Origin of the sequence: Ventrimonas sp. (assembly GCF_048380235.1) — a bacterium.
GTDB lineage: Bacteria > Bacillota > Clostridia > Lachnospirales > Lachnospiraceae > Brotaphodocola.
The window spans coordinates 1-115,343 of record NZ_DBFCCJ010000017.1 but is presented as its reverse complement, the minus strand read 5'-3'; the positions used below and the strand labels follow the sequence as shown (position 1 = coordinate 115,343).

At 49.4% G+C, this 115,343-nt stretch carries 101 protein-coding genes, 2 pseudogenes and 1 other annotated feature; of the genes and pseudogenes, 50 read left to right on the top strand and 53 right to left on the bottom strand.

The window, feature by feature from the left end; all coding sequences use genetic code 11:
* The first annotated feature begins 248 nt into the window (after nt 1–248).
* The 7 genes from ACMP1L_RS02890 (at nt 249) to ACMP1L_RS02860 (ending at nt 8,528) form a co-directional block, all read left to right on the top strand.
* Nucleotides 249–980, top strand: coding sequence for a FadR/GntR family transcriptional regulator (locus tag ACMP1L_RS02890; RefSeq protein ID WP_418451962.1), 732 nt, complete (start codon nt 249–251; stop codon nt 978–980).
* A gap of 83 nt (nt 981–1,063) precedes the next feature.
* Nucleotides 1,064–2,245 (top strand): MalY/PatB family protein, encoded by a 1,182-nt coding sequence (locus ACMP1L_RS02885; RefSeq protein WP_418451961.1) that lies wholly within the window; start codon nt 1,064–1,066, stop codon nt 2,243–2,245.
* A gap of 3 nt (nt 2,246–2,248) precedes the next feature.
* The gene (locus tag ACMP1L_RS02880) at nt 2,249–3,565 is read left to right on the top strand and encodes an APC family permease (protein WP_418451960.1); all 1,317 of its coding nucleotides are present in this window, start codon (nt 2,249–2,251) and stop codon (nt 3,563–3,565) included.
* An 82-nt stretch (nt 3,566–3,647) separates the two neighbouring features.
* On the top strand, nt 3,648–4,907 hold the full coding sequence (locus tag ACMP1L_RS02875; protein ID WP_418451959.1) for an NAD(P)/FAD-dependent oxidoreductase: 1,260 nt from the start codon (nt 3,648–3,650) through the stop codon (nt 4,905–4,907).
* Entirely contained in the window at nt 4,900–7,035 is a 2,136-nt protein-coding gene (locus ACMP1L_RS02870; protein WP_418451958.1) for a molybdopterin-containing oxidoreductase family protein, read from the top strand. The genes ACMP1L_RS02875 and ACMP1L_RS02870 overlap by 8 nt, the downstream gene beginning before the upstream one ends.
* Complete coding sequence (locus tag ACMP1L_RS02865) at nt 7,032–7,556, top strand: 4Fe-4S dicluster domain-containing protein (RefSeq protein WP_418451957.1); 525 nt, start codon at nt 7,032–7,034, stop codon at nt 7,554–7,556. Before ACMP1L_RS02870 ends, ACMP1L_RS02865 begins: the two co-directional genes overlap by 4 nt.
* Before the next feature lie 36 nt (nt 7,557–7,592).
* Nucleotides 7,593–8,528: an alpha/beta hydrolase fold domain-containing protein gene (locus tag ACMP1L_RS02860; protein ID WP_418451956.1), complete on the top strand. Its 936-nt coding sequence runs from the start codon at nt 7,593–7,595 to the stop codon at nt 8,526–8,528.
* Here ACMP1L_RS02860 and ACMP1L_RS02855 read toward each other — a convergent pair.
* Nucleotides 8,498–10,066 (bottom strand): sensor histidine kinase, encoded by a 1,569-nt coding sequence (locus tag ACMP1L_RS02855; protein WP_418451955.1) that lies wholly within the window; start codon nt 10,064–10,066, stop codon nt 8,498–8,500. The genes ACMP1L_RS02860 and ACMP1L_RS02855 overlap by 31 nt on opposite strands.
* Nucleotides 10,056–10,742, bottom strand: coding sequence for a response regulator transcription factor (locus ACMP1L_RS02850; RefSeq protein WP_177303396.1), 687 nt, complete (start codon nt 10,740–10,742; stop codon nt 10,056–10,058). Before ACMP1L_RS02850 ends, ACMP1L_RS02855 begins: the two co-directional genes overlap by 11 nt.
* Before the next feature lie 203 nt (nt 10,743–10,945).
* Between ACMP1L_RS02850 and ACMP1L_RS02845 the strand changes: the two genes are divergently transcribed.
* Complete coding sequence (locus tag ACMP1L_RS02845; RefSeq protein ID WP_117553120.1) at nt 10,946–11,425, top strand: murein transglycosylase; 480 nt, start codon at nt 10,946–10,948, stop codon at nt 11,423–11,425.
* A gap of 183 nt (nt 11,426–11,608) precedes the next feature.
* On the opposite strand, the gene ACMP1L_RS02840 is transcribed toward ACMP1L_RS02845, so the two are convergent.
* Complete coding sequence (locus ACMP1L_RS02840; RefSeq protein WP_117553121.1) at nt 11,609–11,887, bottom strand: DUF6809 family protein; 279 nt, start codon at nt 11,885–11,887, stop codon at nt 11,609–11,611.
* Nucleotides 11,888–12,010: 123 nt separating this feature from the next.
* Between ACMP1L_RS02840 and ACMP1L_RS02835 the strand changes: the two genes are divergently transcribed.
* On the top strand, nt 12,011–12,217 hold the full coding sequence (locus ACMP1L_RS02835) for a ribbon-helix-helix protein, CopG family (RefSeq protein ID WP_117553122.1): 207 nt from the start codon (nt 12,011–12,013) through the stop codon (nt 12,215–12,217).
* 67 nt (nt 12,218–12,284) lie between these two features.
* Here the strand turns inward: ACMP1L_RS02835 and ACMP1L_RS02830 are convergent, their stop codons facing one another.
* From ACMP1L_RS02830 to ACMP1L_RS02800, 7 genes are all read right to left on the bottom strand, one after another.
* Nucleotides 12,285–13,934 (bottom strand): recombinase family protein, encoded by a 1,650-nt coding sequence (locus tag ACMP1L_RS02830; RefSeq protein ID WP_117553123.1) that lies wholly within the window; start codon nt 13,932–13,934, stop codon nt 12,285–12,287.
* Nucleotides 13,935–14,025: 91 nt separating this feature from the next.
* A complete protein-coding gene (locus tag ACMP1L_RS02825; protein ID WP_173827424.1) occupies nt 14,026–14,220 on the bottom strand; it encodes a hypothetical protein in 195 nt (64 codons plus the stop codon).
* Between the two features lie 270 nt (nt 14,221–14,490).
* Nucleotides 14,491–15,810, bottom strand: a complete 1,320-nt coding sequence (locus tag ACMP1L_RS02820) for a virulence-associated E family protein (protein ID WP_165870734.1) — start codon at nt 15,808–15,810, stop codon at nt 14,491–14,493.
* A 25-nt stretch (nt 15,811–15,835) separates the two neighbouring features.
* Entirely contained in the window at nt 15,836–16,462 is a 627-nt protein-coding gene (locus ACMP1L_RS02815) for a CHC2 zinc finger domain-containing protein (protein ID WP_199679559.1), read from the bottom strand.
* Nucleotides 16,463–16,501: 39 nt separating this feature from the next.
* Nucleotides 16,502–17,731, bottom strand: coding sequence for a plasmid recombination protein (locus ACMP1L_RS02810; RefSeq protein WP_117553125.1), 1,230 nt, complete (start codon nt 17,729–17,731; stop codon nt 16,502–16,504).
* Between the two features lie 413 nt (nt 17,732–18,144).
* Nucleotides 18,145–18,450: a molecular chaperone gene (locus ACMP1L_RS02805; RefSeq protein WP_117553126.1), complete on the bottom strand. Its 306-nt coding sequence runs from the start codon at nt 18,448–18,450 to the stop codon at nt 18,145–18,147.
* Nucleotides 18,434–18,727 (bottom strand): hypothetical protein, encoded by a 294-nt coding sequence (locus ACMP1L_RS02800; protein ID WP_117553127.1) that lies wholly within the window; start codon nt 18,725–18,727, stop codon nt 18,434–18,436. Before ACMP1L_RS02800 ends, ACMP1L_RS02805 begins: the two co-directional genes overlap by 17 nt.
* 377 nt (nt 18,728–19,104) lie before the next feature.
* On the opposite strand from ACMP1L_RS02800, the gene ACMP1L_RS02795 reads away from it, so the two are divergent.
* The gene (locus tag ACMP1L_RS02795; protein WP_117553133.1) at nt 19,105–19,959 is read left to right on the top strand and encodes a helix-turn-helix domain-containing protein; all 855 of its coding nucleotides are present in this window, start codon (nt 19,105–19,107) and stop codon (nt 19,957–19,959) included.
* Nucleotides 19,960–20,021: 62 nt separating this feature from the next.
* Here ACMP1L_RS02795 and ACMP1L_RS02790 read toward each other — a convergent pair whose 3' ends face one another.
* The gene (locus ACMP1L_RS02790; protein ID WP_117553128.1) at nt 20,022–20,213 is read right to left on the bottom strand and encodes a hypothetical protein; all 192 of its coding nucleotides are present in this window, start codon (nt 20,211–20,213) and stop codon (nt 20,022–20,024) included.
* Complete coding sequence (locus ACMP1L_RS02785; protein ID WP_117553129.1) at nt 20,210–20,599, bottom strand: TnpV protein; 390 nt, start codon at nt 20,597–20,599, stop codon at nt 20,210–20,212. The genes ACMP1L_RS02790 and ACMP1L_RS02785 overlap by 4 nt, the downstream gene beginning before the upstream one ends.
* A 217-nt stretch (nt 20,600–20,816) precedes the next feature.
* On the opposite strand from ACMP1L_RS02785, the gene ACMP1L_RS02780 reads away from it, so the two are divergent.
* From ACMP1L_RS02780 to ACMP1L_RS02725, 12 genes are all read left to right on the top strand, one after another.
* Nucleotides 20,817–21,239: a hypothetical protein gene (locus ACMP1L_RS02780; protein ID WP_177303397.1), complete on the top strand. Its 423-nt coding sequence runs from the start codon at nt 20,817–20,819 to the stop codon at nt 21,237–21,239.
* A 35-nt stretch (nt 21,240–21,274) separates the two neighbouring features.
* Nucleotides 21,275–22,558 carry an efflux RND transporter periplasmic adaptor subunit gene (locus ACMP1L_RS02775; protein WP_418451954.1) on the top strand — a complete coding sequence of 428 codons (1,284 nt, stop codon included), beginning with the start codon at nt 21,275–21,277 and terminating at the stop codon, nt 22,556–22,558.
* Nucleotides 22,559–22,572: 14 nt separating this feature from the next.
* Complete coding sequence (locus ACMP1L_RS02770; protein ID WP_418451953.1) at nt 22,573–25,587, top strand: efflux RND transporter permease subunit; 3,015 nt, start codon at nt 22,573–22,575, stop codon at nt 25,585–25,587.
* A gap of 14 nt (nt 25,588–25,601) precedes the next feature.
* The gene (locus ACMP1L_RS02765; protein ID WP_418451952.1) at nt 25,602–26,771 is read left to right on the top strand and encodes a TolC family protein; all 1,170 of its coding nucleotides are present in this window, start codon (nt 25,602–25,604) and stop codon (nt 26,769–26,771) included.
* Nucleotides 26,772–26,789: 18 nt separating this feature from the next.
* A complete protein-coding gene (locus ACMP1L_RS02760; protein WP_418451951.1) occupies nt 26,790–27,995 on the top strand; it encodes a TolC family protein in 1,206 nt (401 codons plus the stop codon).
* 951 nt (nt 27,996–28,946) lie between these two features.
* Nucleotides 28,947–30,368, top strand: coding sequence for a magnesium transporter (mgtE, locus tag ACMP1L_RS02755; RefSeq protein WP_418451950.1), 1,422 nt, complete (start codon nt 28,947–28,949; stop codon nt 30,366–30,368).
* A gap of 179 nt (nt 30,369–30,547) precedes the next feature.
* The gene (locus ACMP1L_RS02750) at nt 30,548–31,069 is read left to right on the top strand and encodes a hypothetical protein (RefSeq protein WP_418451949.1); all 522 of its coding nucleotides are present in this window, start codon (nt 30,548–30,550) and stop codon (nt 31,067–31,069) included.
* Nucleotides 31,066–31,263: a helix-turn-helix transcriptional regulator gene (locus ACMP1L_RS02745; protein WP_118531345.1), complete on the top strand. Its 198-nt coding sequence runs from the start codon at nt 31,066–31,068 to the stop codon at nt 31,261–31,263. The genes ACMP1L_RS02750 and ACMP1L_RS02745 overlap by 4 nt, the downstream gene beginning before the upstream one ends.
* Before the next feature lie 38 nt (nt 31,264–31,301).
* Nucleotides 31,302–31,805, top strand: a complete 504-nt coding sequence (gene bilS, locus ACMP1L_RS02740) for a flavodoxin family protein BilS (RefSeq protein ID WP_418451948.1) — start codon at nt 31,302–31,304, stop codon at nt 31,803–31,805.
* 163 nt (nt 31,806–31,968) lie between these two features.
* Complete coding sequence (locus ACMP1L_RS02735; protein ID WP_118534458.1) at nt 31,969–32,487, top strand: peptidylprolyl isomerase; 519 nt, start codon at nt 31,969–31,971, stop codon at nt 32,485–32,487.
* 18 nt (nt 32,488–32,505) lie between these two features.
* Nucleotides 32,506–33,318 (top strand): GNAT family N-acetyltransferase, encoded by an 813-nt coding sequence (locus ACMP1L_RS02730; RefSeq protein WP_118534459.1) that lies wholly within the window; start codon nt 32,506–32,508, stop codon nt 33,316–33,318.
* Nucleotides 33,319–33,381: 63 nt separating this feature from the next.
* Nucleotides 33,382–33,861 carry an NUDIX hydrolase gene (locus ACMP1L_RS02725; RefSeq protein ID WP_243024906.1) on the top strand — a complete coding sequence of 160 codons (480 nt, stop codon included), beginning with the start codon at nt 33,382–33,384 and terminating at the stop codon, nt 33,859–33,861.
* On the opposite strand, the gene ACMP1L_RS02720 is transcribed toward ACMP1L_RS02725, so the two are convergent.
* Nucleotides 33,858–34,769 (bottom strand): LysR family transcriptional regulator, encoded by a 912-nt coding sequence (locus ACMP1L_RS02720; RefSeq protein ID WP_118733889.1) that lies wholly within the window; start codon nt 34,767–34,769, stop codon nt 33,858–33,860. The genes ACMP1L_RS02725 and ACMP1L_RS02720 overlap by 4 nt on opposite strands.
* A 252-nt stretch (nt 34,770–35,021) precedes the next feature.
* On the opposite strand from ACMP1L_RS02720, the gene ACMP1L_RS02715 reads away from it, so the two are divergent.
* The gene (locus ACMP1L_RS02715) at nt 35,022–36,176 is read left to right on the top strand and encodes a 2-methylaconitate cis-trans isomerase PrpF family protein (protein ID WP_418451947.1); all 1,155 of its coding nucleotides are present in this window, start codon (nt 35,022–35,024) and stop codon (nt 36,174–36,176) included.
* 345 nt (nt 36,177–36,521) lie between these two features.
* Here the strand turns inward: ACMP1L_RS02715 and ACMP1L_RS02710 are convergent.
* Together ACMP1L_RS02710 and ACMP1L_RS02705 are read right to left on the bottom strand one after the other, a co-directional pair.
* Nucleotides 36,522–37,748, bottom strand: a pseudogene (locus ACMP1L_RS02710) (ammonium transporter); the annotation flags it as partial.
* 185 nt (nt 37,749–37,933) lie between these two features.
* Nucleotides 37,934–38,272, bottom strand: a complete 339-nt coding sequence (locus ACMP1L_RS02705) for a P-II family nitrogen regulator (RefSeq protein ID WP_418451946.1) — start codon at nt 38,270–38,272, stop codon at nt 37,934–37,936.
* A gap of 352 nt (nt 38,273–38,624) precedes the next feature.
* Here ACMP1L_RS02705 and ispE point away from each other — a divergent pair, with 352 nt between their 5' ends.
* The 4 genes from ispE (at nt 38,625) to yiaK (ending at nt 43,374) form a co-directional block, all read left to right on the top strand.
* Nucleotides 38,625–39,539 (top strand): 4-(cytidine 5'-diphospho)-2-C-methyl-D-erythritol kinase, encoded by a 915-nt coding sequence (gene ispE, locus ACMP1L_RS02700; RefSeq protein ID WP_418451945.1) that lies wholly within the window; start codon nt 38,625–38,627, stop codon nt 39,537–39,539.
* The gene (locus ACMP1L_RS02695) at nt 39,523–40,197 is read left to right on the top strand and encodes a GntR family transcriptional regulator (protein ID WP_118733885.1); all 675 of its coding nucleotides are present in this window, start codon (nt 39,523–39,525) and stop codon (nt 40,195–40,197) included. The genes ispE and ACMP1L_RS02695 overlap by 17 nt, the downstream gene beginning before the upstream one ends.
* 57 nt (nt 40,198–40,254) lie before the next feature.
* Complete coding sequence (locus ACMP1L_RS02690; RefSeq protein ID WP_418451944.1) at nt 40,255–42,183, top strand: PrpR N-terminal domain-containing protein; 1,929 nt, start codon at nt 40,255–40,257, stop codon at nt 42,181–42,183.
* A 171-nt stretch (nt 42,184–42,354) separates the two neighbouring features.
* Nucleotides 42,355–43,374: a 3-dehydro-L-gulonate 2-dehydrogenase gene (yiaK, locus tag ACMP1L_RS02685; RefSeq protein WP_418451943.1), complete on the top strand. Its 1,020-nt coding sequence runs from the start codon at nt 42,355–42,357 to the stop codon at nt 43,372–43,374.
* Here the strand turns inward: yiaK and ACMP1L_RS02680 are convergent.
* Nucleotides 43,369–44,265 (bottom strand): LysR family transcriptional regulator, encoded by an 897-nt coding sequence (locus tag ACMP1L_RS02680; protein WP_418451942.1) that lies wholly within the window; start codon nt 44,263–44,265, stop codon nt 43,369–43,371. The genes yiaK and ACMP1L_RS02680 overlap by 6 nt on opposite strands.
* Nucleotides 44,266–44,423: 158 nt before the next feature.
* Between ACMP1L_RS02680 and ACMP1L_RS02675 the strand changes: the two genes are divergently transcribed.
* From ACMP1L_RS02675 to ACMP1L_RS02625, 11 genes are all read left to right on the top strand, one after another.
* A complete protein-coding gene (locus ACMP1L_RS02675) occupies nt 44,424–45,383 on the top strand; it encodes a hydroxyacid dehydrogenase (protein ID WP_418451941.1) in 960 nt (319 codons plus the stop codon).
* Nucleotides 45,384–45,400: 17 nt separating this feature from the next.
* On the top strand, nt 45,401–46,183 hold the full coding sequence (locus ACMP1L_RS02670) for an SDR family NAD(P)-dependent oxidoreductase (protein WP_418451940.1): 783 nt from the start codon (nt 45,401–45,403) through the stop codon (nt 46,181–46,183).
* A gap of 201 nt (nt 46,184–46,384) precedes the next feature.
* Nucleotides 46,385–48,316 (top strand): sigma-54-dependent Fis family transcriptional regulator, encoded by a 1,932-nt coding sequence (locus tag ACMP1L_RS02665; protein ID WP_418451939.1) that lies wholly within the window; start codon nt 46,385–46,387, stop codon nt 48,314–48,316.
* Nucleotides 48,317–48,548: 232 nt separating this feature from the next.
* Nucleotides 48,549–49,625, top strand: a complete 1,077-nt coding sequence (locus tag ACMP1L_RS02660) for a tripartite tricarboxylate transporter substrate binding protein (protein ID WP_418451938.1) — start codon at nt 48,549–48,551, stop codon at nt 49,623–49,625.
* 116 nt (nt 49,626–49,741) lie between these two features.
* Entirely contained in the window at nt 49,742–50,236 is a 495-nt protein-coding gene (locus ACMP1L_RS02655; protein WP_418451937.1) for a tripartite tricarboxylate transporter TctB family protein, read from the top strand.
* Nucleotides 50,237–50,250: 14 nt separating this feature from the next.
* Entirely contained in the window at nt 50,251–51,774 is a 1,524-nt protein-coding gene (locus tag ACMP1L_RS02650; protein WP_418451936.1) for a tripartite tricarboxylate transporter permease, read from the top strand.
* A gap of 77 nt (nt 51,775–51,851) precedes the next feature.
* Nucleotides 51,852–52,583 (top strand): RraA family protein, encoded by a 732-nt coding sequence (locus ACMP1L_RS02645; protein WP_418451935.1) that lies wholly within the window; start codon nt 51,852–51,854, stop codon nt 52,581–52,583.
* 202 nt (nt 52,584–52,785) lie between these two features.
* A complete protein-coding gene (gene garR / locus ACMP1L_RS02640; RefSeq protein ID WP_418451971.1) occupies nt 52,786–53,757 on the top strand; it encodes a 2-hydroxy-3-oxopropionate reductase in 972 nt (323 codons plus the stop codon).
* Nucleotides 53,758–53,863: 106 nt separating this feature from the next.
* Nucleotides 53,864–54,763 (top strand): dihydrodipicolinate synthase family protein, encoded by a 900-nt coding sequence (locus ACMP1L_RS02635; RefSeq protein WP_418451934.1) that lies wholly within the window; start codon nt 53,864–53,866, stop codon nt 54,761–54,763.
* Nucleotides 54,764–54,907: 144 nt separating this feature from the next.
* Nucleotides 54,908–56,044, top strand: coding sequence for a glycerate kinase family protein (locus ACMP1L_RS02630; protein WP_418451933.1), 1,137 nt, complete (start codon nt 54,908–54,910; stop codon nt 56,042–56,044).
* Nucleotides 56,045–56,140: 96 nt separating this feature from the next.
* The gene (locus tag ACMP1L_RS02625) at nt 56,141–57,118 is read left to right on the top strand and encodes an AEC family transporter (protein ID WP_177303378.1); all 978 of its coding nucleotides are present in this window, start codon (nt 56,141–56,143) and stop codon (nt 57,116–57,118) included.
* 118 nt (nt 57,119–57,236) lie between these two features.
* On the opposite strand, the gene ACMP1L_RS02620 is transcribed toward ACMP1L_RS02625, so the two are convergent.
* Entirely contained in the window at nt 57,237–58,166 is a 930-nt protein-coding gene (locus tag ACMP1L_RS02620) for a LysR family transcriptional regulator (RefSeq protein ID WP_177303379.1), read from the bottom strand.
* 245 nt (nt 58,167–58,411) lie between these two features.
* Between ACMP1L_RS02620 and ACMP1L_RS02615 the strand changes: the two genes are divergently transcribed.
* The 5 genes and pseudogenes from ACMP1L_RS02615 (at nt 58,412) to ACMP1L_RS02600 (ending at nt 64,967) form a co-directional block, all read left to right on the top strand.
* Nucleotides 58,412–58,900 (top strand): TRAP transporter small permease, encoded by a 489-nt coding sequence (locus ACMP1L_RS02615; protein WP_418451932.1) that lies wholly within the window; start codon nt 58,412–58,414, stop codon nt 58,898–58,900.
* Nucleotides 58,901–60,193: pseudogene (locus ACMP1L_RS14060) on the top strand (TRAP transporter large permease); the annotation flags it as partial.
* Nucleotides 60,176–62,227 carry a TRAP transporter substrate-binding protein gene (locus ACMP1L_RS14055; RefSeq protein ID WP_475544511.1) on the top strand — a complete coding sequence of 684 codons (2,052 nt, stop codon included), beginning with the start codon at nt 60,176–60,178 and terminating at the stop codon, nt 62,225–62,227. The pseudogene ACMP1L_RS14060 and the gene ACMP1L_RS14055, both read left to right, overlap by 18 nt.
* A gap of 82 nt (nt 62,228–62,309) precedes the next feature.
* The gene (locus tag ACMP1L_RS02605) at nt 62,310–63,443 is read left to right on the top strand and encodes a metallo-dependent hydrolase (protein WP_118733878.1); all 1,134 of its coding nucleotides are present in this window, start codon (nt 62,310–62,312) and stop codon (nt 63,441–63,443) included.
* Between the two features lie 504 nt (nt 63,444–63,947).
* Entirely contained in the window at nt 63,948–64,967 is a 1,020-nt protein-coding gene (locus ACMP1L_RS02600; RefSeq protein WP_418451930.1) for an RpnC/YadD family protein, read from the top strand.
* Nucleotides 64,968–65,545: 578 nt separating this feature from the next.
* Here the strand turns inward: ACMP1L_RS02600 and ACMP1L_RS02595 are convergent.
* From ACMP1L_RS02595 to ACMP1L_RS02515, 17 genes are all read right to left on the bottom strand, one after another.
* Nucleotides 65,546–66,142: an ECF transporter S component gene (locus ACMP1L_RS02595; protein WP_177304245.1), complete on the bottom strand. Its 597-nt coding sequence runs from the start codon at nt 66,140–66,142 to the stop codon at nt 65,546–65,548.
* 134 nt (nt 66,143–66,276) lie between these two features.
* Nucleotides 66,277–66,933, bottom strand: coding sequence for a thiamine diphosphokinase (locus ACMP1L_RS02590; RefSeq protein ID WP_118733070.1), 657 nt, complete (start codon nt 66,931–66,933; stop codon nt 66,277–66,279).
* Nucleotides 66,930–67,598 (bottom strand): ribulose-phosphate 3-epimerase, encoded by a 669-nt coding sequence (gene rpe, locus ACMP1L_RS02585; protein WP_475544510.1) that lies wholly within the window; start codon nt 67,596–67,598, stop codon nt 66,930–66,932. The genes ACMP1L_RS02590 and rpe overlap by 4 nt, the downstream gene beginning before the upstream one ends.
* Nucleotides 67,599–67,619: 21 nt before the next feature.
* A complete protein-coding gene (gene rsgA, locus ACMP1L_RS02580) occupies nt 67,620–68,501 on the bottom strand; it encodes a ribosome small subunit-dependent GTPase A (RefSeq protein WP_177304244.1) in 882 nt (293 codons plus the stop codon).
* Between the two features lie 14 nt (nt 68,502–68,515).
* Nucleotides 68,516–70,735, bottom strand: coding sequence for a Stk1 family PASTA domain-containing Ser/Thr kinase (pknB, locus tag ACMP1L_RS02575; RefSeq protein ID WP_118733073.1), 2,220 nt, complete (start codon nt 70,733–70,735; stop codon nt 68,516–68,518).
* The gene (locus tag ACMP1L_RS02570; protein ID WP_418451928.1) at nt 70,732–71,475 is read right to left on the bottom strand and encodes a Stp1/IreP family PP2C-type Ser/Thr phosphatase; all 744 of its coding nucleotides are present in this window, start codon (nt 71,473–71,475) and stop codon (nt 70,732–70,734) included. Before ACMP1L_RS02570 ends, pknB begins: the two co-directional genes overlap by 4 nt.
* Before the next feature lie 3 nt (nt 71,476–71,478).
* Nucleotides 71,479–72,531: a dual-specificity RNA methyltransferase RlmN gene (gene rlmN, locus ACMP1L_RS02565; RefSeq protein ID WP_373244629.1), complete on the bottom strand. Its 1,053-nt coding sequence runs from the start codon at nt 72,529–72,531 to the stop codon at nt 71,479–71,481.
* 9 nt (nt 72,532–72,540) lie between these two features.
* Nucleotides 72,541–73,881, bottom strand: a complete 1,341-nt coding sequence (gene rsmB / locus ACMP1L_RS02560; protein WP_118733076.1) for a 16S rRNA (cytosine(967)-C(5))-methyltransferase RsmB — start codon at nt 73,879–73,881, stop codon at nt 72,541–72,543.
* Entirely contained in the window at nt 73,874–74,596 is a 723-nt protein-coding gene (locus ACMP1L_RS02555; protein WP_118733077.1) for a zinc metallopeptidase, read from the bottom strand. The genes rsmB and ACMP1L_RS02555 overlap by 8 nt, the downstream gene beginning before the upstream one ends.
* A gap of 2 nt (nt 74,597–74,598) precedes the next feature.
* Nucleotides 74,599–75,540, bottom strand: a complete 942-nt coding sequence (gene fmt, locus ACMP1L_RS02550; protein ID WP_118733078.1) for a methionyl-tRNA formyltransferase — start codon at nt 75,538–75,540, stop codon at nt 74,599–74,601.
* A gap of 3 nt (nt 75,541–75,543) precedes the next feature.
* Nucleotides 75,544–76,023 carry a peptide deformylase gene (def, locus tag ACMP1L_RS02545; protein WP_418451927.1) on the bottom strand — a complete coding sequence of 160 codons (480 nt, stop codon included), beginning with the start codon at nt 76,021–76,023 and terminating at the stop codon, nt 75,544–75,546.
* Between the two features lie 26 nt (nt 76,024–76,049).
* On the bottom strand, nt 76,050–78,071 hold the full coding sequence (priA, locus tag ACMP1L_RS02540; protein ID WP_177304239.1) for a replication restart helicase PriA: 2,022 nt from the start codon (nt 78,069–78,071) through the stop codon (nt 76,050–76,052).
* A 24-nt stretch (nt 78,072–78,095) separates the two neighbouring features.
* Nucleotides 78,096–79,472 carry a UDP-N-acetylmuramoyl-tripeptide--D-alanyl-D-alanine ligase gene (locus ACMP1L_RS02535; RefSeq protein ID WP_118733081.1) on the bottom strand — a complete coding sequence of 459 codons (1,377 nt, stop codon included), beginning with the start codon at nt 79,470–79,472 and terminating at the stop codon, nt 78,096–78,098.
* A gap of 26 nt (nt 79,473–79,498) precedes the next feature.
* A complete protein-coding gene (locus ACMP1L_RS02530) occupies nt 79,499–80,956 on the bottom strand; it encodes a UDP-N-acetylmuramoyl-L-alanyl-D-glutamate--2,6-diaminopimelate ligase (RefSeq protein WP_118733082.1) in 1,458 nt (485 codons plus the stop codon).
* Nucleotides 80,957–81,036: 80 nt separating this feature from the next.
* On the bottom strand, nt 81,037–82,707 hold the full coding sequence (locus ACMP1L_RS02525) for a formate--tetrahydrofolate ligase (protein ID WP_418451926.1): 1,671 nt from the start codon (nt 82,705–82,707) through the stop codon (nt 81,037–81,039).
* Between the two features lie 35 nt (nt 82,708–82,742).
* On the bottom strand, nt 82,743–85,754 hold the full coding sequence (locus ACMP1L_RS02520; RefSeq protein ID WP_418451925.1) for a DNA translocase FtsK: 3,012 nt from the start codon (nt 85,752–85,754) through the stop codon (nt 82,743–82,745).
* Between the two features lie 116 nt (nt 85,755–85,870).
* Nucleotides 85,871–86,530, bottom strand: coding sequence for a ClpP family protease (locus ACMP1L_RS02515; protein ID WP_177304236.1), 660 nt, complete (start codon nt 86,528–86,530; stop codon nt 85,871–85,873).
* A 128-nt stretch (nt 86,531–86,658) separates the two neighbouring features.
* Between ACMP1L_RS02515 and citC the strand changes: the two genes are divergently transcribed.
* Entirely contained in the window at nt 86,659–87,729 is a 1,071-nt protein-coding gene (citC, locus tag ACMP1L_RS02510) for a [citrate (pro-3S)-lyase] ligase (protein ID WP_475544509.1), read from the top strand.
* 3 nt (nt 87,730–87,732) lie between these two features.
* Here citC and cls read toward each other — a convergent pair whose 3' ends face one another.
* Both cls and ACMP1L_RS02500 read right to left on the bottom strand, forming a co-directional pair.
* Complete coding sequence (cls, locus tag ACMP1L_RS02505) at nt 87,733–89,322, bottom strand: cardiolipin synthase (protein ID WP_177304235.1); 1,590 nt, start codon at nt 89,320–89,322, stop codon at nt 87,733–87,735.
* Between the two features lie 40 nt (nt 89,323–89,362).
* On the bottom strand, nt 89,363–91,258 hold the full coding sequence (locus tag ACMP1L_RS02500) for an LTA synthase family protein (RefSeq protein ID WP_418451923.1): 1,896 nt from the start codon (nt 91,256–91,258) through the stop codon (nt 89,363–89,365).
* 379 nt (nt 91,259–91,637) lie between these two features.
* On the opposite strand from ACMP1L_RS02500, the gene ACMP1L_RS02495 reads away from it, so the two are divergent.
* Entirely contained in the window at nt 91,638–92,147 is a 510-nt protein-coding gene (locus tag ACMP1L_RS02495; protein ID WP_118733087.1) for a COG2426 family protein, read from the top strand.
* Nucleotides 92,148–92,374: 227 nt separating this feature from the next.
* Here ACMP1L_RS02495 and nifJ read toward each other — a convergent pair whose 3' ends face one another.
* Nucleotides 92,375–95,914: a pyruvate:ferredoxin (flavodoxin) oxidoreductase gene (nifJ, locus tag ACMP1L_RS02490; RefSeq protein WP_418451922.1), complete on the bottom strand. Its 3,540-nt coding sequence runs from the start codon at nt 95,912–95,914 to the stop codon at nt 92,375–92,377.
* 317 nt (nt 95,915–96,231) lie between these two features.
* The gene (locus ACMP1L_RS02485) at nt 96,232–98,157 is read right to left on the bottom strand and encodes a VanW family protein (RefSeq protein WP_418451921.1); all 1,926 of its coding nucleotides are present in this window, start codon (nt 98,155–98,157) and stop codon (nt 96,232–96,234) included.
* A 303-nt stretch (nt 98,158–98,460) separates the two neighbouring features.
* On the opposite strand from ACMP1L_RS02485, the gene ACMP1L_RS02480 reads away from it, so the two are divergent.
* Together ACMP1L_RS02480 and ACMP1L_RS02475 are read left to right on the top strand one after the other, a co-directional pair.
* Nucleotides 98,461–98,697, top strand: a complete 237-nt coding sequence (locus ACMP1L_RS02480) for a polya polymerase (protein ID WP_118733091.1) — start codon at nt 98,461–98,463, stop codon at nt 98,695–98,697.
* 107 nt (nt 98,698–98,804) lie between these two features.
* Nucleotides 98,805–99,026 carry a chorion class high-cysteine HCB protein 13 gene (locus ACMP1L_RS02475; RefSeq protein ID WP_118733092.1) on the top strand — a complete coding sequence of 74 codons (222 nt, stop codon included), beginning with the start codon at nt 98,805–98,807 and terminating at the stop codon, nt 99,024–99,026.
* Nucleotides 99,027–99,095: 69 nt separating this feature from the next.
* On the opposite strand, the gene ACMP1L_RS02470 is transcribed toward ACMP1L_RS02475, so the two are convergent.
* Complete coding sequence (locus tag ACMP1L_RS02470) at nt 99,096–99,245, bottom strand: hypothetical protein (RefSeq protein WP_177304230.1); 150 nt, start codon at nt 99,243–99,245, stop codon at nt 99,096–99,098.
* 166 nt (nt 99,246–99,411) lie between these two features.
* On the opposite strand from ACMP1L_RS02470, the gene ACMP1L_RS02465 reads away from it, so the two are divergent.
* Together ACMP1L_RS02465 and ACMP1L_RS02460 are read left to right on the top strand one after the other, a co-directional pair.
* Nucleotides 99,412–99,741, top strand: coding sequence for a hypothetical protein (locus ACMP1L_RS02465; protein WP_118733093.1), 330 nt, complete (start codon nt 99,412–99,414; stop codon nt 99,739–99,741).
* Nucleotides 99,738–100,025, top strand: a complete 288-nt coding sequence (locus ACMP1L_RS02460; protein WP_177304229.1) for a hypothetical protein — start codon at nt 99,738–99,740, stop codon at nt 100,023–100,025. Before ACMP1L_RS02465 ends, ACMP1L_RS02460 begins: the two co-directional genes overlap by 4 nt.
* A 20-nt stretch (nt 100,026–100,045) precedes the next feature.
* Here ACMP1L_RS02460 and leuS read toward each other — a convergent pair whose 3' ends face one another.
* The 11 genes from leuS to ACMP1L_RS02405 all read right to left on the bottom strand — a co-directional run bounded on the left by leuS (nt 100,046) and on the right by ACMP1L_RS02405 (nt 111,356).
* Nucleotides 100,046–102,460 (bottom strand): leucine--tRNA ligase, encoded by a 2,415-nt coding sequence (gene leuS, locus ACMP1L_RS02455; RefSeq protein ID WP_373244639.1) that lies wholly within the window; start codon nt 102,458–102,460, stop codon nt 100,046–100,048.
* A 51-nt stretch (nt 102,461–102,511) separates the two neighbouring features.
* Nucleotides 102,512–102,752, bottom strand: a binding site (T-box leader).
* 69 nt (nt 102,753–102,821) lie between these two features.
* Nucleotides 102,822–103,643, bottom strand: a complete 822-nt coding sequence (dapF, locus tag ACMP1L_RS02450) for a diaminopimelate epimerase (protein ID WP_118733097.1) — start codon at nt 103,641–103,643, stop codon at nt 102,822–102,824.
* Between the two features lie 67 nt (nt 103,644–103,710).
* Nucleotides 103,711–104,253, bottom strand: coding sequence for an ANTAR domain-containing response regulator (locus tag ACMP1L_RS02445; protein WP_118533376.1), 543 nt, complete (start codon nt 104,251–104,253; stop codon nt 103,711–103,713).
* A 50-nt stretch (nt 104,254–104,303) separates the two neighbouring features.
* On the bottom strand, nt 104,304–105,644 hold the full coding sequence (gene glnA / locus ACMP1L_RS02440; protein ID WP_118733098.1) for a type I glutamate--ammonia ligase: 1,341 nt from the start codon (nt 105,642–105,644) through the stop codon (nt 104,304–104,306).
* A 183-nt stretch (nt 105,645–105,827) separates the two neighbouring features.
* Complete coding sequence (locus ACMP1L_RS02435; RefSeq protein ID WP_418451919.1) at nt 105,828–106,913, bottom strand: SIS domain-containing protein; 1,086 nt, start codon at nt 106,911–106,913, stop codon at nt 105,828–105,830.
* A gap of 34 nt (nt 106,914–106,947) precedes the next feature.
* Nucleotides 106,948–107,670: an N-acetylmannosamine-6-phosphate 2-epimerase gene (locus ACMP1L_RS02430; protein ID WP_118733100.1), complete on the bottom strand. Its 723-nt coding sequence runs from the start codon at nt 107,668–107,670 to the stop codon at nt 106,948–106,950.
* Nucleotides 107,671–107,704: 34 nt separating this feature from the next.
* The gene (locus tag ACMP1L_RS02425) at nt 107,705–108,523 is read right to left on the bottom strand and encodes a PTS system mannose/fructose/sorbose family transporter subunit IID (RefSeq protein WP_118533384.1); all 819 of its coding nucleotides are present in this window, start codon (nt 108,521–108,523) and stop codon (nt 107,705–107,707) included.
* 2 nt (nt 108,524–108,525) lie between these two features.
* Nucleotides 108,526–109,293: a PTS mannose/fructose/sorbose/N-acetylgalactosamine transporter subunit IIC gene (locus ACMP1L_RS02420; protein ID WP_118533386.1), complete on the bottom strand. Its 768-nt coding sequence runs from the start codon at nt 109,291–109,293 to the stop codon at nt 108,526–108,528.
* Between the two features lie 12 nt (nt 109,294–109,305).
* Nucleotides 109,306–109,803, bottom strand: a complete 498-nt coding sequence (locus tag ACMP1L_RS02415; protein WP_418451918.1) for a PTS sugar transporter subunit IIB — start codon at nt 109,801–109,803, stop codon at nt 109,306–109,308.
* A gap of 36 nt (nt 109,804–109,839) precedes the next feature.
* Nucleotides 109,840–110,253, bottom strand: a complete 414-nt coding sequence (locus ACMP1L_RS02410) for a PTS sugar transporter subunit IIA (RefSeq protein WP_418451917.1) — start codon at nt 110,251–110,253, stop codon at nt 109,840–109,842.
* On the bottom strand, nt 110,250–111,356 hold the full coding sequence (locus ACMP1L_RS02405; RefSeq protein ID WP_418451916.1) for an SIS domain-containing protein: 1,107 nt from the start codon (nt 111,354–111,356) through the stop codon (nt 110,250–110,252). Before ACMP1L_RS02405 ends, ACMP1L_RS02410 begins: the two co-directional genes overlap by 4 nt.
* Nucleotides 111,357–111,606: 250 nt before the next feature.
* Between ACMP1L_RS02405 and ACMP1L_RS02400 the strand changes: the two genes are divergently transcribed.
* Nucleotides 111,607–112,341, top strand: coding sequence for a GntR family transcriptional regulator (locus tag ACMP1L_RS02400; RefSeq protein ID WP_418451915.1), 735 nt, complete (start codon nt 111,607–111,609; stop codon nt 112,339–112,341).
* Between the two features lie 146 nt (nt 112,342–112,487).
* On the opposite strand, the gene ACMP1L_RS02395 is transcribed toward ACMP1L_RS02400, so the two are convergent.
* The 3 genes from ACMP1L_RS02395 to ACMP1L_RS02385 form a co-directional block, all read right to left on the bottom strand.
* Nucleotides 112,488–114,347: a heavy metal translocating P-type ATPase gene (locus ACMP1L_RS02395; RefSeq protein ID WP_418451914.1), complete on the bottom strand. Its 1,860-nt coding sequence runs from the start codon at nt 114,345–114,347 to the stop codon at nt 112,488–112,490.
* A gap of 19 nt (nt 114,348–114,366) precedes the next feature.
* Nucleotides 114,367–114,591 carry a cation transporter gene (locus ACMP1L_RS02390; protein ID WP_177304224.1) on the bottom strand — a complete coding sequence of 75 codons (225 nt, stop codon included), beginning with the start codon at nt 114,589–114,591 and terminating at the stop codon, nt 114,367–114,369.
* 86 nt (nt 114,592–114,677) lie between these two features.
* Complete coding sequence (locus ACMP1L_RS02385) at nt 114,678–115,064, bottom strand: ArsR/SmtB family transcription factor (protein WP_118533400.1); 387 nt, start codon at nt 115,062–115,064, stop codon at nt 114,678–114,680.
* Nucleotides 115,065–115,343: the final 279 nt, after the last annotated feature.

Sequence of the window (115,343 nt, the reverse complement as noted above, 5' to 3'; positions counted from 1 at the left end):
TTTACCGATATATTTATAAAAAATAACGATACCGAAAAACATGTATTAATACATGTTGGTTAAGAATCTTATGCATTGACGGAAAAAACAAAGAAAAAACGCATCGAATACAACGTTAATGGTAAAAAGAAACAAAAAAACAGAAATAAATCGAGGATTAACAAGAAAAATGCCAATAACAACTTGACTTATTATATTACATGTTGTATGCTAAGAACAGCATACAGGAGATGAAGAAGGAGAATATTGTGAACAAATTATCAAGTAATCCACTGTATGAACAGGTGTTTAACCGCATTAAGGATTCTGTGCGGAGCGGAGAATACAAAAAGGGAGATCTGATTCCAAGTGAGAAGGAGCTTATGGAGCTGATGGGAGTCAGCCGTGTTACAGTCCGGCAGGCTTTGAAAATGCTCAGCGACAGCGGCATCATTGAAACCCGGAAGGGAAAGGGCAGCATCGTCGCGGTGGACTGGAAAAGCATTCTGGATCCGGGCGAACTCCGGGATCAGGCAGAAACCTACTGGCATTTGTTTGAACAGTCTACTCTGGCCAGACGTGTGATCGAGCCTTCTATCGCAAAGCAGGCGGCCATCATGGCAACAGAGCAGGATATCCGTCAGCTGGAATATGCATTCGAGCATGATTCTGAGATTGACGAGCAGGCAGAGCCATCTATCCGGATCCGGAAGGGAACCGGTCTTCAGTCTTTCCACGGCTGTCTGTGGGAAATTCTGAGAAATCCGCTCATGAAGCAGATCTGGGAAGCAACGGTGCCGCCGTCCAATGCGATCACGGCACTTCCGCTGATCGTTCCGGTGCGGCAGGAATCCTACAAGGCAGAAATGCGAAAGCAGCATGGAAATATTCTGAAGGCAGTCAAAGACCATGATCCGGAATATGCATTCTTTTACATGCTTCAGCATTGCGACTGGATCTATGAGACGTATCAGCATTATTTCGAAGAATTCTGCCGTTAAAACAGGTGATATTTTTTCAGAGAACCAGGGCCCGGCTTTCCGGAAAAATGGAACATAAAACCTTTAAGGGGTGGAGGTACAAAATGAAATACGATTTTGATAAGGTTTGGGATCGTGTGGATACTGATTCCATTAAATGGGATCGTCAGTTTAAGTTTGGCGTTCCGACTGGGCTGATCCCTTTCTGGATTGCAGATACGGATTTCGGAACACTTCCGGAGGCCGTGACTGCAATTCAGAAGCGTCTGGAACATCCGCTGTTTGGCTATACGTCAACCGGAAAACGGACCAATGAGACAGTCCGGGCATGGTATCAGCGCCGTCATCATGTGGATCTTCCGGTGGAGGCATTTTCACCGTCAGAAGGTGTTGTGACATCCATCTGGTTTTCCATCAGAGGCTTTACAGAGCCGGGAGATCAGGTGCTTGTCTTTACACCGGTGTATGATCCGTTTTTTGTGGCGATCCGCACCCAGGAGCGAAAAGAGGTAGACTGTCCGCTGATCTATCAGGATGGACGCTACAGCATTAACTGGGAAGATTTCGAAAAGAAGCTGGCCGGTGGGGTAAAAGCCATGATATTCTGCAATCCCCATAACCCGGTCGGACGTGTCTGGACGCGGGATGAGGTGGAACGGGTGGTCATGCTGTGCAGAAAATATTCGGTATGGCTGTTCTCCGATGAGATCCACGGTGATGTGGCCCTCTACGGCAATCAGTATACCTCGGCAGCCTGCTTTGCAGACGTATATGACAGGATGATCGTTTACACTGCAATCAGCAAGACCTTCAATATGGCCGGTCTGCACTCATCCTGCAGCATCATTCCGAATCCGGAATACAAAAAGAGACAGGAGGCATCTCTTCGGGAAGCATGGCTTATGAGCCCGAACTGCCTGTCTAACGCAGCAATCGAGGCCTGCTACACCTATGGTGATGAGTGGGTGGACCAGCAGAATGCGTATCTGACAGAAAATGCAGAGTTTATCATTCATTATCTTGCCGTGCACGCGCCGGAGATCAAACCGGTGAAGCCGGAAGGAACGTATCTGATGTGGCTGGACTGCAGCGCACTGGAAATGACCTCCGATGAGATCCAGAAAACACTGGCGGATCATTATGGCATTGCAGTGGGAGGCGGTACTTCCTATGGCGGAGACGGAGAGCATTTTCTACGGTTCAACTTTGGCTGTCCGCGCAAAACGCTCGAAGAGGGTATGGAAAAGCTGGTACAGTTTGTATCAGACTGGAGAAGAGGGCTATAACATATGGAAACGAAAAAACTGAATTTTTGGGACTGCATGGGCTTTTGTATTGGCCAGATCGTAGGTTCCGGTGTATTTGTACTGACAGCAATCGTAATCGGACTGACCGGACACGGCGCTCCGTACGGATATTTTCTTGCAGCGATCATCTCACTGATCAGCCTGATCCCGATGGCTACGCTTTCTTCCAGTATGCCGGCGACCGGCGGAAGCTATGTGTACGCCAAGAAGCTTTTGGGGCCGAGGATCGCATTTGTATTTCTTCTGATGTTTATTTTGCAGCAGGTGTTGGTATCCACGTTCGCAATCGGCTTTGCAAGCTATGTTGGCGTGATCTTTCCGTCAGTAAACCAGACCGTGGTTGCGGTTGGCGCCCTGACTGCGGCAGTGATCGTAAACCTGATCGGTCTGAAAACCTCTGCGAAGGTTCAGAAGGTGATGGTTTCCCTGCTTCTGATTTCCCTGTTCATTTATATCGTATTCGGTCTTCCGAAGGTTGACTGGTCTGCACTGGAATTTTCCGCATCCAACATCATGCCTCACGGCCTGAAAAACTTCCTGCAGGGCGCAACGCTTCTGTCCTTTGCATGTGGCGGCGCAAGCTTCCTGGCTGAGAATGGCGGAGAAATCGAAAATCCGGGAAAGAATATTCCGAAAGCCATGATCCTTTCCACCGCGATCGTTGCGATCTTTTATGCATTTGTCGGTATTGTAGCTGCCTGCGTGCTTCCGTTAGACAAGGTAGCAGGTGTCAATATTTCGGTTGTAGCAAAAGAAGTATTCCCTGCACCGGTTTATCTGTTTTTTGTTATCGGCGGTGCATGGTTCGCCCTGTTAACAACCCTGAACGGAACCCTGTCCTGGACTACTCGTTCTCTTCAGAGAGCTGCCATGGATGGATGGCTTCCGGAAATCTGCGCAAAGGAAAATAAAAACGGAACTCCGGTTCTGCTGTTATTCTTCTTCTTTGTTGTCGGCCTGATCCCGATCTTAACCGGCATGGATACCACTGATATTTCCAACATGGGTACCGGATGCAGCAAGCTGACCGGCCTGTTTACGATCTGTGCATGCTGGAGACTTCCGAGTCTGTTCCCGGAGGCTTATGAAAAGTCTGTATTGCATATAGAACCAAAGAAGCTGCATGCAGTTCTTTGCGTATGCCTGGCAGTCACCATTGTTACTTCCTTTGTAAGCCTCTCCAGTCTGAAGCCGAAGCATTACCTGTATATCGGTCTCTTCATTCTGGTTTCCATCATCATCATGCTGATCCGTTATAAGAATGTGAAAGCAAAGCTGGAACAGCAGAGCGCACAATAAAGGACTTGAAAATCTGAAAAAAGATAATCGGATAAGTCACTGGATTTCAGTGGCTTTTTCGGTATTTGAGAGGAGGAAAAACATGAACTATGCTGTGTTAGGATTCGGCACGGCAGGTTATCATGCGGTTAAAGCGATCCGCACCTGTGATAAGGAGGGGGAGATCGATGTATACAGCAATACCAGCCGGGCACCGTACAATCCGATGCTGACAACCTACTATGCGTTTGGAAAGCTGGAGTTTGACGGCCTGTTTCCGTTTGGGGATCTGGATCAGATCCGGAAGGAGATATCGTTTCACCTGATTCAGGAGCCGGTCATCCGGGTACATGCAAAAGAGCATCTGGTGGAAACGAAGCAGAAGACAAAGCAGTATGACCGGATTCTGATCGCGACCGGTGCGCGTGCGTTTGCACCGCCGGTGAAGGGACTTGATCCGGAGGATGCTTTCCTGATGCGGACGGTGGAGGATTCCATCCGCTTCAAAGAACGTCTGAAACAGAAGAATGTCCGCCATGCTGTTGTGATCGGTGCATCCATGGCCGGAATCAAGGTGGTGGAGGTGCTGCATAAATTTGGCATTGAAACCTGGCTTTTAGATCTGGCACCTCATATTTTTCCGCTGGCAGCTTATCCGGAGGTGTCCGCGGAGATTGAAAAGCGGGTTGAGGCTCAGGGCGTTCATCTGAAATTCGGAGCAACGATCGACCACATGGAGCAGGAGGATGGGCAGAAAATCGCCGTACTGACAGATGGAAGCCGGATTCCGGCAGATATTGTAGGACTCTGCATTGGCACAAGAGCCATCACGGATCCTGTGAAGGATGAGGTGGCAATCGTCCGCGGTATTACGGTCAACGATCATATGGAAACCTCAGTTCCAGGTGTGTATGCAGCCGGAGACTGCTGTGAGGGAAACAACCTGGAGAGCGGGCAGAATCAGATCATCGGCCTCTGGGCCAATGCCAACCGACAGGGCGAGACGGCAGGAGCCAATATGGCAGGTCAGGATGTCGCGTATCACGGAAACATCCTGCATAATATCACACATTTTATGAACATGGATTTTATCGGCTTTGGTGATAACCGTCTGACGGGGGAGGTGCTGGAGTACGGAAGCCTGGAAGACAGCCTGTATGTACGCCTGGTGCTGGATGGAAAACGGATCGTGGGTGCCAATATCCTGGACAATTACCGGATTAGCGGTATCGTGAAAAATTATATGCTGCGGCTGTTTGCGGGAGAAGAGTTTGTCCTTCCGGATTACCAGAGGGCTATGCTTCAGAAGGCTGGTCTGTCGGAAGCATTCATTGATGAGATTGAGGAGAAATTACATGGATAGTTTAGAAGCATTAATCAAAGCAAAAATTCCGTGTGAGGAAACCGGGATCCGGATTTGCCATACGGTGTGCGCAATCTGCAGTCCGGCCAATAACTGCGGTGTAAATGCCTACGTCAGGGACGGCAGGATGGTCAAGCTTGAGGGGATGGACGAGCATCCGCAGAGTAAGGGACGCATGTGTGTGAAGGGACTTTCCGGTCGTCAGTTTGCTTACCGGGAGGACCGGATCCAGACTCCGCTGAAGCGGGTTGGCGAGCGGGGAGAAGGAAAATTTGAACCGATCACCTGGGAACAGGCCTATGATGAGATCGCTTCCCGGTTAAATGGGATCAAGGCAGAATACGGAGCAGATGCAGTGGCGTTTTTCGGTGGCTATAATAAGTGGTACCGTCCGTGGCTGCGGCGTCTGGCACATTCCTTTGGAACCATGAATTTCGGCACGGAATCCAGTACCTGTATGACAGCCGGATGGATGGCCTGGAAAACGGCGTCCGGACAGCTGGCGCGTCCGGATATGGCGCATACAGATCTGTATTTAGGCTGGGCTATGAATCCGTATTTTTCCGGATATGCCAAGGCAACTGCGATTGAAAAACGCCGCGAAAAGGGCATGAAGGTCATCATCATTGATCCGAAGATCACCCCGGCCGTGGAGCGTCTGTGTGATCTGTATCTTCGCCCTTATCCGGGCACTGATGGGGCTCTGGCACTCTGCATGGGAAATATTCTCATCGAACAGGGCTGGATCGATTCTGATTATATTGAAAAGTATGTACACGGCTTTGCGGAATACAAAGAGTATGCAAAGCAGTTTAACGAAAGCAGCATTGAAGGTCTGACCGGCGTGCCGTATGAGCAGGTGCTTGCGGCCTGTCGTATGATTCATGAGAGCGGCTCCATGTGTATCAATGAAAACAGCGCTCCGATCCCGCATCACAAAAACGGCTTCCAGAACTATCGTGCGATCATGGCGCTTCTGGCACTGACCGGCAATTATGACCGGGTAGGCGGCCAGCTTCCGGGTCTTCACAGCTTTACGCACCAGATGGCCGGATTTGTGACCCGGGATGAGGAATTTGCTGAGGTGACAGAGCCGGAGCACGCAAAGCCGGCGGTAGGCGCCGGGCGTTTCCCGCTGTGGTATTATATGGAAAAGGAAATGCAGTGTGTCGATCTGGCAAGACAGATCATGGAAGAAAAGCCGTATCCGGTAAAGGCCGTGTTTGCCATGGGCATGAATTACCGGATGCTGCCGGATGACCAGTATGTGAAACAGGCATTGCTGAAACTGGATTACTTCGTGGATACAGATCTGTTCCTGACAGATACCGCGATGCTGGCGGATATCGTTCTTCCAGTCTGCACCTCCTATGAGCGCGGTGAGCTGGAAACCTATCCGGGCTGCTATGCCTGGTATACGAAACCGGCCATTGACCGGGTGGGAGAGAGTAAATCCGATACGGAGATCATCGCGGAGCTGGCGAAAAAGCTTGGTCTGGGCGATGAGGAGCTGGAAGCCGGTTATGAGAAAAACCTGGAATTCATTCTCCGTGATCTTGACATTACCGTGGAGGAACTGAAGAACAGTGATGTTCCGATTAAGGTACCGAATGTAAAAAAATCTGCACCGGGTGAGCATCTGGAGCGGGGACTTCTGACTCCGACCGGAAAGTTTGAACTGTATTCGGAGCTGATCGCCTCCCATCCGGAATGGCATCTGGATCCGCTTCCGACCTACTGTGAGCCGCTTGATGAGGCAGATCCGGAGCTTTATCCGTACCGACTCTGTTCCGGCGGGCGTATTCCGAACGCGATCCATTCCCGCCTGCACAAGGTAAAATGGGCGCGCAGCTTAAGACCGGATCCGACAGCGGAGCTGTCTGTGGAGGATGCAAAGGAACTGGGCATTGAAGCCGGAGATGACATGGAACTTTATACGGAACGCGGCTGTATCTGCGTGAAGGCTATGCCGAGTCATAAGGTTCCAAAATCTGTGGTCTTTTTCTATCATGGATATTCGGAGGCAGATGTCAATTCCCTGATGTCCGGTACGCATGTGGATCCTTATTCCGGCTTTCCGGCATACAATTCCACGCGCTGTGGAATGAGAAAGAAGGTGCAGCAGTGAAAAAATACGCGATCGATCTCGATCTGAGCAAATGTGTGGCTTGCGGTGCCTGTGCGGTAGCCTGCATGGATCAGAATGATTATGAAGTCAGGGAAGGACAGCGCCCATACCGTAATATTTTCGATATGGAACTTGAAAAAAATAACAGTGTCAGTTATCACCGGCTCTCCTTAGCTTGTATGCACTGTGAAGATGCGCCCTGCATCACCGGCTGTCCGAGTGCCTGTCTCAGGAAAGACTCGGAGACGAATCTTACGGTTTATGATACCACAAACTGTATTGGCTGTCACAGCTGTGCCATGGCCTGTCCATACGGAATTCCTTCCTTCGGAGAAAATGGAAAGATGATCAAATGTGACGGCTGCTATGTGCGGGTACACCAGGGGCTGCTTCCGGCCTGCGTAAAGGCCTGCCCGTTTGGAGCATTGAAGCTGGTTGACCTGGAAGCACCGGAGGAACAGATCCCGAAGGAGCATTCCCTGCGTATGACCAGTATGCAGATGCTGAAGGCCCAGGTATAGGCAGGGACGGCAGCAGTAGAAAGGAGAATAAAAAAGATGGAAGTAAAAGCGTGGGAATATGACGAATATCCGGGACTGACCGAAGAGGTGGAAGGGGCAGTCCATATCCCGACCACCGGAGACGAGCCGGGAGTTTACCATTGGCATGATATTCCGTATGCAGAAGTGGACGGTCATACACTGGTGCTTCAGATTCTGGAGCCGTATACCAGAAATGAACCGGAAAAGCTTCATCCATGTTTTGTATTTGTGCAGGGGTCTGCCTGGGGCGTACAGGATGTGTATAAGAGCTGTCCGCATTATGCGAGACTGGCTGCTCGCGGATATGTGGTAGCTGTGGTGCAGTATCGTCATTCCGGAATTGCCCATTTCCCGGCACCGATCCAGGATGCCAGAAATGCAGTCCGCTTTATGCGACTGCATGCGGCAGATTACCATCTGGACGGGGAAAACTTTTTCCTGGGCGGCTGTTCCTCAGGCGGCCATACCGCCGTGTTTGCAGCTCTGGCGGATCAGGAACCCTGGCTGGATGCCTCCGTATATCCGGGAGTATCTGCAGATGTCATGGGAATCCTGGATTACTACGGTGCGGTAAGCATGACGGAGATGGATGATTTCCCGGATACATTGGAGCATCATCTGGAGACCAGCCCGGAGGGCATGGAGATGGGCGCAAACTTAAGAGAGCATCCGGAGCTTGCAGCCCGGGCAACGGCTGTGACTTATATCCGCCCGGAGACCAAGCTCCCGCCTGTGTGGATCATGCACGGAACGAAGGACCGCAAGGTGAGTCCCTATCAGAGTGTGCGTTTATATAAGAAGTTAAAGGAATGCGGAAAAGAAGCAACGCTGTATCTGGTGGACGGCGCGGACCACGGCGGTTCCGAGTTCTGGACACCGGAGGCTGTGGATGCGGCAGACCGTTTCATGAAAGAAATCATTCAACGGCATAAAAACCAGAAATCATTATAACCATTTTGGCAGTCCACTCCGTACAGCATCTGATGTGCCTTTAGGATCGTGCTGACGATGGAAAGGCCGATACCGGTTCCGAGCCTGCGCCCGTTCTGGTGCTGGCTGCGCTGGTAGCGCTCCCAGATGATAGCGCGGTTCTCCGCCGGAATCGGCTCGCCGGGATTGATGACCTCGACAAGGCAGCAGGAAACTGAAAAGGCTGCTTTTGCCGATGTGTTGCCGGTGAAGGAGGCTGTATCGCCAGTCAGGATTGGTGCGCCGGCAAGCTCCTGAAAACGCGCAGCCGGCTGCGGAGTCAGACAGATCCGGATTTCCTGATTTTCCGGTGTGTGGTTGATGGCATTGTTTAGCAGGTTGCGCATGACCTGGCTCATTTTCAGGGCATCAATCTCAAAGAAAAACGGCCAGGAGGATTGCGCATCATCAGCCGGAGCAGATGACCTTTGATCAGAGGTCTTCTCTGTCACCAGCAGTGTCAGCGTGATGCCATGCTCGGCAGCTGCCTGTCTGCAGCGGGTCAGCTCAGCTGTTACGATATCCCGTAAATCGCACCATTCCTTCTTTAAGCTGCTGTAGCCGGCGGAAAACTGGGAATAGTCGAGAATGTCGTTTACCATCTCGCTCATGCGGTTGGACTCGCTGATGATGAGATTCAGATTTTCATTGCGCAGCTCGTCATCTTTCCAGGTGATGTCCCGCACCATCTCCGCATAGCCGGTGATGAGAGCTAACGGGGAGCGCAGCTCATGGGAGACGTTGGCGATGACCTCCCGGCGCAGAATATCCAGCCGCTGTAAGGCCAGCCGCAGCTGCCCGACGGATTGGGACAGCTGCCCGAGCTCGTCCTGGCGTTCCAGATCCGGGCCGATAGAAAAGTCGTTTTCGGTCAGCTTGTCCACCGCACTTTTGATCTGAAAGATGGGACGGGAAAACTGTCTGGACAGGACTGCAGCCAGTACCGATGCGATGCCGGTCAGAAGAATGCTCAGAATGATGAGCTGGGAACGGTTCAGGTTTAAAACGGCCCGGGTCATCAGGGCGTTGCGCAGGATCAGATAGTTATGCTCTCCGTTGCAGGTGACCGGGAAACCAAGCTCATAGCCGATGATCTTTCCGTGCATCCGCTCAATGTGCCGGTAGGGGCGGCCGGCCAGCAGCTCCCTGAAATCAGGCTTCTGGCGGGTCATCTCCGGATCGTTGAGTTTACGCTCCCATTCCTGTGGCTGCACCAGGTGGCCGGAGGAGTACATTTTGATGAGGGTGCCGTCCTCAGAGACCAGGAGAAGCTCTCCGCCGATGTGGCTGATAAAGGATAAGAGCTTTTCATCCTCTCCGATATCGCGGGTACGCAAATCCTCCATGACCGGGGAAAGCCGGTTCAGAGCTTCGTTAACGGCGGCATTCGCGTAATTCTGTTCAAACAGAAAAATCTGTACCACCCACATAAAGCCGATCCCGAACATGACCGGGATCATCATAAAGGCCCAGAGCCGGAAAACCATCCGGTTTTTCAGGGCAGAAAGTCTAATTTTCATCTGTTTTTTCAAATTTATACCCCACTCCCCATACAGTCTGGATCAGCTTCCGGTAAGGGCCGATGTGTTCCCGCAGGGACTTGATGTGTGTGTCTACGGTGCGGGCATCCCCGCAGTACCGGTACCCCCATACGGTCTCTAGCAGTTTGTCGCGGCTCAGGACGATATGTTCGTTCTGTGCCAGCTTGTAGAGCAGGTCAAATTCCTTGGGCGGCAGAGAGATCTTCTTTTCGTCTAATGTGACGATCCGGGAATCCGGGAAAATGGAAAGTCCGCCAAAGGCAAGCTCTTTTGTGACAGGTGCTGATGTATGGACCTGGATGCGGCGCAGCACGGCTCCGATGCGGGCCATCAGCTCTTTGGGACTGAATGGCTTTGCAACATAGTCATCGACGCCGAGCCGGAATCCGTTTAACTTATCATATTCTTCATTTCGTGCAGTCAGCATGATGACAGGTACCTGGCTGAAGCCGCGGATGGCTTCGAGGGTTTCAAAGCCGTCCGGTCCCGGCATCATGACATCCAAAAGCACCAGGTCAAAGGTACTTTGCTTTAAAGCAGTGACCGCGGCAGCTCCGTCTCCGGCCTCCGTGCATTCGAAGCCTTCCAGTTCTGCATAGGTACGTACCAGGCGGCGCAGGTGCGGATCATCATCGGTGATAAGAATGTGCGGCATGAATCTTTCTCCCTTCTACGTTCTTCTGGGATTATAACATCTTTGCTATCTTGTCAAGTGGTAAATTCGGTTTTTTCGCATGTAAGAGGAAATACGTTGTAGATTGTTCATAGATATGTTAAACTTATTTCAACAACCAGATATGCTCCAATAAAGTAAAATCTTTGTAGGATTGAAAAACATTTGATTTCAGGAGGACGAATATGAAAGTAAATAAAGCGGTGGCAATATTGACATTATGCTCCTTGTTTTTTTGTGCGTGTTCCCAAAATACTTTAGATACAAACGCGAATGGAGAAAACACTGAATCTATTCAAGAACCAAAAGTAACTACAGAAAACATAAACAATAGCGAGACTGTTGAAATAACTGAAGATACATTGGCATCTTCGCCATTTAAAGTGCAAATCGATAAACCCACTTTAGAAATGGGAAAAGAAAAAGAAACAACTGTAATTATTACTGCGGACATAGAAAATTGGGATTATACTGTTTCTGCGGCAAATGGAACAATATCCGATTTATCCGCTATGTCTTTTACTTATACAGTTCCTAAAGATGAAAAAATAAGAGAAGATACAATTACCCTGACATTATCTGATTATGATAACGGCAAACAATATAAATACAGTATTCCTTTTATTTTTTCTAAGATTGATGAAAAAATGATTCTGGATAATTAAAAACAATCCGGGAAGAGATTATAAAAAAATCGTAACATTGAATCTTGCAAGGGAATTACACGTTACAGTGGAAGAATTATTTATACCGGAATAAAGAATCCATTACTCCCGGCTTTGAAATATTTTTTATTACAGACAGGAAAGGCAGCCGCTTCCCGCCCACGGCTGCCTTCCTCATTTCTTTTACCTGTCCTCAAGCACTTCCAATATAATCTTTGCCCCAAGCCGGAAACCGAAAATAAAGGTTTCTGCTGTCTCAAGCGGGAGTGCGTCAAGCTGCTCGTCCATAATCTCTATAAAGCGTTCGCTAAGCGGCGGGTTAAATGCTTTTAGCTGTTCGATGAAATCCTCATAGTGGCTGTAATGCTCCCGGCGCATTTTCTGGTATCCTTCCGTCCTGACATTGACCTGTTCGGCTGGGTAGATTTCCCCGTCATAAAGCTGTTCCAGTACACTTTTCATTTGTCCATCCTCCTTGTTTTGTATTATAGTTTTGTATTACATATTTGTATTCTATCATGTGATATATAAAAGTCAAGAAAAATCGTCTATAATGATTGCATATTTGTAATACGGAGGTGTAACATGGCGGATAAGTTTGTGGTAAGGCAGAAGAAGCCGGACAGAAAGGAAGATAAATCCGTAGTGATGACGCTTCGGATAGACAGGGAATTGCAGGAGGAATTTGATAAACTGTCAGCTAAAAGCGACCGCTCCCGCAATGAACTTATGTGCATGGCTCTGCGCTATGCGTTGGAACATCTGGAATTTATCCCGGAAGCCGGAGAATAAAAGCCCCGGCTTTTTCCATGCCCGAAAAAAAGACCCTTCTCCCGGAATGGAAGAAGGGCTGCTGTCATTATTGCGCCGCCGGTATTTCCCCGACAAAGTTATAGATGATTTTGACTTCCTGAACCTTTTCGCCATCAACCTTGTTTATCTCGCCTACCAGAATCCGGCTGATAAGGCGGTTCAGGACAGTTTCATCCAGTTCCTGAATCGCTGCGTACCGGCGGATTTCCCGGATAAAGCTTCGTACATCGTTTTCCTGTTCGTTGGAACGGTGCAGGAGAAGGGATAAATCCTTTATGCGGCTCTGGTTTTCCTCCTGCTCCTTTTCCATCGCCGCCGTCAGCTTTAAAAAACGCTGTTCTGACAGGATTCCTTTTGCCTTGTCGGTGTAGAGATTTAAAAACATTTCGTCAATCTCCTGATTCCGCTTTTCCAGCCGTTCCCGTTCCTTCTCCATTTCGGAAGCGTCCGACAAATACCTCCGTTCCATGCGGCTGCACAGCCGCCGGTAGAAAGCGTCTGCATCCTTCAGCGCCATTTCCGCCAATTCCTGAATATCCTTCAACACAAGGTTATACAAGTCCCTTGCTTCTATCTTGTGGCTGGTGCAGGCATCCTTCCCCAGCCGGTTATAGGTCTGGCAGATATAATACGCCTTGTCAATCGGTTCCCGTTCCTTACCGGTAAACCGGTTCTTCCCTGTCCTTCCGACCTTTTCATAGCGTGCCTGCATGGATTTGCCGCAGGTAGCGCAGTAAACCATACCGTGGAACAGGTTGTAAAAGGGGCAGGCGTTCCCCTGCATGATAGGAGGGCGGCGGTCAATCAGTTCCTGTACCTTCTCCCAATCTTCCGGGCTTACAATGGCTTCATGGCAGTCCTCTATGACCTCCCAATCCTTGCGGGGGATGGTGTCCACAGTGCCGGAGCGGATTCCTTTTTGGTGTGTCCGGCAAACCAGATGTGCGCCCTTATAAAAAGGATTCCGCAGGATATGGCTGATTCTTGCGCTCCCCCACGAATAATAATTGACATCACAAGCCGTATTGCTTTTTACCCGTGTGATAGGGATTTTTTCCTCCATGAGCTGCTTTGCAATCCGCATACAGCCCCAGCCGTTTAAAGCAAGGTCATATATCTTTCGGATTGTGGGGGCGGTCTGAGGGTCAAGCACCAGATGCCCCCGGTCAGCCGGATCACGCATCAGACCGAGGGGCGGCTGACCTCCGCAAAACTTTCCCTGACGGGAGCGGGTCATGCGTCCAGCCAGCACCTTTTTGGAAATATCCCGGCTATACATATCATTCAGGATATTTTTAAAGGGCGTGATGTCCATTTCCTGACGGGTCAGGCTGTCCACGCCGTCCGTGACGGCAATATATCTTACATTGTGTTTTGGGAAAAAGACTTCGATATAGCCGCCCGCTTCAATATAGTTTCTGCCAAGCCTTGAAAGGTCTTTGGTAATGACGCAGCCAACCTTCCCGGCTTCGATGTCGGCAATCATGCGTTTAAACGAAGGGCGGTTGAAATTACGCCCCGTGTAGCCATCGTCCACATAGTATTCATAGGGGAGCAGACCGTTCTTTTCAGCATAATCTTTGAGCAGGAGCTTTTGGTTGGAAATGCTCATGCTCTCGTTTGCGTTGCCATCGTCAAGGGAAATCCTGCAATAGAGGGCGGTTACTTTTTTGACTATTTTTTTATTCCTGTTCATAGTGTTCTCCTTCTACGAACAGGGACACGATACTATTATAGTACCATGCCCCCGCCGTCCTTTCAACTGTTTTTCGCCGGATTTTAGCCTTTTAACTGGCTTTTTGCCCCATCCATTCCTCAAACCGTTCACAGGTCTGCCGCTCAATAAGCTGCTCAAAGGCTTGCTGCATGGTTTGGCTGCCTGCAAACTCACGGGAGACGATGAACCGGACGCCCCTGCGCTTCCGTTCCGGTTCCGGCGCCTTTGCCGGATAGCTGCTCTGCTTTGTTTCTGCCATAGGCATTTACCTCCATAAAATAACCCGGAGCGTTGCCGTCCGGGTGCTGCGTGCGGTCTGCCGGTTGGGTGGGAGCCTGACAACGAAGTCTGACAACGGGCGTTTAAAAACCCCGTACACAATCCCCGGCATACCGTTTCCTTTCCTGATTTCTTTTTTTCTGATTTTTTCGTTGCTTTCGTTGTCAGCAGGGAAAAATCCTTAAAATAAGCCGTTTGCAGGCTCTCCCCCTGACAACGGGGCTGACAACGGGGGCGGCAACCGGCTGACAACCGGCTACGCCTTTTCCCCTTGCAGCCATTCCTCCGGCAGCCCAAGCTGGACGGCTTCCTGTTCCGGTAAAAACTGGAAACCGGATTTTTCCTGACCTCCGTTGTCAGGCGCTGCCCGTTCCCATCCTTTCTGCCGGTGGTAAGGGGCAGGAAAATGTCTGGGATTTTCAAAAGCTTTCCAGCCTGCCGCATAATTCTTCATCACGGAATTGATGTCCCGGATTTCATACTGTTTCGGTTCCTCATAGGACGGATGCCCCAGCCCTTCATAGTAGATTTGCAGGGAGCAGACCATCTTTCCTCCATATCCGTCAAGGAAGTTTAAAATCCGGGCGGCAAACGTGTCCTCCGGCATGAATAATTTCTGATGTTCTTTCAGATACCGTTCCATGCCTGCGCTTAGTTTCAGCTTCCCTTCTCCCCGCCGGTACACCTCCATGACCTCCGCCCACATCTGGCTGACATAAGCCCTCGAAGCCGGTTCATCCTCCAAAATGTGAACCTCTGCTGTTTCCGCCTGCACCAGAACAGGCAGAAACCGGCGGTTGCCGGTACGGTCAAGGGGCAGGAAATCCGGCGTGTTGGAAGTACCGGCAAAGACGCACTGGCGCTTATGGTCTTTCGGATGGACTTCATAAGGAGCCTTATAGGTTTCCTTCTGGCGGCTTAAAAAAGCCTTGATGTCCTCAATGCTCTTTGCGTTTGCGGTAGCAATCATTTCTGACATTTCAATAATCCAGTGTCCTTGCAGCTTGCGGTAGATATTATCATCATCGAGCCTGCGTAAATCATCGGAGAACCACTCGTCCCGGACGGCAAGGAACCGGAAAAAGGTGGATTTTCCGGCTCCCTGACCGCCCACCAGACAGAGCATGACCTCAAACTTTGTGCCGGGCTTGAATACCCGTGTGATAGCTCCCAGCATGAACAGCAGGAGAACCTCATAGTTATAATCGCTTATCTCTGCGCCGAGGAACCGGTGTAAAGCGAAGCGCACCCGCTCTGTCCCGTCCCATGAAAGGCTGTTTAAATAATCCCGGATGGGATGGTAGCGGTATTCATTGGCGGCGACCTTGATTGCCCCTTCAATCCGCTTTTCCGATGTCAGTCCATAGTGTTCTTCCAGATACAAAACCAGATACTGGATGTCCACATCCGTCAGCCGGTTCCCGTCCCGATACCAGCCGAGGGGCTTCACAATATCCACCTGATCGGTCAGTAAGTTGTTGCTGAACGCCCCTTTTAAGAGCGGGTCATGGAGGAACACTGTCCGGTAGTTCCCCGGCGTGTTTGCAGTCTGCCCCTTCTGGGTCACTTCCAGCATATCCCGGACTTCGGATACCGTTTTGTCACCGACAAGGCTGTCGGCTGCGGCTTGCAGTGCATTCCTTGTGGCTGCCGGTAAGCTCTGATATTCTTTTTCCAATCAGTTCCACCTCCTTCCCATGCCCGATGATAATATCGGCTTTTTCCTCCGCCCCGCCGGTAAGCAGCGTGTCCAGCAGATACCCTATATACTCCTGTTTCTGCAAGGCTTCTACAAACAGCGGGTGCCATGCGTCCCCCGGCGATTTGGGGGCGTGTTCCGTTCTCCATCTCCCCAGCAGATGGTAATAATCGCTAAGCACCCGGAAGCATTTCTGCTCCGCCTGCAAGAAGCGAAGCTCCGCCGGTATGCTCCGTTTTACAGGCTTTGGCGAAGGTCTGCCCCGGTTGTCATAGGGGATTCCAAAATCCGCAGCCAGCCGTTTTGCCGCTTCCACGCCGGACAGGTCAAAGAGCCTTGCCGCAAAATCAATCACATCGCCGTCTGCCTGACAGCCGAAGCAGTGGAAGCGTCTGTCCGCTTTCAGGCTGGGCGTTTTATCTTTGTGGAAGGGGCAGCACGCCATGCCGTTCCTTCCTACATGGATTCCATAATGCTCCGCAGCCTGCCTTGTGGTGACAGCCTGCTTTACCGCTTCAAATACATCCAAACGCAATCCTCCTTCCAATCTCCATAAGGGGAAAATCTCCTACCGTTCCATATCCGGCTTTTTCCGTTCCGGTCTGCGGCGCATATCTTCCCGTCTTTCCATTTCCTCCTGCGCTTTTTTTAGCTGCTCCCGGATGGATTCCCTTGCTTTTTCCTTGATTCTTTCCTTGCCTGCCCGTTTGGTTTCCGGCTGCATAAGCGCTTTTTGGATTTTGGCAAAGGCGGTCTGCATCGTATTTTTTATTTTCCCAATCACCCCATCCAGACGGGCAGCGGCGTATTCCCGCTCTTTTTGCGGGGCTTTCCGTTCCGGGGAAAGAACCCACTTTTTCGATTCCTCCACCAGCCGGATGTCCTCCTTATGGGTTTCCAGCCGGACGGCATCCGCCACGACCTCCACCGCCTTGTCATAGGCGGCATCGGAAACATCGTCCAGAAGCGTCTCCACATCCTCAATTTTCAATGTCAGTTCTTCCAGCTTCTGCTCCTGCGCCGCCAGCTTTTCCTTCTGCTTCATCAGGATATAGTCCTGCTTTTCCAGATACTCCCGTCCCCCATAGGACGGCTCCTGCTCCAGATGGACGCCATGCCGCCTGCTGATGTCAAAGAGCATGGTGCGGCAGACGGAATCAAAGGTCTGCTTGCGGTTGTTATGCTTGCCTTTTGGCTTATCCGGGTCAGGCAGGGGAATCCCCAGTTCCTCCAGCGCCTTTTCCTGCTGGGGACATAATTCGCCGTACCGGTTCTGGCAGTCGAATACATGGCGTTCGTGGATATGGGGCGTACCCTCATCCAGATGAAGCGCCCAGTTGAGGAGATGGACATGAGCGCCGAAACGCCGCTCAAACTCCCCGTAAAATTCATTTACAATCTGAAATAACACCTCTGGCGGGACGGATTCCTCCACCGTCCCAATCTGGTAGATGGTTTCCTCCGGGCAGGTCTTGCTGTTCTTTAACAAATCGCCCACAGTGCGGTTGCGCTCCGTGTGCCGGGTCTTTTCATTCCTTGCGTTCTGGGCATCCACAAAATCGGAATAATGCTCCGTGTAATACATCCGCTCAACCTGTTCAAAGCTGCAATCCGGCTGGGAGGAATCCTCCCGGCTCCCGGCTGTCGTGTAGCCCCGGTAACAGTCCCAATAGATATTTTTCTTTGCCCGTTCCGAATCAATATGCTCGCTGTTTCCCACATCGAAGCGCCGGTCATTGTGGCGGGGATTATAAGTGCCGTTCTTGCCGGAACGCCCATTGTGCCGTGTCAGTTTCAAGTTTGCATCCTCCTTCCTGTTTGAAGATTTCCCCCGTGAGGGGGAGGGCTGCGAAGCTGCCGAACCTGAGTGATTTTGCGTCAGGTAATACCCAGTACGAGTTGACGCAAGCATCAACTCTAGCTGGGCAAGGCGTTTCACCCTTGACCCGATGGGGCTTGCCGCCCTCAACCCGCCAAGGCGCTTCGCCCTTGACCCGATGGGGCTGCCGCCCTCAACCTGCCAAGGCGCTTCGCCCTTGACCCGATAAGGGCTTGCCGCCCTTAACCCGCCGCCGCATGACAGCCCGGAAAATGCCCCCGGAACGGGCATTTTCGCCGTCCGGGGCTTTCCTGATGTCTGATACCGGCTAATCATCCCGCAGGAAAAACGCCGGTTCCACACCCGCTGTTTTGACCGAAAACGCTCCCAAATCATGCTGTTTTCTTTCCTACTGTTACGGGCTGGAAGCCATGTTCCTTTGCATAAGCCCTTGCCGCCGCCCGCCGTTCTTCACTGTATGGCGGCACCAGCCGGATGGACAGACGGGATTTATCCAGAACATAGGTCACGCTTCCTTCCGGCGTGGCTCTTTCCATGCGGCACAGGAGCGGATATTTTTGGGAGAACTCCGCCAGCCGCCGCTTTAAATCCGCATTGAATGTATAAATGGTGGCTTCCTGTTCGGCTTCGTTGAAATTCACAATCGTTTCCTTCTCATACTTAGACGGCTTCCTCATACATTCCCTCCTCATAATCAGTGCTGGCTTCCACGACCCGCAGGCAGCGTTTGCAGCGGAAGTAACCGTCCATTTCCATGCGGAGGTGGCGGTAAAAATCGGGGAACCATTCTTCACCGGCTTCCTGCTCAATTTTGCGTGTAAGCCCCAAAAGCCAGTGCTTCGCTTCCGGGTCAACCGTCAGTGAAACCAGCAGCTTAAACCGTGTCACCGTGTTTTTATGGCTGGGGCAGCCAAACACATACAACGCCTTCTTTTCTTTGATATTTAATTTCATTCTGCACCTCATTCTTTCTGGGGCTTTTGCCCCGGTGTGAAAGGGCATCCGTCTCCCGGATTCCCTTTTGTGTCAACCAGTTTCATTTGCCGTTTTCCTGCAAGCCGTTCCTGCCCGGAGGTTCTCTCCCGGCGTATCGTCCCTGTTGGTGCGCTCCTGTCATGGCGGCACTTCCCCCAGAGCCATATCCGCTTGCAGCCGGTCATTCTGTTTTCAATGTTCCTTCTGACCTCTCCATCTTATCGAAAAAAAGCGGCTTTCCCCGTATGTCCAAGACGATGGAAAAATCCGCAGAAACCGGATATTTCCACGCTTATGGAAATCGTGGTATAATCCTTGTATCAGCGGATTTTAAAGAAGAAAGGGGATTGATTTTTATGTATGTGAAGCTATCCATACCGGAACGGCTAAAGGATTTAAGGGTGGTAGACAAGCACCTGACCTTAGAGCAGCTTGCAAATGAAACCGGACTGTCCCGGTCTGCCCTTGCAAAATACGAGGGAGACGGTTATAAGGACATCAGCCCGTTTGCCATTGCAACGCTGGCTGATTTTTACGGCGTGTCTGCCGATTACCTGATGGGGCTGACGGAAAACAAGGAGATCCCGAACATAGAAGTCCAGTCGCTGCACTTAAACGACAGCATGATAGAGCTTTTAAAAAGCGGAAGAATCAACAACCGGCTGCTCTGCGAGATTGCCACCCATGAGGATTTTCCACGGCTCCTGACAGACATTACTATCATCGTTGACCGCATCGCCGGTATGCGTGTCAACCAGCTCAACATGGACTTAGAAGCAGCCCGCCAGACGGTCATGGAAACCTATGCGCCGGGGGAGGATGACCTTTATATGCGTACCCTTGAAGTGGCACAGGTGGACAGTGACGATTATTTCAACCACATCGTCCACAAAGACCTTGACCGGATTGTAAAGGACATCCAGACGGCGCACACAAGCGACACCACAACCGCCGATGAACGGCAGCCCACGGTAGCGGAGATACAGAGGAAGTTTGCACAGCTTATCCAGACAGGAACCAGCGGAGAAGAAGCCTTTATTCAGGTATTCTGCGACCAGATGGAAATCCCTTATGATAAGATAACCTCTGAGGAATTTACCTCTTTTTTAGGGATTCTGGGGAAATCCAAACACGCAAGGAAGTTCCAGAGTATGCGGGGGAAGGGCAGCCCTATCCCGCCCACATGGAACGGCGGCAGGAAGCGGCGATAAAAAAGCCACCCGCCGGATTGACCGGTGAATGGCTTTCAATGTGAAGATTTTTTATTTTATGGTTAAAAGGATTTCCTGCCCCTGATATATGGCAGATATATTTCCATCACGGAATCGGTGACGCCGTTTTGGTAAACCTTGCGGATGTCCGTAACCGTCCCCGCCGGCGCCTGCTCCAAGTAGGCGAGAAGCTCCGTCCTGCCGTTTACAAAGTGGCAATGCTGACCTTCCATGCGCTCAATGCGGTATTTCATAGCGGCTCCTTTCCGTACACAAGTTCCGATAAGATAATTTCCTCCGCCCGGTTCCGTATGCTGTTCATGTGCTGCACCCATGCAAGCTGGTCACTGGCTTTTAATGCTTCCGTCACGCCCTCCGCAGCTTTCATCTGTATGATAATTAGCTCCAAGCGTTCCTGCGCCTGTTCGTTCAGGTCAGCAAGATACGTCCAAAGATTTCCCGAAAGCAAAAGGCTTAAATAGAGGGCGGGGCGGGCTTCTTCCAGATAGGCTTTGTGCAGCCGTCCCCAGCGCCCGATAGGGCGGGATTCCTCCGTCAGCCGTAAAGCGGGGATATAGTAGTCACCGGCGAGAACATAATCTATGCCGTTCTCCGTGATTCTTTTGGGTAGTTTTTCCATGTGACGACCTCCTGTATTCAATTTTCAGAATCCAGTTGATCGTGTCCCTGTCCGTGTGAAATTCAAGGCAACTGAACTCTTCACAAACAAGTATGTCATATCTTTTCCCGGCTTCTGAAACTTTCCTCACAGAATTATGCGGATTTTCTCACACTTTTCTCACATTTCTTATTTAAGCTTTGTAGCATGTCAGAATATGTGCGGAAAGGAGTGCCTTATGAACCAGAAATCTTCAGCAAGACCGCCGGATCACGGAATATTAAAAAAGGAACTGTTTGGGTATACGGGCATCTGTCTGGTCCTGCTTTTGCTATTGGGGACCGGAGAAAGACTGTTTGATACCTTTCCGGTGCAGGGCATGCTCAGCGCGTTGTGTTATCTGTTCGTGGGAGGCCTTGGCATGTCAGCCGGGATGTTCCGGTTCCGGCCTGAGGCAGAGCGGTCCGAGTTTTTTAAAACCTTTACGCTGCTGTATCATCCCGGAGTCTGGATTCTGGCGGCAGCCTCTTTTCTGGAGAAAACAGGAATCTCTGCGGTGCGCATCACAGAAAGCCTGCATCTGGTTTATATTGCCGGATGGAGCTTTCTGGTGGCAGGCATGATCGTGCTGGTGGTGATCCTGCGGGGCAGCCGCATGTAACGTAACAGGAAATATAGAAGGTGAAGGAGTTTAAGATGGATAAGAAGAAAAAAATCATGGCAGGAGCAGGCGCGGCAGTGATCATTCTTGCAGGCGCAGCATTTTTCCTTACAGGGAAGGGCACAAAAGGCGGTCAGGGAGGCCCCGGAGGCATGGGAGGTCCCGGAGGCATGATGCAGGAATCCACGGTAACGGTGGTGAATGCGGCAAATCCGACTACGGGAGATGTTTCCGTAACCTCCAGCCTGACCGGTACGGTTGAGGCAGCCGATGTGGTGTATGTGTACGCCAAGGCCGGCGGTGATGTGACTGCCGTGAATGTCAAAGCAGGTGATATGGTCAGCCAGGGACAGGTGCTGATGGAGATCAACACCGAGCAGGTGGAGTCTGCAAGGAACAGCATGGATTCCGCCCAGGTCAATCTGTCCCAGGCCCAGAGCAACTTAAGCAGAATGCAGATCCTTTACGACAGCGGAGATCTGTCTGACCAGGAGTACGAGCAGTATCAGAATAGTCTGAAATCCGCGCAGCTCCAGTATGAATCTGCCAAGCTTCAGTACGATAAGCAGGTGGAGTACAGCACCATCACCGCACCGATCGCAGGCCGCGTGGAGAGTGTGGACGTGGATGTGTATGACCGCGTCAACCAGTCTGCACAGCTCTGTGTCATTGCGGGCGAGGGTCAGAACAGCATCACCTTTTATGCGACCCAGCGTATGGTACAGAATTTAAAGACCGGAGATGAGCTCGAGATTTCCAAAAACGGAAATACCTATACCGGAAACATCACCGAGATCAGCAATATGGTCGATGAGAGCAATGGCTTGTTCAAGGTAAAGGGGGATATGGAGAGCAGTGATGAGATCGCGATCGGAAGTACCGTGAAGATCACGCTGGTGACCGGGCGCGCTGAGAACGTGATGCTGGTTCCGGTAGATGCCATCTACTACAGCGGCGGCAAGGGCTATGTCTACTTATATGAAGATGGCAAGGCAAAAATGGCTTCCGTGGAGGTTGGTCTTTATGATTCCGAGAACGCGCAGATCCTTTCCGGCATAAAGGCCGATGATATGGTAGTCAGCACCTGGAGCTCCAATCTGTATGAGGGCGCGGATATCCGCCTGAAATCCGATGCTGAGGCAGCAGATACGGCAGGTGACGGTCAGGTTGCAGGCGGTCAGAGCCCGGCAGGTGATGCACAGGGTGCAGGCGGTCAGACCCCGGCAGGTGACGGTCAGGGTGCAGACAGCAAGGCACCGCAGGGCGTACCGGCAGCTGGCGGCGCACAGAACGGAAACGCAGCACCGAAAGCACAGTAAGGAGGCAGACGTAAATGGGAATTACCAGATTTGTACTGAAGCGTCCGGTCACTGTGCTGATGGCGCTCTTATGCCTGATCGTGTTCGGTATTTCTTCGGTGTTTAACGCAACACTGGAGCAGATGCCGGATATGGATCAGCCGATGATGATCATTATGGCAAACTATTCCGGCGCCAGCCCGGAGGATATGGATGAGCTGGTAACACAGCTCATTGAGGATCAGGTCAGCACACTGGAGGGAGTGAAGAGTATGAGCTCCACCACCAGTGAGGGCCGTTCCATGATCATGCTGGAGTATGATTACGACACCGATATGGATGAGGCCTACAGCGACTTAACCAAGAGCTTAAACAGCATCCGTGACCTGCCGGACGATGTAGAGCCGACAGTCATGGAGATGAACAACAATGCGCAGGCCAGCATGATGCTTACCATTGCGAATCCGTCCCAGGAAAATCTCTATGACTATGTAGACCAGAAGATTGTGCCGGAGCTGGAAAAGCTCAGCACCGTGGCAGAGGTATCCACGATGGGTGGTTCTTCTGAGTATATCAAAATTGAACTGATGTCCGATATGATGGATCAGTACAATGTGAGCATCAGCGATATCAAGTCCGCCATGTCGGCAGCCAACCTGTCCTATCCGTCCGGAAGCGCAGAGTCCGGCAACCTGGACTTATCCGTGTCTACGTTAACGCAGCATGACACGCTGGATGAGCTTCTGGAAATGCCGATCACGGTATCCGGAAACAAGATCGTTTACCTGGAAGATATCGCAGTGGTTTCCTACGCAGAGGAGCAGAAGGGCGGTGTCTCCCGTTACAATGGTGAGGAGACCATCTCCATTTCCCTGACCAAGCAGCAGAGCAGCACTGCCATGGATTTGTCCAAGCAGGTGCAGAAGATCATCAAAAGCCTGCAGAATGATGATGATGACCTGACCATCACCGTAGCAAGAGATGAGGCAGACTCCATTCAGGACTCCTTAAAGGATGTAGCAGAGACTATGATGATGGCGGTCGTTATTTCCATGATCATCATTTTCCTGTTTTTCGGAGATTTCAAGGCATCCCTGATCGTCGGAAGCTCTATCCCGACCTCTATCCTGATGTCACTGATCGTTATGACGCGGGCGGGATTTACGCTGAACATCATTACCATGAGCGGTCTGGTCCTCGGTGTCGGCATGATGGTCGATAACTCCATTGTTGTGCTGGAGAGCTGCTTTAGGGCCATGGATAAGCAGCAGGATAAGGGGGCACTGGGGTACGCGAAGGCAGCCCTGGAGGGAACCAACATCGTGGTAGCTTCCATCTTTGGCTCCACGGTAACCACCTGTGTTGTATTTATCCCGCTGGTATTCTTAAACGGTATGAGCGGCCAGATGTTCGGAGCCATGGGCTACACCATCGTATTCTGTATGTGTGCCTCCCTGCTTTCCGCGATTGCCATTGTGCCGCTGTGCTATATGATGTACAAGCCGAAGGAGCGTTCCTCTGCGCCGGCGACCCGTCCTCTGACCTTCCTGCAGGACGCTTACCGGAAGATCATGCCGGTTCTTTTAAAACACAAAGCCATCGTCATGCTGGCTTCTGTCGGCATTATCGTGGTTACTGTGTTCCTGGCCAGCGGCATGCAGACAGAGCTGATGACGGCCGATGATACCGGTACCGTCAGCGTCAGCATTGAGACCCGGCCCGGCCTGATCACAGAGCAGGCAGACGCGATCCTGGCAGAGGCAGAATCCATTGTGGCAGCCCATGAGGATGTGGAATCCTACATGCTGCGCTACAACAACGATGAAGGAACCATTACCGCTTACTTAAAGGATGACCGGAAGATGTCTACCGATGAGGTGGTAAGCCAGTGGGAAAATGAGATGGCGGATCTGGAAAACTGCACCATTACGGTAGAGGCCTCCACCTCCATGAGCATGATGGGACGGAGCCGTGGTTATGAGGCCATCTTAAAGGGAACCCAGTACGATGAGCTGCAGGAGGTCAGCAATGAGATTGTAAATGAGTTGATCGCCCGGGACGATGTAAAAAATGTGCATTCCAGCATTGAGAATACCGCGCCGGTTGTGGCTGTCAAGGTGGATCCGGTTTCTGCTTCCGCGGAAGGACTGACTGCAGCCCAGATCGGAACCATGATAAAACAGATGTTAGACGGTGAGGAGGTTACCACCTTAAAGGTGGACGGTCAGGAGATCAGCGTCAAGGCCGAGTATCCGGAGGATCAGTATAGGACCGTGCCGCAGCTGGAGCGCATCATCTTAAAGAAGCCGTCCGGCGGTTATGTGGCGCTGTCCGATGTGGCAGAAATTTATTATAAGGACAGCCCGTCTTCCATCGAGAAGGAGGATAAGTCCTACCAGATCACGATTTCCGCAGATTATGTGGACAGCAGCTCCAGTGCGGCTGTGAAGACCAAAATCGATAATGAGGTTATCAGCCCGAACCTGACCGGAACCATTGTCCGCGGCACCAACTCCAGAGACCGTATGATGCAGGAGGAGTTCTCCGGACTGTATAACGCGATTGCGGTGGCAGTATTCCTGATCTTTGTGGTCATGGCTGCGCAGTTCGAGTCCCCGAAGTTCTCCTTCATGGTTATGACGACCATTCCGTTCAGCCTGGTTGGTTCCTTCGGACTCTTAAAGCTGACCGGAGTCAGCATGTCCATGACCTCCATTCTGGGATTTTTGATCCTGGTTGGTACGGTCGTTAACAATGGTATCCTCTATGTGGATACGGTCAACCAGTACCGCATGGAGATGCCGCTTCGGAAGGCTCTGATCGAGGCCGGTGCTACCCGTATGCGTCCGATCATGATGACAAGTTTGACCACCATTCTTTCCATGCTGCCGATGGCGATGGCCTTCGGAAGCAGCGGTTCCACCACGCAGGGCCTTGCAGTGGTAAATATCGGAGGACTGAGTGTTGGTGTGCTGGTAGCGCTGTTTATCCTGCCGGTTTATTACGCTCTGATGAATGGCAGGAAGGAATTGAAGGTTCTGGATATTTAAGGAGGAGATGAAAAATGATCCGGAAACGTGCAAAACGGCTGGCAGGCGCAGTGCTTGCCGCCGGCGCCATTACGGCAATGCCATTTCAGGCATTTGCCCAGAGAAGCCCGGAATTTGCTTATTCAGCAGAAAAATGGGCGACACTCCGCGACAATAAGCTGGAGTTTGATGAGATTTCAGATCTGGTTCATGAGTACAATCCGACCGTGGTCCAGAACGAGATCAGCTACAAGGATTATCTGACCAAGAACCGGGATGATGTGGCCCAGGATTATTACGATAAGGCCAATGAGATTTATTCCAATATCAGCTACCCGGACTCAGACGATGCCAACTACGGAAGTGGTGTGGCAACGGCACTGCGCAATGAACAGCAGGCCAAAAGCCTGATGGAGCAGGGTGATGAAAACACCGATGACCAGGCTACCATGCGGCTCCAGTACGATCAGGCCGAGGCGAAGCTGGCCAAGCAGACACAGGGGCTTATGATCACCTACTGGACCCAGTACTATAACCTGGATGGCCAGAAGGCCCGCGTTGAGCAGGCGAAGCTTTCGTACCAGTCTGAGCAGAACCGCCTGGCAGCGGGTATGTCTACCCAGTCCAAGGTTTTAAGCGCAAAGGAGTCCGTCTCCAATGCGGAGGCAGCGCTGGTGACTGCCGAGAGCAATCTGGCCTCCACAAAGGAGAGCTTGTGTCTGATGTTAGGCTGGGGCTACGGCGCGGATGTGGAGATCGCGGAGCTTGCAGAGCCGGACCAGAGTAAGATCGCGGCCATTGATGTGAACGCAGATATCCAGACAGCTCTGGAGAACAGCTACGCCTACCGCCTGACGAAAAAGCAACTCACCAACGCCAGAACAGACAGCGTAAAGGAGAAGCTGAGCGAGACGGAAAAGAATCAGAGGGAGACCATCTCCAACAGTGTGAAATCTGCCTATGATTCCCTGCTTCTGGCCCAGTCAAGCTATGAGCAGGCCCAGTCGGCTCTGGCGCTGCAGGAGGTTTCCATGAAGTCTGCCGACGCGAAGCTGGCAGCGGGAACCATTACAAAAAATACCTATGAGAGCCAGAAGGCTTCTTATACCACCGCCCAGGTGACAACCCAGACCCAGAAACTGTCCCTGTTACAGGCCATGAATGATTATGACTGGGCCGTGAACGGACTGGCATCTGCAGAGTAAGGAAAGGAGCGCAGTGTGATGAGAAAACAGGCAGACAGGAAGGTGCCGCAGAAGCGTATGTGCCTGCGGAGTTTGCGAAAAAAGACAGAACACGGCATGGGTGCATTTGGTTCAGCCTGTGTCAGGACCGCACTGGTGCTTTCTCTTGCGGCAGGCGGTCTGGCGCTGCCGTCCGCTGCGTTTCCGGTGATGGCGGAAACTGCTGCGGATGCTTCTGTGATATCTGTGGATTATAACAATCTGGAACAGCTGGTGCAGAATAACCGGAACCTAAAAAATGCCCTGGACAATTACACCAGCAATAAGGAAACCTATGAGAACATGCTGAAGACTCTGGAAGACGAGCGGGATTACATGAAGTTTATGCAGGAAAAGTATGAGGATGATGCGGAGGCAAAGGCGACCTACAAAATGAATGCTTCCATGCTGAACATGTCTATTTCCCAGATCACCAAACAGCTGGAATCCCAGGAATCCAAAACCCAGACCACCAGTCGCCAGAAGACGATCGACAGCTATGTGTTGACGGCCCAGAGCCTGATGCGCACCTACAACCAGATGAATACTAAGACTCAGGCCGAGGAGAAAAACTATCAGGCAGCTCAGAGCAGTTATCAGGCAGCTTTAAAGAAACAGAGCGCAGGCATAGCCACGGCAGCCGATGTGATGGAGGCTTCCGACACCATGCAGAGCGCAAAAAACCGGTATGAATCCTACCGGCAGCAGGCGGCAAATGCCCGCTTTAACCTGCTTTCTGCCCTGGGCCTGGATACCAGTGCAGATATCACCATCGGAAGCGTGCCGCTTCCGGATCTTTCTGTCATCGATGCTGTGGATTTCAATACGGATGTGGAGCAGGCCATCGGCAACAGCGTCAGCGTGCAGAATACCCGTCACCAGAGTGCGGGAACCGCAACAGAAATATCTGTCAAATCCAATCAGGAAAGTCAGGCCGAGGGAACGGTGCGTTCCCAGATGCAGAGCCTGTATGATCAGTTAAAGGCTGCAAAGCTTCAGTATGAAGGAGCGGAAGATGCCTATGAAAGTGCGTCTGTCACGTACGCATCCCTGCAGAAAAAACAGCAGGCCGGCATGCTGAGCCAGAATGATTACCAGCAGGGCGTGGCGGATTACTATAGTGCGCTGGATGCGAAAGAAACCGCAGTGGTCAATCTGAATCAGGCGTGGGAAACATATAACTGGACCGTAAAAGGCGTGTCCTAGGATGCGATAGCAAGAAATCGAAGGAAAAATTGGATATTGTTTTTCAAAAAGACATATGATATAATGCCGTTAGGCAAAAGGATAAGATGTTCCATTGCGAACAGCAAAACGGAAACCCCAGAAGTCTCGCACACTTCTGGGGTTTTCTATTCCTATTTTGGGAGTGGGAAGGCTTAACCCCACAGGCTAGTTACCAGCTATTTGTCGCCGCTTAACCATTTGATGATGTAGTGGCAAGCTACACCAGCCGCAACGGTGACAATAAAGGATAAGATATATTCCATTCCGAACACCTCCTTCCCGTACCAGTCTGGGAGGCGGTAACAGATTTAGTATAGCATATCAAATAGCATATAACCAGTGAATGGTTTTGTGTTAAATTACGTGAATTACGCTCAAAAATGGTAAATCATACAGGTGAAAAATTTATCAAAACGAAAATTCTGTGGTTGACGCAAAAAAAATGCTGTAGTATAGTTTAGAAGGAATTTATTGATCGTGCACTTATAAGGAGGTGAGAACATGGACGTCGCGGACAGTTATAAGCGAATGAGCGGCAATGGAAGAGAAAAGAAAACCGGCAGCCTGTCTGAATCCGCTGTCCGTTTTCTCACACGAATTGGTTTTATATTTTAGTCGGAAAGCTGTCTGATCTGGTATGTCTTAAAGGAAGACGCACAGATCAGGCTGTTTCTGCGTGTGTCTGCCATTGCCCGTTTTCAGATGAAACCGGTGATGGCATTTTTTATTTGCGGAAACACGCTGCTGTTTTTTCTTTCTTGTTTTTTGAATCTATTGTTAAGAAAACGTGAAGAATACAGGAGATTTTTCTGGAAAAATACAGCAGGTTTGCGCAGATCAAAAATGCTCCGGTTCCACGGATGACAGCCGTGAGAACAAAACGCTGTGAGAAAGAGAAAGACTTTTTCGCAGACGGAGAAAGGAGCAGGCATGGAAAAGATGAACGAGAACGAGACCAAAGACGTGGCAGTTCAGGTACGTGACTACCAGACGGAGCTGGAGCAGATCATGCGGAGCAATGTATCTCCGCGTGTCTTAAAGGATCGCATTTCCGATTACCATGAGAATGATATTGCATCCTCCTTTGAGGTGCTGACAAGAGATGAGAGGGAGCGGCTGTACCGTATTCTGGATGCGGAGCAGCTTTCCGATATTTTCGAATACCTGGATAACGCAGAGATTTATTTTGAGGAACTGAATGCAAGAAAAAAGGTTGAGGTCCTTTCCTGTATGGAGGTTGACCAGGCAGCAGCGCTGTTGAAGCGCCTTGCAAAGCCGGAGCGCAACATGCTCATCGACCTCATTGATAATGAATCCAAACGCGATATTGCCATGCTGGAGTCCTTTGATGAAGACGAGATCGGAAGCCGCATGAGCATGAACTTTATTGAGATCAAGGCCGGCATCAGCATCCGCGAAGCCATGCGGGAGCTGATCAATCAGGCAGCGGAGAATGACAACATCTCTACGCTGTATGTGACCGATGACGATCATACCTTCTGCGGTGCCATTGACTTAAAAGACCTGATCATTGCCCGGGAGGGCAGCAAGCTGGACGACATCATCATGGAATCTTATCCATATGTGTATGCCCGTGAGATGATCGAAGACTGTATTGAGCGCATGAAGGATTACTCCGAGGATTCTATCCCGGTACTGGATGAGAACAACAAGATTATCGGTGTTATCACTGCCCAGGATATTGTTCAGGTTGTAGATGATGAGATGGGCGATGACTACGCAAAGTTGGCAGGTCTTGCTTCTGAGGAGGAATTAAACGAGCCGATTCGCCAGAGTGTGCATAAGCGTCTTCCGTGGCTGATCATCCTGTTGGGCCTTGGCCTGGTGGTTTCCAGTGTCGTAGGACTCTTCGAGGGCGTAGTAGCCCAGCTGACCATCGTGATCTGCTTCCAGTCCCTGATTCTGGACATGGCCGGAAACGTTGGTACCCAGTCCCTGGCAGTTACCATCCGTGTGCTGATGGATGAAAACCTGGACGGCAAGCAGAAGCTTGGCCTGGTATTCAAAGAGGCCAGAGTCGGAATGTGCAACGGTCTGATCCTTGGTGTTCTTTCCTTTGTATTTATCGGACTTTATGTAGTTTTCGCAAAGGGCATGACACCGGGCTTTGGATTTGCGGTCTCTGCCTGCATCGGCGTGGCCCTGCTTCTGGCCATGATGATCTCCAGTGTTTCCGGTACCGTGATCCCGATCCTGTTTAAGAAATTCGGCGTAGACCCGGCGGTAGCGTCCGGTCCGCTTATCACCACCGTGAACGATCTGGTAGCGGTTATTTCCTATTATGGTCTTACCTGGATCTTTTTGATCGAGATGCTGCATTTAACGGATTAAAAGAATAAGACTTGAAGAGCTGTTTCTGGCCTGTGCATCTGCACGTGCCGGGGCAGCTTTTTTGTGGCTTGTATTGAGGTGCTTCGAAAATGTAAAGTATTCTTGACATAATGACGCCTCTGATATATACTGTAGATGTAAGATATAGTTTACATATTGTTGGAAGGAGGTCGGCGTATATGTCAGATATTTTCGCATTTACGGCTGCATTTATCGCGGTTCAGGTATTTAAGATTATTATGTTTAAGAAGGATAAAGACTACAGTGGCTATGATGAGCGGCAGGAGCTGATCCGCGGGAGGGCATTTCGCTACGGCTTTTTGACATTGGCCGCACTGCTTGCGGCAGCAGTGCTGTGGGAGGAGTGCGTGGGTGCACTGCCGATCGAGTTTTCACTCCTCATGATGGCCGGCCTCATGGTGGGATGTCTGGTGGTCATCCTCTATGATATCTGGCAGGATGCGTACTGGGGTATCCGGCAGACGTCGGGCTCGAACGCCGCGATCGTGCTCATGGTGGCGGTGATGGTGATGCAGTACCTGGGTTTCCGGGGACATGCCAATGCTGGCGACGTGATCGTCGATGGCGTCCTCACCTGGGATGGCGGCATCTATCTGCTGATCTTCGCGTTCTTCGCGCTGATCATCGTGAACCTGTTGCTGAAAGCGTGGGTGGATAAACGGGGAGGTTCGGCGGAATGAAGAACCTGAAGATGAAATCGGCACGGGCGGCGCTGGACCTGTCGCAGCAGCAGCTGGCAGATCTCGTCGGCGTGTCGCGGCAGACCATCAACGCCATCGAAAAGGGCGATTATAACCCGACGATCCGACTCTGCATCGCAATCTGCAGGGCGCTGAACCGAACACTGGATGACCTGTTCTGGGAGGAGTCGTGAAGGTGGCTTCAAAAGTGTTTGAAAGGAAGGACAGGACGATGAGCGAAGAGAGATATGCCATTATTTTCAGCAGTCGGACGGGCAACACGAGGAAGCTCGCGGATACGATTCGAGGGGCACTGCCGGACGCGCGGTGTGCGTACTTCGGGGAGACGAAATCCGCAGATCCGGATGCAGAGATGATCTATGTGGGTTTCTGGACGGACAAGGGCACGGGGGATCAGGCATGCCTGGAGCTGCTGGGCAGGCTTCGGAACAAAAAGATTTTCCTGTTTGGCACCGCGGGCTTCGGCGGCAGTGAAGCATACTATCAGAAGATTCTAGCGAATGTCCGCACGGCCATTGACGCAAGTAACACGGTGGTTGGAGAGTACATGTGCCAGGGCAGGATGCCGCAGGCGGTGCGGGACCGCTATGTGAAGATGAAGGAGATGCCGGATGCGAAGCCGAATCTGGATGCGCTGATCGAGAACTTCGATCAGGCGCTTTCCCACCCGGATCAGGAGGATCTGGAAAGACTGCGGAGGATGATTACAGGGTGAAGGCCTCGTTCACCTGCCTGAACGGTAACTACCCGTGTATACAGAACGGAACATGACTCATGAGTTGGATATTTGCGTATTAGAGGAATTTATGATATAATATTCCCCATCTTAGCGTTTGCGTTGTGACACCAAACGTACTACACGAAGGGAGATTTGATCCATGAAAAATCCAGAGATTACCATTACTATGGAAGACGGCGGCGTGATCCGCGCAGAATTATATCCGGAGGTTGCTCCGAACACCGTAAAAAACTTTATCAGCCTGGCAGGAAAGGGCTACTATGATGGCCTTATTTTCCACAGAGTCATCAAAGGCTTCATGATCCAGGGCGGATGTCCGAACGGCAACGGCATGGGCGGCCCAGGTTACTCCATCAAGGGTGAGTTCAGTCAGAACGGTTTCCAGAATGACTTAAAGCATACTGCAGGCGTTCTCTCCATGGCACGTTCCATGATGCCGAATTCTGCAGGCTCCCAGTTCTTCATCATGCACAAGGACGCTCCGCACTTAGACGGTGCTTATGCAGCATTCGGTATGGTCATTGACGGCATGGATGTGGTAAACAAGATTGCCGAGACCCGCACCGATTATAGCGATAGACCGCTCAAAGAGCAGAAGATCAAGAGCATGACCGTAGATACCTTCGGCGAAGCGTATGACGAGCCGGAAAAGTGCTGATTCAGAGGAAAAGAATATATGGTTCAGAACTATACAGTTTGGGTAGAAAAGAAAGCATATCCGGTTGTGGTTTCTGACGAACGAAAAGCTCTCCTTGCCGCGAAAGCAGCAGGGAGAGCTTTTGTTGGCCTGATTCATCTGGAGGAATATGGCGGAGGAAGTCAGAAGGAAGAACGGACGGAGAAAAGCCAGACATCAGAGCTTCTGCGAACAGAAAACCAGCCGGTCGAAAAGGCAGCAGAGGGAAAGACGGCGAATGACATCTGGGATGCAGAGTATCTGGCAACGCCGGACGCCATCTGCCCGGAGTATTTAGAACGCATTGTGCGCCGCCACATCGGTCTGCCCTGGATTATCACAGAAACAGACCGCTTGCTCATCCGGGAATTTACCATGGAAGATATTGCTGGGATGCCAGAGGAGCCGGATGTCTGGTTCACACAGGAAGAACGGGAAGCCGACCAGGTCTTTTACGATGCAGAAAAATTGAAGGCCTATATCAAAGGCCAGTACCGCTTTTGTGAGTATGGAATCTGGGCATTGGTGCGAAAAACAGATGGCAGGATCATCGGAAAAGCCGGGTTATCCAATGCGAAGGAGCGGGAGACTGTAAGAGCAAATGGGTCGGACGAAGAGTTGGAACTCGGATACCACGTCTTTCACCCCTACCGCCGCCAGGGCTATGCCGAAGAAGCATGCCGTGCGATTCTTGATTATGCAAAGAACGAACTGGATTGTCCGGTGTGTGCCTGCGTGGCAGGAGAAAATACGGCATCGGTCCGGCTGCTTCGGAAACTAAAGGTAAAGTATGTTACTGTTTGTAATATGTGAACGGCAATAAAAGAATTCCCAGTTTGGAAAATAAGCTGCTATTATCTGTGGAGGTATGAAAAAGTGAAGAGCTCATTGAGTACATTATGCTATATTGAAAAAGACGGGCAGTATCTGATGCTGCATCGCACCGTGAAGAAAAATGATGTAAATAAGGACAAATGGATCGGAGTCGGCGGCCATTTTGAGGCAGATGAAAGTCCGGAGGAATGCTTGCTCAGAGAAGTCTGGGAGGAGACCGGTTATACGCTGACTTCCTGGAAATACCGTGCCATTGTGACCTTTGTCTCCGGGAATGGCGTGACAGAATATATGTCACTCTTTACGGCAGATGCCTTTACCGGCGAACCGATCGCATGTAATGAGGGCGAACTGGTATGGGTCAATAAGGAAGACGTAGTAACGTTAAACATCTGGGAGGGAGATAAGATCTTCTTCCGACTTCTGAATGAACGCACGGATTTCTTCTCACTCAAGCTTGTCTATGATGGTCACGATAAGCTGGTATCGGCTTCTCTGGATGGCAGGGAAATGGAGCTTTAGGTGAAATCCTTTACAATTTTAATGTATTCCTGCGCATGGTACGGCAGGTAACTGCCGCGCCGGTAGGCTGCCACAAAATCAACGGTGGTGCAGGTTTCCGGGCCGACGGAAAAGCAGGCAATATCAGGCGGCGGCTGGATGTGCTTTAAATGGGTTTCAGTGACAAAACCACAACCGTAGCCTTTTGCCACCAGCTGGACTTTTGCGGCGATGTTGCTGGTCTGCAGCTTTATGATCGGGGTGATTCCGGTCGCTTTAAAAAGCTGGTCTACCGTCTGCTGGGTCCGCTGTCCCGGAGTCTGGAACAGGAATGGCTCGTCTTTTAAGTATTTGAGATCCATCCACGGGTATTTGCAGTCCGGCTTTTGCACGCCCATTTCCGCAAGTGGGTGATGATGTGGCAAGATCAGGAGCAGCTCCTCGTGGCTGATGATCTCGTAGTCAACATCCGGGCTTTTAACAGGCAGATTGAAAAATGCGAGATCAGCCTCGGCGTTCAGCAGCATATCTTCCAGTAAATAGGAATGCGACTCCAGGATTTCCAGGCGCACGTTGGGATATAAGGAATTGAAAATCGGCAGGGTACAGGGAAGCATGTAGGTGCCGCGCATGGTCGGAAAGGCAATCTTTAAAGAGCCGTAATTGTTCTTTACAATGTCGTTCATCTCCTGGTCCAGCTCTTTTTTTAGGTTCAAGATCTCCGATGCTTTTTCCACATAACGTTCCCCGGCATAAGTGAGGACAAAACGGTGACCCAGCTTCCGGAATAGCTTTTGACCAAGCTCGGACTCCAGATTCTGAAGAAATTTTGTAAGTGTCGGCTGCGTTACATATAAAGAATTCGCAGCCTTGGTAATATTCTGATATCTGGCGATCGCCAGGACATAAGATAAGTCTTTAAAATCCATAAAAATCTCCAAAAAATTTTCCTGACATGATTTTGAGATCGTGCTTTCGTTTTTGCAGTTCATGCAAGATTTCCTTATAATCTGTTAAGTTTATCATAGCATAAACTATAGATATATAGAATAGTTTGAATGAAAATTATGAATTTGTATTACAGTTGGCGTCATGCTATGATAAAACCATAAAAACGGTACCGGTTAAGAAACCGGCGGCATGGCCAGCCGCCTTCACACACAGGTGATGGAGGAAACGAAATGCGGAATCAAAATGAGCAGGTGTACAAACTTCCGGTGACGATCATGCGGGGAGGAACCAGTAAGGGAATTTATATATTGCAATCTGATCTTCCGGAGAACAGGGAAGAATGGGATGCCATCTTGCTTCGTCTGATGGGAAGCCCGGACAGCAAACAGATTGACGGACTTGGCGGATCCCAGTCCGTAACCAGCAAGGTGGCAATCGTGGGAAAGTCACAGAGAGTAGATGCCGATGTGGATTATACGTTTGCACAGGTATCTGTAGACAAGCCGATCGTCAGCTATAAGGGAAATTGCGGAAATATTTCTTCGGGTGTTGGCCCGTTTGCGCTGGAAAAAGGTCTGGTCACACCGAACGAGAACGAGACAACCGTGCGGATCTACAATACCAACACGGGAAAAATCATTGCAGCCGATGTGAAAACTTCCGGGAATCACGTGAATTATACAGGAGATTTCCAGATTGCCGGAGTTCCGGGAACGGCGTCACCGATCCGTCTGAAATTTTTAAATCCGGCAGGAACCTTGGGAAAGGGTCTGCTTCCAACCGGAAATGCAGTGGATGTGCTGATGGTGCCGGACTTTGGTGAGGTGAAGGTTTCCATTGTTGATGCGGCAAATCCGCTTGTTTTTGTAAACGCAAAGGACCTGGGGCTGACCGGAAAAGAAAATCCGAACGGGTTAAATGCGGATGCAGCGAAGCTGGAGCTTCTGGAAACGGTGCGGGGACTTGCCGCGGTGAAGCTTGGCCTGATCGATGATTACAAAAAATCAGCATGGGAAACACCTGGTATTCCGAAGATGACATTTGTGGCGGAGCCGGATGCTTACGAGACCGAGGATGGAACGACAATCCGGAAAGAAGAAATAGATCTGCTTTCGCGGATGATGTCGATGCAGAAATCACATCCGAGCTATGCGATGACCGGAGCCATGTGCACGGCGGCAGCAGCAGTTGTGCCGGGAAGCGTAGTAGCGCAGGTGTTAAATCCGGACACGGATACCAAGTTTATCCGTATCGGACATCCGGGCGGAGTATTGGAATGTGGCGTGGATTACCGGCCAGAGAAAAAGGAGCCGGTCATTGAAGATACCTTTGGATTCCGCACGGCCAACCTGTTGATGGAAGGCATTGCATCAGTCAGAAGGTAATCATAAAAAATAAAACGCAGCCAGAACGTTACTATAAAAAGCCGGATTACAGGCTTTCATCAGCAACATTCTGGCTGCGTTTATTATTGTAGAATAGCCAGTACAGCAGAAGTTCCGGGTACACCATACAGAATAAGCGGCACATTGGAATTTTCCTCGTGCGCGAGCATAGCGCCAGACCGGAGAGCATTGTCTGAGCGTGCAGAGCACGCGAGTTTTGCTCGCAGGTCTGGCAATAAGCGGCGGAGCGCAAGAGGTACAAAATTCCACTTAGTGCCGCGTTTCTTGTATGGTGTGCCCGGAACTTCGGACCTTTGATAGTTATTACTTATATTTTTATTTATCAATCCGGAATCCATAATAAGCATTCATTCCATGCTCATGGATATCCAGTCCATCCAACTGCTCCTGATCCGTGACGCGGAGACCGAAAATTTTATCAATGACCTTGAATACGATAAACATGGTCACGCCGGTCCAAAGAAGAACGGAGCCGACACCGGTGAGCTGTAAAACCAGCTGATGAACACCACCGCCGTAGAACAGTCCATTGATCTCGCAGGACGGTGCGGAGGTAGTAGCGAAGAGACCGACTGCGATGGTGCCCCATACGCCGTTGCAGAAATGAACAGCTACAGCACCGACCGGGTCATCCACGCGGATCACATAATCACAGAACCATACGCCGAAGCATACCAGAAGTCCGGATACAACACCTACGAAGAAAGCACCCATGGCATCCATGGTGTCACAGCCGGCGGTGATGCCGACCAGACCGGCCAGGGAAGCATTCAGGCACATGGAGACATCTGGTTTGCCATATTTCACCCAGGTGAAGATCATGCAGGTAACGGTTGCGATAGCCGGTGCAATGGTGGTGGTAGCAAAGATGGAAGCCAGCTGTGGGCCGTTGGTTGCAGCTGCGCCGTTGAATCCGTACCAGCCAAACCAGAGAATGAAGCAGCCGAGGGCACCGATGACAACGTTATGTCCCGGGATCGCGTTTGGGGTGCCGTCCTTGTTGTATTTACCGAGACGCGGGCCTTCCATCCAGGCACCGATCAGTGCGCTGAAGCCACCTACCATGTGGATGGCGCAGGAACCTGCGAAATCATGGAAGCCCATCTGTGCCAGCCAGCCGCCGCCCCAGATCCAGTGTGCTTCAATCGGATAAACAACGGCAGAAATAATGCCGGAATAAATACAGTAAGATAAGAAGTTGGTACGTTCTGCCATGGCACCGGAAACGATGGTAGCGGTGGTGGCACAGAATACCAGGTTAAATACAAAGTTAGACCAGTCAAAATTTGCGTAATCGGTGATGATGCCGAGGGTTGGGATTCCAATGAAGCCGCCCAGCGTATCCTCGCCGAGTAAAATTCCAAAGCCAAGGAACATAAATACAACAGTTCCGATACAGAAATCCATGAGATTTTTCATGATGATGTTACCGGCATTTTTTGCCCGGGTAAAACCGGTCTCTACCATGGCGAAACCGGCCTGCATGAAGAATACGAATGCCGCGCCGATCAGAAACCAGATGCCAAATACTTCACTTAAGATATTTTCCATAATCGTGACCTCCTTGTGTGTTACAGATCCAGCTTTTTTGTGACTGCCTGAGAGGCAGAAGAATCCTTTATAATAGAAGAAGGAGATAATGGCATCTGCCGTTATCTCCTTCGATAATCACTGGTCTGTATGAAAATTGAAGCGGTGTTCTGCCGGAAGTGGGGGAGTGGCAAAACACAGAAATATCAGAGCGCTTCGTCGCCGCGCTCGCCGGTACGGATTCGTACGGCATCTTCTACATCGTAAACAAAGATTTTACCATCACCGTAATTGCCGGTGGTGATCTGCTCGGTAACCTTACTGATGATTGCCTCTACAATCTCTTCAGCAACAACGGTTTCTACCTTTACTTTAGGGAGAAGATTGACCGTATACTTGGTACCGCGGTACATTTGTGTGTAGCCCTTCTGCGTGCCGTAACCCATAATGTTACTGATCATAAGACCATGTGCGCCGCAGTTGTCAAGAATTCCTTTTAAGTCTTCCAGTTTTTCGGGTTTGATGATGATTTCCAGCTTTTTCATACAACCAGCCTCCTTAACTGTATTTGGGATTTCTATCTATTTCCTATACCGCAGATGCGTGGGGGAGAACAAAGTTATGATTAGAGAAGTATTTTGATACGTAAAAAAGGGCGCTCCGGTTGGTAACCGGAACGCCTTTGTTCTTGCATCTGCGATATATGAAATAAATATGTGCCTTATTATAGGCAAAGTTTTTTTGATTGTCAAATATATTTTTTTGCACCATCTTAACATACTTTTGTCGAAATGTCACAAAAGCAAAAAGAATGCCAAAATATCTTGCAGATTTTAAGAACCCGCACTATAATATACTGTATACAAAGTAATGCGGAAATACAATCGGAGAAAAACAATGATAAAGCATTTGAGCCTAAAGGCATATGGCAAGATCAATCTGGGACTGGATGTACTGCGCAGACGCGAAGATGGCTATCACGATGTGCGCATGATCATGCAGACGGTCGGCATTTTTGATCGGGTGGATCTGATTTGGAAAGAGGAGCCGGGAATTCAGGTGGAAACAAATCTGTATTATCTTCCTACCAATGAAAATAACCTGGTTTACAAAGCGGCAAAGCTTCTGATGGATGAATTTCAGGTTCAGGAGGGACTTCTGATCCGCCTGCGCAAATTCATTCCGGTGGCGGCCGGTATGGCAGGCGGCAGCAGTGACGCGGCAGCGGTCCTGTTTGGTGTAAATAAGATGTTCCGTCTTGGTCTGACCACGGAAGAGCTGATGGAGCGCGGCGTAAAGATCGGAGCGGATGTTCCTTATTGTATCTTAAGAGGAACAGCTCTTTCGGAAGGCATCGGCGAGGTGCTGACCAGCCTGTCGCCGGTACCGCAGTGTCAGGTACTGGTGGCTAAGCCGGGAATCAATGTTTCTACGAAGTTTGTATATGAAAACCTCCATGCAAATGATCTGCGGCCGGAACAGCATCCGGACATTGACGGCATGATCCGGGCCATCAAAGCTCAGGATCTGCAGGGGATTGCCGACAAACTGGGCAATGTGCTGGAAACCGTTACCGTAAAGGAATATCCGGTCATTCAGGAGATCAAGGATAAAATGCTGGAATTTGGTGCCATCGGTTCTCTGATGAGCGGCAGCGGTCCAACAGTATTTGGGCTTTTTACGAATCCCAAGGCGGCTCAGCAAGCATATGAAGAGCTGCGCTACGGTGAGTCATCAGGACTGGCCAAACAGGTTTACCTGACAAATTTTTACAATCAGAAAGAGGAAAACAATCATGGAAAACAAGCTTAAGGTAAATATGAATGAATATCTTCCGCTGCGCGATGTCGTGTTTAACACCCTGCGTCAGGCAATTTTAAAGGGCGAGCTGGAGCCAGGCGAGCGTCTGATGGAAATTCAGCTTGCAGATCGTCTGGGTGTCAGCCGTACCCCGATCCGTGAGGCCATCCGCAAACTGGAGCTGGAAGGCCTGGTCCTCATGATTCCACGCAAGGGCGCAGAGGTTGCCAAGATTTCCGAAAAGAGTCTGCGCGATGTACTGGAGGTACGCCGCTCCCTGGAAGAGCTTGCTATTGAGCTTGCCTGCCAGCGGATGACCGAGAGTGACATCAAAGAGCTGGAGGAAGCACAGGAAGCATTCCGCGAAGCCATCCATAGTGCTGATGCCATGACCATTGCAGAGACCGATGAGCATTACCATGATATCATTTACAATGGAACCGGCAATAACCGCCTGGTACAGATCTTAAACAATCTGCGAGAGCAGATGTACCGCTACCGTTTGGAATACATCAAGGATGCAGACAAGCGTCAGATCCTGGTGGTGGAGCATGACTACATTCTGAAAGCAATCCGCTCCAGACATGTGGCAGAGGCAAAAAAAGCCATCCGCGAGCACATCGATAATCAGGAGATTACTGTATCAAAGAATATCAAAGAGCAGCAGTAAAAATATGCCGCCCGCCGTATACGGCGTGGCGGCATATTTTGAAAGAGAGGAAAACGCGTGGGAAAAATAGCACTTCTGGTGTCCAGGGAGGAGATGATCCACCAGGCCCATAACATTTTGCAGGAGAAAAAATTTGAGATCCAGGAAATGCGGGTGATCCACACCGGGGATACGGTTATGGAGGCACGCCGATCCATTGCGGACGGGGCAACCATCATCATTGCCCGCGGCCTGCAGGCATCCATCATCAAGCAATATACCGACACACCGGTAGTTGAGATTGTTCTGACTGCGCAGGAGATGGCGCTTCTTATCATGCGTGCGAAGCAGATTGCCGGAAAGGAAAAGCCGGTGGTTGCAGTGGTTGGCTTCCGCAATATGTTCTGCGATATGTCTTATTTCGACGAGCTTTATAACATTGAGCTGAAGACCTACTTCGCGGATCAGGGGGCGGAGCTTCCTGTGGCCGTGCGCCGGGCTATTTCCGAGGGCGCGGATGTGGTGATCGGCGGCGATACGGCAGTTTCGATTGCAACGGAGGCGGGAGTACCTTCCCTCTTCCTTTCCATGACAGAGGATTCCATGCGTCAGGCTTTCTCCACGGCAGAAAACATGGAATATGCTATGAATGTGGAGAAAAAGACCGCGGCGCAGCTGGAAACCCTTTTGGATTACTCTTACAGTGGTGTGATCCGTCTGGATGGAAATGGCATGATCACGGCGGTCAATCCGCTGATGGAGGATATGATCGGGAAAACAGAAGAGGAGCTGAAGGGGGAAAACATCCGTAAGGCGGCTCCGATGATCGGAGAAGAGGCATGGAAGCGGGTCTTTGAAAAGGGCGAGGACTATTCTCTGTTTTTTGAGTGGAACGGGACTCCTATTTTTGCGGTGCTGGCACCGGTCCTTTATGAGGCCAGGGTCGATGGCGCGATCATCACCTGCCATAAAATGAAGAAAAAAACAGTAACGCCGGAAAGATCCAGGGGCAGCCAGAAACGGGAAAACAACCGGGTACTGCCGCCGCTGGTACAGTTTGAGGATATTTTGCAGAAATCCACGGCCATGCAGGAATGTATCCGCAAGGCGAATCTGTACGCATTGTCCGAGCATCCGGTGGTGCTGATCGGAGAGCCGGGAACGGAGAAGCGGATGCTGGCAGAAAGCATCCACAACAGCAGTATCCGCGCCCATGGCCCCTTTCTGGATGTTCCCTGTGAGGGCTTATCCGGGGAAGAACAGAAAAATATGATCTTCGGAAACCGGGGGGCAGTGCTGCAGGTGCAGGGGGGAACGCTTTTGCTTCGTGATGTGGAGGAATTGACGGCAGCCAACCAGTATCGTCTGTATCAGCTGATCCGCTTCCGCGTCTGCCACGGTGCAGATATCGCAAGCCTGCGGAAGGTGGATGTGCGGGTTATGGTAACCATTGGATGTCCGCTTTCCGAGCTGATGGCAAGGCAGAAAATCAGTCCGGACCTTTATTACCTGCTTTCCGGACTGGAACTGTTTGTACCACCTTTGAGAGAGCGGCGGGAAGATCTTCTGGAGAAGATTGAGAATACGATCCATGACTGCTGTGAACATTACTCCCGCTATCATGTGCTGACGAAAGGGGCTATGGAAGTGATGCTGGATTATCCCTGGAAGGGCAATCTGTTCCAGATCGAAAGCTTCTGTGAGCGTCTGATCCTGATGGCAGGCAAGCGTTCCATTGATGAGGTGGCAGTCCGCAGACTTTTGGCGGAACTGTATCCGGAGCGGATCCTGGGAAACGGGCAGGGAACTGAAAACTGTGATGCGGCAAGACCGTTTGCTATGAACGAAAACGGCTGCGATACTTTGCCGGATGAGGCAGTAACAATTCGGGAGTTGCTGCACAAGTTCAGCGGCAGCCGCGAGAAAACTGCCCAGGCCATGGGGATCAGCAAGGCAACGCTGTGGCGGCATATGAAAAAATATGGGATTATAAACGAAAAAATGTGAAATGAAATATTTCAAATGAAAAGTTCCATGTAATAAAGCCTGAAATAAAATGCTGTATGTATAAGAAAATCGAAGGAGTTTGTGGATTCTGTTAATTGTTATTTTACAGATTTGTCGATAAAATCTAAAAACAGTTACAGCCATGACTGTGAGATTTGAGGAGGAAATGTTATGCGTGTGGCATTTGCGGAAGTAAAGAATACGATTAAAAAGGCATTATTGAATCTGGGACTGACCGAGGAACAGGCGGAAATCTGTGCGCAGATCCATACAGAGTCCAGTGCAGATGGCATAGAGAGCCACGGGCTGAACCGTATTCCGCGTTTTGCGGATTATGTGAAGAAGGGCTGGATCAATCTGAATGGAAAGGCAGAGCTTGTGGGAGTCAAGGGTGCGGTAGAGAATTATGATGGTCATATGGGAATTGGCATCACTAATGCCATATTTTGCGCAGACCGGGCCGTGGAACTGGCGAAAGAACATGGCATTGGTTGTGTCGCATTGAAGAATACCACTCATTGGATGCGCGGCGGCACCTACGCATGGCGTATGGCACAGGCCGGTTATATGGGAATCAGCTGGATCAACACCGAAAGCTGCATGCCGCTCTGGGGAAGTGATGAGCAGAGCGTCGGCAACAACCCGTTTTGTATTGCCATCCCACGGGAGGCAGGTCCAATCGTTCTTGACATGGCGATGAGCCAGTATGCCTATGGAAAGTTAGGTGTATACCGCCTTGCAGGAAAGCAGCTCCCATATCCGGGTGGTTTCGATCAAGAAGGCAACCTGACAACGGATCCGGGCTCTATTGAGGCAACAAGGCGGATTTTGCCAACCGGTTATTGGAAGGGCAGCAGCATGGCCATTGCTCTGGATATGGCAGCAGCATTGATGGCCAACGGCATGAGTGGATCTGATATGGACGAGTACGGAAAAGGAAGCTGTGGAGGCAGCTGTCAGATTTTTATTGCTTACGATCCGTATCTGTTTGGCAGTAAGGAAGAAATTCAGGATATGCTTAATCATCGTGTAGCGGCAGCGGATGCAGCGCATCCGATCGAAGAGAGCCAGCCTGTGACCTGTCCGGGCGAACGGACTATGGCAAATCGTGCAAAAAGCATGAAAGAGGGCGTAAATGTAGATGAGTCTGTCTGGGCACAGGTTCGGGAACTGGCGGCAAGTGCTTCATAAAACAAAAAGATTCATGACATAGCGATAAAAACTTTGTTCTGTTTCATTACAGTTGTTTAGCGGCTTATGCATCAGAACATTGTAACGGGAATAGACCGGATCCATGCTGTAATAGCGGATCCGGTCATTTTCAAACCGGGCGGATTCCGGAATGAAGGCCGGGCCTTCTTCTTCGGCAACCATTCCGCAGGTGAGACGCAGTCCGTTTACTTCAAAAATGTGAGCCGGAGCAAAATCCAGAACTGAAAAAATATGATCGGCAATTTTGCGGATGGAAGACCCCGGGCGTGATAGCAGAAAGGTATCACTGGAAAAGCAGGTTGCGATGTCAGTAGCAGGTATCATCGGACTAAGGTTTTGACGGCAGTAAGGATGATTGGAAGGAACCGCGAAAAAAAGCGGTTCCTTTTTTAGTATCTGCATATTGGTGTCAAGGCGGTCGAAGGGGCTCAGGGAGAGAAAACAAAAATCAAGATTTCCCTTGGCAATTTCCGCGTTCAGGTAAAACAATTCCGCCTGTCCTTTCAGTTCAAAATAAGCATCCGGGTGTTTCCTGCGAAATTTTGGAATGATTTCTTCTATGAGGCTGGTTCCCCAGATGGAAGAGGATGCAACCCGGATATAGGTGTTGCTTTGAAATATTTTCAGTTCTTTCATCAGTTCGTCCTGAATGTGGAGAATTTTCTGGGCGGCCTCCACATATTTTTCCCCAGCCTGTGTAATAATGACGCCATTCTTCTGACGGTAAAAGAGCGGCTGTCCCACCTCTTTTTCGATGGATGACAGTGCATAACTGAGGGAAGACTGGGAAATGAATAATTTTTCGGCAGCTTTTGTAATGTTCCGTTCCTGAGCAATGGTTACGACATAATTTAAATGTTTGATATTCATGGGAATCTCCTTGGTAAATATACTGTAATCGAATTTTATCATAGAGAAAACTGATGGTACAACTAGTTTTTCGTATTTGTCAGGATGCACGATATATGTAAAAATAAAGACAGTCAGATCCCTTACAAAAAATGACTGTTGAAAAGAAGGAGAAATATATGGCAAAGAAAGTATTGATTCCACAGGCGGTTGCCCAGGAAGCTGTAGATGAACTGAAGAAAAACGGATATGAGATTAAGATGGGATCAGGGGCAGAAGAGGCAGATCTGATCCGCGATGTTGCAGACTGTGAAGCAATCCTTCTGCGTACCGCACCCTGTACCAGAGCGGTTCTGGAGGCTGGAAAAAATTTAAAGATAGTAGCCCGTCATGGAGCCGGTTACAACAATGTAGATCTGCAGGCTGCAAATGAACTGGGAATCTGGGTTACCAATACACCGGACGCAACGACAGGTCCTGTTGCGGAATTTACGATTGGAGCGATTATCGCGGCAGCCAGAAGATTTTATCTGCTGAGTGATTTCATGCGTAAAAATGATTTCTTCTACAAATATAATCATAAAGGTTCTGATCTGGCAGGAAAAACCCTGGGTGTGGTAGGCGTCGGCCGTATCGGAAGCTGTGTGGCAAAGAAAGCGCATTTTGGCCTCGATATGAAGATCCTTGCTTATGATGCACGTCCGGGGAGAACGGATCTTCCGGAATATATCAAACAGGTCGATCTGGAAACTTTACTGAAAGAATCTGATTTTGTGACCCTGCATGTACCGGGCTGCAAGGAAAATGAGAATATGATCAGTACAAAAGAACTGACCATGATGAAATCGACAGCATACCTCATCAACTGTGCCCGTGGAGAGGTTGTGGATGAAGATGCACTGGCGAATGCGCTCAGGAATAAAGAAATCGCAGGCGCATTTCTGGATGTTATGAAGGAAGAACCCTTCAATCTTAATCATCCACTGTTTTCCATGGAAGATGTTTCCATTACACCGCATATGGCATCCAATACGATTGAGTGCATGAAAGCTATTGCATGTGATGCAGCATCCCAGATCAATCTGGTGCTGAAAGGAGAAATCCCAAGCTGGCCGGTAAATCATCCGGTGGAAAAATGAGAAAGGGGCCTGTGCGTATGGATTTATACATGAACGGCAAAGTGGTCGTGATTACTGGTGGTTCTCAGGGAATTGGAAAAGCCGCAGCGCTTGCTTTTGCTGAGGAAGGCTGCCAGGTGTGCATTTGTGCCCGAATGGAAGAACGGCTGCAGGAAACAAAGGAAGAATTTGCGAAAAAAGGATACGATCTTTATACCCGGAAAGTAGATGTCCGGGAACAGGAACAGGTAGAAGCCTTTGCACAGGATATTGTGGACCGTTACGGGAAGATTGATGTCTGGGTCAATAATGCAGGGGCGAATCATTTTCAGATGCTGCTGGATTATTCCGCAGAGGAGTTTCAGGATATGGTAAGCACCAATTTAACGTCTGTCTTTATTGGCGGAACAGCGGCTGCCAGAAGAATGAAACAGACCGGAGGCGGTGTGATTTTAAATTGTTCCTCCTATGCGGCAATTTCTCCCTATGCGGGAAAAGCACCTTATGCGGCCTGCAAGAGTGGAGTGCTCAGTCTGACAAAGACAATGGCTGCAGAGTTTGCGCCTTATCACATCCGGGTAGTTGCCTATATTCCAGGCGCAATCCGCACGGAAATCAGCCGTCCGAATTTTGAACGGATGGGTGATATGATCCTGAAAGATATTCCATGCAAAAGAGCCGGAGAGCCGGAAGATCTTGCAAGAGCACTCGTCTTTCTCGCGTCAGACGCGGCAGATTATATCAATGGAGTTGCGTTAGAGATCAGCGGTGGAAAACGCTGTGTACAGAATCCCATGTATGCATGGGAAAATGATAAATAACAATAAAATGATGAAGGGCTTGTTATGGCTGCGGATAAAACTGCGGTGTGACAGGCCTTTCTTTTGTTGCTATGCATATCGGGCAGACGCCAGTGGCGCGTCTTCGGATTCATTTCTTGCGCAGAATCAGGGAAAACGATATAATGAGTAAAAAATACTGTTAAAAACATGCAAAGAATACGTTAAAAATGGGAGAAAAGTATGGGAAAGATAGCGTTATTTTTGCCGCAAGAAGAGATGCTGTATCAGGCGCATAATCTGCTGCCAGATTATGATCTGGATGTGGAAGAGGTAAAGCAGACGAATCCACAAGGTGTGCTGACAGAAGCAAAGCGTGCAGTCGAAGAAGGCGTCACGATCATCATTACAAGAGGATTGCAGGCACTGCTGTTGAAAAAATATATGGCTATTCCGGTTGTAGAAATTACCATGACTGCGCAGGAAATGGGACTTTTGGTCGTAAAAGCAAAGCAGATTGTGAATAAGCCGAATCCCAGGATTGCCGTGGTGGGATTTCCGAATATGTTTTCGGATATGTCCCGTTTCAGCGAGCTGTATGATGTGGATTTTCGAACCTATTTTGTTGACAACAGCGATGAAATCCAGGGACAGGTAAAAAGGGCGGTCAATGACCAGTGTGATCTGATTATCGGTGGCGAGTCGGTTCTTGTTATTACGGAGCAGTATCAGATTAAGTCGTTGTATCTGACATCCACGGAAGAATCCATGCGCCAGGCCTTGAAAACTGCAGAACGTATGGACTACGCAATGGGCGTTGAGAAACGTTCGGTTGCTCAGATGGAAACCCTGATCGACTATTCTGATAATGGAATCATTCAGATTGACGGATATGGGAATATTGTTTCAGCGAACGTCATGATGGAAGGGCTCATTCAGAAAAAGGCGGAAGAAATCCGCGGCAGTCATTTGTGTGATATTTTTCCGGAAATCCGCCGGGAATCCCTGCAATGGATTTTGGAAGAGGGAAGGGATTATTCCATTCAGCTTGAGCGGAATCATACGTTACTGTTTGCTATAATTGCGCCGATCGTGGTGGATGAAAAAGTAGATGGAGCCATTGTGACCTGTCATCGGATACGGAGACCACAGTTGGAAAAGCCCGAGGTGGAAACAGATGCGGACCGAAAAAAGAAGTACATGCCAGTTATGGCCCAGTTCTCAGATATTATTCAGGAGTCTGAGAAGATGCAGGAGTGTGTGCAGTTGGCAAAATTGTTTGCTTATTCAGAGCAGCCGGTAGTTCTTCGCGGTGAGCCTGGAACAGAACGGCGCATCATTGCGGAGAGCATCCACAACAGTAGTATGCGCCGGACCGGCCCGTTTTTGGACATTCCATGTGAAGGACTGGCTGAACAGGAACAATGGAATCTGATTTTTGGAGAAAAGGGCGCAGCTGTGCAGGCACAGGGAGGTACTCTGCTTTTACAGGATGCAGACCAGCTGTCATTTCCAAATCAGTATCGTTTATACCAGCTGATCCGTTTTCACGTTTACTACGGGGCGCAGATTGGAAATCTGCGTAAGCTGGATGTCCGGGTGATCGCAACGGTCAGCCGGTCGTTGGATCAGCTGGTGAAAGAAGGGAAAATGCGCAAGGATCTGTTTTACCTTCTTTCCGGCCTGGAATTGGAGGTGCCGCCGCTTCGGGAGCGGAAGGAGGATCTGAACCAGAAGATTGCGCAGGCATTCCAGCGGAGCTGTGAACGTTATTCCCATTACCATATTCTGACAGAAGGAGCAAAAATCATTTTGAGCCGCTATCCCTGGCCGGGAAATCTCTTTCAGATTGACAGTTTTATGGACCGGCTGGTATTGACAGCGAAAAAGCGGGTGTTTGATGAAGTTTCCATTGTACGCCTTTTGCAGAGCTTGTATCCAGAGGAATCGGAAGGGCTGGGTGAGGAAAGTCAGTCGGACGTTCTGTATGCGCAGCTTTTACAGACTGGGAAAAAGGAGAAGCAGTATACTGCCCTGATCCATACGGAAGAGGCTGCCAAAATCCAGGAGACACTCCGTCATTATTGCGGAAACCGGGAAAAGACGGCAGAGGCGCTGGGTATCAGCAAGGTGACTTTGTGGCGGTATATGAAAAAATATGGGATCGAAGTTTAATTGAGAATCAGATTGCAATCTAAAATGTAAATGTTGAAATAAAATATAACGCATTTGAAATAAAAATTGAAAGCCTTACCAACATGAATAATGATGGTAGGGCTTTTTCGTGTCTTTGACAATTGTTTCTATAAAACTGAATCGGTATAATGTCACGTGTAAGGGAGAAGAAAACAGAATAGATGAAGAAATTGTTCTGTTTTACTGAAATTATACGAATGGAGGTTTTGTTATGAAAAAGAAAATTGCAGGCGTAGTACTCGGAACAGCAATGGCAGCATCCATGCTGGCTGGGTGTGGTTCTCAGAAGGCAGCAGAGACCACTGCAGCACCGACAGCAGAGAGCACCAAGGCAGCAGCAGAGGAAACCAAGGCTGAGGAGGCTTCCGAGACAGGTTCTGAAGCAGCAACTTCTGATTACGAGTTTAAAGATACCATCACTCTGATCTGTCCGGTTAAGGCAGGCGGTGATACCGATAGAAACACCCGTCTTCTTGCACAGTACATGCAGAAATACGCAGGTGTCAATGTGGTTGTTAAGAACGTAGATGGTGGTGCAACCGTCATGGGCATGCAGGAGTGCCTGGATGCAAAACCGGACGGAACCACGCTGGTCGTAAACGGAACGGATCTGTTTGTACCGTACATGCAGGGCAGTTCTCAAATCAATATTGACAGCTTTAAGACAGTGGCTATTCCGTTGATTGATAATACAACGGTACTTGCAGTTAATAAGAATTCCGGATGGAATACTCTGGAAGATTTACTGACAGCTTCCCAGGCAGCTCCGAACTCCATTGAGTACGGCGGAAAGATCGGCGCTTCCAACCAGATCTGCGGCATTGCCATGAACGAGAAATGGGATGCAAACCTGAAATTTGTAGATGTCGGCAACAACGCAGCAAAGATGACCGCACTGCTTGGTGAGCAGACTGATGTGATCAACATTTCTTACGCACTGGCTACTGACTACTTCAGCACTGGCGAGTTCATTCCGTTGTGCCTGTTAGGTGCAGAGAAGAACGACCTGCTTCCGGATGTTCCGATGGCATCTGATTACGGTTTGGCAGATATCGACTTCAGCAAGTTCTTCTGGGTAGGTACTGGTCCTGAGGTTCCGGATGAGACCGTTGACGCTCTTGCAGATGTAATCGAGAAGGTTTGTGAGGACCCGGAGTTTGTTTCTACCGTAGAAGGCTACTACCTGACCGTAGACTTTATGAAGGGACAGGAAGCACAGGATTTCGCAAACAAGATGTATGAGGATGGACTTCTTCCGTACAAAGATGCGTTCCTGGCTCAGCAGTAATTCGGATATAAGATTCGGGAGGGACGATATAACATTTATTGTCCCTCCTGCTTTTTCTTTAAATGATGATCTCTCGGAATTCTGATAGATCATTAATGTAGCATAGGAGGATAATTATGAAAGAAAAACGCAATGATATTTGCTCTTCAATCGTATTCTTTCTGTTCGGTGTATTTATTTTTGCTGGATCCTACTGGATTCCGGCAACCACGTCCGACATTCTGGGGTCCAGATTCTTCCCGAGAGTCGTAGCTGTTCTGATCGGAATTCTTTCCATTTTTCAGCTGCTCAGTGCCGTGGGTGAACTAAAGAAACTAAAGGATGTTGGTGTAAAGGAAGAAAAAGAAGCTGCAAAACTGAACTGTCCATTTCTGCTGACTACCGTTGCATTGTTTGCATACTATCTGTTGGTGTTGGGAATCGGCTTCACGCTTACTTCTATTTTATATCTTCTTTTTGAAGGTGTTGTGCTCATGAGAAAAGATGAACTAAAAGACAAAAAGAAAATGGTCATTTTGATTCTGGTAGCTGTTATTGTTCCAATATTCTTAAATACCGTATTCTGGAATGTATTCAGTATTAAGCTTCCAGAAGGCGCATTATTTTACTAGAAGGAGGAGCAATCATGGAGTTATTACAGGGATTTGTTTCAATTATGAATCCAGTTACGCTGGCGCTGATTGTCGGCGGTGTGTTTGGCGGATTGGTTATCGGTGCGCTTCCGGGCTTATCTGCATTTACTGCACTTGCGATCATGCTACCGTTTACATTTGGCATGGAGCCGGTAAACGGTATTTCATTTCTGATGGCAGTCTATGTAGGCGGATGTTCCGGCGGCCTGATCTCCGCAATCCTGCTTGGAATTCCGGGTACCCCGTCTTCCATTGCAACCTGTTTTGATGGTTATCCGATGGCTCAGAAGGGCGAGGCAAAAAAAGCACTGGGAACCGCAGTGCTGTTCTCCTTCATCGGAGGTATCTTTGGTGCTCTGGTACTGTCTTTTGTAGGACCGTACATTGCCCGCGTTGCATTAAAGTTCAGCTCGTACGATTACTTTGCGATCATCCTGTTTGCGTTGACTACCGTATCTGCACTGTCTGAGGGAAGTATGACTAAGGGCCTGTTATCCTGCTTGATGGGTGTTGCTCTTGGTTTTGTAGGAACCGACAGTTTAAGCTCTTATTATCGTTATACATTCGGTATCAACAAGCTGGCAAACGGTTTCAGCCTAGTGCCGGTTCTGATTGGTTTGTTTGCGGTATCTCAGATCATGATGACTGCAAAGAATAAGAAGGATGTTCTGGCTGAAGGAGATGGCAGCGCCGCACTGGAAACCAATGTGCTACAGAAGAAAGTCAAAGGCTTTGGTATTTCTGTAAAGGAGTTCTTCTTCCATCTGAAGACCGCAATTCCGTGTGCCCTGATCGGATTGGTCATCGGTATTCTTCCAGGGCTTGGCGGTAATGTAAGTAACCTGATGGCATACTCTTATGCGAAAAAAACGTCTAAATATCCGGAGAAGTTTGGGACAGGTGTGGTTGATGGCGTCGTTGCATCTGAAACAGCAAATAATGCAACAGTCGGTGGTGCGGTTATCATTCTGCTGACCCTTGGTATTCCTGGTGATAATGCAACCTCGGTTATCCTGGCCGGTTTCCAGATGCACGATGTGATTCCTGGCCCGCTTCTGTTTAAGACCAGCGGTGCCCTGGTATATGCAATCCTTGCGACCTTCATTGTAGCGAACATAGCATTTTTCCTGATTGAGTATTTCGGACTTCCGCTGTTTACCAAGATGCTGTCGATTCCGTCCACTCTGCTGCTTCCGGTAGTTATCGTATGCTGCTTCGTTGGTTCTTACTGTGCAAATAACAACGTGCTGGATATCTTCATCATGGTACTGTTTGGTGTGCTTGGATACATTCTGAAGAAACATAAATATCCGTTGGCCCCGTTGGTTGTCGGATTCATTCTGGCCCCATCACTGGAAACCTATTTAAGAAGGTCTCTGATGAAGACGGACGGAAGCTTTTTGCCGATCATCCAGTCTCCGATTGCAGCCTTCTTCCTGATCAGTACCGTAATCGCGGTTGTTTATACCGCATATGGCACCTATAAGAAGTCCAAAGAAACAAAGGCTGCAGCATAATGATGTAATTTGATTTGAAAATAGGAGTGTAGAGAAAATCTGTGCTCCTGTTTTTGTTATTCTGAGGGAGGAAAAGCATGGCAAGAGAAAAACTGACACAGGAAGAAGAAATTAAAATCATGAAGGAACTGGAGGAGTTTGATACGCCTACCATCACTAACGTGGTGGCAACTTATCCGGCTATGAGCGCATGCCTTGGCTTGTATGATCCGCAGCAGGTGAACTGGTATACGGATAACCGTTTGAGATGCCTGTATCCGGAACTTGGGCCACGGTGTGGTTATGCGGTGACAGCGGTTTACGGAATGGTGGATCCAGCCTTTAAACGCCTGGAGTTCAAGGATGTTCTGGTGGAAATCGCGGAGGCAGAGGGCCCGGTCATCCTGTTCCTGAAAGAAAATTTTTCTGAAAGAATGAAGAACCGGAACGCGCTGATTGGCGGCAACATGATGACGGCTTTCAAGCAGCTTGGTGTGGTTGGCGTCATTGGAGACGCTCCGGCAAGAGATATCGACGAGATGCGTCCGATGAAGGTGCAGTGCATGTTCCCGGGAACCGTAGCCGGACACGGTACTGCGGCCGTTGAGGCAGTAAATGTGCCAGTCAGCATGTGCGGTATGGATGTAGCCCCGATGGAAGTAATTCATATGGATGAGAGCGGAGCTGTGAAATTCCCGCGCAAATACTTAAAAGAAGTGCTGGAGAAAGCGAAAGAACTTCGTGAATTTGACAATGAGCGTATGGCAAGAATGTGCCAGACTACCGATCCGTTGGAGCTGGCAGATATCATGAAAGGGCTGTATAAATAGAAGTCGAAAAAATATATCATAAAGGACCTGTAAAAAGTTTTGAACATCCTTTCTGAATTGAAAGTGACATGAAAATGAAAATACATGCAATTAAAATGAAATAAAATTGCAAAAATATCACATTTGCATTATTTTAGACCTCGAATTTGGACATTCTGCCCATTGTTTGATACACCGCGTTTGATTATAATGCAGACATAAGCTGATAGCGAGGGAGCCGCAAGGCAAAACTCCTGTCAGGGAAACCAAAAGAAGATTTACTTTTTTCAAAGAAAGAGAGGAATTCAAAATGAAAATTGGATTTATCGGATTAGGTATCATGGGAAGACCGATGGCAAAGAACCTGGTTAAAGCAGGTCACGAGCTGGTTGTTTTCGATTTCAATAAAGATGCAGTAGCAGACCTGGTATCCTGCGGCGCAACCGCAGCAGAGAGCAACAAGGACCTGGCTTCCCAGGTTGACGTTGTTATCACCATGGTTCCGAACTCCCCGCACGTAAGAGCAGCAGTTCTGGGCGAGAACGGTGTTGTTGAGGGTGCAAAAGAGGGTCTTGTTGTAATCGATATGAGCTCCATCGACCCAACCGAGAGCAAGGCAATCGGCGCTGAGCTGGCTAAGCACGGCATCGATATGCTGGACTGCCCGGTATCCGGTGGCGAGCCGAAAGCAATCGACGGTACCCTTTCCGTTATGTGCGGCGGTAAGAAAGAGCTGTTCGACAAGTACTATGACATGCTGATGGTTATGGCTGGTTCTGTAGTTTACGTTGGTGACCTTGGTTCCGGTAACGTAGCTAAGCTGGCTAACCAGATGGTAGTAGCTATCAACATCGCAGCTGTAGCTGAGGCTCTGACCTTCGCTAAGAAAGCTGGCACCGATCCTGAGTTAGTATACCAGGCAATCCGCGGTGGTCTGGCTGGATCTACCGTTATGGATGCTAAGGCTCCGATGATGTTAGCTGGCAACTACAAGCCGGGCTTCCGTATCGAACTTCACATCAAAGACCTGAACAACGCTCTGAACGCAGCTCATGCAATCAGCTCTCCGGCTCCGTTAACCGCTGAGATGATGGAGATCATGCAGTTCTTAAGATCTGAGGGATGCGACAAAGACGATCACTCTAGCATCGTTAAGTACTACGAGAAGATTTCTGGTACCAGCATCGTTAAATAAGTTTAACGCATCAATCATATAAAATAAGTTATCATGCACTGCTGCTTACGGGTCCGTGGGCAGCAGTGTGTCAGATAAGGCGTCATGTGCGCTGGAAGGAGATAGTATGAATACAGATTTTATTAAGGGCGTAGTTGTCCCGATGATCACCCCGATCGACAAAGATGAGCTGATCGACGAGGCTGCGATCCGCAGTCAGGTTGATTACGTAATCGATGGCGGCGTAAGCGGCATCCTGTTATTCGGCAGCAACGGTGAGTTCTATGTAGTAGAAGAGGACGAGATGGAGAGAGGCTTAAAGATCGTTGTAGATCAGGCCGCTGGACGTGTTCCGGTATACTTCGGTATCGGTGCGATCAGCACCAAGAAGTGCATCCGTCTTGCAAAGATGGCAGTAGCAAACGGCGCAGCAAGCGTATCTGTTCTGCAGCCGATGTTCTTAAAGCCAACTGAGACCGAGCTGTTCACTCACTTCAAAGCAATCGCAGACGCAATTCCGGAGACTCCGGTACTGCTTTACAACAACCCGGGACGTGTAGGCTACACCCTTTCCGCTAATCTGGTTGACAGACTGGCTCATGAGGTTCCGAACATCGTAGGTATGAAGGATACCAGCGGTGATATCACCCAGACCTCTGAGTTCATCCGCAGAAACAGAGACGTGGACTTCAAGGTATTCGGCGGCAAGGATACCCTGCTGTATGCTTCCATGTGCCACGGCGCAGTAGGTGGTGTATGTACCGCAGCAAACTTCATGCCGGAGCTGATCACTGACGTATACAACAAGTATGTTGCCGGTGATCTTCAGGGTTCTCTTGAGGCTCAGTTCAAATTAAATCCGGTACGTCTGTCCATGGACGGCGCAAGCTTCCCGGTAGCAGCAAAGGATATGGCTAACTTACGCGGCCGCAACATCGGTGTTCCGTATACCCCGAACCTGGCTACTCCGGAGGGACCGGTATTAGACAAGATCAAAGCTGAGATGACCAAGGCTGGCCTGCTCTAATTTCTGATTTTAACTGAATAATAAACGAAAATACCATTACGGCATTAATGATGGACCGGCGATTCTTCTGGAATGCCGGTCCATTTTCTGTTATAATGAATAAGATTGCAAAGTATAGATTCCACTATATAAAAGGAGGACTTTATGAAATTACTGTTTGCTTCCGATTCTTTTAAGGGAACTTTATCTTCTGACCAGATCATCAAGCTGTTAAATGAGTCTGCACAGCGTATTTTCCCGGGCTGTGAGACGGTTGGTGTTCCGGTTGCAGACGGCGGTGAGGGAACCGTTGACGCTGTTATCGCTGTTACCAAGGGTGATTACCGCAAGGTGAAAGTTCATGGACCGCTCATGGAGGAGACTGAGGCTTCCTACGGTGTGTTCCATGGCGACTCTGCTATCATCGAGATGGCAGCAGCTTCCGGACTTCCGATGGTTCCGACTGAGAAGAGAAATCCGTTAAATACCACAAGCTATGGCACCGGCGAGCTGATCAAGGATGCTCTGGACAACGGTTACCGCAAGCTTTCCATCGCAATTGGCGGCAGTGCTACCAACGATGGCGGTATGGGTGCTATGAGCGCACTGGGCGTTCGTTTCCTGGATGCACAGGGCAACGTGCTGACCGGTGTTGGCTCTGATCTGGAAAAGGTTGCTGATATCGATATGAGCGGCCTGCATCCGGCAGTGGCTGAGGCTGAGATCACCGTTATGTGCGATGTTACCAACCCGCTGACCGGACCGGACGGCGCAACCTATACCTTTGGCAAGCAGAAGGGCGGTACCCCGGAGATCCTGGACCGTCTGGAAGCAGGCATGAAGAACTATGCGGCTGTGATGCGCGCAAAGGACATGGATGTTGAGAATAAAGAAGGCGCAGGCGCAGCAGGCGGCCTGGGTGCAGCTCTGTGCGGCTTCTTAAAGGCAAACTTAAAATCCGGTATTGAGACCGTGCTGGATCTGATCGATTTCGATGGCCTGTTAGAGGGTACGGATCTGGTTGTAACCGGTGAAGGCCGCATTGACTGGCAGTCCGCATTCGGTAAGGTACCGAGCGGTATTGGTATGCGCTGCAAGGCAAAAGGCGTTCCGGCTGTTGCGATTGTAGGCGGCATGGGCAACGGTGCAGAGAAAATCTACGATTTTGGCGTAGAGAGCATCATTCCGACCATCAACGGTGCTATGGATATTGAAGAGGCTCTGGAGCGTGCAGAGGAGCTTTACGCAAACGCGGCAGACAGAACCTTCCGCATGATCCGTGTAGGCATGCAGCTGAAATAAAATAAATACAGAAGCCGGAAGATTCAGGCTTGTGTGTGGCCGGTCACTTGCTGACCGGCCATATTTATGAGATTGACAGAAGAGGGGAGCGACACAATGGACATCAGTAACTTATGGACCCTGCAGGTCATGATGTTTTTTCTGGTGGCTGCAGGGGCAGTTTTAAAAAGTACGGGAATTTTGAAGGATGACGCCAAAGGGATCTTAACGGATCTGGTTCTGTATTTTTTTCTGCCCTGCAATATCATCAATTCTTTCCGGATGGAATTTAATCTGGATATTTTAAGAAAGTTTGCGGTTGTGCTGGCAATTTCTCTGCTGGTGCAGCTGGTATGTTATATTCTCAGCAAAGTTCTTTATAACCATAAACCGAAGGAAGTGAAACGTGTTATGCAGTACTGTACCATCGTTTCCAACTCCGGTTTTCTGGGACTGCCGATCGCTCAGGGCATTTATGGCGCGGAAGGCATGATGTATGCGTCCATTTTTATTATCCCGATGCGCGTGATGATGTGGTCTGCAGGCATTGCCTGCTTTACCGAAAGTCCGGATATGAAGAGTGTCGTGAAGAAGCTGGTTGTACATCCGTGTATTGTGGCTGTTTATATCGGACTGGGCCTGATGATCTTCCAGGCTCCGTTAAATCAGCTGTATAATGCGGTGTTAAACTGCGGCATCCCGCTGGTGCCAGATCTTGTAAGGGTATTTTTCGGTGCGCTGGATAAGGGGGTGCGCTCCGCAGGCGGCTGTACCACAGCCATGACCATGGTGCTGATCGGAATGATGTTTTCCGGTATGTCTCTGCGCAGCATGTTGGATGGCAATACCCTGTTTATCTCTGCGCTGCGTCTGGCGATTCTGCCGGCGCTGCTGCTTGCAGCCTGTCGTCTGGTGGGAATCGATCCGTTTCTGACCGGTGTTTGTCTGTTGATCACGGGGATGCCGGCAGGAAGTACCTCTGCGATCCTGGCAGCAAAATATGGATGTGACTATACGTTTGCAACCAAATGTATTGTCGTGTCCACTTTGCTCTCACTGGTCACCATTCCGATCTGGGCTATGATCCTGGGATAAATCTGTCATAAAAGAGTAAGGTTCATGAAAATCCTGAGCTGGTTTTCATGAACCTTTTTTCATTTTATATGACAGGAAATTGCGTCCTGTGAAAAAAGCATATTCTCGTTTGGGTCATTTAAATAAACCGGTCCTGCAGATTCTGACCGTAGCGTTTGGCCAGGCGGATGAGATAGCGGTGTGCTTCGCTCAGGCTTGTATCCTTTCGACGGGCGAAGCATACCTGCCATCTGGGGCGGCCCTGCAGCTTAAACCATGCACAGTCAGCGCTGTAAGGGCTGTTCAGCATTCGGGAATACGGAAGAATGGTACAGCAGAATCCCTTGCTTACAAGCTGGATCAGCGCATGGTTCATGGCGGTTTCAATGAGGATCTGCGGCTTGTAGCCAGCCTGCTGGAACAGCGGATCTACCAGCTGGCGCATGGTGGAGGTGCCAAAGATCAGAGAAAATTTACTGTCATAGAACCGTCTGAGATCTGTGGTGGCCAGTGGCATGCCAAAGGGATTGGCCCGCGCGGCTTCCGGATGGTTTTTCGGTACGCCCAGGATCAGGTCTTCTTCAAACAGTGTAATGTACTCCAGATTGATCCTGGCTGATTCCAGAAGCATGACAAAGCCCAGGTCCAGCTGTCCGGAGAGCAGCAGCTCGTTCTGTCTGGCCACGATTGCCTCCGTCAGCGCAAAGGTAATGCCGGGATAGCGCTGGTTAAAAGCGGTAAAGATTGAAGTGAACAGGTCGATGCCGTGTTCGTGGGTAAGTCCCAGGCTGATCTCACCGGTGGCCTCTTTTTTCAGATCTCCAAGCTCCGTGTAGGTGTTTCGTTTGATTTTCAGAATCTCGATGGCATTTTTGACATAGATCTCTCCGGCCTTTGTAGGGCGCAGAAAATGCTTGTTCCGGTCAAAAAGCTGCAGTCCAAGCTCCTTTTCCAGCTTGATGAGCTGCTGGTTCAGCCCGGACTGGGAAATGAACAGAGTTTCTGCTGCTTTTGAGATACTCTTGTTTTCGGCAATCGCCACAATATATTCCAGCTGTCGAAAATCCATAACTTCCTCCTATTGGTAATAATAATCAAAAACCTATGCTTATTTCTTAACAAAGACAAATCTTTTTGTGAAAAAAGCATGAACTGGTAAGAAGTATTACTTCTTATCAATAGAAAACAAAGTAATTTTACTTCTGATTATACCACGGATATAATGATAACACAAAACAAAAAGCTTTTTGAAACGGAGCGGTGATACGGGACGCTGGATCATCTGCGCAAACTTACATGAAGGAGTTGGGTACTATGAAACAAATCAAATGGCTCGAAAAAAACTTTGAGCTCATGATTCTTGCCATCATGCTGGTGGTCATGAGCTGTCTGTCATTTGCCAATGTCATTATGCGTTATTGTTTCCACAATGCGCTGAGCTGGTCAGATGAGGTGTGCTGTTACTGTCTTGCACTTTCTGCTTTCTTCTCTCTGCCATGCGCGGTACGCCTGGGAGTAAGCATTAAGGTGGATACGTTTACATCCATGATCTCAAAGTCTGTACAGAGGGTTCTCGGACTGATCTGTGATGTGGTCATGGTCGTATTTTTATGCTGGCTTTTAAAGGGAACTGCAGAGATCATTACCAATGCGGCAGCAGTAAACCAGGCAAGTCCGGCTCTTGGAATTCCGATCGCCAATGTGTATAGTGCGATGGCATTTGGTATTTCCCTTGGAATTCTGCGTTATATCCAGCTGATTTACAAGGTAGTGACAAAGAAGACAGAAAAGGAGGACAAATAAATGGCAATCGGTTTATTTTTCCTGATCCTGGCAATTCTGCTGGCAGTAGCAATGCCGGTCGGCGGCGTGTTCGGCCTGATGGCCATGCTGCCAAATCTGTTAAATTCCAGCTTCTCCTATGCTGCAGGCGATGTGGCCCGCGGCATGTTTGCAGGCTTAAACAGCTTTACTCTGCTGGCAGTACCGCTGTTCATGGTATCCGGTATGATCATGGCACAGGGTGGTATTTCTGAAAAGCTGTTCAATTTCTTCGGATATTTTATCGGCAATAAAACAGCCGGTTTCCCGTGCGCAGTTATTGTAACCTGTATGTTCTACGCAGCAATTTCCGGCTCCGCACCGGCAACGGTATCTGCAGTCGGCGCCATGACCATCCCGTTCCTGGTAGAGATGGGCTACGATATGGTATTCGCTACCTCGATCGTAACGGTAGCCGGCGGCCTGGGTGTTATCATCCCGCCGAGTATTTCCTATATTGTATATGCAGCCGCAGCCAATGCATCACCGTCTAAGCTGTTTATTGCCGGTATCTTCCCGGGACTCCTGATCGGCTTTGCCCTGATGCTTTACAGCTTCTATTACTGCAAAAAGCATGGTGAGGATAAAGAGAAGCTGTTAAAGAGCTACAAAGAAATCCGTGCAAAAGGCTTCTGGCCATTATTGAAAGAAAGCTTCTTCGCCCTGATGACTCCGGTCATCATCCTGGGTACGATTTACTCCGGTGTCTGCAGCCCGACTGAGTCCGCTGTTATCAGTGTATTCTACGGCCTGTTTGTATGTATCTTCGTTTACAAGACCATCAACATCCGCAACATCGGTAAGGTGTTCATGGAGGGTGCAAAAACCTACGTCAACATCCTGTTTGTTATCGCAGCGGCTTCCGCATTCGCAAAGTGTCTGACTCTGCTGCGTTACCCGCAGACTATCAGTGAGTCTGTGCTGGCTATTTCTGATAATAAGATTGTGATCCTTCTGATCATGAACCTGATCATGCTGGTTTGCGGTATGATCATCGATAACATCCCGAACATCATGATCTTAACCCCGATCATGGTTCCGATCGCAACCGCGGCAGGAATTGATCCGGTACACTTTGGTATCATCATGACCTGTAACCTGGCAATCGGTATGGTAACTCCGCCGATGGGCATCAACCTGTTTGTGGCATCCGGCATGACCAAGATACCAATGCTGAAGCTGGCGAAGGCCTGCATGCCATACATTGCGGCATTCCTGATTTCCCTGGGAATGATCACCTACATCCCGCAGATCTCCATGGGACTTCCGACCCTGCTTTCCGGTGAGGAGACCAAGGCGGTTGCGGCAAATAAGGGTGGTGGTACCGGAACAGGCAGTGCAGACAGCGGTGACTATGGCGCTGACATTCCGGCACTGGATCCGTCTGAAATTGATGGCGAGTATCACTGGACTGCAGCCATGACGGTAGCAGATACCTCCATCAACTACATGATGGTAGATAAATTTGCAGAGCTGGTAAATGAGAAGTCCGGCGGCAAGATCAGCGTAGATATTTATCCGGGCGGTCAGTTAGGAAACACCACGGAGTTCACCGAGGCAGTTATTGGAGGCTCCATCGACATCGGAACCGGTATGACTACCGATCTGGTAGACTTTATCCCGCAGTTCGCGGTGTTCGATATGCCGAACCTGTTTGATAATACTGCACAGATGCGAGCTGTACTGCAGAGTGATTTTGTAGATGTTATCAACGACTACTGCAACGCAGGCGGCATTCAGATGTTAGGTTACTCTGACGCAGGCTTCCGTGTGCTCACCACCAACAAGGAGACACACTCCCTGGCAGATTTAAAGGGCCAGAAGATCCGCGTTATGACCAATAAGTATCACATTGCTTACTGGAATGCAGTAGGCGCAGCAGCAACTCCGATGCAGTTTACCGAGGTATTCATGGGACTTCAGCAGGGTACTATTGACGGTCAGGAAAACCCGTACATGAACATTGTCGGCAACAATGTTCAGGAGGTTCAGAAGTATGTGGTAGAGACCAATCATCTGGGTCATATCATTACCTTCTATATGAACTCTGACCTTTACAACGGACTGCCGGATAATGTAAGAGAACTGGTAGATGCCTGCGCAAAGGCAGCAACTCAGTATGGCAATGACCGCGCAGACGAGAGCATTGCTGAGTACAAGAAAACCTGCGAGGATGCAGGCTGCCAGATCATCACCCTGGATGATTCTGTACTGGCAGAGCTTCGTGACAAGGCACAGGTTGTATACGACATGGTTCGTGAGGATCTGGGCAATGAGATCGTAGACAAGCTGCTTGCAGCAGTTGATACCGTAAGAGAGACGGTAGTAGATGAGACAACTCTGGGTGATGAGATTACCGCGGTGGATCCGGCAGATATTGACGGTGAATATCACTGGACTGCAGCGATGACAGTAGCTGATACTTCCATCAACTATATGATGGTAGATAAATTTGCAGAACTCATCAATGAGAAATCCGGCGGCAAGATCAGCGTGGATATTTATCCGGGCGGCCAGTTAGGAAATACAACAGAGTTCACTGAGGCAGTCATCGGCGGTTCCATTGATATCGGAACCGGTATGAGCACCGACCTGGTAGACTTTATTCCGCAGTTTGCGGTATTTGATATGCCGAACCTGTTTGACAATACCGCACAGATGCGTTCCGTACTCCGAGGTGATTTCGTAAATGTCATGAATGAGTACTGCAACGCAGGCGGTATTCAGATGTTAGGTTACTCGGACGCAGGCTTCCGTGAGCTGACTACCAATAAGGAAACTCACACCCTGGCAGACTTAAAGGGTCAGAAGATCCGCGTTATGACGAACAAGTATCATATCGCATACTGGAATGCGTTAGGCGCAGCTGCAACCCCAATGCAGTTCACCGAGGTATTCATGGGTCTGCAGCAAGGTACCATTGATGGACAGGAAAACCCGTACATGAACATTGTCGGCAACAATGTGCAGGAGGTTCAGAAGTACGTGGTAGAAACCAATCATCTTGGTCACATCATTACCTTCTATATGAATAAGGATCTGTACGGAAGTCTTCCGGAGAATGTAAAGACTCTGGTCGATGAATGTGCGGCAGCGGCAACCAAGTACGGCAACTCCAAAGCCGATGAGAGCATTAAGGGCTACAAGAAGACCTGTGAGGACGCAGGCTGTCAGATCATCACCCTGGATGATTCTGTATTGGCAGAACTTCGCGAGAAGGCAGAGCCGGTATATGAGATGGTCAGAGAGGATCTTGGTGATGAGATTGTAAACCAGCTCTTTGATGCGATTAACGCGGCAAAGCAGTAGGCTGGCCACGGGAATACGGCCAGGCAATCATAAAACACGATCAAAAGCAATGAATGAAAATAAATAAGGAGTAAAAAGTTCAATGGGAGCATTTGTAATCAAAGGCGGAGAGATTTATGATCCGGCTGCACAGAAATGGGAGAAGAAGGATATTGCGATAGAAAACGGAATGATTATTTCCGGCATGCCTTCCGGAGAGTACCAGGTAGTGGATGCATCCGGATGCAAGGTCACGACCGGCTGGATTGATTATCACGTGCATTACTTTAATCATGGAACAGAAAACGGCATCAACCCGGATGCAGCGTCATTCCCTTGCGGTGTTACCACCGCAGTGGATGGCGGAAGCACCGGAGCGGCAAATTATGAGATGTACCGGAAAAGTGCCATGGCCTACAGTGATGTCCGGATCTTAAACATGCTCCTTGTAGGAAGCGGCGGTCAGGTAACAGACCGCTATCCGGAGCATCTGGAAAAGAAATATTTTGATATTCCCAAGATCAAAAAGCTTTTCCGGGAGTATCCTGATAATCTGGTAGGCTTAAAGAGCCGTATGTCTGTGGGCATCATTGCCCCGGAGGACGCAGAAGAATCCATCCGTGCCACCGTGGAGCTGGCAGGGGAGCTGGGCTGCAACGTATCTGTTCATGTCACCAATCCGGTGATGGATTTAGAGAAGCTGGCAGGAATTCTCCGTAAAGATGATATGATCTGTCATATTTATCAGGGAAAAGGAAAAGAGACCTGCCTGGATGCGGACGGAAAGGTCCGTGAGGGACTGTTGAAAGCCAGAGAGCGCGGCGTACTGTTTGACGCCAGCAACGGCTGCAACAACTTTGATCTGGAGATTGCGCAGAAAGCAGTCGCCCAGGGCTTCAAACCGGACATTATCAGCTCAGATATCAACACCTCCGGTTTCTTCTTACAGCCGCTTCACAGCCTGCCGAGAATCATGAGCAAGTACCTTGACTTCGGTATGAGCCTCAGTGAGGTATTAGATACCGTAACCCGCGTTCCGGCCAGACTGGTGCACCGTGAGAGCCTTGCATCCATGGCACCGGGAACAGAGGCAGATCTGGTAATCTTCAAAGTCAAAGAAAAAGAGGTACCTTACAGCGACCGTACCGGTCACACCTTCACCGGTCATCAGGTAATCGTGCCGCAGCTGACCATGAAAGACGGAGTGATTATGTACTGCCAGGCAGATTTTATGTAACGAATTGTAAAGAATAACCAATAGGGTCCGAAGGTTCGGTCAGACCATACAGAATAAGCAGATGCTGTGAAATTTTGTATGGTCTGACCGAACCTTCTACTGTATTGGTTATTCTACGATAATAAACACAGCCATTCTTATTTTCGTAGCGAAGCCAATACAGTAGGAAGGCAGTCTCATTCACTTCCGGACCTTTATTTAGCTTTGTAACTCAAATTTTTATCTTCCTTTAAGTATTTCTGCATAAGGGTACTTCCAGAAAAAGCTTGCAGCGCGTTTGTAAACATGATATGTTATAGACAAAGCAGAAATATTCTTTTCAACCGCATTGGTCATGGTGTATTTTATTATTACAGCCTGCGGTTCTCTCATTTCTATGGCGAGGCCATTCTGAATTATCTACTGGAATTTTTCTTTGCTTGAACACCCAACTATCAACACAAAGGGATTCCAGGATGATGAAGATAATCAGAGTGGGATTCCGGCATAAGGAAGGAGATGCCTATGGCAAAAAACACATTGACCACTGCATTTGATCAGACCGAGGAAGCTTTGAAACACCCCATTCCGGTCCGTGCTTACAAAGACCGGATCTTTCGTATGATCTTTAAGGAAAAGCGGGCGCTTCTGGCACTTTATAATGCAATGAACGACACCGCATATCAGGATCCGGAAGAGCTGGTCATCACGACCCTGGAAAACGCCATTTATCTTGGCATGAAAAACGATGTCTCTTTTATGATCTGTGACCGGCTGTTTCTGTATGAACACCAGTCTACGAAAAATCCAAACATGCCGCTGCGCAATCTGTTGTATGTGGCAGATCTTTATTCGGTGCTGACAAAAGACATGTTTTTGTATGGAGAACTTCCGGTAGCAATTCCGGAGCCTCGTTTTGTGGTATTTTACAACGGAGAACAGAAAATGAAGGAACGAGCCGTCCTTCGTCTTTCTGATCTTTATCACCCCAGAACCGATCATCCATACCTGGAACTGGAAACACTGGTATTAAACATTAACAAGGGTTATAATGCAGAATTGATGGAAAAATGCCGGGAGCTTCATGACTATTCCGTGTTTGTTGCATTGGTCCGTGAAAAACGAAAAAACGGCATGAACCTTAAACGCGCAGTCAATGAGGCAATTGATGAGTGTATTCATCAGGATATCATGGCAGATTTCCTGCGCAGGAACCGAGCGGAGGTTGTGAAAATGAGTATCTATGAATATGACGAAGAAAAAAACTACAAAATGCTTCAGGAGCAGTACTGGAATATGGGGCACGAGCGTGGCAAGAGTGAGGGAATAGCCGAGGGAATGGCTCAGGGACGAGCTGAGGGAGAACTTAAAGAGGCAATACGTTTGATCCTGATCAAAATCAAAAAACAACATTCCCCGGAACAGATTGCTGATTTCTTGGAATTAGATCTGAATTTCGTAAAAGCAGTCTGCCAAATTGCAGCTCCAATGTCACCGAACTATGATCTGGATAAAATCTATGAAATGTATCACGCAATAAAATAGGCATATAACAATTTAAGGGAATAGCACGAAAGGGTCCGAAGTTCCGAGGAGGGCCTACAGAACCGCAGATGCGGTGGAATTTTGTACTTCATTGGCTCCGCTAGAGATAAAAAACCACGCAAGCACAAGGTATTGGTTTAAACCTCTTACGATTGTTGCCATAGGATACCTGAAAAAAACGGACACATCAAGGTTATAACAAGCGCTCACGCGACCTTGACGTGTCTGTTTTCTCCAGGTATGGGCTAATCAAGCAATCCAAATAGGCTCTGCCGGCACGTAACTGCCGCCTTGGTCAGTATCCTTATGGTTGCACGGTTTTAATTATCGTAACGGAGCCAATAAGGTAGAAGTTCCGGAAAGCGCGTACAGAATAAGCAGAAACATTGGAATTTGCTTTGTGAGCGAGCATAGCGTCAGACCGGAGACCCTTGTTTGAGCACGCAGCGCGTGCGAGTTTGGGTCGCAGGTTTGACAATAGGCGGCGCAGTGAACAAAGCGCAAAATTCCACCGTTTCTGCGTTTCTGTACGCGGTTTCCGGAACTTCGGACCTTTTAGTGGTTCCGTCTCAATATTTTTATTTGATTTTCATGAATAGTCCTGCTTTTTTCAATACCGGTCGCACTGCCATATACACCACTACAACTACAATGGTTCCGACAATCGCATTGACCAGGGTTGCTCCTGCTGCCCAGGTTGCCATGATCTTTGCTGCGGAGGATTCTACACCAAGAATATAGTTCTTGTAGAAATATCCGACGATCGGATCCATAACAACGTTGAAGCCCAGGCCTGCAACGGATGCGATCAACGACCACTTCATGATATATCTGCTGTCATGATCCTCTGTGATGTGTGCGATCTTATGTGCTACAAAACCTGCGATCAGACCGATGCAGAGCTTCAGGATGAAGGTTTTCGGAGCACTGGTGATATACACCGGATCCAGAAGATCCGCAATAGTCATCCCCAGGGAACCTGCCACACCACCGTAGCCGCCGCCAAGAAGCAGGGCTGCGAGAACACAGAATGCATTGCCGATATGCAGTGCCGTAGTATCACCGCCCGGAGTCGGGATCGGAATTTTTAAGAATGTAAAGGCCACATAACACAGGGCCGCCATCAGCGCTGTAAGCACCAGCTTGTATACTTTGTCGTTTTCTCTGTTTTTCATAATCATTCTCCTTGCTGCTTTTGTAGGACACAGGACCGCCTCAGATTTTTCAGGCAGTCTTTGTATGCCGCTTATCATATCACGCAAGTGGAATGATATTAATAGCCAGTTTTAATATTTTTAGCCAGTCCAGTTTAATCGTGGGATTCGATACAGATCAGAATGCCCTCTTCCAGGGTAATTGCAGCGGTATCCTCCGCGATCTCATTGCTGATACAAAGCCCCACTTCTTCACCACGGTAAATGGTCTTATCCTTGAGCGGATACTTAAATCCGGTCAGTGTAATTCCGGTCACCTCTTCCGTGTAGGGAGCAAAAGAAACATATTTTCCCCACTGCGTCTCCCTGGAAAAGGTACGGGCACCATCCAGCAGGCTCAGACGATTCTGCGCATCCACGATATAAGCGGCAATTCCCCGCTCTATACAGGTTTTCAGTGCATGGATGTTGCCGATCATATGGTCAATACGGCCACCGGTAGCACCCAGGAACACGATTTCATCACAGGAAAGGGTCAGAGCCCGGTTTCTTGCAAGCTCTGTGTCTGTCTCATTCTTCTCCGGCTTATGCTGCTCCCATACAATAAACGGGTACTGGCGGAATTCTTCCCGTATCTCGTTTGATACAGAATCAAAGTCCCCGACAATATAGTCCGGCACCAGCCCCAGTTCTTTCACGGCTTTCAGACCGCCATCCACTGCAATGATCTTATCAAATGTTTCTTTCTCCAAAAAGGAGCGGGCGAAAGCCAGGTCCAGCTTTCCGCCCGTTATGATCAGACATCTTCTCATTTGTTTGCTTCCTCATGAAAGATTTCTAAAAATGCCTTTACATTAGCCGCTGCATCGTTCTTATACACTGCACTGCCTGCCACAAAGACATTAGCTCCTGCATCCATCAGTTCCCGGACATTGCCAAGACCCACACCGCCGTCTACCTGAATATCGTTCTGCAGGCCGCGTTCATTTAACATAGCACGCAGCTTTCTGATCTTATCTAGGGTATAGGGAATAAACTTCTGCCCTCCAAATCCCGGATTCACGGACATAAGAAGAATCATGTCCACCTGATCGAGGACACAGGAAAGGGTTTCCACCGGAGTAGCCGGATTTAAGGCCACCCCCACCTTCATGCCAAGTTCTTTGATCTGGTTGATGGTGCGGTCTAAGTGACGGCAAGCTTCCTGGTGTACACAGAGGAGATCTGCACCTGCTGCTTTCAGATCAGCCGCATAGCGTCCCGGCTCCTCCACCATCATATGAACGTCAAAAACCTTGTCCGTACAGGAACGGACACTTTGAATGACCGGCATGCCAAAGGAAATGCTCGGCACAAACATACCGTCCATCACATCAATGTGGATGTACTGGGCGCCTGCCTCGGACACAGTCTGAATTTCCTTTCTCAAATTTCCAAAGTCTGCTGCAAGAATGGATGGTGCTAAAATGTACATGATGTGTTACTCCTTGATTCTCTCTTAATATTTTCTGCGGTTCTTCAATTCCTGGTATAGCAGCCCATAATTGTCGTACCGGCTTTGACTGATCTTTCCTTCAGCCAGTGCCGCTTTCACGCCGCACACCGGCTCCCCGATATGGACGCAGTCCCTCTGGAATCTGCATTCCGCCTCATAAGCTTCAAATTCCGGGAAATAATCTTTCAGTTCCTGCGGTTCGATCTCTTCCAGATACATAGAAGAAAATCCCGGTGTATCCATGAGATACGTATCCTCCTCCACACAGAAAAGCTCCGCGTGACGGGTGGTATGTTTCCCACGCTTAATCTTCTCGCTGATGCTTCCGGTCTCCATCGCTGCCTCCGGCTGAAGAAGATTGGTCAGGGACGATTTGCCCACACCGGACGGACCGGCCAGGATCGTGGTCTTCCCGCGCAGATAATCCCGCACAGCCTCCACACCGGATTTCTCGTACGTGCTGACAAACATGACCGGATATCCGGCCTGCTCATAAATGCTTCTGTACTCCTGCTGCTTTGCCCCGTTTTCCAGATCTGTCTTATTAAAACAGATGGTCACAGGAATATCCTGAGCCAGCATCATGATCAGAAAACGGTCCAGCAGGTTAAAGTTCGGATCCGGCTGGGTAATTGCAAAAACCACCAGTGCCTGGTCCACATTGGCCGATGCCGGACGTATCAGCACATTTTTCCGTGGAAGTATCTTATCGATATTTCCCTCCAGGGCTGTCTCGTCCAGCACCGTAAATTCCACGTTGTCTCCCACGACCGGCTTGATGCCCCGGTTGCGGAAAACTCCTTTTGCCTTGCAGGCATATACCTTATCATGTCCGTCGTGGATATAATAAAAGCCTGCGATTCCTTTAATGATTTTTCCTGTCATATATATGATCCTTTTTAATCCATCGGGAAGAATGTCAGCTGGTAAGTCTTAATGACCGCGCCGGAATTCACATCTACAATTTCCAGGGTTCCCTGATCCGTCCCGTCCATGCTCTCAATGCTTGTGAAATTGACCGGAAGGAGCACGTCGCCCTTGATGGTAGTAGACTGGGTCAGAATCTTGTAATGCGGATTATCCGCAGTTCCCTGGTGCAGGCGGATCTGAATGGTAACACTGGAGCTTCCGGCTCCCGGTCCGATCAGGCTGCTTAAATCATATACCTGATTGATGGACGCTACATAACGCTGATGCTTCACCTCCGGACCGCTGCTGACCACATAATCGATCTTGCTTCCTTTTGCCAACTGAGTGCCGGATGTCACGGACTGGCTGATGACAGAGCCCTTTTCCACCGTATCGCTGGACTGGGTGGATGTATTGCCTGGCATCAGATCATTCTCCGCCAGAAGCGCAATGGCCTCTTCCTCCGACTTGCCTACCAGATAGGGGGCCGGGACCTTATCCACATGCGGACCACTGCTGACATACAGATAGACCGTACCACCATCAGCCACCAGCTCCGGCTCATACCGCATGACGGTTCCTGCCTTGATGTTCTCGTTTTCCTCTTCCACCACCTGGACCTTCAGTCCTTTGCTCTCCAGAAAGCTGACTGCGGTAGTCTGATCCAGATCCGTGATGCCAAGCTTGCTCAGCTCCAGCTTGTCGGTGCCGTTGCTGATCACCACATTCACCTGGCCACCCTTTAACACAACAGTTCCTGCCTCCGGATCCTGTCTGGCCACAATGCCTTTTTCAACATCATCAAAATATTCATAGGTTCGTTTCATGGTCAGAGAATGCTCCTTAAGGGTACTCTCTGCCATGTTCTCAGAAAGTCCCAGTACGGATGGCATGTTGACTTCCGTATCCTTTAAGATCAGTTCCCCGGCCTCTGCCTGGCTGCTTTCTGTCTGGGAATTTCCCAGGATTCCGCTTCCCGCTTTAAAGAAAGCGCCGAGCTTTGAGAATACCACAATCAGCACTGCTACCACCACAATGGCAGCAACAATACCTGCACCTGCCAAAAGCCGCTCAATATGCGGATTCGCCTGGTCATCCTCCTCGTTCCGTTTCCGGTGTTTTGCCTGCGGTCTGTAAGGTTTAGACGACTTTCTCCCCTGAGCTGGCAGCGGTTCTTCCTGATTGTCTTCTCCCTGACTGTTTTCTTCCTGATAAGCGTCCCAGGCAGCTTTTGCCTCCCGGTCATAATTTTCCCGGTGTTCCTGCTCCATGCGCTCCGGACGCCGAAACTGCTTGATCTGAGACAGCTGTTCACTGCTGATCTGAACCGTTTCGCCATTTAAGGCACGTTCCTCGGCATCTGCCGGACGGTTTCCGCCCTCGGATGCCGGCCAGATCAGTGCTGCCCGCAGATCTGTGATCACCTCCTGGGCACTGCGGTAACGGCGTTCCGGTTTTTTCTCCATACAGGTCAGTATGATCCGTTCAAGACTCATTGGAATCTCCGGATTGTAAACACTGGGCGGCACCACAGCATCCTCCAGGTGCGCCAGGGCAATGGCCACCGTATTGTCTCCATCAAAGGGGACACGTCCGGTCACCATCTCATACATGGTCACTCCAAGGGAATATATGTCACTCCGCTCATCACTGAAGCCGCCTCTGGCCTGCTCCGGTGAAATATAATGGACCGATCCCATGGCCGAGGAGGTCATGGTCTGTGCCGACACTGCTCTTGCAATGCCGAAATCTGCCACCTTCACCTTGCCATCCCGGGAAATGATCATATTCTGCGGCTTGATATCCCGGTGAATGATATGCTGCTCATGTGCCGCCGCAATGCCCTGTGCTACCTGAATGGCAATGCCGATGGTCTCTTTAATTTCCAGCCGCCCCTTCTTCTGGATATAGCTTTTCAGGGTAATTCCCTCGATCAGCTCCATGACTATGTAATGAAGCTTTCCTTCATCGATAACATCGTAAACACTGACAATGTTCGGATGGGAAAGCCCGGCAGCAGACTGGGCTTCCATCTTAAACTTGCTGACAAAGCTGCTGTCGTTGCAGAATTCTTCCTTCAGGACCTTAATGGCCACCAGACGATTTAATTTATGACATTTGGCCTTGTAGACCACAGACATGCCGCCTGAGCCGATCTGCTCCAGGATTTCATAGCGGTCCTGCAAAAATGTTCCGGGTCTCAGTATCATAAGCTCACCTCACTTATCTGCGGTTCCACAAGAACAACCGAAATGTTATCCAGTCCGCCGCTGCGGTTTGCTGCATCCACCAGGGCTTTTGCCCGGCTTTCTACTCCATCCTCGGAACGAATAATATATTCGATTTCCAGTTCATCCACCATATTGCTCAGCCCGTCCGAGCACATGAGGATCTGGTCACCACTCTTTAGTTTCAGCGCAAACAGGTCTGTATCGACCTGCGCGCTGACACCTACAGCTCTGGTGATGATATTTTTCTTTTCCAGATAATCCCGGCTGCCGCGCTTTAGTTTTCCCATGGCAACCAGTTCTTCCACATAGGAATGGTCTTTTGTGATCTGTTCGAGTGCTTCCCGCAGAAGATAAAGACGGCTGTCTCCGATATTTGCCACATAAAGCACGCTACCCTTGATGGTAGCCAACACCAGGGTACTTCCGGCTCCGTTCAGCTTCGGATCCCGGCTGGTACACTCATATAGATCGCGGTTTACCTTCCGGATCCCCTCTTTTAAAATTCCATGAACATCCCGTTCCGGGTACGGCGTTTCAAAAAAACGGACCAGATTTTCCACCACAAAGTTGGAAGCAAAATCCCCTGCCTGATGTCCGCCCATGCCATCCGCCACAATAAACAGATTCTCCAGGGATCCAATGGATTTTGTGCGGGCGTAGACAGAGTCCTGATTCATGCTCCGCTTCTGACCTACATCTGTCAGTGCATATGCCTCCATGCTTCAGATCCCTCCTTTGCTTTCCTCTTCCAGAAAGCTCTTTCTCAGCTGGCCGCAGGCGCCATTGATATCGCGTCCCATTTCCCGGCGGACTGTCACGTTGATGCCGTTCTTCTCCAGATAAGACTTGAACGCTTCGATCGCCTTCCGGTCTGACTGGCGGTAATCCCGCTCTTTAATCGGGTTGACCGGGATCAGATTGACATGACCGTGCATGTTTTTGAGCAGGGATGTAAGTGCCTTTGCCTCATCCAGGTTATCATTGACGCCGCTTACCAGACTGTACTCAAAGGTCAGACGGCGGCCGGTCTTCTCGAAATAGGTCTGGCAGGCCGGCAGGATTTCCTTTAAGCTATAGCGGTTTGCGATCGGCATCAGAGTCTTTCGCACCTCGTCATTCGGTGCATGCAGTGACAAAGCCAGGGTGATCTGGATATTCTCCTCTGCCAGCCTTAAGATATTCGGCACGATACCGCAGGTTGAGAGCGTAATATTTCTCTGGCTGATATTCAGCCCGTTTTCATCTGAGATCATGCGTAGAAAACGGATCACATTGTCATAGTTGTCAAGCGGTTCTCCGGAACCCATGATCACGATATTGGAAACTCGTTCCCCGGTCAGCGTCTGGATCCGGTAAATCTGGTCCAGCATCTCTGCCGTTGTCAGGTTCCGCTCAAGACCGTCCAACGTAGAAGCACAGAAGCGGCAGCCCATACGGCAGCCTACCTGAGAGGATATACAAACGCTGTTGCCATGATGATACTGCATCCACACACTCTCAATGACATTGCCGTCCTCCAGACGGAACAGATATTTGCGGGTGCCGTCAATCTGGGAGATTTTCACATCTGCCGGATACAGTGCAGTCAGCGTAAACTGTTCTTTTAATTTTTCGCGCAGCGGCTTGGACAGATTACTCATCTCATCAAAATCCGTCACCAGCTTCTGATGAAGCCACTGGTAAATCTGTTTTGCCCGAAATGGTTTATCTCCCATCTGCCGGATGGCCTCAGTCAGCTCCTCCAGAGTCAGGGATTTGATATCTAGCTTTTCCATAATAATCTGCTACTCCTTTCTCCGGAACGCGGAGATAAAGAACCCATCGCATGGGTATCTGCCCGGAAGAAGCTGAATATATCCGTCTTTCATGGTTTTTTCTGCCACCTGGCTTCCAAACGCTCCTTCCAGGCTCAGCGGTTCAAACGGAAGCGCTTCTAAAATCCAGTTTCTCTGATCTTCATTCTCCAGATGATCGATGGTACAGGTGCTGTAGATCAGCTTTCCGCCCGGCTTAACATATTTCCAGACTACAGATAGAATGTCCCGCTGGAGTTCTGCCAGTTCTTCCAGGTCTTCCTTTGTCACCTGGTACTTGATATCCGGCTTCCTGCCGATGATGCCGAGCCCTGAGCACGGGAGATCCGCGATTACGATATCTGCCTGCTCATCCCAGGACGGATCTTCCTCCAGTGCGTCCCACACCTCAGCCCGGATATTGGTAAATCCGGTCCGGCGGATGTTATCCTCCACCAGAAGGATCTTCTGCTCCGTTAAATCGCGGACAAGGACCTCTCCGGTTCCGGCGAGCTTATCCGCAATATGCAGACTCTTTCCGCCGGGAGCTCCGCACACATCCAGAACCCTGTCTCCGGATTTCGGATCTGCCGCCTCTCCCACAAAGGATGAACTCACATCCTGCACTGTGATCCAGCCTTCCCGAAAGGCCTTAACGGCATCCAGATAATCGTAACCGGAAAGAAGCAGGGCATGCTCTGCCAGCGGATTCCTCTGTACAGTGACACGATCCTGTTCCAGACTCGCGAGGATCTGTTCCATGGAAGCCCGGTCCAGATTACAGCGTACGCAAGTCGGGCGTTCCTCTAAGAATGCCTGCATCATGCGCTCCACAGTCTCTGCCGGGTACTGCTGTTTCCACAGTTCAATAATCCAGTCCGGCATGGAATACTTTCGTGACCAGTCGGTGAAAACAAAAGTTTCCTTTTCCCTGGAAATGGTGCGCAGTACACCGTTCACAAAACCTTTCAGGCCGTGGAACTTCCGTTTTACCGCAAGTTTCACCGCCTCATCACATACTGCACTGTCCGGGATCCGGTCCATCTGTAAGATCTGGTACACAGACATACGGAGAATGGTGCGGATCACCGGTTTCATTTTCTTCACTTTTATTTTGGAGCACTGATCGATCACTGCATCGATGGTGAGAAGATACTCGATCGTTCCTTCCACAACTCTTGTGACAAACGCACGGTTCTGTTTTTCCAGATACTGGTGCTTATCCAGTGCTTTTTTTAATACTACATGGCTGTAACCGCCGTTTTCCAGGATCTCCATAAGAATATCCAGGATCAGTTCCCGCTCCTTCGTCGGGCCACTCTGCTTAGTCATTTCGTCTGCGTCCTCCAAACAGGATGATCAGCCGCGCAAGCTGTAAAATGGAAGCAGCCGCGGCTGCCACATAGGTGAGCGCTGCTGCACCCAGCACCTTCCGGGTGCCATCTACCTCGTCCCCCCGGAGAATGCCAAGGCTGTCCACCAGCTGCACCGCACGGGAGGAAGCATTGAACTCTACCGGCAGGGTGATGATCTGGAATAATACAGCCAGCACAAACATCCAGATACCAATCTCAATGAACGGAGTCAGTCCGATAAAAAAGCCCAGGATGATGAGGGGTAGGGAAATTTTGCTGCCAAGGTTTGCGATCGGCACAAAAGCGGAACGCAGGCGCAGCGGCGCATACCCCACATTGTCCTGAATGGCATGTCCGCACTCATGGGCTGCCACGCCAACGGCTGCGATGGATGTGCTGCCGTAAACAGACTCCGACAGATTGACCGTCTTCGTCCGCGGATCATAGTGATCAGTAAGCTGTCCCCGCACCGGCCGGACCGTCACGTCGTAGATGCCCTGGGACTGCAGCAGACGTTTTGCTGCCTCCGCGCCGGTCATCCCGGTCATGCTGCGCACACGGGAATAGCGCTGGAACGTACTGTTCACTTTGGATGATGCCCACAGTGATAACAGGGCACCGATATAAACAAGGATCATTGTCGGATCAAACAGGCTGTAGCCCAGCCCGTAGTAACCATAGCCACCGTACATGACTACTCACTCCTTTCCATGATACAGCCGGGTTCGATCTGGTATCCGCGTAAAAATGCAGCGGTATCCATCCGCTTCTTTCCTTCTAGCTGAAGGCTGGTGACACATAACACGCCATTTCCGGTCTGGATCTTCAGGCCCTCCTCACCGGCACTGATCACGCTGCCGCAGGGGGCTTTCACAGCCGGATCCGGAAGCACCTTCGCCTCCCAGATCTTTAACATTCTGCCATTCCATCTTGTGAACGCGCTCGGCCACGGATTTAAGCCGCGCACCAGACGTTCGATAGAAACCGCATCCATGGTCCAGTCAATATCTCCCATGGATTTGGAAATTTTCTTTACATAGGTTGCCTTTTCATGATCCTGCGGCTGCGGGGTAATCTCCCCCTTTTCCAGCTTGCCTAACGTAGAAAGGATCAGACTGCCGCCCAGGAGGCTTAACCGGTCAAAGAGGCTTCCCCCGGTTTCATCCGGATTCAGCTTTACAACCGTTTTTTCGAGCATATCACCGGTATCCATCTCCACATCCATCATCATGGTGGTAATGCCGGTCTCCTTATCGCCGTTAATGACTGCCCACTGGATCGGTGCTGCTCCGCGGTACTTCGGCAGCAGGGACGCATGAATGTTCACACAGCCATACTTCGGCAGATCCAAAAGGGACTTTGGAAGGATCTGGCCAAAGGCGATCACAACCATGGCATCCGGGTTTAATGCACGCATTTCTTCCACAAACGCCTCATCTCTTGCACGCACCGGCTGGTAAACCGGGATGTTATGCTGCAGGGCGCATTCCTTGACCGGAGACATATGGATCTCCTTTCCTCGGCCCTTCGGCTTATCCGGCTGGGTGACTACTGCTACAACCTCATGCCCGGAAGCCACCAGCGCTTCTAATGTCGGCACCGAAAAATCCGGTGTTCCCATAAATATGATTCTCATAAATTATTCTTCCTCCGGTTCCACAGTCGTATCCATCAGTTCGCCCTCTACCAGATCTACATAGAGCTGTCCGTGAAGATGCGCACACTCATGGCAGATGCAGCGGGCTAACAGTTCCTCTCCCTCTAACTCAAACTGCTCCATGTTTTCATCGTATGCACGTACTACCACATGATTTGGGCGGGTTACCATGCCTGCCTTTCCAGGCACACTCAGGCACCCCTCCTGACCGGTCTGGCTTCCGCTCTGCTCGATGATCTCCGGATTGATGAGTACATACTGATTGCCGTCATCCACATCCATGACCACGATCTGCTTTAAGATACCCACCTGCGGTGCTGCCAGACCAACACCGTTGGCCTCGTACATTGTCTCAAACATGTCCTCAATGAGCTCCGCAACACGCGGGGTGATCTCTTTGACCGGTTTGCATTCCTTTCTTAAAATATCGTCTCCGATGGTTCTTACCTGTCTGATTGCCATTTATCTCTGTCCTTTCTGTATCGCATTTATGTGAAATCGCACTGCAGCGTCAGTTTTTTGCAGCTTTCTGTTTCATCCCAGCGCATTTTGACATACTTCTGGATTTTTATTAGTATATCATAGTTTTCATGTTTCATATATAAAATTTTTCTGTAGATATCATGAACTTTGTATACAGGAGCAAAAACCGGACCGATGATCTCGGCAGTTTCTCCGAAATGTTTCTGTACAGATTGCGCGATGGCGTCCATGATCCGGCTCATAAGCTCCTCGTCTTCTCCGGCTACCTGCATACACAGCATATGGCAGACCGGAGGATAATGCATCAGCTTCCGGTACCCCATCTCCTGACGGTAAAAGGCTGCATAGTCCTGGGCTGCCGCCGTCTGGATGCTGTAATGCTCCGGCATATAGGTCTGGATCAGCGCAATCCCAGCTTTCCTGCCCCGCCCGGCACGCCCTGCCGCCTGGACCAGAAGCTGAAAGGTACGCTCTGCCGCCTCGAAATCCGGCGCATACAAAGATACATCCGCTGCCAGAACGCCTACCAGGGTCACTCCCGGAAAGTCATGTCCCTTTACGATCATCTGGGTGCCGATGAGAATGTCTGCCCTGCCCTTTGCGAAAGCAGATAAGATTTTCTCATGACCGCCTTTTTTCGAGGTGGTGTCCAGGTCCATCCGTAAAAGCCTTGCCTCCGGAAACATCTGTGCCGCCATTTCCTCGATTTTCTGCGTACCAATACCAAAACCCGCAAGATACGGAGATCCGCAATTCGGACACAGCTTTGGCATGGGGATCTGGTAGCCGCAGTAATGGCACACCAGCCGCTGGCGGTTGTGCAGCGTCAGGGAGACATCACAGTGAGGGCATTTCACAGCCTCGCCGCAGCTTCTGCAGGAGACAAAGCTGGAATAGCCGCGCCGGTTAATAAACAGCATGACCTGCTCTTTTTTTTCCAGCCGGTCCCGGATCAGCTCCTGGAGCCGCTCACTGAATATGGATTTATTTCCGTTTTCCATTTCTTTTCGCAGGTCCACGACCTCCACTGCCGCCATCTCACTTCCGGTCTTTGCGCGTTTTGCGAGCGTAAACAGCCGGTAGGTTTTGTCCTCTGTCTTAAAATACGCCTCCACCGACGGTGTTGCAGAACCAAGCACCAGGGCCGCGCCGCTTAGCTGTGCCAGCTTTTCCGCCACCTCCCGCGCATGATAACGCGGCGTAGTCTCACTCTTGTATGCCCCCTCATGCTCCTCATCTATGATGATGAGTCCCAGATTGGGAAAGGGAGTAAAGAGCGCTGACCGTGCGCCGATCATAATATCCGTCTCACCTTTTGCGGCCCGCTCAAACTGGTCACACTTTTCTCCTGCGGAAAGCCTGGAATGCATGACACAGATGCGGTTTCCAAAGCGGCTGTAAAAGCGGCTCACGGTCTGATAGGTCAGGGCAATCTCCGGGATCAGCACAATGGCCTGCTTTCCCTGCAGCAGCACATGGTCAATCAGGGCCATGTAGACTTCTGTCTTGCCGCTGCCTGTGACACCATGGATGAGACATGGTCTGTGGTCTCCGGAGTCATAGGCAGTAATAAAATCATCCACAATGGACTGCTGCTCCGGATTCAGAAGAACCTCCTGACTGCACTGTGATGGATCGTTTTCCTGCTCCGCCACAGTCTCCACTATTTTTTTATTCCGTGCCTTCACCCTTTTCTTCACCGGAAGTACCGTCTTTAACGCCTGATTCATGGTAGAGCCATATTGCTCTTTCATCCACCAGGCCAGCTCAATGAGCCGGGTATCCGCGGTGATGCTCTTTTCGGTCACGCTGATGATCTCTTTTATTTTCTCTTTATCATAATCCGGTCGGTCGGTGAGTTCCACCACATAGCCGTTTCGTGTTCTGTTTCCTGAACCAAAAGGGACGCAGACCTGCACCCCGACCCGGATCTCCGGCAAAAGTGCCGGCGGGATCCGGTACTGGAATACCCGGTCTACGTCTTCATGGGAAATATCTATAATGATGCTGGCATACTGATCTGCCATATCTGCTCCTGTCTGTTGCCTGTTTTAATCTTTCAGCAGCTTTGCAGCCACTTCTCCGAGTTTCATGCTGTTTGACCCCTTTAGAAGGACACAGTCTCCCGGCTGCAGCTTTGCCCTGATTGCTTCCGCCAGCGCATCACGACGGTTTTCTTCGAAATGGATATACTCCGCCTTCATTCCGGCCCGCTTTGCGCCCCGGGCAATCTGCTCCGCCAGTTCCCCGTATGTAAACAGAATATCCACCGGATGGGATTTCATCCAGCTTCCTACCTCATAGTGGAACTTCGGAGAATCCGGCCCCAGTTCCTTCATATCTGCAAGCACTGCGATGCGGCGTCCCTTTGCCGTTGCCTCGAGAACCTCCAGTCCTGCCTTCATGGAAACCGGGCTTGCATTGTAAGTGTCATCAATGACGGTAATGCCATGCTTCTGCATGACCTGCTGACGGTTCTGAAAACCGGTAAAAGCAGCCAGGCACTTGACTGCACCGGAAAGCGGAACTCCGCTCAGATCCGCCACGGCCAGAGCCACCATGGCATTGAGTACATTATGACGTCCCATGATGCTTAAGCGCACCATATATTTTTCTCCGCGGCAGTTTGCAGTAAATACCGGATATCCGTCCTCGCTGCGGATATCCTCCGCACGGTACTCGGAATTATCTCCGGTTCCGTAATATACGGTTCTGCAGCCGTCCTTGGCTCTGGTCTCCTTTAAGCGTGGGTCATCTCCATTTAAAAAGAGAATGCCGCCTTCTTTCAGACCATCCTGGATCGTCAGTTTCTCATGATAGATATTATCCTGACTTCCCAACTGCTCAATGTGCGTAATTCCCACATTGGTGATTACCGCCATATCCACCTGCGCGATCTTTGCAATGACTGTCAGCTCCCCCGGCATGCTCATGCCAAGCTCCAGCACACCGATCTCATCGGCTGAAGTAATCTCAGACAGGGTGATCGGCACACCTACCTGGCTATTAGAGTTGCCAGGTGTCTTATACACCTGATATTTTGCGGAAAGTGCTGCCGCCACCATCTCACGGGTAGTCGTCTTTCCCACGCTTCCGGTGATGCCTACCAGCGGCAGGCTTAACCGGCTGCGATAATAACGTCCGATATCCTGCAGCGCATTTTTGGTATCTGCAACCCGGATCCACGCATGCTCTGTATCCGCTGCGCTTTCATGCTCCGAAGTAAGAACCGCTGCTGCGCCTGTATCGAATGCCTGCCCGATGAAGCGGTGAGCATCCACCTTTTCTCCGATCAGCGGTACAAACAGGTCATTTCCTTTCATGGTTCTTGAATCAATGCTCAAATGTTCGATCTTCTGGGCCGCATTGCCGCACAGAAGCCGGCCGCCTGTGGCAGCCACGATATCTTTAACCGTTATATTTTCCATTTCCGGATCTCTTTTCTGTTTCTTTTCTACAGGTTCTTCACAACCTCTTCCACCACGGCGCGGTCCAGGAACGGGTAACGCACGCCGTTAATTTCCTGATAATCCTCATGGCCCTTACCGATGATAGCGATCATATCGCCCGGCTCTGCATGTGTGATGCTGTAGGCAATGGCCTCTTTCCGGTCCGGAATCTCCAGGAAGCTTCCACCGGTCTTCTCGATGCTGCCGCGGATATCCGCAATGATATCCTCGACTTTTTCAAAGCGGGAGTTATCTGCGGTTATGATGGACAGATCTGCCATGCGGCCGCCAATCTCTCCCATAGAGTAACGGCGGTCTTTGGATCGGTTTCCTCCGCAGCCAAATACCACAACGAGACGCTTCGGATGATATTCACGCAGCGTTGCCAGGAGACTCTCCATGCTGACTGCATTGTGCGCGTAATCCACGATCACACAGCACTTTTCAGAGGTGTATACAATCTCCATACGGCCATTGATCTTCAGATGCTCGAGAGCATGCTGCAGCTTTTCTGCCGGTACGCCTACCCAAAGGGTAACGGCCGCAGCTGCCAGCGCATTGTATACATTGAATTTGCCCGGAATGCTAACGCGTACCGGGATCTGGTGCTCACCCTTGATGTCAAATTCCACACCTACAAAATCCGGCTCGGAGACATAGTGGATATTCTCTGCCTGGAAGCCTGCGCCCGCCTTCAGGCCAAAGCCGGTCCACGGACACGGAATATCTTTTACGATTTCCTCAATATGCTCGTCATCTACATTGATCAGGGCACGGTCGCACTGGTAAAACAGCTGTTTCTTATAATACAAATATTCCGCAAAATCCGCATGCTCATCTTTTCCGATATGATCCGGGGAAATATTTGTAAACAGACCATAGTTAAAATGGATTCCGGCCACACGGTGCATTTTCATGGCCTGGGAGGAAACCTCCATCACGCAGCACTCACAGCCCTCTTCCACCATTTTTGCGAAATAGCGGTGCAGATCGTAAGACTCCGGTGTGGTATTCACCGTCGGAAAATGCTCTTTCCCGATATAAACACCGTTGGTTCCGATCATGCCGGTCTTTTTGCCGGATGTCTCTAAAATCGTCTTGATCATATGGGTGGTGGTGGTCTTTCCCTTGGTTCCGGTCACCCCGATCATAGTCAGCTTCCGTGATGGATAGCCAAAGCGGGCAGCCGATAAAAGAGCCAGCGCCTCTCTTCCGTTTTCGGTTTCCACGACGGTCACGCCTTCCGGTGCTTCCACCGGATGCTCGGTCACAAGCACCTTTACGCCTGCCTCCGTCACCTGATAAATGAAATCATGGGAATCAATCTTGGTGCCCTTCATGCAGACAAACACTGCGCCCGGAGCTGCCTTTCTGGAGTCGTACACAACTTCATTTACTTCCACGTCCAGGCTTCCCTGGACCAGCTTATAGGAAAGTCCCTCTAACCAGTCTTTTATCGTCATACTCTTGCCTATCCTTTCTCAGTCAACAGATCCGGCATGGCCCTTATGATACCAGCGCCTGCCGGATCCTTCTTCTATTATTAGAATAATCCGGTGATCATGCCGTTTTCATCTACATCAATGCCATCTGCTGCCGGTCTCTTCGGCAGTCCCGGCATCGTCATGATAGCACCCGTCAGTACTACCACAAAACCGGCGCCTGCAGATACATAGGCATCACGTACGTTGATGGTAAAGCCGGTCGGACGTCCCAGCCTGGTCTGGTCGTCAGACAAAGAATACTGGGTTTTGGCCATGCAGACCGGAAGATTGCCAAAGCCCATCTCCTCGATGCGCGCCAGCGCCTTAGAGGCAGCCGGTGCGTAGGAAACACCATCTGCGCCGTAAATCTCGGTGGCAATGGTCTTTACCTTATCCTTTAAGCTCATCTCATCCGGGTACAGGGCATGGTAATGGCTCTCCTTATTTGCAAGGGTATCCAGAACCTTCTGGGCAAGAGCTTCTCCGCCCTCTCCGCCTTTTGCCCATACCTCAGAAAGGGCGAACTCACAGCCGCGCTCCTCACAGAAATCGCGGATAAACGTATACTCTGCTTCCGTATCGGTCACAAAGGAGTTTAAGGTGACTACCACCGGCACACCGAATTTCTGCAGATTTTCAATGTGCTTCTCCAGATTCGCAATACCCTTCTTTAAGGCATCCAGGTTCTCTGCGGAAAGCTCCGTCTTCGGCACTCCGCCGTTGTACTTCAGCGCACGCACAGTTGCAACCAGAACTACTGCATCCGGCTTTAAGTCTGCCTTGCGGCATTTAATATCCAGGAATTTCTCTGCACCCAGATCCGCACCGAAGCCAGCCTCGGTTATCACAACATCTGCCAGCTTTAAGGCTGTCTTGGTAGCGCGCACACTGTTGCAGCCATGGGCAATGTTTGCAAACGGTCCACCGTGTACCAGTGCACCGGTATGCTCCAGAGTCTGGATCAGATTCGGCTTGATCGCGTCCTTTAACAGGGCCGCCATGGCACCCACTGCGTTTAACTGTGCTGCGGTAACCGGCTCTCCGGCATAATTATATGCGACAATGATCTTGCCGAGACGTTTCTTTAAGTCATTCATGTCGTTGGCCAGGCATAAGATTGCCATGATCTCGGAAGCTACGGTGATCACAAAGTGATCCTCACGCACCACACCGTCTGCCTTCGCGCCAAGGCCGACAACGATATTGCGCAGCACACGGTCGTTCATATCCAGGCAGCGTTTCCAGAGAATCTGTCTTGTGTCGATCTGAAGTGCGTTTCCCTGCTGGATGTGGTTATCCAGAAGTGCTGCCAGAATGTTGTTGGCTGAAGTGATGGCATGGAAATCTCCGGTAAAATGAAGGTTCAGATCTTCCATCGGAACCACCTGGGCAAATCCACCGCCTGCGGCACCGCCCTTAATACCGAAGCACGGTCCCAGAGATGGCTCACGAAGTGCGATCATGGTCTTTTTTCCAAGTCTTGTAAGAGCGTCTGCCAGGCCGATGCTTGTGGTAGTCTTTCCTTCTCCTGCCGGAGTCGGGTTGATGGCAGTTACCAGAACCAGTTTTCCGTCCGGACGGTCTTTTACCTGCTGCCACAGTTCATCCGTGATCTTTGCCTTGTACTTGCCATACAGTTCCAGATTATCCTCAACAATACCATAACTCTCTGCAACTTCTTTGATTGGAAGCTTTACCGCCTCCTGCGCGATTTCGATATCTGTTTTCATAGCCAGAATCCTCCCTTTTCGTGTGTAGTGTTGGGTTAAATGATCTGATCGAATTCTTCCATGGTCATAAGGACCTTGCGGGGCTTTGTTCCCTCTTCCTCGCCGACCACACCGGCCTCTGCCAGCTGGTCCATGATCCTTGCGGCGCGGTTGAACCCAATCTTAAACATACGCTGCAGCATTCCAATGGATGCCTTTTCTTTTTCTATAATGAAACGGCCTGCCTGCTCAAAGTACTCGTCCCGGCTGTTAGACGGGCCGGATGCTTGGGCAGAAGGAGCCGAATTCATACTGTTTTCCACCTCCGGGCTGTACTGGGCCGTAAGCCCCTGCTCGGTGAGGAAGTCCACCACCTGCTGGACTTCGGAATCCGAAACAAAAGCGCCCTGTACACGCTGTGGCTTCGGGAAGCCTGCCGGATAAAAGAGCATGTCGCCCTTTCCGAGCAGCTTTTCCGCACCATTCATGTCAATGATCGTGCGGGAATCCACGCCGGAAGAAACTGAAAACGCGATTCGCGACGGCACGTTGGCCTTGATGAGACCGGTGATGACATTGACAGACGGTCTCTGGGTCGCAATGACCAGATGAATGCCTGCTGCACGGGCCAGCTGGGCCAGACGGCAGATGGCATCCTCCACCTCACCCGGAGCCACCATCATCAGATCCGCCAGCTCATCCACGATAATGACGATCTGCGGCATCTTCTTCGGTTTATTCTCATCTTCGATATCCTGAATAGTGTCAATTCTCGCATTGTAGCCTTTCAGGTCACGTACACCGTACCTGGCAAATTTTTTGTAGCGGTCTGTCATCTCTGCTACCGCCCAGTTTAATGCGCCGGAGGCTTTCTTCGGATCTGTCACGACCGGGATCAGAAGATGCGGGATACCATTATATACACTGAGCTCTACGACCTTCGGGTCTACCATGATGAGCTTGACATCCTCCGGATCTGCCTTGTAGATGATGCTCATGATGATGGTATTGATACAGACAGACTTACCGGAGCCTGTAGCACCCGCGATCAGAAGATGCGGCATCTTGGCGATATCGGTCACCACAACCTGACCGCCGATATCCTTGCCGACTGCAAAGGCCAGACGGGACGGATGCTTCTGGAACGCATCGGATTCTAACAGATCGCGCAGGAATACGGACGTTTTCTCTTTATTCGGCACCTCGATACCCACAGCAGACTTTCCGGGGATCGGAGCCTCGATGCGGATGTCCTCCGCAGCCAGGCTCAGTTTGATGTCATCGGCCAGTCCCACGATCTTGCTGACCTTCACTCCCTGCTCCGGGTGAAGCTCGTAGCGGGTAACCGATGGCCCGCAGCTGATGTTGGTCACGGTAACACCAACGCCGAAGTTTCGCAGTGTCTGCTGCAGCTTCACGGCAGTGTCCCGGTACTCCTGCTCAGAATAACCGCCGGAGCTTCTGCCGCCGCGCTTTAAGAGGCTGAGAGGCGGAAATATATATTCCTTCTTCGGTTCCTCTGCCTGTTCCCGGATCTGCTGCTCCACGGCCACTTCGCTGTCTGCGGCTTCTTCTGATTTCTCCGCTGCCGCTGCTTTCTTTGCGGACTCCAGCTTCTTCTGAAGAGCCTCGGTATCGGTATCGATCACCTTGCCGCCGGCTGTTACCACATGCTTGTTTCCTTCCGGGATTGCGAAATCGGTGTTCTGCTCCGTCTTCACAGTGTATGCCACATCCGGCTCCGGAAGATACTCCTCCGGGGCTGCCTCCTGCCATGCAGGATCCTGCGGCCGGGTATATGTACACTCCTCATGTTCTGCCTTTGCAGGCTCATCCCACGGAGCCTCATCCTGAATCTGCTCCGGTTCCTGCTGATGCTCTGACTGCGCTGTCTGATCATGCGCCGGATTCACCGCGGATTCTTCATCCAGTCTTCTGGCACCGCCGGTAAAAACCTCACCCGCCTGTTCAAACTGTCCAAAACCGGACTCCGTCAGGCGCTTTGCCGCTGCCTCCAGATCATAGTCATCTTCCGGCATGGTAATACTGCCTGTAAAAATATCCGACAGATCCGGTTCCATGGCTTCCTCAGGAAACAGGCGCCGCCCGCGCGATGTTCCGGGAGCCGGAGCCTCCTCTGACGCCTCATCCGCAGCCTGACTGCCGGCCTGCAGCTCTGCGCTGCCGCCATCTTCACTGCTTTTCCCGTAATCTTCTTCATTGCTGCCATCCCAGCCATCTTCGAAGCCTTCTTGCGGCATATCCACTGCATCTTCATTGTCAGAAGCTGACAGCTTCGTGGAACCCAAATTCACGCCCCGCACCCGCTGCTCCTCCCGAAGACGCCTTCGTTCTTCCTGACGCTCGGCATAAAGCTCACGGCGCCGCTCCATATCTTCTCTTGCATGCTGATAGGCCACATCGCTGTGACGTTTTACCGCTTTCACAAAAGAGCGCTGGGTGATGCACACCATGCAAATGATCATTCCAACCGCCATGACCAGAAATGCTCCGATGCTTCCGATAAATGCACGGATTCCGCCAAACAGCAGGCCGCCAAACAGACCGCCGCCCATACCGGATGCCGCTGAAAAGCGGTAATATTCAAAAATGCCTTTTCCTGCTTCCGGCTGCTGCCCAAACATCATCTGTGAGAAACCACATAGCAGAAAAAATGCTGCGGCCGTTGCAATGGTCTTTTGCAGTACAATCCGGTTTTCGCGGTTGGCCTGATAGAAGCAGGTTCCGATAAAGAGAACCAGCGGAGCCACATAGCCCGGAAGGCCAAACAGGCCAAGCTGGATTCCTCTTAAGAAATCACCTGCAAATCCGCATAAATGAAAATTGCTCAAAAATAAAAGCACAGCCAGAGCAAATGACCCTAACACAATGACCTCTGCACGGAGCAGTCCCTCCTGCTCCGGTTCCGGCTCCTGAACCCGTCTCGGTCTGCCCGGTTTGCGTCCTTCTGACGCCCCCTGTGCCCCGGAACGCACAGACTTTCTGCTGCCTGCCGCTTTTCCCGTTCTGTCTGAATTCACTCGGTTTTGCTGTTTCTTCGCTGCCACAAACTTCGGCCTCCTCTTTCCCAATGTAGTTAGTATACAAAAAAATATCAGGAAATGCAAGCCACGTAAAACCGGACGCATGATCCTGCATGATCCCCAAACGCTTCCGACAGAGCTTACGCTCCTGCTTCTATCTGCTGATACAAATACCTAAGTGCCTCCCGGATCCCTCCAACCTCATCGATCAGTCCGGTCTTTACCGTATCCTGACCTACCAGCACAGTACCGAGATCTTTCGTCAGCATTTCCGTGTTCAGCATCAGCTTCTTCACCTGATCGTAGGCGATCTTTGCGTGCTCACTCACAAAAGTCAGGATCCGGTCCTGAATCATCTCAAAATACTCATAAGTCTGGGAAGCCCCGATCACGGTTCCGCTCATCCGCACCGGATGCACCATCATGGTCCCGGTCGGCACAATAAAGGAATGATCTGTAGACACTGCAAGCGGCACTCCGATGGAATGGCTGCCGCCCAGGACCAGTGATACCGTCGGCATGGAAAGAGAGGCGATCATCTCCGCAATCGCCAGGCCTGCATCTACATCGCCTCCAGAGGTATTTAGCAATACCAGAAGGCCTTCCACGCTGTCGTCATCTTCCAGCTGCGCCAGCTTTGGCAGGATCTGGTCATACTTGGTGGTTTTCGTATTGCCGGAAAGGTTTTCATGGCCTTCCACTTCTCCGATAATGGAAAGCAGACAGATTTTGTGTTTGCCGTTGCTGCCATCCAGGATAGCCCGGGCATCGTTCTGATTCACATTTTCTTCGTTATTCATATAAGGATCTCCTTTTCTTCCATACTATAGATATTTACAAATATCCCCCATAACTCAGGATATATTCGCATTTTCTCCGTGAATGCGTTATACTAGGGGCAATATGAAATCCGGAGGAATTATGAATGATGTCAGACTATACCGTAAGCAGAATTTCATCCACCGATAAGCGCGCTGTGCGCCAGATGGACGCATTATTAGAAAAAGAAGGAATCGAGCGGGACAAAAATCTTGATTACAGCATCGGACTGTTCGATGATAATTACGATCTTGTGGCAACCGGCTCCTGTTTTGCCAACACACTGCGCTGCATGGCTGTTTCTTCCGAGCACCAGGGTGAAGGCCTGATGAACCAGATCATCTCCCATCTGATCGAGTTTCAGTACAGCCGTGGCAACACCAGTCTCTTTCTGTATACAAAATGCAATACTGCGCGTTTCTTTGGTGATCTGGGTTTTTACGAGATTGCCCGGGTAGAGGGCAAGGTTGTTTTCATGGAAAACCGCAGGACCGGCTTTTCTGACTACCTGAAACGTCTGCAGAGAGAAACTTCTGCTTTCCTCGAAAGTGAAAAAGGACAGGACGCGAAAATCGGTGCCGTCATCATGAATGCCAACCCATTTACCCTGGGCCACCGCTATCTGGTCGAACAGGCTGCAGCCGCAGTAGATCTGCTGCATGTGTTTGTGGTATCCGAAGATGCCTCCCTCGTTCCCTTCTCCGTCCGCAGACAGCTGGTTGCAGAGGGCTGCGCAGATCTTTCAAATGTGGTCTGCCATGAAACCGGCCCCTACATGATTTCCAACGCCACCTTCCCATCCTACTTTTTAAAAGACTCCGACACCGTCATCCGCTCCCACGCCAAGCTGGATATTCAGGTCTTTCTGCGCATCGCCCGGACTCTGTCCGTGACGGACCGCTTCGTGGGCGAAGAACCGTTCAGCCAGGTAACCGGAATCTACAATCAGGTGATGGCAGAAGAACTGGCTGTCGCGGGACTTAACTGCCATGTCATTCCGCGAAAGGCCGATGAGGACGGTGCCATCAGTGCCTCCGAGGTCCGCTGCCTGATCAGGGACGGCAACTTTGATGCATTAAAAAAGAAGGTGCCAGCATGCACCTTCCGGTATTTCACCTCCGAGGCCGCCGAACCTGTCATTCAGAAGATCCGGTCAGCCGCAGAGGTACGGCATTACTAAATTTTACATCAGCGGCGCAAACAGCCGCAGCACCTTACCCGCGATCTTCTTCGGCATCGGATAAGTTCTGCAGTCTTCCAGTGTGATCTCCTGACAGTGTTTCAGGGTTTCCTGGAAGTCGGCTTCTGCCTGCTGTACAGCCGGATTCCTGAACAGGTACACGGCGCACTCAAAATGCAGATGCAGACTCCGGTAGTCCATGTTGATGGAGCCTACCACAGCTTTCGTGTTATCACTGGTAAATACCTTGGCATGTACAAACCCAGGCATATACTCATAGATCTTCACGCCGGCCTGAAGAAGCTCCGCGTAATAAGACCGGGCCAGGAGGTACGCATAGATCTTATCCGGAATATGCGGCATGATGATGATCGTCTCAATACCGCGCTTTGCCGCAAACGTCAGCGAAGTGATCATATCACTGTCCAGGATCAGATACGGTGTCATGATATGCACATAATAACGGGATTCGTTTAAGATATCCATATAAACATGCTGTCCTACTGTCTCGTTATCCAGCGGACTGTCCCCGTATGGCATCACAAAGCCGGTACAGTCCGGCTCTTTCGGTTTTTGAGCAGCCGGCCGATACAGATACCGGGCATAATCATCCGTACTGTGTTCCGTAATATTCCACATCTGCAGAAACATCATCAGAAATCCGGTAGCCGCATCCCCCTTCAGCATAATGGCGGTATCCTTCCAGTGCCCAAACCTCACCTTGCGGTTAATGTACTCGTCTGCCAGATTCACTCCGCCGGTAAAGGCAGTGTGGCCATCAATGACTGTGATCTTACGATGGTCACGGTTATTCTGATAGGAAGAAAGGACCGGACGCACCGGAGAAAACATCTTGCAGTGGATTCCATATTTTTCCAGCTGCTTTGGGTATCCGTAAGGCATCAGGGTAAGACTGCACATGCCATCGTACATAAAACGCACTTCCACACCGGCGGCCGCCTTCTCTTTCAGGATTTCCAGAATACTGTCCCACATCTCGCCTTTTTCCACGATAAAATATTCCATGAAAATATAACGCTCTGCTTTCCTCAGTTCCTCCAGAAGCACCGGATACATGTCATCTCCCAGCGGAAAATACTGTGCGCTGGTATTTTCCCAGATTGGATAACCTCCATACCTATTCATATAATAGGCCAGCCGCGCTGTTCCCCGGCTCTCACGGTACAGCCGTTCCATAACCTCCGGCCGCTGTCTCAGCATCGGTTCCGTTTCTTTTATGATTTCTTTCAGCCTCCGGTCAATGGCCCGGGTTCCCGGCTGCGTCTCCACAAACAGATAAAACAATGCGCCGAACACCGGAAACACCAGCACAGGAATGATCCAGGAGAGCTGATAAGACGGATTCTGATTTTTATTGATAATGTAGATCACAACAACTGCACTCAGCCCAACAAAACCGCCATACAGGTAAAATACATGTTCCCGCAGCCACTGAAAGCTCAGGCAGAGGATCACAAGCTGGATCAGAAGTGCCGTGATCACAAATGTGGTTCGCCCGAATATTACCCGCAGAAAACGTCCCCAGGTCTTCTTTTTCGGCTTATACAGTTCCCATTCTTCCTGAATATTCATAGTTCTAGTCTCCTGTCTACTGCTCTTCTTCCGGTATCATTTATTGTTTCTTTCTTGCCGTTCCAAGATGGATCTTATCGCGTCCCACCTGCTGTACTGTAATTTCTTCTTTTTCTTTTGGTTCCACACCCTTTGCGATCAGCCTGGTCTTTGAATAATACTGGGTATCTGCTGCCTTTCCGTTCACACAGATCTTAGACCAGCTGTTGAACGGTCCTCCGAATACGATCACCTGATCCGTATTATGCACCGTAGTTCCCTGGATGATCGGTGTAACCCCAAATTCCAGCTGTGTTGCCTGATACGGAGATTCTCCTCCATAAACCTCGTGATCACCATACAGAATATCATACTGGAGAAGCTTCATCGCATCCAGGTAGCTCTGGGTATCCGTATCCCGGGCATCCAGATGCCGCTGATGAAAACGGAGCATGGTTCCTTCATGGATATCCAGCATATTCAACACATGCGCCGCAAGCTGGTATGCCTCTACATTCCGTTTCACCGCCGGGAGATTCACATTGTTCCACACAACATATTTTGTCTGAAAGAGGCTTTCATTCTCCATCTCCTGAGCTGTCCACTCAAAACCCGGCAGGTGGTCTCCATACAGCACCAGAACTGTCGGTTCCATACGGGTATTCAGCATATTGATCAGCTGCCCCACAAATTCATCCATCTCATGGATCTGCTCGCAGTAATACTCAAAAGACGGATATTTTCCATGCCCCTGCACGGAAATCGTGTATATGAAATCACTTCCGATCGTGGAATCCAGCACCTTTTCAATTTCTCCCACCAGCACCTTGTCCTTACACCAGCCAGTCGGATTCCGCTCAATGTCATACATGTATTCAATGGGGGTAAACGTATCAAATCCAAGCTGGGCAAATACCTTGTGGCGGTCATAGAAGGTTGCCTCATTATTATGCACCGCATGAGCCTTGTAGCCCAGATTTTTCATATCAAAGGCCATACTCTCGCAGGCCGTTTTCTGCAGGATCGTCTTGTACGGATATTCACCCGGACCGAAAAAATCCAGATTCATGGCACTGATACATTCAAACTCTGTATTGGCTGTGCCGGCTCCTACAGACGGAACGCTTAAATATCCGGATGGAAAATTTCGTTCCAGGAAATGAAACATCGGAATGGGATCACCCTGCACCGGATTATTCCGCCATAGTGTCGGATCAAAAAAGGATTCCAGCTGAAGCATGATGATATTCGGATAACGTCCTTCTATGGTTTTCGGAACCTCTGCCTGAGTCTGCTCTTCGCTCTCAAGCTGATCCACCGCTTCTATGTCATAACCGTCTGGCTTGTCAATCCCGGTATTCAACAAAGAGTTGGCAAAACAGTACGCCACTCCATAATCCTTGTAGGCCTGGCCGATGTTTCCAAAATGAAGTGCAACACGGCCGGAGGCAACTGAAAAATTCAACATTCCCCAGATTACCAGCATGGTTACAGCAGTCACACAGCCGGACTCCGTAAGGTTTACTTTCTGCTGATCCACCGGTGCCTTTCGCCAGAGCACTACGCAAAAAAGGATAGCTGCCACAGCGGCCGCTGCCATCAGAATAATCTGCCACCAGGTCAGATAGGTTGTCAGAAGTGTTGCAGCATATTTCACCAGACGAAGATCCGCCGCGGTAAACGGCGTTGTCCGGAACACCAGAAGCACACTGTTGGTAATTGCCGCAGCAAAACCGGTCACAAAAAGTACAACTGCCAAAAACACTTTGCGTTTTGTAAAAAACACCAGCAGAAACGGAGCCAGAAGCAGCAGCGTATCCAGCAAGAATACCATCGGCGCATGGATCATAAAATGAACTGTTCCCACAAAGGATTTTCGGTTCAAAATCTCTGTTACCACATTGAGCAGCAATGCCGTTCCTAACAGAATCCCCAGTATCTTCCACAACCGCTTCATAGCTTATTGCCTGTCCTTTCTCTCTTGCACTCTTTCTCGTGACTTCGTCACTCGATTACCTCGTCGTTCGCCATAAGCATGCGAGCATGCTTATGGCTCTCTTGCACTCGTTCTCGTGACTTCGTCACTCGATTGCCTCGTCGTTCGCCATAAGCATGCAAGCATGCTTATGGCTCTCTTGCACTCGTTACATTTTAGCATATTCTGGGGAAAATCAACATAGTTTTTTTTATAAACGAATCTGCGGAAGCAATTGAATTTTTCTGTACTTTCTCCTATAATAAAACGTATGTGTCTTTTTTGCCGGCGCTATTGTAGGATATATCCTGATTTTTCCGGCAAATTCACACAATTTCATACAGAAAAGTGAGGATATGTTATGACTGATACTCTGGTACAGGGACTTGCTTCCCTGCTTGGGGGAAAAGTATCCGGCGAAGTGATCATCTTTATCATCTCCATGATCCCGATTCTGGAGCTGCGAGGCGGACTGCTCGCTGCCTCCCCTGCCCTCTTAAATGTTCCGATCCTGCGGGCCATTCCCATCTGCGTGATTGGAAATCTGCTCCCGATTCCATTCATCCTGCTGCTCATTGAAAAAATCCTGAATGTCATGGAACGCATTCCCGGACTTGGAAAGTTTGCTATTCTGATCCGGCAAAAAGCCGATAAAAACAAGGGACAGATTGAAAAATTCGGATTCTGGGGCCTGGTTCTTTTTGTAGGCATCCCGCTTCCTGGCACCGGTGCATGGACCGGCTCCCTGGTGGCCGCTCTTCTCCACATGAAATTCGGCAAAGCCATCGGTGCCATCCTAATTGGAATTATCATGGCTACCGTGATCATGTCTCTTTTATCCTACGGACTGCTTGGTGCACTTTTCGCCTAAATGATACAGTTACTGGAAACGCCAGTCAAAAAATGCTCTGGTCCCCTGCATTTTTCGACTGGCGTTTCCTGATTCCATCTGTACAAAAAAGCTCCCGAACCTGCTTTCGCAGGCCGGGAGCTTTTTTCCGCTACAGCACAAGTCATTCCATCCGGAACTGACCCGCTCATGCTGCCCGGCAAACCGGGACAGCTATGAACGATTTATATTGAATTTCTCACGAACGATTACTCGTTGTCGTCACCGTACAGCTTAACCAGCTTGGTCAGGTACTCGTAACGCTCCTTAGCCTCTGCCTCGTTTCTAGCGAACAGGGTAGCTGCTCTCTCCGGATTCTTCATAGCCAGAGATGCGTAACGAACCTCGCCCTTCAGGAAGTCCTGATAGCCTTCCATGTTCGGAGCCTTGCTGTCCAGGCTGAACTTCTTCTCAGCAGCCGGGTTGTAACGGAAGTTGTTCCAGTAACCGGTCTCAACTGCCAGTTTCTCCTCGGTCTGAGCTTTGCTCATGCCCTTCTTGATACCATGGTTGATACACGGAGCGTAAGCCATGATCAGGGACGGACCCGGATATGCCTCTGCCTCAGCGATAGCCTTAACAGTCTGAGCGTAATCAGCACCCATGGAGATCTGAGCTACGTATACATAGCCGTAAGACATTGCGATGCTTGCAAGATCTTTCTTCTTGGTCTCTTTACCGCCAGCTGCGAACTGAGCTACAGCACCAGTCTTGGTAGCCTTAGAGGACTGACCGCCGGTGTTGGAGTAAACCTCAGTATCGAATACCATAACGTTGATGTCCTTACCGGAAGCAAGGATATGGTCTACGCCGCCGAAGCCGATATCGTAAGCCCATCCGTCACCACCGAATACCCACTGGGACTTCTTAGCCAGATAGTTCTTGTTTGCTACGATGTACTTGCAGGTCGGGCAGTCAATGCCTTCCAGAGCTGCAACTAACTTATCGGTAGCAGTACCGTTGGTAGCACCTACGGTGAAGGTATCTAAGTACTCTTTGCATGCAGCCTTAACTTCCTCAGAAGCGTTCTCGTTTGCTGCAACCCGCTCTACCTTCTCCTTTAACTCATCACGGATTGCGTTCTGAGCCAGTAACATACCGTAACCAAACTCTGCAGCATCCTCGAACAGGGAGTTATCCCATGCCGGACCCTGGCCCTTAGCGTTTACGGTGTAAGGAGTAGACGGTGAAGAGTTACCCCAGATAGAAGAACATCCGGTTGCGTTGGAGATGTACATTCTGTCACCGAACAGCTGGGTGATCAGCTTAGCGTACGGAGTCTCACCACATCCAGCACATGCGCCGGAGAACTCAAGTAACGGCTGTTTGAACTGGGAACCCTTAACAGTGGTCTCTTTGAATTTAGCAACAACATCCTCTTTGATCGGCAGGGTTACTGCATAATCAAAGGTCTTCTGCTCGTCAAGGTGCTTGTCAAGCTTATCCATGGTAAGAGCCTTCTCGCCCTTCTTGCCAGGACATACGTTTGCACAGGAACCACAACCGGTACAGTCAAGTGCAGATACAGCGATGGTGAACTTGTACTGCGGCATACCAGTTAACGGTAAGGTAGCGCCCTCAACCTTAGCAGCCTCTTCCTCGGTCATAGCAACCGGACGGATTGCAGCGTGCGGGCAGACATAAGAACAGAAGTTACACTGGATACAGTTCTCGGAATTCCATACCGGAACGTCTACAGCGATACCACGTTTCTCGAATGCAGCAGAACCGGACGGGGTGTTACCATCTACATACTCTTTGAATGCAGATACCGGTAAGTTGTTACCTTCCTGAGCGCTGACTTTGGTCTGGATGTTGTTAACGAAATCAACAACGTCTTTTCTGTCGCCGGAAACGGTCTTGTAATCAAGGCCCTCATCCTCGCAGTTCTTCCAGCTCTCCGGAACCTCTACCTTAACAACGCCAGTAGCACCAGCATCGATAGCAGCCCAGTTCTTCTTAACAACGTCCTCACCCTTACGGCCGTAGGTCTTCTGAGCAGCAGCCTTCATCAGGTCAATTGCTTTCTCCTCCGGAATGATACCGGTCAGTTTGAAGAATGCGGACTGTAAGATGGTGTTGATACGGGTCGGGCCCATGCCGGTCTCGATACCGATCTTAACACCGTCGATGGTGTAGAAGTTGATGTTGTGGTCAGCGATGAATTTCTTCATCTGTCCCGGAAGGTGCTTGTCCAGCTCCTCGTGAGTCCACGGGCAGTTTAACAGGAAAGTACCGCCGTCAACCAGCTCCTGAACCATGTTGTACTTACGAACGTATGCCGGGTTGTGGCATGCTACGAAGTTTGCCTGATGGATCAGGTAGGTGGATTTGATCTTCTTATGACCGAAACGAAGGTGAGACATGGTAACACCGCCGGATTTCTTGGAGTCATAATCGAAGTAAGCCTGTGCGTACATATCGGTATTGTCACCGATGATCTTGATGGAGTTCTTGTTAGCACCTACGGTACCGTCTGCACCCAGACCCCAGAACTTACAGTTGGTAGTTCCTTCCGGAGTGGTAACAAGCGGAGCGCCTACCGGCAGGGACAGGTTGGTAACATCATCTACGATACCGGTGGTAAATCTCTTGATGGTGCTGTTCTCATAGATAGCAACGATCTGAGACGGAGTGGTATCTTTGGAACCAAGACCATAACGGCCGGAGAAGATCTCAGCCTGGTCGAACTTGCTGCCCTTTAATGCTGCAACAACGTCCAGGTATAACGGCTCGCCTAAGGAACCCGGCTCTTTGGTTCTGTCAAGAACAGTGATCTTCTTAACGGTATCCGGGATAACATCGATCAGAGCCTCTGCGCAGAACGGTCTGTACAGACGAACTTTTACAACACCAACTTTAGCGCCGGTGGTCTTTCTCATGTAGTCGATGGTCTCCTCGATGGTATCGTTAACGGAACCCATAGCAATGATAACCTGCTCAGCATCCTCAGCACCGTAGTAGTTAAACAGTTTGTAGTCGGTACCGATCTTAGCATTAACTTTGTCCATGTACATCTGTACAACGCCCGGAAGAGCATCGTAGTAAGAGTTACATGCCTCACGAGCCTGGAAGAAGATATCCGGGTTCTGTGCAGAACCTTTCTGGGACGGGTTGTTCGGGTTTAATGCTTTTGCACGATACTCTGCAATTGCATCCCAGTCAGCCATCTCAGCCAGATCATCGTAATCCCACTCCTCGATCTTCTGGATCTCGTGAGAGGTACGGAATCCATCGAAGAAGTTGATGAACGGAACTTTACCCTTGATTGCAGACAGATGAGCAACCGGAGTTAAGTCCATAACTTCCTGTACGCTGGACTCACACAGCATAGCGCAGCCGGTCTGACGGCATGCATAAACGTCGGAATGATCACCGAAGATGTTCAGAGCGTGAGAAGATACTGCACGTGCAGATACATCGATAACGCCCGGTAACTGCTCACCAGCAATTTTATACAGATCCGGGATCATCAGAAGAAGACCCTGGGAAGCGGTATAGGTAGTGGTCAGAGCGCCTGCTACCAGAGAGCCGTGAACAGCACCAGCTGCACCAGCCTCGGACTGCATCTCAGTGATCTGTACTGTGCGGCCGAAGATGTTCTTTCTGCCTTCAGTAGCCCACTCATCCGTATGCTCAGGCATTACGGAAGACGGAGTAATCGGGTACATAGCAGCAACTTCAGTAAATGCATATGAAGCATGAGCAGCGGCCTGATTACCATCCATGGTTTTCATTTTTCTTGCCATTTGATTATCCTCCTACAAATGTGAATATGCTTTTAACCTGGCAAAAAGCCAGGAAGTTTCCAGGCAAAAATTGCGCCGGAAAGTGAAGTCTCCCCGCATAAGGAGACTGACCTGTTTTTATTATAGCAACTTTTTATCGTTTTGCAAACACGAAAACAGAAAATCCGCGTATTATTTTGCATACAATCCGCACAAAATGTAAGTTAGCAAGTGCTTATTTGTGCTGCTTTTGTCAGAAAAAGAAACAGGAGCGCCTGCGAAAAGCACTCCTGTTTTGTGAAATAATTTACATTTTCTCAATAAGCCTGATTTCGATTTCAGGCACCCGGATTTGGCGCGATGGTAGGCGCGTTTCCGCTGTTTGCAGCAGTCGGTGCATTGCCTGAGCTGTTGCCGGAATCTGCAGCGGTCGGATGGGAAACAGGCTGCTGGGAAGCTGTTGTAGCTGCCGCTGCAGTCGTCTCTGCTGCCGTGGTCTTATCAGCTGCTGCGCCATGAGAAGTTGCCGTAGTCGCAGACTCACTTGTCTTGTGGTTCTCAGCCACCGTAGTTTCTCCTGTCAGTTCTGCGGAGGATGCAGCAGAACTATCTCCTTCCATGGTAGTTCCTGCCGCAGTAGTTCCGGTACTGTTTCTTAAGATAACAGGGGTATGTCCCTTATAAGTAACGCTGTGATCCACATCCTGGCTTACCACCTCACCATTCTTGGCAACGATCAGGCGGGTTTCCCACTTGCTGCCCTTGCTGCCGTTGCTCTTTACCTTCTCTGCTCCCGGAGCCAGTGTCGGATCTTCCTCGTAAGTCGGGGCAGGCGGGTCCGTCTCGCTGAGTTTGGTGGACTTCAGGGAATGAGTCACACCATCTTCCAGAACCGGAATTCCATAAATGGATACGGTACAGGTCTGGTTGTAATAGCTTGCGCGGATACCGATGGCTGCACTGGAATTGTTCACAAACTTGTAGTCCGGACCACCCCAGCTTACCGTTGCATCTGTTCCCGGAGTTACATAGGATGGTTCAAAGGTATGGGACCGGCGCATGGTCGTTTTCAGTCCTGCCTTTACTACTGCATTGTACATCGTGGAAGAAACCTGGCATACACCGCCGCCGATTTCCTGTACAACCTCACCATTGTTATATGCAGCAGCTGCCTGATAGCCCTTTGCCTCTGTACGCTCGCCGACACGGTTATTAAACGAAAATTCTTCACCCGGCTGAAGTACAATTCCATTGATAGCCTTAGCCGCCAGCTTCACATTGGTGTTTCGCTTCTGATTAGAAGTAGTATTGGTAGTAAAGGTTCCGATGGTCTTGTATTTTTCTCTTGCAGCTGCCTCAGAAAACTCCGGCTCCACCTCATTAACCGTTGCGGCAATGGTTGCCGTAAAGTCCTTGCGGCTTAAAGCTGCAATAATATCTGTCTTTAACTTTTCCTGATCTACGGCCAGTCCGTTCTCTGCTCCCTTAAATAAGAACTTGTCAGAGGATGCATCATACTCGGAAATACTGCCGTTCTTTGCTTTCTTATTCCAGAGACCGGCAACCGTTTCCGCTTCCTTTGCTGCCGCATCTTCCAGGCCTGCAGTATCCAGCGTATAGCTTTCCTTCGGCTCACCGGTGTAAATTTCCCGCAGCAGGGAATCCACCTTTTCTGCCATAAGATCATTCACATCATAGCTCTGATCCTGCCAGGTAACCTTCATGCCCCACGGGAAATCCTTAAGGATTGCTGCTTTGGCCTCATCTCTGGACATGCCGGTGATGTTGATGCCGTCTACCGTAACCTCTTTTTCCAGCTCTGTCTCCGGAACCGTGATTTCCGTTTCTTGTTCTGTATCCGCTTTTCCGGAACCGGCTGCTTTCTTTATAAGGAATGTAACGCAGAAAATTGCCAGGATCAGAATCACGCCGCCAATCGCGAGTTTTCCAAAATCCGGACCGCCGCGTCTTCCTCCATGCCGGCCGGAAGAAGAAGGCCTTGCTTCATTATAATAATATCCGGAGCGTGAGGAAGCAGACCTGCTGTTTCCTGAAGTCCGCCTTACACTGCTTCCTGAACTGCCTCTGCCGGCAGTGCTCCTTGTGGAAGTACTCCGGGAAGATGAGGCGCTGCCTTTCCCGCTTCCGGCCGCTGTTCTTGTCTGTCTCCCAGCAGAAGTGCTTCTTCCGCTGCCGGAATAAGATGTACTCCTGGCCCTGGAGCGCCCTGTTCCGGAATTTCTGCCATTCTCATACTGATTCATGATTTCACCTGTGTTTCTTCTATATTATTAATCTCATCGCAAATATGCACTAAAACAGTATAGCATATCCATTCAAAAAAAGAACCACTAATTTTTTGAAAAAACAGTGAAATTTTTATTATGTTTTTTGACGATGTTTTTTCATTGTCCTCTGTCCCGCCCTTGTATTTCTGCATTGAATCTGTATTTTATCTCATACATTTTTTGGAAATTCTGGCGCTTGCAGGATTGTTAAACTTTTGCTATACTTTTATTTGTCAAAAAGATAACCAAGTCATTCATCAAACAAAGGAGGAATCCTAAATGAAAATTCAGAATATCAACGATGTAGAAAGCTTCTTTAAGATTGTAGATCAGTGCAAGGGACCGGTTGAGCTGGTATCTCCGGAGGGCGACCGCATCAACTTAAAATCCAAGCTGTCCCAGTACCTTTCCATGGCTACCATGTTCTCCAACGGTTTCATTAAGGAGCTTGATATCGTAGCACAGGATAAGGACGACATTGAGCGCCTGATCAAATACATGTATCAGGGTGAATAATTTTTCCGCCGGGATATTCCACGGAACATTCTTTTTCAAAAAGCGGAAACACTGACAGGCCGCCGTTCATATGATGGATTGTAAATATCTTTTCGGAGGTTTTTCATATGAGCGATCTGGCTGCTACAAACTGCGGATGCGGATGTGACTGCAATTCAGGAGGAAACGGCTGCAACATCATCTGGCTGATCCTGATTTTGTGCTGCTGCGGCGGCAACGGTTTTGGTTCCGGATGTGGATGCGAACATAATAACAGCTGTAACTGGATCTGGATCATTCTGCTGTTATGCTGCTGCGGCGGCAACAGTGGATGCGGCAGCTTCTGTTAAACAGTGCAGATACGCAAAACTCCCCCTCACAGACTGAGGGGGAGTTTTTTCTATCTATAGCATCCGATTTCAGGAGTCTGCCTCCTCCGTTTCTCGCTTTTCCATTTTTCCAATCCGCTTATCCGTTTCCGCGTGTGAGCTTTCCCGGCAGAGACATGCCTCACATTCCTCATCGATCTCATATACCGCATTTCCATCTATGACCAGTCTTGTTTTCATGTTACCTCGCTCCTGTCGCCGTTTTTCTTTGAGGCCGCTATGCAGACAGTAACACGCAGCCTTCTTTACGGCATTTCGTCTTACACTTTATACTATGCGCGCCAACCGCAGCATGATATGAACCGCCCCCGCATATACTGTTTCAAAAAGAACAAGGATCCCTTCCATGAAGGAAAAGAATGAAAACCAGTTCAAGCTGACGGACTTTGATTATCTGACTGCTGATCCGAAGCTTCAGATGCTGAAAGCAGCAATCCCCTATCTTCCGGTTTCCCAGCAGCGTGCAGTCTCTCTCCTGGTTAAGATACAGGAGCTGCAGCGTGCCCAGTCTCTCTTTGACGGCGAGGAGATTTCTGCCATGGGTCTTTCTCCCTCCACGCCAAAGCCCGCTACCCCCATACAGCTTCTGCAGATTATCAAGCCCTATGCCGGTCCAAGAGAACGGGAAATGATTGAGATGCTGGAAAACTTTCAGATCATGAAGGAGGTATTATGAATCCAGACGAATGGAAAAATGATCCGAGACTGGCCGGGATGGATCCGGTCAAACTTCAGTACATAGAAAAAATCGCGGCACAGATTTCTGCCCGGTCGAAATCCGAATTGCTGCCTGCCCTGCTCTCACTTCAGGCCGATGCCCGGAAAAATCATATCACCTTCACTGACCAGGAAACAGCTCTCCTGATCTCCATCATCACCTCCGGCATGCCGCCGGATGAAAAGAAAAAGGTAGAAATGCTTCATTTTTTCGCAAAAAAGCTGGCTGCCAGGTCTTCCTGACAGCCAGCCATATTCATATATTACTTGCAGACAATGTTGATAATCTTGCCCGGTACATAAATCTCTTTCACGATCGTTCCGGTGATCTTGTCAGCCACAGCCTCTTTTGCTGCTGCAAGGGCAACATCCCTGGAGGCATCTGCCGGGATGGTCACAACGCCTCTTGCCTTGCCGTTGACCTGAACACCGATCTGGATCTCATCGTCCTTCATGGCTTCTTCATCGCACTCCGGCCACTGGGTATGGAACACACTGCCGGTTCCGCCAAGCTGCTGCCAGATTTCCTCACCGATATGCGGTGCGAACGGAGCAAGCAGGACGGTAAAGGTTTTTAAGGTCTCTTTGTCGATGCCGCCGGTCTTCTTAGCCAGCTCGATCAGCTTGTTGTTGTACTCCATGAAGCCGGATACAACGGTATTTAAGCTGAACTGGTTGAAGCGCTGCTCAATGTCAAATACCAGCTTGTGGCGCAGGCGGACCATTTCTTTTGTCTCTGCGATATCTTTGTCCTTGCTATCCTGAACCAGGTTCCAGAAACGGCTTAAGAAGCGAGAAACGCCTTCAATGCCGCGGTCATCCCACTCTGCGTCCAGCTCCGGCGGTCCTACAAACAGCTCATACATTCTCAGAGCATCACAGCCATAATCTCTTACAAGGTCATCCGGGGAAACCACGTTTCCTTTGGATTTACTCATCTTGATGCCGTTCTTGCCATTGATCATGCCCTGGTTGAACAGCTTCTTGAACGGCTCATCAAAGTCTACCACTCCGATATCGTGCAGGAACTTCGTGTAAAAACGGGAGTACAGAAGATGCAGGACTGCGTGCTCTACGCCGCCGATGTACATATCAACCGGCAGATATTTGTCAGCCTTCTCTCTGGAAACCAGTTCTTTGTCGTTGTGGTTGTCCACATAACGCAAGAAGTACCAGGAAGAACCTGCCCACTGCGGCATGGTGTTGGTCTCTCTCTTTGCCGGGCCGCCGCACTGCGGGCACTTGCAGTTTACCCACTCGTCAATTGCAGCCAGCGGTGATTCGCCGGTACCGGTCGGCTGGTAGCTTTCGACCTCCGGGAGACGTAACGGAAGCTCTTCCTCCGGAACAGCCACGTTGCCGCATTTCGGACAATGTACGATCGGGATCGGCTCGCCCCAGTAACGCTGTCTGGAGAATACCCAGTCACGAAGCTTATAGTTGACGGTCTTCTTGCCAAAGCCCATCTTCTCGATCATAGCCGGAGCCTCTTTCTTTAATACAGAAGACTCCATGCCATTCCAGTCACCGGAATTGATCATGGTACCGACTGCCTCGGTGTAAGCCTCGGTCATATTCTCAATTTCTTTTCCATCCTTTGCGATAACCTGGATGATCGGAATATTGAATTTCTTTGCAAACTCAAAGTCACGGTCATCATGTGCCGGTACGCACATGATCGCACCGGTACCATAATCTGCCAGTACATAGTCAGACAGCCAGATCGGAACCTTTGCGCCATTTAACGGGTTGATGGCATAGCTTCCGGTAAATACGCCGGTCTTTTCCTTATCCTGCATACGGTCCACATTAGAACGCATGGAGGAATCAAAGATATATTTTTCAACAGCCTCTCTGGTCTCGTCAGTTGCAAGGCTCTTAGCCAGAGCATGCTCCGGAGCCAGTACCATAAAGGTTGCGCCGTGCAGAGTATCCGGGCGGGTAGTGTAAACGGTGATCTTCTCATCTCTTCCCTCGACCTGGAAATCCACCTCGGCACCGTAGGATTTGCCGATCCACTCGCTCTGCATCTTCTTAACCTTTTCCGGCCAGTCCAGCTTGTCCAGGTCGTTTAACAGGCGGTCTGCGTAAGCGGTGATCTTTAACATCCACTGACGCAGGTTCTTCTTGGTAACCGGAGAACCGCAGCGCTCGCAGCAGCCGTTTACTACTTCCTCGTTTGCCAGACCGGTTTTACAGGACGGACACCAGTTGATCGGGAACTCTTTCTCATAAGCCAGGCCTTTTTTAAACATCTGTACAAAGATCCACTGGGTCCATTTATAGAATTCCGGATCGGTGGTATTCACTTCCATATCCCAGTCATAAATAGCTGCGATCTCGTTGATCTGGCGCTTAATGTTCTTGATATTCTCAGCGGTAGATTTTGCCGGATGCACACCCATTTTGATTGCATAGTTCTCTGCCGGAAGGCCGAATGCATCCCAGCCCATCGGATGAATGACATAATGACCCTTTAACATCTGGTAACGGCTCCATACGTCAGAGATCACATAACCTCTCCAGTGACCTACATGAAGTCCGCTTCCGGACGGATATGGGAACATATCCAGACAGTAATATTTCGGTTTTTTGCCATCATTGACATTGATCGGGTTCTGAGCCCAGTTTTCACGCCACTTTTTCTCAATAGCGCTATGGTTGTAACTTGCCATGATTCTTCCTCCTGATTGCAATTTAAGAAATAAAAAACCTGCATCCCTGATATTGTCAGAGACGCAGGATATTCTTCCACTTTTTGCTCCTTGCGCGGTACCACTCTGCTTCATGCGTTCGCATGCGCTTGATTCCGATAACGGTGGATATCCGTCCCGGCCTACTTACTGCTTTAAAAATGTGTTCGGCGGGCTGCTCCAAGACCAGTTTCTGCGCACGCTGTTGCTGCCTCGCACCATCCGACAGCTCTCTGAAAACCTCATCACGCATACTTTCTCTTTTCATCGCATTTAAGATTGTATATTACCACTGCTTTTTAATCTAGCATAATTGGAAATCCGTGTCAAGGGGTGGATTTTAGATTCAATTTTTCTCTTCATACTGTGTCAGGTCGATCTCACCGGTAAAAACCTCCACAGCCGGACCGGTCATATAGACATGCCCGCTCTCACGGTCCCAGGTAATCTCCAGATTTCCGCCGATCAGCTGCACCTCCACGGTGTTTTCCACCAGGCCCAGCATCATGCTGGCCACAGCACTGGCCGTTGCACCGGTCCCGCAGGCCCAGGTCTCGCCGCTGCCCCGCTCCCACACACGCATCTGCAGGTGTCTGCGGTCAATAACCCGGATAAACTCGCTGTTGACGCGGTCCGGAAAGCGCTCGTGCATCTCGAAAGCCGGACCGATTTTTTCCAGATCCAGACTGTCTACATCATCCACATAATAAACGGCATGCGGGTTTCCAACATCAATTCCGGTAAACTCAAGTTTTTTTCCATCCACCTGGATTTTCTCCGGCAGCTCACTGGTCAGCTGCGGAATGCCCATATCAACTTTTACGGTTTTCACTTTTCCGCCTTCTATCCTCATATCCAGATATTTGATGCCGCCAAGAGTTTCAACCGAAATCTGCGGCTTGTCAACAATACCGTGATCGTAAGCATATTTTCCCACGCAGCGGATACCGTTGCCGCACATGCTGCCCTCACTTCCATCCTCATTGAACATCCGCATGCGGCAGTCTGCCACCTCGGACGGGCAGATGAGGATCAGGCCGTCTGACCCGATTCCAAAATGACGTTCACTCACAAGCTGCGCTACGCGCGCCGGATCCTCCACATGCTCCTCAAAACAATTGACATAGACGTAATCGTTTCCGATTCCCTGCATTTTTGTAAATTTCATAAACCGCTCCATTTCTATATTTGTTTACGTTACCTGTATTGCTGATTTATTCCATGATACCTTCACCCTACATCAGACTGATGACCATCTGGGCTGTCTCATACATATTGGTTCCGCTGTCCATGCTACATTTCTGTATGTACCGGTGTGCTTCCTCCTCCGTCATGCTGTTGCGCTCCATGAGAAGTGCCTTGGCCTGATCAATAACAGCGCGCTCCTTCTCATTTCTCTGCTTCGGCTGCTGGCGCAGCTTCTTTTTTCTTCTCGCCTGGGCCTGCACGATCATCTCCAGGGTTCCCACCAGATCATGTACCTTTAATGGCATGGGCAGGCACACCACATCCTGTGGTGCGTCCGCAGACCACTTATTTGGAGACGCGATCATCAGCATGGCATTCTCCGCGCTCATACATTCCCTCAGTTCCGAGTACAGCATATCTGTCAGACGATAGCCACACACTACGATCCCTCCATTTAAATCTTCCATCTGGGAAAGAACCTGTGCTCCGGATGTGCAGACAGCGACCACCTCAAACCCGTTTTTCATCAATATGTTTTTTATGCTTTTTGCGTCTTCCGGCTTAGAAAATGCCACAATAATATTTGCCAAAACGCTCACCTCCGGGTTTTGATATCAGGGAACTTCTGAAAACTGCTCCGCTAGAACTTGTACAGGTATTCCTGCACTTCCCAGTCCGTTACTTCCGCGCGAAACTTCTTCCACTCTGCACTCTTTGCTTCCAGATACTTCGTGTAAATATGATCTCCGAGCACCTCTCTTGCGAATGTGCTGCCCTCAAAAGCTTCCAGGGCCTCACCCATGGTCTGAGGAAGCTGTTCAATCCCCAGAGTGCGGATTTCTTCATCTGTCATGGCAAATACATTGCAGTCCACACTGGCCGGAGGTGTCATTTCTTTTTTAATGCCGTCCAGACCTGCTGCCAGGCAGGCTGCCAGTGCCAGATACGGGTTTACTGCGGAATCCGGGCAGCGCAGTTCGATGCGGGTGCTGTCTTCCCCGCGGGAACTCGGAATACGGATCAGTGCGCTGCGGTTTGCATGGGCAGACCATGCCACGCAGACCGGCGCATCATACCCAGGGACCAGACGCTTATAGGAGTTGACCAGAGGATTGGTGAGCAGGGTGATCTCCCGGATATGTGCCAGGATCCCTGCCATAAACTGATACGCCACCTTACTCAGACCAAGACTGTCATTGTCATCTACGAACAGATTTTTTCCACGGGCATCAGCCAGAGACATGTTGATGTGCATGCCGGAGCCGTTCATGCCTGCCTTCGGCTTCGGCATGAAGGTTGCGTGAAGACCATGGCGCTTTGCGATGGTCTTTACAGCCATCTTGAAGGTCATAATGTTGTCTGCCGCAGCCAGTCCCTCCGTGTACTCCAGATCGATCTCATGCTGGGCCGGAGATAATTCGTGGTGGGATGCCTCCACCTCAATGTCCATATCCTCCAGATTCAGAACGATATCGCGGCGTACATTCTCAGCCAGGTCGATGGGACCCACATCAAAATAGCTGGCGTTCTCGTGGGTATTGGTGGTCGGGCGTCCTTCCTCATCTGTATGGAATAAAAAGAACTCACACTCCGGTCCCACGTGGAACTCATAGCCCATATCCGCAGCCTCTTTCAGAACCTTCTTTAACACATAACGCGGATCGCCTTCAAATGGCTCGCCGTTTGGATGGTATACGTCACACATCAGGCGTGCCACCTTGCCCTGCTGCGGTCTCCATGGAAAAATTGCAAAGGTATCCAGGTCCGGATACAGGTACATATCGGATTCCTCAATGCGCACAAAGCCTTCAATTGCGGAACCGTCAAACATGCAGCGGTTATTCAATGCCTTTTCCAGCTGTCCTGCCGTGATCGCCACATTTTTCAGCATTCCAAAAATATCTGTAAACTGAAGACGGATAAACTCCACATCCTCTTCCTCCGTCATACGGATGATATCTTTTTTCGTATATCTGCTCATGTCAATCTCCTTCCATACTGTAATGAGATATATCATTCATATTATAATAAAAAAACAAGAGCGTCAAGAAAGCTCCTCGCGAAGCTTTCCTGAAACGCCCTTGTTCCATCATGTTACTGATGATAGCAGTTTCATCATTTTTTGTCAACTGATGTCAACTACGTTTCACGATATCATTTTCACTTAGTAGGTATAACTTCCCATTTTTTTATGGAAATTTGGATCGCTGGAAATATTGCAGTCAATTCCAAGATCCAGGGAAAGCTTGCGTGCAATTACCTGCAATGGGACAACATACTCCATGGATGCAAAATACGGATCATTCTGGAACGGATAAACAAAATTTTCTTTGCTCTCCTGCTCTTTTTCCGAAGTCACCATATAATTATGAGCGTGGTCTCTTTCCCCAAAGTACTTCATCATATTGACCATCCGCTGGTAATGTTTTCCCGGACACCCCAGATACAGAAGATACGTATCCTGGTCAATAGAATGATATACTCCGTGCATAAATTCTTCCATTTCATAGCCAACTACGCTGTAGCGGACTGCCTCCAGAATCTTTAAGGTTCCTTCCAGCATTGCGCTCATGCAGGATTCATATCCAAGCACAATCAAGCGCCGGCATTTTTTCAAATTCTCTGCATTCTCTCGGTACCAGGCCCATGCACGCTCTGCGATATCCGGGATCTGATCGGATGTATCCAGCATCCGTTTTTCCAGATCCTGCTTTTCTTTCTCCTCAATTTTCTCATTCTGTACTGCAAGTTTCAATCCCAGCATTGCGATGGTTGCGATAGAACCAATATATCCCTTTGTCTTTGGTCCTGCAAATTCATCTCCGATTTCAATATAAACACAACAATCTGCATGCTCCGTAATCGGCCGCTCCCTCTCGGCCGTCATAGCTATGGTCAGAAAGCCAAGTTCACGCGCCTTGTCCAGGGCCCGTATTGTGCTGCTGCTTCTTCCTGCATGAGACACACCAATCACCAGAGTATTCGGATTAAAAACCTGTTCATTATCAACAAACTCCATCGGATACATATTGATTACTTTTACGCCGAGTTTGTCTTCTACAATTTTCTTTGCAGCTACAGATGCGTGATAACTGGTTCCAGATCCCAGAATATAAATCTGCTCAAAATTTTTTTCTTTACAGTAATTCAAAGCCTGTTCAAAAATTGTATCCTGATTTTCTACAATATTTCTCACTGCTGCTTTTGACTCCAGAATATAATCATACATGTCCCATTCTCTATATTCCATTTTATACTCCCCTTATTCTACTATTCTCTGCTGTCTATTCATGAAATCTGGCAAGTGCCCGCGCAAATCTCTTTGCTGTAATATGTGGTCTGGTAATTGCATTTCCAACAACAACAGCATGAGCTCCCATATACAGGCATTGAACTGCAATCTCCGGTGTTGATACCTTTCCTTCCATAATTACCTTTGTATCAGTTCCTTTCACCGCATCTACAATATCCCTTAACAGGATATAATCCGGCGCGTCCTTAATTTCCAGTTTGTCAAAGCATCCAGCTTTTGTATATCCATATAATGTAGGAGCAACAAAATCCGCTCCATAAGAAGCTGCAATCCGAGCATCTTCTGCAGTAGCAACATCTGCAAAGATCAGGGCATCCGGAATATGTTCTTTCACTTCCCTGATGGTCTCGTAAGCCAATTTTCCATCATCCCGGTAATGATTCGTTGCCTGAATCGCAATAATCTCAGCACCTGCATCCCATACTGCCTGCGCAGCTTCCAGACTTGGAGTCAGATACACATCCTTGATATTGCGGTCAATTTTCCAGATGCCAATAATTGGCAGGTCTACCTTCGCCTTGATGGCCCGGATATCATCCGGAGAATTCACACGAAGACCAACTGCACCAGCCCATTTTGCGCATTCCGCATACATGGTTGTGATCCCAGGCATATAATGTGGTTCACTCGGTACAGCCTGGCAGGAAACAATCAGTCCATCTTTTAAACTGTCAATCAATTCTTTCTTTTCCATTTTTCACACCTGTCTTTCCAAAAATTGAATAGTATCATAAAATTCCAAGAGCTACAGCAATGATGCCAAAGAGCAGCAGACCGATCATAATCACAGTTCCAGATACACGTTTCTTTAAAAGCTTATAGCAAATAAATACTAACAGCATTGGAAGAAGTTTCGGACATACCTGATCAATCATATCCTGCAGGACAATCTCAGCCCCATTGATGTTCAGCACAGTGGCAATGTCACATTTTACCATGGCCGGAATCATGGCTCCGATCACAACAAGTCCCATAATTCTGGCTGATTCCGTCAATTTCTGCAGAGTTCCATCCTCTGAAATCTGAGTCAGGAATGTGCTACCTCCCTCGTAGCCAATCTTAAAACCAAAACGGCGGACAACTTCAGATGGTATCACATTAATCAGAAAATACAAAAGAGGTCCAATAAAGTTTCCGGCTACAGCCAGCGGAGCTGCAATACCGGCACCAATCACGCGAAACGTTCCCCAGAAGAAACTGTCACCGATACCAGCCAGCGGTCCCATCAAAGCAGCCTTAACCGATGTAATGGATGACGGATCATATTCCCCCGGTTCCGCACTGGCATTTTGCTCTTCCATTGCGCAGGAAATGCCGATGATGAACGGGCTTGGAGTGGTCGCGCAATTGTAAAATTCCAAATGGCGTTTGACTGCTGACTTCATTTCTTCCGGATTATCTTTGTAAAGTTCTTTCAAAGCTGGCATCATGGTCCATGCATATCCAGTCGACATCTGACGTTCATAGTTAAAGCATCCAAGAAGCTGATAATGACGGTTAAATACCTTTTTTAATGTTTTTGAACTTAATTTCTTTTCTTCCCCCATGCCTATAACTCCTCACTTTCATCTGAATTTACAGTTGCTGTATGTCCCATATTGCCAGACAGCATAAAGTATAAGACTGCGAATACCACACCAAATATTGCAGCACCAATGGTACTTACATTTAAGAATGCAGCAAGGGCAAACCCAAGGAACAGAAACGCTCCAAACTTTTTATCCCATGTCATCTGAATCAGCATAGCAACACCAAGTGCCGGAAGCAGGTTGCCCGACTGCCCAAGACCTTTCTGAATAATCTCCGGGATATTGCTTACCAGCTTTGTGATCAGATCGGAGCCAATCATAAACCCGATGAATACCATGGAAAATTTAAAAATAAAATACAGTGCAGATCCCATCCAGTTTGAAATTTCTACTCCGCGGTAATCACCTTTCTCCGCGCATGCATCTGCACGATGTGCAAAAGCAGTATTCAGAATGCAGACACCGATTGCTCCGACCTGAGCCAGAAGAGAAATTGGAATAGCCAGCGCCAGTGTCGTTTCATAAGTTGCTCCTGTCTTGATGGCCAATGCCGTAGCCAATGCGGAACCAACTACTACATCCGGTGGTGTGGATGTTCCAATACCAACAAGACCCATCCACACCAGTTCCAGTGAGCCACCTACCATAAGGCCTGTCACCGGATCTCCAAGAATCACACCAACCAGTGGTCCAATGATGATCGGACGGTCCAGCATATGCTGGCCTCCAATTCTGGATTCCATATACACAAGTGCTGCTACTAATGCTACCAAAAATCCCTGAATCATAACATATCCCTCCTACTTGCCGAAAATTTTCTCAATGTCTTTAAATTCCATCCGTTCCCTGGTCGGAGTAATCTGTGCAAAAATCTCCACGCCTCTGTCTGCCATCTTTTTGGCAAACCGAAATTCCTCCTCCGTCATAAACACCTGAGGCAATGTTGCTATGTAGGTTTCTCCCTCCTTTTTGTTTACTCCTGCCGTTCCGACATTCAGATGTCCGAAACCAGCAGTGCGTTCATAAATATAAGCCGCATCTTTGACTGTTTCCGTTACAAGAAAAATTTTCTTTTTGTCATTGATTGGATTATTCAGTGCTTTGATAGAGTCATCCAGAGATTTGATTACAAGATTCACCCCCGCCGGCTTTGCCATTTTCATCGTCATGGCTTTAAAGGAATCTTTCGCAGCCACATTGTTGGCCACCAGAATCGTCTGAGGCTGCAAATGGGATGTCCAGGACACCGCCACCATTCCATGAATCAGCCTATCATCTGCCCTTACCATAATAATCATACGCATTCCCTCCTACTTTTTATCTTATTTATCTCATTACAATTCCTCTTCACCGCCCGCTTCTTCCTGCCGGACAAAATCATTGACATATACAATCTGTTCTCTTGCATTGACAACGCTGTTCCGAATCTGCTCCGCGGTTATTCCATCTGGCATAAAGGTCAGTTCAATCAGAAGTGGAAGATTTATCCCTGTAATCAGCTGATAAGAAAATTCCTGCATCAGCCTTGTTGCCACCTGATTGACACTTCCTCCCATGATATCGCTAAGAACAATCACATTCTCGCCCTTTACCTTTTCCAGTGCAGTCCGAAACTCTTTTTCAAATTCCTGCGACTCCACATAAGCATTAATAAACTGAACATTCTCCAAATCTGATTTAAAAAACCTCACAACATCTGCAAATCCTCCTGCCAGTGTTGCATGTGTTACAATAATGAACTGGTTCATGACTGTTCCTCCATATAAATATGCGCAAATGCTTTTCTATTCTTGGGACGTTTTGCTGTATCGATACCCACTGCAATACAATTTCTCGCAGCCATAATCTGAAACGGAAGCGTAAAAACAAGTGGGCTTAATTCTGCCGGAATCGGTGCATAAAAGCATAAATCTTTTTCTTTCATTTTCATCTCATTCGCAGTGATTACAAAAACATGTTCTGTAATGTGATTCTCCTCAAAGAATTGAATGAACCGTGGTACCCGCTCCAATTCTTTTTCTTCGGAGGCGACAAGAAAAACATAAGTATCTTCATCAAATGCCATCTGTGGACCATGGATCATTTCTTCCATTTCATATCCACGTACTGGATGTTTAAACGTCTCAAACAGCTTCAATTCTGCCTCAATGGCCGTACAGTAATTCAGGCCATAGGCGGCAACACAGCCCTTTCTCATGTTAAGAAGCTCTTTCTGATTTGCCAAATACCATTTCTCTGTCTGCTCCATAATTTCCGGATAATGTTCCAGAAATTCTGCTGTTCTGGTGATCCGCAATTCGAAATCTGTATCATCCAGTTTTTTTCTGGAATGTGCAACTTCCAATGCTGTCAGATACCCTTGAAGCAATGTTACACTATATCCTCTCGTCTCAACCGGAATTTCTTCCTTTCCGCACGTCAGCTTTACAACTCGATCGACCTCTCTGGTAATCAGACTTTCTGTTGCCTCAGTGATGGCAACTGTATAGTACCCTTCCTGTTTCGCCTTTTTCATGGCCTCAATGGTTGATACGCTGGTGCCTGACTGAGAAATACCGACCACCAATATCTCATCTTGATTGTATATACAATTTCGATTAATTTTCGCGTGGTTCGTAAATACTGTAGGAATCATCACTTCTGCTTCCACAGGAAGATACATTTCCAGATACTGTTTAATTGCCGTTGCGGCATTGTAACTGGTTCCAGAACCCAGAAGATAGATTTTCCGAATATCACGTTCCTGAAAAATTTGACAAAACGGATTACAATAAACTGCTCTGTTTTCAAATGTGGCCTTCAAGGCACGCCCCTGGTCCTGAATATAACCAATCATGCTTGGTGTCTCCATAATTTCCTCCTGTTCATTTTGTTGCGTTTTTGCAAATATCTTTTCTATTATTCGTCATTTTATACTTTGTATATACATATATTACTACATTATTTTGATAAAATCAATACTTTCCTCGTTTATTTGTATATATTTTCATCAGTATTTTCTAATATATTTCATATTCAAACTTCATTTTCTTTACTAAATGTGATATACTGACTATATGTATAGATCAATATCAATGAACAGACAAAAGGAATGTGATGTTATGCAGAAAACAGCAAAATACAAACAGATTGAAGATTATATCAAGCAGGAAATTTCCAGAAAGAATTTGCAGATTGGCGATCAGATTATGACAGAAGAACAGCTTTGCCAACGTTTTAATTTTTCCCGAATGACCATCAATAAAGCATTAAACCATCTAAGCGCACTCGGATATATTGAACGAATTCCAGGTCGCGGCAGCTTCGTTACTGCCCCACATATTCAAAAAGAAAATCTCGGCACCGGTTCCAGTTTCACAGAGGATATGAAGAGCATTGGACTGAAAGCAGGGGCCAGGCTTTTATCCTACGAGCTGCTCCGTGCCGATGATATCCCTACAATTGCCAAAAAGCTGGAACTGAGCGGAAATGATTTCATTCATTATTTTGTCCGTTTACGCACAGGAAATGATAAGCCCATCGCAATCAGCTACACCTATGTTTCGGCCAAAATCATTCCTGCCATCAATGTCGATTGTCTGAATGCATCCTTTTATGAATTTGTTGATTCACTTGGTCTGGAACGTGAATTAAAACAACTGGAACTGAAAGCAACGCTTCCAACAGACCGGCAAAAAGAACTTCTAGCAGCCAATAACATTGCGTTGCTTTGTTCGGCCCACATCACATATACTCATATTGATGGACATTTGCATCCTTATGAATATATCGAAACTTATTATAACGGTGATATTTACACTTATACATATAATGTTACAAAACAAAACAGAATATAAAAATGCCTGTTCTGTATACCGCCCCGGAACTTCTATTGTCTGCACTACAAAAAATAACGACAATCAGTACTAACTGGAAAAGCCAGTTTTTTAGGCTTTATCAGCCATCTTCTGATTGTCGTTTATTATTATTTGTTTTGTAATTGTTATTTTTTGTAGCTCAGTGCACGGATCGCATTCAGGATGGCCAGCACAGAAACTCCGACATCTCCAAACACTGCCGCCCACATAGTCGCGCAGCCAAATGCTACCAGGATCAGAACCGCGATCTTGACCGCAATCGCAAAGATGATGTTCTGCTTTACGATACGCACCGTCTTTCTGGCAATGCAGATCGCATCCACGATCTTGGACGGTTCATCCTCCATGATGACCACATCCGCAGCCTCAACGGCTGCGTCAGAACCAATACCGCCCATGGCAATGCCTACATCCGCGCGGGCCAGAACCGGAGCATCATTGATGCCGTCACCCACAAAAGCCAGGGTCTTTCCCTCTGGCTTTTCTGCCAGCAGCTGCTCCACCTTGGCTACCTTGTCACCCGGAAGCAGATTGCCGAATACATGGGTAATGCCGATAGACTCCGCAACCTTCTTTCCAACCTCTTCCTTATCTCCGGTCAGCATCACCAGTCTGCTCACGCCTTGCTTTTTCAGACCTGCCAGCATGGCCGGAACGTCCGGACGCACACTGTCGGAAATGACGATAGAACCCAGGTAAGTGGTTCCCTCTGCCAGATACAGGGTAGTTCCCAGTACTGCCGCAGGCGTGCTTACGGTAACACCCTGCCGGTCCATCAGCTTCTGATTCCCGATGTAGATCTCCTTCCACTCACCATTTATCTGAACCTGTGCATGAATGCCGTGACCGGAAATCTCTTCCACCCGGCCAATGCGGCCGGTATCAGCTTCTTTTCCATATGCCTGCTTCACAGACTGTGCGATCGGATGATTGGAATTGTGTTCGCCAAGCGCCGCCAGCTCCAGAAGTTCTTCCCTGCTTCCCTGTACCGGTGAAACATCAGTTACCTCAAATTTACCGGTAGTCAGGGTTCCCGTCTTATCAAAGACAGCTGTATCCAGGCTTCCCATAGCCTCCAGATAGTTGCTGCCCTTCATAAGAATACCATGTCTGGAAGCTGCCCCCAGACCGCCAAAAAAGCTTAACGGCACGGAAATCACCAGTGCACACGGACAGGACACAACCAGGAAACTGCAGGCGCGATAGATCCAGGTGCTCCATCCGCCGAGGATCAGCGGCGGAACCACAGCAAGCATCGCCGCCAGGATTACCACAGCCGGAGTGTATACACGGGCAAAGCGGGTGATGAAAGCCTCCGCCTTTGCCTTCCTGGAGCTTGCATTTTCTACCAGCTCCAGGATCTTTGCCACAGTAGAATCGTCAAACAGTCTGGTGGTCTGCACCTTCAAAAGGCCTGTCAGGTTGATGGAACCGCTCACAATGTTCTCCCCTGCTTCCACCTCAACCGGCACAGATTCGCCCGTCAATGCCTTTGTATCCAGTGTGGATCTTCCCTCCAGGACAATGCCGTCTAACGGCACCTTTTCGCCCGGTCGGATGACAATGGTGTCGCCGATTTCCACCTCGTAAGGATCTACCTGCTCTTCTTCTCCGTCCCGAAGAAGATTGGCATATTCCGGGTTGATATCCATCAAATCGGTGATGGATTTTCTGGATTTGTTGACCGCATAATCATTGAACAGCTCACCAATCTGGTAAAACAGCATGACTGCCACGGCTTCTTCCAGAGAACCAATGGCAAACGCGCCGAGCGTTGCAATGGTCATCAGAAAGTTTTCATCAAACACCTGGCCGTTTTTTAAGTTACGACAGGCTCTCAGCGGAATATCATACCCCGCTGCCAGATAGGAAAGCACAAACGGGATCCACGCCCAGAATGTTTTTTTCTCCAGCATCATGGCGACAATAAAGAAAACAGCACTGCCCACAAGACGGGCCACCATTTTTTTCTGCTTCTTGGTCATAGAAAATACCTTTCCGGCACTAGCGAAGCACCTTAAATTCTGCCTCCGGCTCAACCTTTGCAGCTACAGCTCTTGCAGCCTCAACCAGCTCATCTTCTCTTCCGTCTTCCACTTCCATGATGAGACGCTGGGTCATAAAGCTTAAGCTCGCACTGTTCACACCATCTAATTTCTTAACGCCTTCCTCAATCTTTGCAGCACAGTTTGCGCAGCATAAGCCCTCTAATTTGATGATCTTCTTCATGATATTCTCTCCTTTTACTTTTTAATGTGCTCCGTGCCATGCTGACGCAGAGTTTTTATTCCCATTCACAGCTTCCCGGCAGAATTTTACTCGCTGATATGCTCCATGCCCTGAGCCAGAATCGTCTGGATGTGGGCATCTGCCAGCTTATAAAATACGGTTTTTCCGTCCCTCCGGAAAGACACCAGACGCATCTGCTTTAAGACTCTGAGCTGATGGGAAATAGCGGACTGGCCCATCTGCAAAAGCGTTGCAATATCGCAGACACACATTTCCGACTGGCTGAGCACATACAAAATCTTGATCCGGGTGGAGTCTCCAAATATCTTAAAAAACTCCGACAGATCCAGAAGCTGCTGCTCGTCCGGCATCACACCTTCTACCTTTTCCACGATTTCCTCATGGACATGCATGAACTCACAGGAACCATCTTCCACTTCCTGCTCAATCTGGATTTTTTCCGCCTCTGTCATAGCACTCCTCCGTTTCTTTATGTGAACATCTATTCATATGTTTATATTACCATATCATACAATCTTGTCAAGAGCATACACAAACATTTCTAAAATTGCAATATTGAGACGTAACCACATAAGGTCCGAAGGTTCGGTCAGACTATACAGAATAAGCAGATGCTGTGAAATTTTGTACTTCATTCGCTCCGCCGCCTATTGCCAGACCTGCGAGCAAAACTCGCGTGCTCTGCACGCTCAGACAATGCTCTCCGGTCTGGCGCTATGCTCGCTCATGAA

Bases quoted from the DNA above. Each gene is read 5' to 3' on its own strand.
- priA (WP_177304239.1), bottom strand. From the start codon at position 78,071: ATGGCAGATCAGTATGCCAGCATCATTATAGATATTTCCCATGAAGAC.
- ACMP1L_RS02405 (WP_418451916.1), bottom strand. From the start codon at position 111,356: ATGGAGACACCAAGCATGATTGGTTATATTCAGGACCAGGGGCGTGCC.
- citC (WP_475544509.1), top strand. From the start codon at position 86,659: ATGTCAGACTATACCGTAAGCAGAATTTCATCCACCGATAAGCGCGCT.
- rsmB (WP_118733076.1), bottom strand. From the start codon at position 73,881: ATGACTAAGCAGAGTGGCCCGACGAAGGAGCGGGAACTGATCCTGGAT.
- ACMP1L_RS02750 (WP_418451949.1), top strand. From the start codon at position 30,548: ATGTCAGATATTTTCGCATTTACGGCTGCATTTATCGCGGTTCAGGTA.
- ACMP1L_RS02760 (WP_418451951.1), top strand. From the start codon at position 26,790: ATGAGAAAACAGGCAGACAGGAAGGTGCCGCAGAAGCGTATGTGCCTG.
- ACMP1L_RS02835 (WP_117553122.1), top strand. From the start codon at position 12,011: ATGGCGGATAAGTTTGTGGTAAGGCAGAAGAAGCCGGACAGAAAGGAA.
- ACMP1L_RS02600 (WP_418451930.1), top strand. From the start codon at position 63,948: ATGGCAAAAAACACATTGACCACTGCATTTGATCAGACCGAGGAAGCT.
- ACMP1L_RS02770 (WP_418451953.1), top strand. From the start codon at position 22,573: ATGGGAATTACCAGATTTGTACTGAAGCGTCCGGTCACTGTGCTGATG.
- ACMP1L_RS02880 (WP_418451960.1), top strand. From the start codon at position 2,249: ATGGAAACGAAAAAACTGAATTTTTGGGACTGCATGGGCTTTTGTATT.
- ACMP1L_RS02775 (WP_418451954.1), top strand. From the start codon at position 21,275: ATGGATAAGAAGAAAAAAATCATGGCAGGAGCAGGCGCGGCAGTGATC.
- ACMP1L_RS02645 (WP_418451935.1), top strand. From the start codon at position 51,852: ATGGCAAGAGAAAAACTGACACAGGAAGAAGAAATTAAAATCATGAAG.
- ACMP1L_RS02840 (WP_117553121.1), bottom strand. From the start codon at position 11,887: ATGAAAAGTGTACTGGAACAGCTTTATGACGGGGAAATCTACCCAGCC.
- ACMP1L_RS02465 (WP_118733093.1), top strand. From the start codon at position 99,412: ATGAAGGAAAAGAATGAAAACCAGTTCAAGCTGACGGACTTTGATTAT.
- rlmN (WP_373244629.1), bottom strand. From the start codon at position 72,531: ATGGAAAAGCTAGATATCAAATCCCTGACTCTGGAGGAGCTGACTGAG.
- ACMP1L_RS02795 (WP_117553133.1), top strand. From the start codon at position 19,105: ATGTATGTGAAGCTATCCATACCGGAACGGCTAAAGGATTTAAGGGTG.
- yiaK (WP_418451943.1), top strand. From the start codon at position 42,355: ATGCGTGTGGCATTTGCGGAAGTAAAGAATACGATTAAAAAGGCATTA.
- def (WP_418451927.1), bottom strand. From the start codon at position 76,023: ATGGCAATCAGACAGGTAAGAACCATCGGAGACGATATTTTAAGAAAG.
- ACMP1L_RS02415 (WP_418451918.1), bottom strand. From the start codon at position 109,803: ATGATTATTATGGTAAGGGCAGATGATAGGCTGATTCATGGAATGGTG.
- ACMP1L_RS02420 (WP_118533386.1), bottom strand. From the start codon at position 109,293: ATGATTCAGGGATTTTTGGTAGCATTAGTAGCAGCACTTGTGTATATG.
- ispE (WP_418451945.1), top strand. From the start codon at position 38,625: ATGATAAAGCATTTGAGCCTAAAGGCATATGGCAAGATCAATCTGGGA.
- ACMP1L_RS02800 (WP_117553127.1), bottom strand. From the start codon at position 18,727: ATGAAATTAAATATCAAAGAAAAGAAGGCGTTGTATGTGTTTGGCTGC.
- ACMP1L_RS02570 (WP_418451928.1), bottom strand. From the start codon at position 71,475: ATGGAGGCATATGCACTGACAGATGTAGGTCAGAAGCGGAGCATGAAT.
- ACMP1L_RS02805 (WP_117553126.1), bottom strand. From the start codon at position 18,450: ATGAGGAAGCCGTCTAAGTATGAGAAGGAAACGATTGTGAATTTCAAC.
- ACMP1L_RS02830 (WP_117553123.1), bottom strand. From the start codon at position 13,934: ATGAACAGGAATAAAAAAATAGTCAAAAAAGTAACCGCCCTCTATTGC.
- ACMP1L_RS02720 (WP_118733889.1), bottom strand. From the start codon at position 34,769: ATGGATTTTAAAGACTTATCTTATGTCCTGGCGATCGCCAGATATCAG.
- ACMP1L_RS02660 (WP_418451938.1), top strand. From the start codon at position 48,549: ATGAAAAAGAAAATTGCAGGCGTAGTACTCGGAACAGCAATGGCAGCA.
- ACMP1L_RS02635 (WP_418451934.1), top strand. From the start codon at position 53,864: ATGAATACAGATTTTATTAAGGGCGTAGTTGTCCCGATGATCACCCCG.
- ACMP1L_RS02500 (WP_418451923.1), bottom strand. From the start codon at position 91,258: ATGAAGCGGTTGTGGAAGATACTGGGGATTCTGTTAGGAACGGCATTG.
- ACMP1L_RS02400 (WP_418451915.1), top strand. From the start codon at position 111,607: ATGCAGAAAACAGCAAAATACAAACAGATTGAAGATTATATCAAGCAG.
- ACMP1L_RS02390 (WP_177304224.1), bottom strand. From the start codon at position 114,591: ATGAAGAAGATCATCAAATTAGAGGGCTTATGCTGCGCAAACTGTGCT.
- ACMP1L_RS02680 (WP_418451942.1), bottom strand. From the start codon at position 44,265: ATGAATATCAAACATTTAAATTATGTCGTAACCATTGCTCAGGAACGG.
- ACMP1L_RS02430 (WP_118733100.1), bottom strand. From the start codon at position 107,670: ATGGAAAAGAAAGAATTGATTGACAGTTTAAAAGATGGACTGATTGTT.
- ACMP1L_RS02595 (WP_177304245.1), bottom strand. From the start codon at position 66,142: ATGAAAAACAGAGAAAACGACAAAGTATACAAGCTGGTGCTTACAGCG.
- ACMP1L_RS02630 (WP_418451933.1), top strand. From the start codon at position 54,908: ATGAAATTACTGTTTGCTTCCGATTCTTTTAAGGGAACTTTATCTTCT.
- ACMP1L_RS02470 (WP_177304230.1), bottom strand. From the start codon at position 99,245: ATGAAAACAAGACTGGTCATAGATGGAAATGCGGTATATGAGATCGAT.
- ACMP1L_RS02845 (WP_117553120.1), top strand. From the start codon at position 10,946: ATGAAAGTAAATAAAGCGGTGGCAATATTGACATTATGCTCCTTGTTT.
- ACMP1L_RS02735 (WP_118534458.1), top strand. From the start codon at position 31,969: ATGAAAAATCCAGAGATTACCATTACTATGGAAGACGGCGGCGTGATC.
- ACMP1L_RS02650 (WP_418451936.1), top strand. From the start codon at position 50,251: ATGGAGTTATTACAGGGATTTGTTTCAATTATGAATCCAGTTACGCTG.
- ACMP1L_RS02605 (WP_118733878.1), top strand. From the start codon at position 62,310: ATGGGAGCATTTGTAATCAAAGGCGGAGAGATTTATGATCCGGCTGCA.
- ACMP1L_RS02885 (WP_418451961.1), top strand. From the start codon at position 1,064: ATGAAATACGATTTTGATAAGGTTTGGGATCGTGTGGATACTGATTCC.
- ACMP1L_RS02695 (WP_118733885.1), top strand. From the start codon at position 39,523: ATGGAAAACAAGCTTAAGGTAAATATGAATGAATATCTTCCGCTGCGC.
- ACMP1L_RS02535 (WP_118733081.1), bottom strand. From the start codon at position 79,472: ATGGAAAATATAACGGTTAAAGATATCGTGGCTGCCACAGGCGGCCGG.
- ACMP1L_RS02715 (WP_418451947.1), top strand. From the start codon at position 35,022: ATGCGGAATCAAAATGAGCAGGTGTACAAACTTCCGGTGACGATCATG.
- ACMP1L_RS02870 (WP_418451958.1), top strand. From the start codon at position 4,900: ATGGATAGTTTAGAAGCATTAATCAAAGCAAAAATTCCGTGTGAGGAA.
- ACMP1L_RS02615 (WP_418451932.1), top strand. From the start codon at position 58,412: ATGAAACAAATCAAATGGCTCGAAAAAAACTTTGAGCTCATGATTCTT.
- ACMP1L_RS02745 (WP_118531345.1), top strand. From the start codon at position 31,066: ATGAAGAACCTGAAGATGAAATCGGCACGGGCGGCGCTGGACCTGTCG.
- ACMP1L_RS02785 (WP_117553129.1), bottom strand. From the start codon at position 20,599: ATGGAAAAACTACCCAAAAGAATCACGGAGAACGGCATAGATTATGTT.
- ACMP1L_RS02875 (WP_418451959.1), top strand. From the start codon at position 3,648: ATGAACTATGCTGTGTTAGGATTCGGCACGGCAGGTTATCATGCGGTT.
- ACMP1L_RS02435 (WP_418451919.1), bottom strand. From the start codon at position 106,913: ATGGAATATAGAGAATGGGACATGTATGATTATATTCTGGAGTCAAAA.
- ACMP1L_RS02525 (WP_418451926.1), bottom strand. From the start codon at position 82,707: ATGAAAACAGATATCGAAATCGCGCAGGAGGCGGTAAAGCTTCCAATC.
- ACMP1L_RS02395 (WP_418451914.1), bottom strand. From the start codon at position 114,347: ATGACCAAGAAGCAGAAAAAAATGGTGGCCCGTCTTGTGGGCAGTGCT.
- ACMP1L_RS02705 (WP_418451946.1), bottom strand. From the start codon at position 38,272: ATGAAAAAGCTGGAAATCATCATCAAACCCGAAAAACTGGAAGACTTA.
- bilS (WP_418451948.1), top strand. From the start codon at position 31,302: ATGAGCGAAGAGAGATATGCCATTATTTTCAGCAGTCGGACGGGCAAC.
- ACMP1L_RS02480 (WP_118733091.1), top strand. From the start codon at position 98,461: ATGAAAATTCAGAATATCAACGATGTAGAAAGCTTCTTTAAGATTGTA.
- pknB (WP_118733073.1), bottom strand. From the start codon at position 70,735: ATGATACTGAGACCCGGAACATTTTTGCAGGACCGCTATGAAATCCTG.
- ACMP1L_RS02495 (WP_118733087.1), top strand. From the start codon at position 91,638: ATGACTGATACTCTGGTACAGGGACTTGCTTCCCTGCTTGGGGGAAAA.
- ACMP1L_RS02485 (WP_418451921.1), bottom strand. From the start codon at position 98,157: ATGAATCAGTATGAGAATGGCAGAAATTCCGGAACAGGGCGCTCCAGG.
- ACMP1L_RS02475 (WP_118733092.1), top strand. From the start codon at position 98,805: ATGAGCGATCTGGCTGCTACAAACTGCGGATGCGGATGTGACTGCAAT.
- ACMP1L_RS02625 (WP_177303378.1), top strand. From the start codon at position 56,141: ATGGACATCAGTAACTTATGGACCCTGCAGGTCATGATGTTTTTTCTG.
- ACMP1L_RS02855 (WP_418451955.1), bottom strand. From the start codon at position 10,066: ATGAAAATTAGACTTTCTGCCCTGAAAAACCGGATGGTTTTCCGGCTC.
- ACMP1L_RS02555 (WP_118733077.1), bottom strand. From the start codon at position 74,596: ATGTACGGTGGCTATGGTTACTACGGGCTGGGCTACAGCCTGTTTGAT.
- ACMP1L_RS02850 (WP_177303396.1), bottom strand. From the start codon at position 10,742: ATGCCGCACATTCTTATCACCGATGATGATCCGCACCTGCGCCGCCTG.
- ACMP1L_RS02825 (WP_173827424.1), bottom strand. From the start codon at position 14,220: ATGCCTATGGCAGAAACAAAGCAGAGCAGCTATCCGGCAAAGGCGCCG.
- fmt (WP_118733078.1), bottom strand. From the start codon at position 75,540: ATGAGAATCATATTTATGGGAACACCGGATTTTTCGGTGCCGACATTA.
- ACMP1L_RS02670 (WP_418451940.1), top strand. From the start codon at position 45,401: ATGGATTTATACATGAACGGCAAAGTGGTCGTGATTACTGGTGGTTCT.
- ACMP1L_RS02590 (WP_118733070.1), bottom strand. From the start codon at position 66,933: ATGAGAAGATGTCTGATCATAACGGGCGGAAAGCTGGACCTGGCTTTC.
- ACMP1L_RS02820 (WP_165870734.1), bottom strand. From the start codon at position 15,810: ATGCTGGAAGTGACCCAGAAGGGGCAGACTGCAAACACGCCGGGGAAC.
- ACMP1L_RS02620 (WP_177303379.1), bottom strand. From the start codon at position 58,166: ATGGATTTTCGACAGCTGGAATATATTGTGGCGATTGCCGAAAACAAG.
- glnA (WP_118733098.1), bottom strand. From the start codon at position 105,644: ATGAGCAGATATACGAAAAAAGATATCATCCGTATGACGGAGGAAGAG.
- ACMP1L_RS02655 (WP_418451937.1), top strand. From the start codon at position 49,742: ATGAAAGAAAAACGCAATGATATTTGCTCTTCAATCGTATTCTTTCTG.
- ACMP1L_RS02675 (WP_418451941.1), top strand. From the start codon at position 44,424: ATGGCAAAGAAAGTATTGATTCCACAGGCGGTTGCCCAGGAAGCTGTA.
- ACMP1L_RS02425 (WP_118533384.1), bottom strand. From the start codon at position 108,523: ATGGGGGAAGAAAAGAAATTAAGTTCAAAAACATTAAAAAAGGTATTT.
- nifJ (WP_418451922.1), bottom strand. From the start codon at position 95,914: ATGGCAAGAAAAATGAAAACCATGGATGGTAATCAGGCCGCTGCTCAT.
- ACMP1L_RS02530 (WP_118733082.1), bottom strand. From the start codon at position 80,956: ATGACGATAAAAGACTGGTTAGAGGGACTTTCCTATAAGCTGGTCCAG.
- ACMP1L_RS02765 (WP_418451952.1), top strand. From the start codon at position 25,602: ATGATCCGGAAACGTGCAAAACGGCTGGCAGGCGCAGTGCTTGCCGCC.
- dapF (WP_118733097.1), bottom strand. From the start codon at position 103,643: ATGAAATTTACAAAAATGCAGGGAATCGGAAACGATTACGTCTATGTC.
- ACMP1L_RS02790 (WP_117553128.1), bottom strand. From the start codon at position 20,213: ATGAAATACCGCATTGAGCGCATGGAAGGTCAGCATTGCCACTTTGTA.
- ACMP1L_RS02730 (WP_118534459.1), top strand. From the start codon at position 32,506: ATGGTTCAGAACTATACAGTTTGGGTAGAAAAGAAAGCATATCCGGTT.
- ACMP1L_RS14055 (WP_475544511.1), top strand. From the start codon at position 60,176: ATGGGACTTCCGACCCTGCTTTCCGGTGAGGAGACCAAGGCGGTTGCG.
- cls (WP_177304235.1), bottom strand. From the start codon at position 89,322: ATGAATATTCAGGAAGAATGGGAACTGTATAAGCCGAAAAAGAAGACC.
- ACMP1L_RS02410 (WP_418451917.1), bottom strand. From the start codon at position 110,253: ATGAACCAGTTCATTATTGTAACACATGCAACACTGGCAGGAGGATTT.
- ACMP1L_RS02460 (WP_177304229.1), top strand. From the start codon at position 99,738: ATGAATCCAGACGAATGGAAAAATGATCCGAGACTGGCCGGGATGGAT.
- mgtE (WP_418451950.1), top strand. From the start codon at position 28,947: ATGGAAAAGATGAACGAGAACGAGACCAAAGACGTGGCAGTTCAGGTA.
- rsgA (WP_177304244.1), bottom strand. From the start codon at position 68,501: ATGACAGGAAAAATCATTAAAGGAATCGCAGGCTTTTATTATATCCAC.
- ACMP1L_RS02515 (WP_177304236.1), bottom strand. From the start codon at position 86,530: ATGAATAACGAAGAAAATGTGAATCAGAACGATGCCCGGGCTATCCTG.
- ACMP1L_RS02780 (WP_177303397.1), top strand. From the start codon at position 20,817: ATGAACCAGAAATCTTCAGCAAGACCGCCGGATCACGGAATATTAAAA.
- ACMP1L_RS02860 (WP_418451956.1), top strand. From the start codon at position 7,593: ATGGAAGTAAAAGCGTGGGAATATGACGAATATCCGGGACTGACCGAA.
- ACMP1L_RS02665 (WP_418451939.1), top strand. From the start codon at position 46,385: ATGGGAAAGATAGCGTTATTTTTGCCGCAAGAAGAGATGCTGTATCAG.
- ACMP1L_RS02385 (WP_118533400.1), bottom strand. From the start codon at position 115,064: ATGACAGAGGCGGAAAAAATCCAGATTGAGCAGGAAGTGGAAGATGGT.